General features: G+C 42.2%; 101 protein-coding genes and 1 tRNA gene (1 of these 102 only partly in view). 54 read left to right on the top strand and 48 right to left on the bottom strand.

Annotation, left to right across the window (positions count from 1 at the left end):
• The first annotated feature begins 76 nt into the window (after positions 1-76).
• Positions 77-1480 (top strand): DUF4105 domain-containing protein, encoded by a 1404-nt coding sequence (locus I6E83_RS11455; RefSeq protein WP_197102057.1) that lies wholly within the window; start codon positions 77-79, stop codon positions 1478-1480.
• A gap of 38 nt (positions 1481-1518) precedes the next feature.
• Here the strand turns inward: I6E83_RS11455 and I6E83_RS11450 are convergent, their stop codons facing one another.
• Positions 1519-2121 carry a YcgN family cysteine cluster protein gene (locus I6E83_RS11450; RefSeq protein ID WP_197102055.1) on the bottom strand — a complete coding sequence of 201 codons (603 nt, stop codon included), beginning with the start codon at positions 2119-2121 and terminating at the stop codon, positions 1519-1521.
• 145 nt (positions 2122-2266) lie between these two features.
• Here I6E83_RS11450 and I6E83_RS11445 point away from each other — a divergent pair, with 145 nt between their 5' ends.
• The 6 genes from I6E83_RS11445 to mutY all read left to right on the top strand — a co-directional run bounded on the left by I6E83_RS11445 (position 2267) and on the right by mutY (position 10344).
• Positions 2267-3004 (top strand): dienelactone hydrolase family protein, encoded by a 738-nt coding sequence (locus I6E83_RS11445; RefSeq protein WP_197102053.1) that lies wholly within the window; start codon positions 2267-2269, stop codon positions 3002-3004.
• Between the two features lie 218 nt (positions 3005-3222).
• Entirely contained in the window at positions 3223-6342 is a 3120-nt protein-coding gene (locus tag I6E83_RS11440; protein ID WP_197102051.1) for a DUF2339 domain-containing protein, read from the top strand.
• A gap of 143 nt (positions 6343-6485) precedes the next feature.
• Positions 6486-7442 carry a ribosome biogenesis GTPase YlqF gene (gene ylqF, locus I6E83_RS11435; protein WP_197102049.1) on the top strand — a complete coding sequence of 319 codons (957 nt, stop codon included), beginning with the start codon at positions 6486-6488 and terminating at the stop codon, positions 7440-7442.
• A gap of 126 nt (positions 7443-7568) precedes the next feature.
• On the top strand, positions 7569-8183 hold the full coding sequence (locus I6E83_RS14870; RefSeq protein ID WP_197102048.1) for a P-loop NTPase fold protein: 615 nt from the start codon (positions 7569-7571) through the stop codon (positions 8181-8183).
• 7 nt (positions 8184-8190) lie between these two features.
• Positions 8191-8967 (top strand): P-loop NTPase fold protein, encoded by a 777-nt coding sequence (locus tag I6E83_RS14865; RefSeq protein WP_197102047.1) that lies wholly within the window; start codon positions 8191-8193, stop codon positions 8965-8967.
• A gap of 105 nt (positions 8968-9072) precedes the next feature.
• On the top strand, positions 9073-10344 hold the full coding sequence (mutY, locus tag I6E83_RS11420) for an A/G-specific adenine glycosylase (RefSeq protein ID WP_197102046.1): 1272 nt from the start codon (positions 9073-9075) through the stop codon (positions 10342-10344).
• Positions 10345-10476: 132 nt separating this feature from the next.
• Here mutY and I6E83_RS11415 read toward each other — a convergent pair whose 3' ends face one another.
• On the bottom strand, positions 10477-11379 hold the full coding sequence (locus tag I6E83_RS11415) for an acyl-CoA thioesterase (protein WP_110923563.1): 903 nt from the start codon (positions 11377-11379) through the stop codon (positions 10477-10479).
• 326 nt (positions 11380-11705) lie between these two features.
• Positions 11706-14594, bottom strand: coding sequence for an RNA polymerase-associated protein RapA (gene rapA, locus I6E83_RS11410; RefSeq protein ID WP_197102045.1), 2889 nt, complete (start codon positions 14592-14594; stop codon positions 11706-11708).
• Positions 14595-15238: 644 nt separating this feature from the next.
• Between rapA and I6E83_RS11405 the strand changes: the two genes are divergently transcribed.
• The 3 genes from I6E83_RS11405 to I6E83_RS11395 all read left to right on the top strand — a co-directional run bounded on the left by I6E83_RS11405 (position 15239) and on the right by I6E83_RS11395 (position 19889).
• On the top strand, positions 15239-17548 hold the full coding sequence (locus tag I6E83_RS11405; protein WP_197102044.1) for a sensor histidine kinase: 2310 nt from the start codon (positions 15239-15241) through the stop codon (positions 17546-17548).
• A gap of 111 nt (positions 17549-17659) precedes the next feature.
• Positions 17660-18616, top strand: coding sequence for a response regulator (locus tag I6E83_RS11400; RefSeq protein WP_197102043.1), 957 nt, complete (start codon positions 17660-17662; stop codon positions 18614-18616).
• Positions 18617-18947: 331 nt separating this feature from the next.
• Positions 18948-19889, top strand: a complete 942-nt coding sequence (locus I6E83_RS11395) for a D-2-hydroxyacid dehydrogenase (protein WP_197102042.1) — start codon at positions 18948-18950, stop codon at positions 19887-19889.
• 14 nt (positions 19890-19903) lie between these two features.
• On the opposite strand, the gene I6E83_RS11390 is transcribed toward I6E83_RS11395, so the two are convergent.
• Both I6E83_RS11390 and I6E83_RS11385 read right to left on the bottom strand, forming a co-directional pair.
• Positions 19904-21547, bottom strand: a complete 1644-nt coding sequence (locus tag I6E83_RS11390; protein WP_197102040.1) for a flavin-containing monooxygenase — start codon at positions 21545-21547, stop codon at positions 19904-19906.
• Positions 21548-21589: 42 nt separating this feature from the next.
• On the bottom strand, positions 21590-22303 hold the full coding sequence (locus I6E83_RS11385; RefSeq protein WP_197102038.1) for an RluA family pseudouridine synthase: 714 nt from the start codon (positions 22301-22303) through the stop codon (positions 21590-21592).
• Positions 22304-22686: 383 nt separating this feature from the next.
• On the opposite strand from I6E83_RS11385, the gene trxA reads away from it, so the two are divergent.
• The 3 genes from trxA to I6E83_RS11370 all read left to right on the top strand — a co-directional run bounded on the left by trxA (position 22687) and on the right by I6E83_RS11370 (position 25539).
• Positions 22687-23013 (top strand): thioredoxin, encoded by a 327-nt coding sequence (trxA, locus tag I6E83_RS11380; protein ID WP_194197946.1) that lies wholly within the window; start codon positions 22687-22689, stop codon positions 23011-23013.
• 517 nt (positions 23014-23530) lie between these two features.
• Positions 23531-24799 (top strand): transcription termination factor Rho, encoded by a 1269-nt coding sequence (gene rho / locus I6E83_RS11375; protein WP_025651526.1) that lies wholly within the window; start codon positions 23531-23533, stop codon positions 24797-24799.
• 500 nt (positions 24800-25299) lie between these two features.
• Complete coding sequence (locus I6E83_RS11370; protein WP_110923570.1) at positions 25300-25539, top strand: hypothetical protein; 240 nt, start codon at positions 25300-25302, stop codon at positions 25537-25539.
• 134 nt (positions 25540-25673) lie between these two features.
• Here I6E83_RS11370 and I6E83_RS11365 read toward each other — a convergent pair whose 3' ends face one another.
• Positions 25674-26567 carry a neutral zinc metallopeptidase gene (locus I6E83_RS11365; RefSeq protein WP_197102036.1) on the bottom strand — a complete coding sequence of 298 codons (894 nt, stop codon included), beginning with the start codon at positions 26565-26567 and terminating at the stop codon, positions 25674-25676.
• 520 nt (positions 26568-27087) lie between these two features.
• Here I6E83_RS11365 and I6E83_RS11360 point away from each other — a divergent pair.
• Positions 27088-27444 carry a hypothetical protein gene (locus tag I6E83_RS11360; RefSeq protein ID WP_110923572.1) on the top strand — a complete coding sequence of 119 codons (357 nt, stop codon included), beginning with the start codon at positions 27088-27090 and terminating at the stop codon, positions 27442-27444.
• A gap of 247 nt (positions 27445-27691) precedes the next feature.
• On the opposite strand, the gene I6E83_RS11355 is transcribed toward I6E83_RS11360, so the two are convergent.
• The 5 genes from I6E83_RS11355 to rpmI all read right to left on the bottom strand — a co-directional run bounded on the left by I6E83_RS11355 (position 27692) and on the right by rpmI (position 32879).
• Positions 27692-27991: an integration host factor subunit alpha gene (locus I6E83_RS11355; RefSeq protein WP_197102034.1), complete on the bottom strand. Its 300-nt coding sequence runs from the start codon at positions 27989-27991 to the stop codon at positions 27692-27694.
• A gap of 226 nt (positions 27992-28217) precedes the next feature.
• The gene (pheT, locus tag I6E83_RS11350; protein WP_197102032.1) at positions 28218-30623 is read right to left on the bottom strand and encodes a phenylalanine--tRNA ligase subunit beta; all 2406 of its coding nucleotides are present in this window, start codon (positions 30621-30623) and stop codon (positions 28218-28220) included.
• A 187-nt stretch (positions 30624-30810) separates the two neighbouring features.
• On the bottom strand, positions 30811-31866 hold the full coding sequence (gene pheS, locus I6E83_RS11345) for a phenylalanine--tRNA ligase subunit alpha (RefSeq protein ID WP_110923575.1): 1056 nt from the start codon (positions 31864-31866) through the stop codon (positions 30811-30813).
• Between the two features lie 308 nt (positions 31867-32174).
• Positions 32175-32531 carry a 50S ribosomal protein L20 gene (rplT, locus tag I6E83_RS11340; RefSeq protein WP_011281252.1) on the bottom strand — a complete coding sequence of 119 codons (357 nt, stop codon included), beginning with the start codon at positions 32529-32531 and terminating at the stop codon, positions 32175-32177.
• A gap of 150 nt (positions 32532-32681) precedes the next feature.
• Complete coding sequence (rpmI, locus tag I6E83_RS11335; protein WP_010197866.1) at positions 32682-32879, bottom strand: 50S ribosomal protein L35; 198 nt, start codon at positions 32877-32879, stop codon at positions 32682-32684.
• 437 nt (positions 32880-33316) lie between these two features.
• Between rpmI and I6E83_RS11330 the strand changes: the two genes are divergently transcribed.
• From I6E83_RS11330 to I6E83_RS11300, 7 genes are all read left to right on the top strand, one after another.
• The gene (locus I6E83_RS11330) at positions 33317-33760 is read left to right on the top strand and encodes a thioesterase (protein WP_197102030.1); all 444 of its coding nucleotides are present in this window, start codon (positions 33317-33319) and stop codon (positions 33758-33760) included.
• Between the two features lie 123 nt (positions 33761-33883).
• Positions 33884-34717, top strand: coding sequence for a bifunctional phosphoribosyl-AMP cyclohydrolase/phosphoribosyl-ATP diphosphatase HisIE (gene hisIE / locus I6E83_RS11325; RefSeq protein ID WP_197102028.1), 834 nt, complete (start codon positions 33884-33886; stop codon positions 34715-34717).
• Between the two features lie 243 nt (positions 34718-34960).
• Positions 34961-35233: a Sec-independent protein translocase subunit TatA gene (gene tatA, locus I6E83_RS11320; protein ID WP_197102025.1), complete on the top strand. Its 273-nt coding sequence runs from the start codon at positions 34961-34963 to the stop codon at positions 35231-35233.
• Positions 35234-35286: 53 nt separating this feature from the next.
• On the top strand, positions 35287-35982 hold the full coding sequence (gene tatB, locus I6E83_RS11315; RefSeq protein WP_197102023.1) for a Sec-independent protein translocase protein TatB: 696 nt from the start codon (positions 35287-35289) through the stop codon (positions 35980-35982).
• On the top strand, positions 35982-36848 hold the full coding sequence (tatC, locus tag I6E83_RS11310) for a twin-arginine translocase subunit TatC (protein WP_197102022.1): 867 nt from the start codon (positions 35982-35984) through the stop codon (positions 36846-36848). Before tatB ends, tatC begins: the two co-directional genes overlap by 1 nt.
• A gap of 179 nt (positions 36849-37027) precedes the next feature.
• Positions 37028-38527, top strand: a complete 1500-nt coding sequence (locus I6E83_RS11305) for a UvrD-helicase domain-containing protein (RefSeq protein ID WP_197102020.1) — start codon at positions 37028-37030, stop codon at positions 38525-38527.
• Between the two features lie 76 nt (positions 38528-38603).
• Positions 38604-39629 carry a tRNA dihydrouridine synthase gene (locus tag I6E83_RS11300; protein WP_197102018.1) on the top strand — a complete coding sequence of 342 codons (1026 nt, stop codon included), beginning with the start codon at positions 38604-38606 and terminating at the stop codon, positions 39627-39629.
• A gap of 225 nt (positions 39630-39854) precedes the next feature.
• On the opposite strand, the gene I6E83_RS11295 is transcribed toward I6E83_RS11300, so the two are convergent.
• Both I6E83_RS11295 and I6E83_RS11290 read right to left on the bottom strand, forming a co-directional pair.
• Complete coding sequence (locus tag I6E83_RS11295) at positions 39855-40280, bottom strand: MAPEG family protein (RefSeq protein WP_197102016.1); 426 nt, start codon at positions 40278-40280, stop codon at positions 39855-39857.
• A 14-nt stretch (positions 40281-40294) separates the two neighbouring features.
• Positions 40295-40708, bottom strand: coding sequence for an OsmC family protein (locus I6E83_RS11290; RefSeq protein WP_197102013.1), 414 nt, complete (start codon positions 40706-40708; stop codon positions 40295-40297).
• Between the two features lie 544 nt (positions 40709-41252).
• Here I6E83_RS11290 and I6E83_RS11285 point away from each other — a divergent pair.
• Entirely contained in the window at positions 41253-41771 is a 519-nt protein-coding gene (locus I6E83_RS11285; RefSeq protein ID WP_110923585.1) for an RNA pyrophosphohydrolase, read from the top strand.
• A gap of 118 nt (positions 41772-41889) precedes the next feature.
• On the opposite strand, the gene I6E83_RS11280 is transcribed toward I6E83_RS11285, so the two are convergent.
• Both I6E83_RS11280 and I6E83_RS11275 read right to left on the bottom strand, forming a co-directional pair.
• On the bottom strand, positions 41890-42705 hold the full coding sequence (locus I6E83_RS11280) for an NRDE family protein (protein WP_197102011.1): 816 nt from the start codon (positions 42703-42705) through the stop codon (positions 41890-41892).
• Between the two features lie 76 nt (positions 42706-42781).
• Positions 42782-44440 carry a DUF4139 domain-containing protein gene (locus tag I6E83_RS11275; protein ID WP_197102009.1) on the bottom strand — a complete coding sequence of 553 codons (1659 nt, stop codon included), beginning with the start codon at positions 44438-44440 and terminating at the stop codon, positions 42782-42784.
• Between the two features lie 388 nt (positions 44441-44828).
• Here I6E83_RS11275 and urtA point away from each other — a divergent pair, with 388 nt between their 5' ends.
• The 9 genes from urtA (at position 44829) to I6E83_RS14860 (ending at position 54022) form a co-directional block, all read left to right on the top strand.
• Positions 44829-46181 (top strand): urea ABC transporter substrate-binding protein, encoded by a 1353-nt coding sequence (urtA, locus tag I6E83_RS11270; RefSeq protein WP_197102007.1) that lies wholly within the window; start codon positions 44829-44831, stop codon positions 46179-46181.
• Between the two features lie 168 nt (positions 46182-46349).
• Entirely contained in the window at positions 46350-48176 is a 1827-nt protein-coding gene (urtB, locus tag I6E83_RS11265; protein ID WP_413787065.1) for an urea ABC transporter permease subunit UrtB, read from the top strand.
• Positions 48177-48186: 10 nt separating this feature from the next.
• Positions 48187-49257, top strand: a complete 1071-nt coding sequence (urtC, locus tag I6E83_RS11260) for an urea ABC transporter permease subunit UrtC (protein ID WP_197102005.1) — start codon at positions 48187-48189, stop codon at positions 49255-49257.
• Between the two features lie 32 nt (positions 49258-49289).
• On the top strand, positions 49290-50102 hold the full coding sequence (gene urtD, locus I6E83_RS11255; protein WP_413786490.1) for an urea ABC transporter ATP-binding protein UrtD: 813 nt from the start codon (positions 49290-49292) through the stop codon (positions 50100-50102).
• An 85-nt stretch (positions 50103-50187) separates the two neighbouring features.
• On the top strand, positions 50188-50886 hold the full coding sequence (urtE, locus tag I6E83_RS11250) for an urea ABC transporter ATP-binding subunit UrtE (protein WP_110923591.1): 699 nt from the start codon (positions 50188-50190) through the stop codon (positions 50884-50886).
• Positions 50887-51206: 320 nt separating this feature from the next.
• On the top strand, positions 51207-52091 hold the full coding sequence (gene lgt, locus I6E83_RS11245; protein ID WP_194365000.1) for a prolipoprotein diacylglyceryl transferase: 885 nt from the start codon (positions 51207-51209) through the stop codon (positions 52089-52091).
• 45 nt (positions 52092-52136) lie between these two features.
• The gene (locus I6E83_RS11240) at positions 52137-52997 is read left to right on the top strand and encodes a thymidylate synthase (RefSeq protein ID WP_197102003.1); all 861 of its coding nucleotides are present in this window, start codon (positions 52137-52139) and stop codon (positions 52995-52997) included.
• Between the two features lie 64 nt (positions 52998-53061).
• Positions 53062-53631, top strand: coding sequence for a dihydrofolate reductase (locus tag I6E83_RS11235; protein WP_197102001.1), 570 nt, complete (start codon positions 53062-53064; stop codon positions 53629-53631).
• A gap of 259 nt (positions 53632-53890) precedes the next feature.
• Entirely contained in the window at positions 53891-54022 is a 132-nt protein-coding gene (locus I6E83_RS14860) for a hypothetical protein (protein ID WP_265090868.1), read from the top strand.
• Between the two features lie 87 nt (positions 54023-54109).
• Here I6E83_RS14860 and uvrC read toward each other — a convergent pair whose 3' ends face one another.
• Together uvrC and I6E83_RS11225 are read right to left on the bottom strand one after the other, a co-directional pair.
• On the bottom strand, positions 54110-55954 hold the full coding sequence (gene uvrC / locus I6E83_RS11230; protein ID WP_197101999.1) for an excinuclease ABC subunit UvrC: 1845 nt from the start codon (positions 55952-55954) through the stop codon (positions 54110-54112).
• Between the two features lie 246 nt (positions 55955-56200).
• Positions 56201-57727, bottom strand: a complete 1527-nt coding sequence (locus tag I6E83_RS11225; RefSeq protein ID WP_197101997.1) for a DUF3360 family protein — start codon at positions 57725-57727, stop codon at positions 56201-56203.
• Positions 57728-58243: 516 nt separating this feature from the next.
• Between I6E83_RS11225 and I6E83_RS11220 the strand changes: the two genes are divergently transcribed.
• The gene (locus I6E83_RS11220; protein ID WP_197101995.1) at positions 58244-58807 is read left to right on the top strand and encodes a DUF4442 domain-containing protein; all 564 of its coding nucleotides are present in this window, start codon (positions 58244-58246) and stop codon (positions 58805-58807) included.
• Between the two features lie 218 nt (positions 58808-59025).
• Here the strand turns inward: I6E83_RS11220 and rplS are convergent, their stop codons facing one another.
• From rplS to rpsP, 4 genes are all read right to left on the bottom strand, one after another.
• Positions 59026-59418 (bottom strand): 50S ribosomal protein L19, encoded by a 393-nt coding sequence (gene rplS / locus I6E83_RS11215; protein ID WP_110923619.1) that lies wholly within the window; start codon positions 59416-59418, stop codon positions 59026-59028.
• A 212-nt stretch (positions 59419-59630) separates the two neighbouring features.
• Complete coding sequence (gene trmD, locus I6E83_RS11210; RefSeq protein WP_197101993.1) at positions 59631-60404, bottom strand: tRNA (guanosine(37)-N1)-methyltransferase TrmD; 774 nt, start codon at positions 60402-60404, stop codon at positions 59631-59633.
• Between the two features lie 103 nt (positions 60405-60507).
• Positions 60508-61041 carry a ribosome maturation factor RimM gene (gene rimM, locus I6E83_RS11205; RefSeq protein ID WP_197101991.1) on the bottom strand — a complete coding sequence of 178 codons (534 nt, stop codon included), beginning with the start codon at positions 61039-61041 and terminating at the stop codon, positions 60508-60510.
• A gap of 188 nt (positions 61042-61229) precedes the next feature.
• Entirely contained in the window at positions 61230-61499 is a 270-nt protein-coding gene (gene rpsP, locus I6E83_RS11200; RefSeq protein WP_197101989.1) for a 30S ribosomal protein S16, read from the bottom strand.
• A 510-nt stretch (positions 61500-62009) separates the two neighbouring features.
• On the opposite strand from rpsP, the gene I6E83_RS11195 reads away from it, so the two are divergent.
• A complete protein-coding gene (locus I6E83_RS11195; RefSeq protein WP_197101987.1) occupies positions 62010-63488 on the top strand; it encodes an ATP-binding protein in 1479 nt (492 codons plus the stop codon).
• A 56-nt stretch (positions 63489-63544) separates the two neighbouring features.
• Here the strand turns inward: I6E83_RS11195 and I6E83_RS11190 are convergent, their stop codons facing one another.
• The 13 genes from I6E83_RS11190 to I6E83_RS11130 form a co-directional block, all read right to left on the bottom strand.
• Positions 63545-63724 (bottom strand): hypothetical protein, encoded by a 180-nt coding sequence (locus I6E83_RS11190; protein ID WP_110923624.1) that lies wholly within the window; start codon positions 63722-63724, stop codon positions 63545-63547.
• Between the two features lie 177 nt (positions 63725-63901).
• Positions 63902-65590 (bottom strand): ATP-binding protein, encoded by a 1689-nt coding sequence (locus I6E83_RS11185; RefSeq protein ID WP_110923625.1) that lies wholly within the window; start codon positions 65588-65590, stop codon positions 63902-63904.
• Positions 65591-65899: 309 nt separating this feature from the next.
• Positions 65900-66616 (bottom strand): response regulator, encoded by a 717-nt coding sequence (locus I6E83_RS11180; protein WP_021812806.1) that lies wholly within the window; start codon positions 66614-66616, stop codon positions 65900-65902.
• 538 nt (positions 66617-67154) lie between these two features.
• The gene (locus I6E83_RS11175) at positions 67155-67571 is read right to left on the bottom strand and encodes a F0F1 ATP synthase subunit epsilon (RefSeq protein ID WP_011514632.1); all 417 of its coding nucleotides are present in this window, start codon (positions 67569-67571) and stop codon (positions 67155-67157) included.
• A gap of 115 nt (positions 67572-67686) precedes the next feature.
• On the bottom strand, positions 67687-69120 hold the full coding sequence (gene atpD / locus I6E83_RS11170) for a F0F1 ATP synthase subunit beta (protein WP_110923626.1): 1434 nt from the start codon (positions 69118-69120) through the stop codon (positions 67687-67689).
• A gap of 38 nt (positions 69121-69158) precedes the next feature.
• Positions 69159-70040 (bottom strand): F0F1 ATP synthase subunit gamma, encoded by an 882-nt coding sequence (atpG, locus tag I6E83_RS11165; protein ID WP_110923627.1) that lies wholly within the window; start codon positions 70038-70040, stop codon positions 69159-69161.
• A 227-nt stretch (positions 70041-70267) separates the two neighbouring features.
• Positions 70268-71812 carry a F0F1 ATP synthase subunit alpha gene (gene atpA, locus I6E83_RS11160; RefSeq protein WP_110923628.1) on the bottom strand — a complete coding sequence of 515 codons (1545 nt, stop codon included), beginning with the start codon at positions 71810-71812 and terminating at the stop codon, positions 70268-70270.
• 93 nt (positions 71813-71905) lie between these two features.
• Positions 71906-72529, bottom strand: coding sequence for a F0F1 ATP synthase subunit delta (locus I6E83_RS11155; protein WP_110923629.1), 624 nt, complete (start codon positions 72527-72529; stop codon positions 71906-71908).
• Positions 72530-72542: 13 nt separating this feature from the next.
• Positions 72543-73013 (bottom strand): F0F1 ATP synthase subunit B, encoded by a 471-nt coding sequence (locus I6E83_RS11150; RefSeq protein WP_110923630.1) that lies wholly within the window; start codon positions 73011-73013, stop codon positions 72543-72545.
• A gap of 117 nt (positions 73014-73130) precedes the next feature.
• Entirely contained in the window at positions 73131-73379 is a 249-nt protein-coding gene (gene atpE, locus I6E83_RS11145; protein ID WP_010197960.1) for a F0F1 ATP synthase subunit C, read from the bottom strand.
• A gap of 33 nt (positions 73380-73412) precedes the next feature.
• Positions 73413-74279, bottom strand: coding sequence for a F0F1 ATP synthase subunit A (gene atpB, locus I6E83_RS11140; RefSeq protein WP_110923631.1), 867 nt, complete (start codon positions 74277-74279; stop codon positions 73413-73415).
• A gap of 685 nt (positions 74280-74964) precedes the next feature.
• The gene (locus tag I6E83_RS11135; RefSeq protein ID WP_197101985.1) at positions 74965-75363 is read right to left on the bottom strand and encodes an ATP synthase subunit I; all 399 of its coding nucleotides are present in this window, start codon (positions 75361-75363) and stop codon (positions 74965-74967) included.
• A gap of 265 nt (positions 75364-75628) precedes the next feature.
• Positions 75629-76513 carry a metal ABC transporter solute-binding protein, Zn/Mn family gene (locus I6E83_RS11130; RefSeq protein ID WP_197101983.1) on the bottom strand — a complete coding sequence of 295 codons (885 nt, stop codon included), beginning with the start codon at positions 76511-76513 and terminating at the stop codon, positions 75629-75631.
• Positions 76514-76681: 168 nt separating this feature from the next.
• Here I6E83_RS11130 and I6E83_RS11125 point away from each other — a divergent pair, with 168 nt between their 5' ends.
• From I6E83_RS11125 to gluQRS, 6 genes are all read left to right on the top strand, one after another.
• Entirely contained in the window at positions 76682-77245 is a 564-nt protein-coding gene (locus tag I6E83_RS11125; RefSeq protein ID WP_197101981.1) for a transcriptional repressor, read from the top strand.
• Positions 77246-77407: 162 nt separating this feature from the next.
• Entirely contained in the window at positions 77408-78172 is a 765-nt protein-coding gene (locus tag I6E83_RS11120; RefSeq protein WP_197102097.1) for a metal ABC transporter ATP-binding protein, read from the top strand.
• A gap of 78 nt (positions 78173-78250) precedes the next feature.
• Positions 78251-79069, top strand: a complete 819-nt coding sequence (locus tag I6E83_RS11115) for a metal ABC transporter permease (protein WP_197101979.1) — start codon at positions 78251-78253, stop codon at positions 79067-79069.
• A 285-nt stretch (positions 79070-79354) separates the two neighbouring features.
• Positions 79355-80203 (top strand): metallophosphoesterase, encoded by an 849-nt coding sequence (locus I6E83_RS11110; RefSeq protein ID WP_197101977.1) that lies wholly within the window; start codon positions 79355-79357, stop codon positions 80201-80203.
• Positions 80204-80691: 488 nt separating this feature from the next.
• The gene (dksA, locus tag I6E83_RS11105) at positions 80692-81129 is read left to right on the top strand and encodes an RNA polymerase-binding protein DksA (protein WP_110923638.1); all 438 of its coding nucleotides are present in this window, start codon (positions 80692-80694) and stop codon (positions 81127-81129) included.
• Between the two features lie 407 nt (positions 81130-81536).
• A complete protein-coding gene (gene gluQRS / locus I6E83_RS11100) occupies positions 81537-82463 on the top strand; it encodes a tRNA glutamyl-Q(34) synthetase GluQRS (RefSeq protein ID WP_197101975.1) in 927 nt (308 codons plus the stop codon).
• Positions 82464-82599: 136 nt separating this feature from the next.
• On the opposite strand, the gene ftsW is transcribed toward gluQRS, so the two are convergent.
• The gene (gene ftsW / locus I6E83_RS11095) at positions 82600-83796 is read right to left on the bottom strand and encodes a putative lipid II flippase FtsW (protein ID WP_197101973.1); all 1197 of its coding nucleotides are present in this window, start codon (positions 83794-83796) and stop codon (positions 82600-82602) included.
• Here ftsW and I6E83_RS11090 point away from each other — a divergent pair.
• A complete protein-coding gene (locus I6E83_RS11090) occupies positions 83681-83923 on the top strand; it encodes a hypothetical protein (protein ID WP_197102101.1) in 243 nt (80 codons plus the stop codon). The genes ftsW and I6E83_RS11090 overlap by 116 nt on opposite strands.
• Before the next feature lie 145 nt (positions 83924-84068).
• Here I6E83_RS11090 and murD read toward each other — a convergent pair whose 3' ends face one another.
• Complete coding sequence (gene murD / locus I6E83_RS11085) at positions 84069-85484, bottom strand: UDP-N-acetylmuramoyl-L-alanine--D-glutamate ligase (RefSeq protein WP_197101971.1); 1416 nt, start codon at positions 85482-85484, stop codon at positions 84069-84071.
• A gap of 660 nt (positions 85485-86144) precedes the next feature.
• Here murD and I6E83_RS11080 point away from each other — a divergent pair.
• The 4 genes from I6E83_RS11080 (at position 86145) to I6E83_RS11065 (ending at position 90830) form a co-directional block, all read left to right on the top strand.
• Positions 86145-87644, top strand: coding sequence for a SulP family inorganic anion transporter (locus I6E83_RS11080; protein ID WP_197101969.1), 1500 nt, complete (start codon positions 86145-86147; stop codon positions 87642-87644).
• A gap of 171 nt (positions 87645-87815) precedes the next feature.
• Positions 87816-88670, top strand: coding sequence for a universal stress protein (locus I6E83_RS11075; protein ID WP_197101967.1), 855 nt, complete (start codon positions 87816-87818; stop codon positions 88668-88670).
• A gap of 480 nt (positions 88671-89150) precedes the next feature.
• Positions 89151-89489: a P-II family nitrogen regulator gene (locus tag I6E83_RS11070; protein WP_010197981.1), complete on the top strand. Its 339-nt coding sequence runs from the start codon at positions 89151-89153 to the stop codon at positions 89487-89489.
• Between the two features lie 78 nt (positions 89490-89567).
• A complete protein-coding gene (locus I6E83_RS11065) occupies positions 89568-90830 on the top strand; it encodes an ammonium transporter (protein ID WP_110923645.1) in 1263 nt (420 codons plus the stop codon).
• Positions 90831-91315: 485 nt separating this feature from the next.
• Here I6E83_RS11065 and I6E83_RS11060 read toward each other — a convergent pair whose 3' ends face one another.
• The 3 genes from I6E83_RS11060 to I6E83_RS11050 all read right to left on the bottom strand — a co-directional run bounded on the left by I6E83_RS11060 (position 91316) and on the right by I6E83_RS11050 (position 93131).
• Positions 91316-91699 carry a DUF2147 domain-containing protein gene (locus tag I6E83_RS11060; RefSeq protein ID WP_110923646.1) on the bottom strand — a complete coding sequence of 128 codons (384 nt, stop codon included), beginning with the start codon at positions 91697-91699 and terminating at the stop codon, positions 91316-91318.
• Positions 91700-91959: 260 nt separating this feature from the next.
• Positions 91960-92223, bottom strand: a complete 264-nt coding sequence (locus I6E83_RS11055) for a hypothetical protein (RefSeq protein ID WP_197101965.1) — start codon at positions 92221-92223, stop codon at positions 91960-91962.
• Between the two features lie 86 nt (positions 92224-92309).
• A complete protein-coding gene (locus tag I6E83_RS11050; protein WP_227680926.1) occupies positions 92310-93131 on the bottom strand; it encodes a DNA/RNA non-specific endonuclease in 822 nt (273 codons plus the stop codon).
• Between the two features lie 204 nt (positions 93132-93335).
• On the opposite strand from I6E83_RS11050, the gene I6E83_RS11045 reads away from it, so the two are divergent.
• A tRNA-Ser gene (locus tag I6E83_RS11045) sits at positions 93336-93426 on the top strand.
• A 275-nt stretch (positions 93427-93701) separates the two neighbouring features.
• Positions 93702-95060 (top strand): tyrosine-type recombinase/integrase, encoded by a 1359-nt coding sequence (locus tag I6E83_RS11040; RefSeq protein ID WP_197101961.1) that lies wholly within the window; start codon positions 93702-93704, stop codon positions 95058-95060.
• Here the strand turns inward: I6E83_RS11040 and I6E83_RS11035 are convergent.
• Positions 95057-95995 carry a hypothetical protein gene (locus I6E83_RS11035; protein ID WP_197101959.1) on the bottom strand — a complete coding sequence of 313 codons (939 nt, stop codon included), beginning with the start codon at positions 95993-95995 and terminating at the stop codon, positions 95057-95059. The genes I6E83_RS11040 and I6E83_RS11035 overlap by 4 nt on opposite strands.
• Positions 95996-96419: 424 nt before the next feature.
• On the opposite strand from I6E83_RS11035, the gene I6E83_RS11030 reads away from it, so the two are divergent.
• From I6E83_RS11030 to I6E83_RS10995, 8 genes are all read left to right on the top strand, one after another.
• Positions 96420-97331, top strand: a complete 912-nt coding sequence (locus I6E83_RS11030; RefSeq protein ID WP_197101957.1) for an inovirus-type Gp2 protein — start codon at positions 96420-96422, stop codon at positions 97329-97331.
• A gap of 128 nt (positions 97332-97459) precedes the next feature.
• Positions 97460-97741, top strand: coding sequence for a hypothetical protein (locus I6E83_RS11025; RefSeq protein ID WP_197101955.1), 282 nt, complete (start codon positions 97460-97462; stop codon positions 97739-97741).
• Positions 97742-97784: 43 nt separating this feature from the next.
• Positions 97785-98777, top strand: coding sequence for a DUF932 domain-containing protein (locus I6E83_RS11020; RefSeq protein WP_197101953.1), 993 nt, complete (start codon positions 97785-97787; stop codon positions 98775-98777).
• A gap of 106 nt (positions 98778-98883) precedes the next feature.
• Positions 98884-100011: a YqaJ viral recombinase family protein gene (locus I6E83_RS11015; protein ID WP_197101951.1), complete on the top strand. Its 1128-nt coding sequence runs from the start codon at positions 98884-98886 to the stop codon at positions 100009-100011.
• A 145-nt stretch (positions 100012-100156) separates the two neighbouring features.
• Positions 100157-101068, top strand: a complete 912-nt coding sequence (locus I6E83_RS11010) for a hydrolase or metal-binding protein (RefSeq protein WP_197101949.1) — start codon at positions 100157-100159, stop codon at positions 101066-101068.
• Positions 101069-101242: 174 nt separating this feature from the next.
• A complete protein-coding gene (locus I6E83_RS11005) occupies positions 101243-101539 on the top strand; it encodes a helix-turn-helix transcriptional regulator (RefSeq protein ID WP_197101947.1) in 297 nt (98 codons plus the stop codon).
• A 211-nt stretch (positions 101540-101750) separates the two neighbouring features.
• Entirely contained in the window at positions 101751-102725 is a 975-nt protein-coding gene (locus I6E83_RS11000; protein ID WP_197101945.1) for an AAA family ATPase, read from the top strand.
• 10 nt (positions 102726-102735) lie between these two features.
• Positions 102736-105111: a S8 family peptidase gene (locus I6E83_RS10995; protein ID WP_197101943.1), complete on the top strand. Its 2376-nt coding sequence runs from the start codon at positions 102736-102738 to the stop codon at positions 105109-105111.
• A gap of 312 nt (positions 105112-105423) precedes the next feature.
• Here the strand turns inward: I6E83_RS10995 and I6E83_RS10990 are convergent, their stop codons facing one another.
• The 8 genes from I6E83_RS10990 to I6E83_RS10955 form a co-directional block, all read right to left on the bottom strand.
• Positions 105424-106236, bottom strand: a complete 813-nt coding sequence (locus tag I6E83_RS10990; protein WP_197101941.1) for a M48 family metallopeptidase — start codon at positions 106234-106236, stop codon at positions 105424-105426.
• Between the two features lie 28 nt (positions 106237-106264).
• Positions 106265-109558: a type I restriction endonuclease subunit R gene (locus I6E83_RS10985; protein WP_197101939.1), complete on the bottom strand. Its 3294-nt coding sequence runs from the start codon at positions 109556-109558 to the stop codon at positions 106265-106267.
• Positions 109559-109570: 12 nt separating this feature from the next.
• Positions 109571-110938: a KAP family NTPase gene (locus I6E83_RS10980; RefSeq protein WP_197101938.1), complete on the bottom strand. Its 1368-nt coding sequence runs from the start codon at positions 110936-110938 to the stop codon at positions 109571-109573.
• A 138-nt stretch (positions 110939-111076) separates the two neighbouring features.
• Entirely contained in the window at positions 111077-112069 is a 993-nt protein-coding gene (locus I6E83_RS10975; protein WP_197101937.1) for a restriction endonuclease, read from the bottom strand.
• A gap of 79 nt (positions 112070-112148) precedes the next feature.
• Entirely contained in the window at positions 112149-112829 is a 681-nt protein-coding gene (locus I6E83_RS10970) for a hypothetical protein (RefSeq protein WP_197101936.1), read from the bottom strand.
• Between the two features lie 228 nt (positions 112830-113057).
• On the bottom strand, positions 113058-113711 hold the full coding sequence (locus I6E83_RS10965; RefSeq protein ID WP_197101935.1) for a hypothetical protein: 654 nt from the start codon (positions 113709-113711) through the stop codon (positions 113058-113060).
• Between the two features lie 72 nt (positions 113712-113783).
• Positions 113784-114719: a hypothetical protein gene (locus tag I6E83_RS10960; protein ID WP_197101934.1), complete on the bottom strand. Its 936-nt coding sequence runs from the start codon at positions 114717-114719 to the stop codon at positions 113784-113786.
• Positions 114720-114754: 35 nt separating this feature from the next.
• Positions 114755-115343 carry the 3' portion of a restriction endonuclease subunit S gene (locus tag I6E83_RS10955; protein WP_197101933.1) on the bottom strand. Its footprint extends 623 nt past the window's final position, so the window shows 589 of its 1212 coding nt (coding positions 624-1212); its start codon lies off the right edge, out of view — the gene reads right to left on this strand; its stop codon occupies positions 114755-114757.

The raw sequence follows: 115343 nt of genomic DNA, 5'->3' as shown, positions 1-115343 counted from the left end.
AATTCACTCAAATTGTATTGTCAGTGTGTTATGAATTTTGCTATGGTCAAAGTCTCAATTCACTAAGAAAAACGCTATGTCGCTACGTTCTGTTTTTTCTCGCCTGCTTTCACCGCGCTCCAAGCATCATCGTTCAGATAACGACATGGCTCGTAGTGGCATAAATCATAGCGGCTTAGATGATCCTAACGTAGATAACAGCAACGTAAATATGCATAACGTAGAAAGCAGCTCTGTGAAAAACAACTCTGTGAATGACACTTCATCAAAGCCTACTTGGCGACATTATATTGTACAGTGTCTAATCATCATCACTTTATTACTATCAGCCATTTGGTTGCTGCTTGCTATTTGGTATCAGTTTGGCGAGCGCTCGGTAATCACTTGGCTAGCAGGAATAATAGTTGTTGGTGTGCTGACCGCATTGCTCAAAAGCCGCTATTGGCCGAAAAGTACTAAGCAATCAGATAGCCAGCCCTTAACGACTAAAGAAAAAACTAGCAGCAAAACCATTACTAAACGACTGACTGCTTTATATGCTGCGATTTGGTTGGTTGGCGTTGGCTGGTTTTTTTCTATTGAGCCGCAGCAAGAGCACGACTGGATGAGCGAGGTCAGCCAGCGCGTCTCTTATAAACGCGATGCGACCAATCCTGATTTGATTACCCTGACCAATATTCGTAACTTTGACTGGCATACTGCCGAGGATGCCACCGAGCATTGGGATACTCGCACAATCGATATGTCCAAACTCTCTGGTGTCGATGTCATCAACTCTTATTGGATGGGGCCATTGATTGCTCATACGTTAGTCAGTTTTCGCTTTGAAGATGATCGACCACTGTCCTTTTCATTTGAGATTCGTAAAGAACAAGGTGAATCATTTTCTGCCCTCGCTGGATTTTTTAGACGCTACGAGCTCAGCCTGATTGCCGCTGAAGAGCGCGATATTATCTACACACGTAGCAACGCGCGCGGCGAGCAAGTTTATCTATTTCCTGTTAGCAGCTTGCAGCAACACGAGGTTAAATCACTGTTTGAGTCTTACTTAACTGCTGCCGATGAGCTAAATGCTAAGCCTGCTTGGTACAATACATTGGTCAGCAACTGTACCAATATTATCTTTTATATGGCGCGTATCGTCAGTGACGATCGTCTACCGTGGGATTATCGAATTTGGGTCTCTGGCTGGCTGCCAAACTATCTATACGCTGTCGGCATGCTGGATGCCGCGCCTGAAAAGGTAGACCTGCCTTGGTCGATGGAGACATGGTACGAGCGTACCCATATCAACCCAAAAGCAAAAGGCTTTAACAATCAAATCAATCTACAGTCTGGCATTCATAGAGATGAAAACAGCCGCGAAAATAGCCATGAATTCTCGCAGCAGATTCGTCGAGGCATCCCTATCCCGCCACTGGCTGACTCACAAGATAGTGCGGAAGCCAAAGCTAAGTCTACAGCTCAGGCTTCTGACTAAAAATAATTTGGCATTTATACAGGGTTGATGAAGGTTGGCTAAGGCTTCACCCAATTAACCACACGATCTTCCATTTCTTCATCAGACATGCCTATTTCAGAGACGCAGCGCCCCGCCACACCGACATTAACAGCACGCATTTGTTGTTGCGTGGCCACCGCATCTTGGGTCAGTAATAGATGCCAGCTTGGTAAGTTTTGTCCTTTGTACAACCGCTTATAGGCACAGTGCGATGGTAGCCACATCATCTGCGGCAGGTTGTCCATGGTCAATTGAATACAATCTGGCACGTGCTCTTGACGTGTCGCATAGTGACCACAATATCCTGTCGCACAGTCCATCAGCTGACAAGTGACATCGGTATATTCGACTAGCTCTTCATCGACATCACCATTCTCATCTTCATCGATGTACTTAATTAAACAACAACTACCACAGCCATCACACAACGCTTCCCATTCGCTATGGTTCAATTCATCCAGCTTAAAGCGTTTCCAAAACTGTGGGCGCAATGTTTCAGACGCTTCATTTGATTCGCTGTCAGAAAACAGGCTCACGATTGGTTTCGATTCTGATTGCACCTGCGAAACAGTAATATCAGGTACGTTATCAGTGGATTTGTTCAACAAATTTATAGTCATAGCGTCGCAGTAGCATTTTGATAAAGAGCGTTACACTATTATAGCTGTTTTTGCTGATTATGGGCGTTAAGGTAGTACAAGTTAGAAAAATGAACTATTACAATGACAAATAAATAAAACTCACAACATAAAAAAGGACAATAATATGTCAATTAAAACATTTGAATTAATCAGCACTACCGAAAATGGCATCGAACTTATTAGCTATGTTGCATTGCCAGAAAACGCATCAGACGATAATTCAGTGCCAGGTATCTTAGTAGCACCAGAATGGTGGGGCGTGGTCGAGCATCCAAAATCAGTGGTCGAGCGCTTGGCAGAAGCAGGTTATGCAGCAGTGGCGATGGATGTCTATGGTGAAGGTAAATTGACCACCGATGCGGCGCAAGCCAACATGTGGATGGAGCAAGTATTGGCTGATCAAGACATGCTGATGGCACGCTGCCGTTTGATTCTCAATGACTTCAGTGATCAACTAGCTGTTGATGGTGACAATTTAGCAGCGATTGGCTATTGCTTCGGCGGCAAAATCGTCCTAGATATGGCACGCGAAGGCATGCCATTAAAAGCAGTTGCAACCTTCCATGGTAATCCATCAGCGAAACAGCCAGCAGACAAGAACTTCACTGCAAAAGTGTTAGTCGCCCACGGCCGTGATGACTCAATGGTCTCAATGGATGCCATCGAAGGTCTAAAATCAGAGCTAGACGCCGCTGATGTGGACTACACTATCGATGTCTATGACAACGCCAAGCATGGATTTACCAATCCACATGCGGATGAGCGTGCTGCCAAAAATGAAGTAGATCTTGGCTATAACGAAGCCGCTGCCAAACAAAGCTGGGAAAACATGCTTGAGTTTATGAAAGCTAACTTGGCATAAGTTGCAATAGTAGAGAATCTCAAAGACTTTCTGTACAGACTCAAAGCAAGATAATAAATGAAAGAAAATAAAAGGGCCGCTTACAACTTAAGCGGCCCTTCTTTATTTATAAACAACCGTTCATCAATAACATTTTGATTGATGCGTAAGGAGAGTCTTGTACTTATAGATAAATAACGTCATTATCACTGCATTATAAATTGTATTAAGTGATAAAGATGTTTTATATATTGAACCAGTTGGGCTGGCTGGCTTTTACCGCACTATTAATCGTTGTGGTTGTATTCTATGTCAGAATAAATCGACAGATTGGACAACTACGCCGTGATGTGGGCAAACTACAAATTCAGCTTAGAAATCAAAGAAACAGTAATGCCAGACGCTCATCTGTTCAACCAACTGACAACTTTATCTCTAGTAATAATCATGTAATAGCAGACAGCGCTGTTGACACTGCTAAACTGAATACAACCGATGAAACAAATACCACCGTGCATGCATGGCCACCATCACGCCCAACGACGCCTCAATCTAGCCTACAAGACAATGCAGTATCCAGCACTTCTACTACTGGCATGAACGAAACGTTGAGCGTCATAAAAAGTAAAACGCCAACTGCCGCTATTCAGCCGGACGAAAGCTCCTTGCCGATCGTCACCTCGCTATTCCACTCGGTCAAGAACTGGTTCTTCGGTGGCAATTTAGTGGTGCGGGTCGGTGTATTGGTACTACTGGTGGGCGTCGTACTATTGCTGCGCTTACTGAGTGATTATATTAAGATTCCGATTGCCTTTAAGCTCATGGCGATAGGGGTCGCAGGGTTAGGATTGGCGGGATTGGGGCTGAAATTAACTGCCAAACGCTTTTCTTATGGTATTACTTTACAAGGCGCTGGCCTAGCCATTGCGTATTTGAGCACCTTTTTTGCATACAGCGTTTATGAAATCATTCCGAGTTTACCGAGCTTTATCGGACTTGGGTTATTGTCCGCTATCACCATTGCGCTCGCCGTCCGTCAGAACGCTTTTCCTTTAGCCTTACTGTCATTATCTGGTGGTTTCTTTGCGCCGATTTTGACCAGTGATGATACTGGCAGCTTGGTCGCCTTGTTCAGCTATTATCTATTATTGAACGTCACGATTGCCGTCATCGCTCATTATCGACCATGGAAAATATTGAACTTATTCGGTGTGACGGTAACCTTTGGCTTGGCCTACTACTGGGGCATCAGTGAGAACTTAACCGCCATCATTGGGACACAGCGCTGGTCATTGGTATTACTGGTTGCTTTACATTTAATGTTGTATCTCTTTGTCGTGATTCGCTATGCACAACAAATCATTGCCTATAACACGCTCAATGAAGAAGATCTCAGCCATACCGATAGCGCAGATAATATAGAGCATTTAAATGAAGTCCATGTAGGCAATAGCACGTATTTATTCCCCATTGATACCGGCTTATTGTTTTCAGTACCGCTACTGGCTTTCGGCTTATTTTCTGCTTTATTAGAAGATATTCCTCATGCTTTGACCATGACCAGTGCGGTTTTAGGCACGGTTTACCTTGGTTTAGGCTGGCTATTTATCCAACGTAGTCAGCGATATGCATTAATCACTGAAGGTATGCTGGCGTTAGGGTTTGGATTTTTGGCCTTAGTGATTCCGTTGGCACTCGATGCAGAATGGATTGCCTTTGGCTGGTCGGTACAAGGATTGGCCTTAGCATGGTTTGGACGACGCTCACTGCGTGCGTGGTCGGTATTATTCGGTGTGCTATTGCAGCTCGTCAGTGTCGTCATGTTGATGGCGACCATCGTATTCTCTAGCAATGACTATCCAATTTTAGCCTTAAGTATTTCAGCGATTGCTTATCTAGCCACCGTATTTATCTTGCGCGCTAGCAACTCGCCAGCCATATTAAACGACCACTTGAATGCCGACTTAAACTCGAACTCAGACAGTCATTTAGCACATGCTAAAGAAAAAAATACCACACCAGACTCAATCACGACATACGCCAGTGCATTGGGTATCAGTGACCAAGCCGCGCAGCAGTGGCTGACCTCAGTCAATAGCCAAAGCAAAGTGTTTGGCCTCGTTTGGCGCAGTCCTAGATTAATCTGGTGTCTGACCCTGACGGCTGTGGTATGGATGATACAAGTCCTAGTACTTGATTTGAGTCATTGGTTTGAGATTTGGCAGCTCGATACGATGACGATTGCATTGGCTGCACTGGTGAGTCTTGCTATCTATTGGAGTATCAACCGCTATCAGCCATGGGCAGAAGCCAAACAGCTAAGCCATGGATTGCTACTCCTGTTTTATCTGATGTTAGTACTGCAACTACCACAGAAGTTTGAGCTGAATCTATTATGGTCAACAGCAGAATGGCTGGTATTTGCCAGTTTACTTATTGGCTGGCTCACTATTGGACAACTGTGGTTAAAGTTCTGGCACGACGATGCCAGTCTATCGCGCTATGATGGTGCGAGTTGGCTCGGCGCTGGCATTTTAGTCATCGCGGCGGCGGCACATTATGGTCTGCCCGCCTCTGCTGGCGTGATGGCTATTTTGATCCCAACTATTTTAATACTAGCAGGATTGTGGTGCAGTTATCGTTATGGCAATCCTCGTCAAATAGACACATCAATCAGTGAAACTGCAACGCATGAATTGCTGTACTGGTTTGATTGGCAACAGGCATTATTAAGCTGCGCAGCCATCTTTGCGCCCTTTGCCCTAGGTTGGGTCATCATTACCAACTGGTCTTATGATGGTGTGATTTGGGACATGTCCTATTTCCCACTGTTGAACCTATATGATATGACCTCAGGATTAGCGCTATTGGTTGGCTTTGGTGTTTATTACCTGAATCAGCAGTATCATAATGAGCAGCCAAACCAAGAAAACATAGTCATCCAAAAGAATATTGAGAAAACTTTCACTGCTAATAATTTGCTGATTATTTTAGGTCTTGTTAGCTTTTGGCTGATCTCCAGCATCCTCATCAGAACGCTTCATGCCTTTATTGGCACGCCATTATGGTATGCAGGCGCATGGCAAAGTGAGCAGGTGCAAACAGGGTTGACCATGTTGTGGACGTTCCTTGCCTTGGTCGCCACTATCATCGCTAGCCGCTACTGGCAGCGTGCGCTTTGGTTTATGGGTATCGGGCTGCTGGGTGTGGTTGTACTCAAACTGGTCTTGGTCGATTTGTCACAGACCGAGGCGATTTGGCGAGTGATATCCTTCCTTGGCGCGGGTAGTTTGATTCTGCTCATTGGTTATTTGGCACCACTACCGCCCACACAAGATGAAATAACGGATAAGACGTAACCATAACCTGATCACGACCTCACATGAGGGTTAAGTGAAATTGTCCCGTGAGCAATGTGGTTCTGTAGTAAACTGAGCACCATTAGAAAGTAAACGTTGATAGTTTTACTTTTAGCATTTTTTATAAAAGGTTATGAAAGCAGATGGATAAGAGAGCAAGTATTCAGTGGTTCCCTGGGCATATGAACAAAGCCCGTAACGAAATCAAAGAAATCATGCCACAGATGGATTTGGTCATCGAGGTCATCGATGCGCGTATCCCTTATAGTAGTGAAAACCCAATGGTCGCGGCACTACGCGGTGAAAAACCTGTCATCAAAATCCTGAACAAAGCTGATCTTGCTGATCCAGAATTGACTCAAATATGGATGGATTATCTCGAGCAACAAAGCGGTGTAAGAGCCATTGCTTGCGATACCGAAAAAGCCAACGACGTAAAACGCATCATTGCCATCTGCAAACAACTCGTTCCTAATAAAGTCGGTACGGGCCGTCAAATCAAAGCCATGATTATGGGTATTCCAAACGTTGGCAAATCAACGTTGATTAACACCTTAGCAGGGCGCGCTGTCGCAAGAACTGGTGATGAACCTGCCGTGACCAAATCGCAGCAGCTGATTAAGCTGGACGATGACATCATGCTCTATGACACGCCTGGTATGCTATGGCCAAAAGTTGAAAACGAAAACTCTGGCTATCGTCTCGCAGCGACTGGCGGTATTCGTGATACGGCTTTTGACTTCGCGGATGTAGCCAGTTACACCGCTGAGTACTTAATGCATGCTTATCCTGAGCTGCTAAAAACCCGTTATAAAATTGAAGAACTACCAAAGACCGATTGGCAGTTTTTCGAGGTCGCTGGACGCAATCGCGGCTGTGTACGTTCGGGCAATCAAGTCGATACGTACCGCATGTCTGAGATTCTAGTTAACGAGCTACGTAGTGCGAAGCTTGGACGTATTACGCTTGAGACTCCAGCCATGACTGAGGCTGAAGAAATTGTGGTCGCCAAACAGCGTGTCACAGCTGAAGAAAAGAAAAAGGCTAAAGAAGAAGAGAAACGCTTACGTCGTTTGAAAACACGGAAGAATCGTAAATAAATTTATTTAAAAGCTCATTCAAAAAGCTACTACCTATATAAAAGCCCTTATGGGCTTTTTTTATATCTGTATTATCTGTATAACATCAGTATCGTATGTCAAAAATACAAATATAGAGAATAAGTAATGACAGATTACAATTTAATGAAAGATTTCACATTTCGTGAAAGAGATGAGTTTACACGTGAGCCTATTGCCGAAAAAATCATTAAGTTATTAGATTCAGAAATTGATGTCTCACCACTTATCATCGACGGTAAATGGGGTACAGGTAAAACTGAATTTTGCTTCAAACTCAGGAACCTCGTTGAAGCAGATAATCCCAATAACTATAAAGTTGGTTACGTGAACGCCTTTCAAGCTGATCATGCTAATGAGCCGCTTTTAACACTTATAGCTGAGGTGGCTCGTTTCTACGATGAAAAAGATGACAAGCGCAAGAATTTTATAAAAAATGCAGTTCCTTACCTAAGGCTTATTTCTGGTATAGGTCTTAAAGCAGGATTGGGATTTGCATTCGGTAGATATGCGGCAGATATTCCTGACGCACTAGCAGATGGAATGGAAGAAATAAAGGATGGGTCAAAATCTTTTATCGACCAATCACTTGAGTCTATGATTAAAGACCAAGTAGAAGCGGAAAAGAATTTATCGACATTGCGTAATGCTCTATCCGATATTGCTTCCACAAACCCTATCATTCTCCTCATTGATGAACTTGATCGTTGTCGGCCTGAGTGAGCTTGCGATGATGTTAGAAACCATTAAGCATGTTTTTGACGTTGAGAATGTACAAATTATTTTGATTACAAATGCTGAGCAGCTTAAAGCCACTATCAAACATAGCTATGGTAGCGAAACCGACTCACACAGCTATTTATATAAGTTTTTTAAATATCAGATCAACTTGCCCACTTCTACAAAAAATACTGAAGGAAGATCAGTCGAAAATAATGTCGCTTACTTTGAAGCCACAGTACAAGCTAGCAAAGTAATTCCACAAGACTTTAAAGACAACCAATTTATATACGAGATTCCAACCTTTCTTGATGTTGGTACGCTGTCTCTACGAAATATTGAGCAAATCGTCCGCTGTATAGAGACTCTAGTAGTATTTGAAAATATTGAGCGGAGTAAATCATTGACTATTGAACAGATTTTAGTGGTCTTTCTATCATTTGTTTATATGATGGATAAAGATTTACTAAATCAAATCGTAACAAGACATATAAATCCGACTAAATTTTCAAATTTTATCAGAGGCACTAGGTTAGATATGAGGCAACCGTATTCTAGGTCTGACATCCTTAATGACTTGTCCGTCAAAAATCTTTTCTCGATTGCATTTGATAAGTATTTTGTAAATTCTTTTCTAGACCTACCAAGTAGTACTATTGAACGACAAGAAGTGCAAAGGCATATTAAGATTAGTTTAGGCAAATATAATTATATCAGCGATATACATAATGATGAATATATTAAGCAGGTAATCAATAACCTCCTGCTATTCGACATCGTTAAGTAGTTATTTTTATTATATTATTTCAATACATTACGTCAGAGTTGGGTCGTAGAAAATACGTATATCAGGTATAATTATTTACCTTCAAAAAACCAAATATAAGAGCCTATGACCCAGCTAACTGCTAACTCTACATCTTCTGAAACTAACTTTAGCCACTCTCCCAAATCTCTAAACTCCTTCGCCCCACGCCTACTAGATTGGTTTGCCGAAAATGGTCGCCATGACTTACCTTGGCAACAGCACCAAACTGATACGCCCAACCCTTATATCGTTTGGTTATCAGAAGTCATGCTACAGCAAACGCAAGTGACAACTGTACTACCTTATTTTACGCGTTTTATGACGTCGTTTCCGACCGTACAGGATTTGGCCGCAGCGGAGTGGGATACAGTAGCAGAGCATTGGGCAGGACTTGGCTATTATGCGCGTGCACGTAATTTGCATAAAGGTGCCAAGCAATTGGTCGAAGTAATCGATGAAACGGGCGAGTTTCCACAGACACTCGCAGGATGGGAAGCGATTTCTGGTGTTGGGCCGTCTACCGCTGGTGCAATTATGGCAATGGGCTTGCACCACTATGGCGTCATCTGTGATGGCAATGTCAAACGAGTCATCACGCGTTGGGCAGCGATTGACGGTGATATCACTAAGTCTGCCACAACGAAAGAACTGTGGGCATTGGCAGAGCGCCTGACACCGACAGAGCACTCAGGATTATTTGCGCAAGCGATGATGGATATGGGCGCAACTTTATGCACCCGTAGCAAACCTGCCTGTCTATTATGCCCATTGAAAGAAGATTGCCTAGCACACTCGCAAGGTCGCGAGACTGATTATCCCGTCAAAGCGAAAAAACAACCCAAGCCCAGTAAGTTTAGTAATGCGCTATTAGTTAAAGATACTAGTGGCAACATTTTATGGCTACAGCGCCCTGATAATGGCATTTGGGGTGGACTCTGGAGCTTACCTCTGCAGTTCGTAGAAAAAATTGAGGGTAAAGCGAGTGGCAGCACTGCGAAAAAAGTAGACGCTAACGATGATAAAACATCAGATGTGCCAAATGAAGTACGTAGTAATGAAAAAGTATATGAGGCAGAATTTACCACCGCTGAGCAAATCATCAATGAGTGGCTGATAAAAAATAAATTAGTAGCAACGCCTATCAGCAAAACCTTATTAGATGAAGCGCCTATTAAGCATTCACTGACGCACTTTCACTGGTATTTGACACCGCAATCAGTAACTCTGAATACTAAGCAAACTGCTGAAATAACTAAAGCACTGCAAGCTGCCGATATTAATATTAACTGGTTGAATGCTGACGATGCTCAAGCAACCCTTGGATTGCCACGGGCGATGGTTAAGATTTTAGAGTAATCTTATAAGCTATATCTCCATACCAATCATGCTTGAACCAACTACTCAAAGCTCGTCTTGCATGCCATAAAAAAAGCGACTCACTATCAATAGTGAGTCGCTTTTTCTTTAGTCTTTATAATATGGTTAGCGCTAAGACTTCGGCACACGTAAGCGCATCAGGCCTTCTTGTTGCACCGTGGCAACCAGCTTACCATCTTGCCAAAACTGTCCGTGGTTCAGCCCTTTCGCATTGGATGTCGTGTCACTCCACATGTCGTACAACATCCATTCGTTCAAATCAAAATCACGGTGAAAGTGCATTGAATGATCGATGCTCGCCGCTTGTAGACCACTGGTCATAAAGCTGACGCCATGCGACATCAATCCAGTACCCACTAAGTAAAAATCAGAAGAGAACGCCAATAATGCTTGCTGAATCGCCACCGGCTGATTGCCCAACTCGCGGATACGTAGCCAGTTCGCCTGCTTAGGTTTCATGGGTTCTGGGCTGATCGGGTTACGTGGTTTGACCGGTTTAATCTCCACATGACGGCGACGCATAAATCTTGATTTTAAGGCTTCTGGTACTTTGCCCACATTTTCTTCTTTTAAATCTTGCTCAGTCAGCAGATCTTCTGGTGGCGGATAGACCGGCATGTCTTCTTGATACTCAAGACCCTCCTCCATTGGAGAAAACGACGCAATCATCGAAAATATTACCTGCTCAACAGGTGGCTTCCCACGTACTTCTTTGTACTGAATCGCGGTCACTTCACGGGCAGACAGGCTACGACCATCGCGCAATCGACGCACTTGATAAATCACTGGTTGGTTGATATCGCCGCCGCGCAAAAAATACCCATGCAATGAGTGACAAGGTTTGTCTTGTTCGAGCGTATGCGCTGCCGCCATGATGGCTTGTGCCAATACTTGCCCACCAAAAATACGACTGCCCACATAGTCATGGCTCTTACCCTCGAAGACATCGGGGGTAACTTCGATAAGTGCCACAGTAGCCAGTAACTCATCAATCAGTTGCAAATAATCGGGCATGACAATATGTTTCCTTATTTTCATCAAAAACGCACAGCACCTCACGATATCAATAGGCTATATCGACAGGTCCTTTGTATTTGTACTTGAAGTTAAAATAATATGAAATCACTTGCTGAATGTAAACAAGAGAAAGTTTAGAACGAAAATACGGCCATAGCAGCACTAGTATTTATTATAAATAGAAAGCGATAAACATCTTAACCAATATCAGTGGCTTTGGCTAGCGACTGACAGCCCACTCGCGAGTATCCATTCGTTTATTTAACTCAAACAGTAAGAACGAGGCGCGTTATAACGCCTCGTTCTTTATGTTTATTTTAAACTTATGGCTTCACAGCTACTAGCACACGGATAGAGTCAGGTACTAATGACAAGTTGCTTAGTGCTTGCTCGCCTTGCGCTTTTAGCTGCTCTAAACGCTCAATCTCTGCAGGGCGCACGTTAGGGTTGATGGTTTGTAGATGTTGTAAACGTTTGATTTCACGTGACCACTGCTGGCTAAAGCGCGCGCTTGCTTGCTCACCAATCTCAACCAGCTGCTGACGGGCAATGTCTTCGGCTTCATAATAACGCTGCTCAATCACATCACCACGTACTTTAATTACTTGACGTGCACGGTTTTTATCCAAACGCTCAATGTGCGGCATAATCATCTCAGCGCTGATACGTGCTGACAAATCACTGCCTTGCTCACTGATAAAGACACGGATATTTTGCGTGGTCAATGTCGCTGGTAAATTCAGCAGTTTTGGTGCTATCGCTTCTACACGGAAATTCACTTCTAGCAGTACCATGCCTTGTGGTACGGCAGCACTTTTCAGCATCGCAACTGTCGTATTACCAAAGGTACTGGTACTCGCCAGCTCATAGATAGCACGCATTAATGGATGCTCATGAGTGATGAATTCGATATCTTCACGCTGTAGCGCTTGATCACGCTCGAAAGTCAACGTCATGCCGTCTTCGTCACCAAGTGGCAAGCCATCGATGTAGTCACTAATTTCAGTGCTATCAATCGGTGCGATAACCCATGAGCCATCACGCTGAATATTATGATCAATATTGGCCGAAGCAAAGAAACGCTCAATGAATTGCGGCAATAGATTATGACCATCAAAATCACGCATGGCATCAGCGATACGCCCAGCAACACGTGGACGGCATGAGTTATATTCTAGCAGACGATCGCGACCAGCTTGTAGCTGTGCTTCTAGTCCCAATCGTGTCTGTAGCGCTTCTGCGATAACATCTTGTAGAATAACCTTGTTTTCAGCCGTATCTGCACCTTCAAGCATTGGCTTTAGATCTTGAATATATTGCTCTTGCACGCTTTGCGCTGTCGGTGAAATCTGATTGAACATATTGAGCGCATCGTTATACCACTGATACAAACGCTCTTGCGCCGTGCCCTGTACATAAGGCACATGCAACATGATTTGTTGTGTCTGACCGATACGATCTAGACGACCAATGCGCTGCTCTAACGTATCTGGATTCGCAGGTAAATCCCACAGGATCAACTGACTGGCAAACTGGAAGTTACGGCCTTCTGAACCAATCTCTGAGCATAGTAGTATCTGCGCGCCTTCACTATCTGCGAAGAATGCGGCTGCTTGGTCACGCTCAAGTAGCGTCATCTGCTCGGTAAAGATAGCGGTCTTGATGCCTGCATGCAGACGTAATACCGCTTCTAAACTCTCTACTGTCGCGCCACTACGGGCAATCAGTAGTACTTTTTGATGTTTGAGTTCGCCGCGCAGGATATCAACCAACCAAGACACACGTGGGTCATCTTCTAGCCAGCCACCATCAGGTTGATTCTCTTCGCCCCATAGCTGCTCACGCAATTTACCCGTGGTTTGATAGCTGTTTACCCATGCATCAGGTAATGGCAGTGGATAAGGCTGGCTACTACGACCATAAAACCCTTTGACACTCTCACGGGTATTACGGAACAGGATACGACCAGTACCATGACGATCTAGCAGCTCGTTAAGTGCATAGGTACGTAGTTTTTCGTCGTCATTAATCCCTGCCAACTCATCAGCACCGAGCGTGAGCAAGCTACTCAAAGCAGCGATTTGTCCGTCACTCAATGGCTTATCTTCTATCAGTACACCAGCGACCGATGCCGTCTCGGCAAAAGCGGCTTGACCATCAATAAACTCATCTAAATCATCAAAACGATCCGGATCAAGCAAGCGCAAACGCGCAAAGTGACTCTGTGCACCAAGCTGCTCAGGTGTCGCTGTCAATAGCATGACGCCTGCCGTCTCTTCTGCAAAGTCAGCAATCAAGTCATATTTATCGTTGCCGCCTTGTGCCTCATCCCAATGCAGATGATGCGCCTCATCGACGACCAATAAATCAAACCCTGCATCCATCGCTTGATCATACAAGTCAGGATGGTCAAGCAATAGATCCATACCAGCGATGATACATTGCTCGGTTGCAAAGACATTTTGTTCAGGATCGTGCTCTTTAATCGCTGCCGTACGCACCAAGTCAAACAAGGCAAAGTTTAGATTAAAACGACGGCGCAGCTCAATCATCCACTGGTATTGTAGACTGTCTGGTACAAGTATAAGTACGCGCTCAGCCTTGCCAGTCAATAGCTGCTGATGAATAATTAAGCCCGCTTCAATGGTTTTACCTAGGCCAACTTCATCAGCAAGCAATACACGCGGCGCGATACGCTTACCAACTTCATGAGCGATATAGAGCTGATGCTCAATGATATCGACACGCGCACCCATCAAACCTTTGAGTGGATGACCAGCCAGCGCTGATTGCATACGCAAGATATCTTGACGCAGCTCATACCAATCACCACGTTCGATACGACCAGCGAGCAGGCGCTCAAGCGGCTTGGCAAGCGTGATGTTGGCAGCGAGACGAGTCTCCATGATGCCGCGCTCGTGTTCATCGACACTATATTTGAGCACACCCATCACTTCATCGACAGCATTTACCGTATAGCATTTGCCATCTTGGTCATAAATGCTGTCACCAGCTTTGAACACCACGCGCGATAGTGGCGCAGAGTTTTTGGCATAGACGCGCGTCTCTTCGCTTTGCGGGAATAAGATATGCACACATCGGTCGTCAACATCGATGACCACACCCAAGCCAAGCTCAGACTCCGTATCAGATAAATAACGTTGACCAACGGCGAATTCAGTACTGTGCAATGAAGCGATAGAGATAGTCATAGGGCGATGTCTTTTGTACTCAGGTAGTAAGAAATTAGATAGATAGCTTAGAAAACAGCAATGGCGGCTAACAACCGCTAAATAAGGTTGTTCACACCGTTAAATGTCAAAAAAACATAAACGAAGTGCCACAACATCAATCAAGCCAGCCGTTTAGCCGACCATTATATAACGTTAGCGGATAGATGAGTGCGTTAAGTTGACTTTTCAAGAGCAGATTCATGCAAGATTATGTCAATGCTAAGCATAAGTTGGTCATATAAAACAATAAGATAACGACTCGCAAGTATATAAAAAACATTTACATCATAAAATTGTTTCTATACTGTTACTTTATGAAAATAGATGTCTTTTTTGTTACGTTGATTATTCATATTTATTATTAACAAAAATATCTAGTGGCCTAATATCTAAAACTAGTTTTGTTCAAAACTGTACGAATATCACTGCTTTTATAGACACTTAACTTTTAAAGAAACATAACAGTTAAGCCTTAAAGCTATTCGCTTGACCTTTTCTTTTAGCCCATTCGACATTTGATATTCAGATTGAGGACACGCTTTAATAATCACAGCTCTTTTTCTACCCAAAATACTGCTGTTGGTATTTTTCGTACTTTATATAATTCAAGGATGAATACATTTATGAGTGCCTCCAAAAAAGTTGGCTTGCTCAACCAAGTCAGTACCCAAGTGACCGTTATTTTGTTTCTTGCTTTTGCCGTTGTTCTTGCCGTTGTCGTCTATATTGTCGAAAAAGAAGGTTATGAAAAAATCCGACTTGAGTCCGGAAAACTAGTGGCTCAACGAGGTAATACGGCAGTCAATAGTATCTCCTCAGATGTCAATCGCGTGATGCGTAGTGCGTTGCAGCTACAGCAAAGTGCCCAGACACTACCACTACAAGAAAATATTTTGCAAGCCAGTACTGCCAATGCTTTTGATAAGCGAGACTATAGCTTGCTAGGCAGTGGTGGCATTTGGCCTGACATTGGTGCGCTTGGTGAGGGTGCAGCTACTCATCCATTTTTGATGGTACGCCAAGATGGTGATTACCGAGCCATACTAACCGATCCAAATCCTGCTAATCCTTACTATAAACAAGACTGGTTTAATAAGGTAAGAGCCCTCAATCCTGACGGTTGTATTTGGGCTGATGTGAGCCCAACTCAGACCAAAGGCGAGCTTGCCATGAGCTGCGGCGTGGCCATCGATCGTGACAATCAGTTTTGGGGTGTGAGCACAGTCAACTTTACACTCAATCAATTACAAGAAAACATCGTCAATCTGAGTGAAAGCTCAGGTTCAGGCTATATTCTATTGCTTGATAATAGCAATAAGGTCATCGCCTCATCCAACCCCGAAAGCCTAAACTATATCGATGAAGACACTGGTACACCGCTTGATATTAAGCAAGTGATTGATTCGGACCCTGCTTGGCAACCTATCTTAGATTTTTTAGATACTCAGCATAGCGATATCATCAAACAAGTTGCGGCGAAAATCTCTCCAGAAGCCCAACAAATCATTGCGACACTTAATAAAACAGAGTCAACTGCTGTTAGTAGCTCTGAGCTTATCAATTATGCAGCTTATGTGAATGCCAGTGAAAACCATCAAAGTACGATGGACAGTCGCCTATTGCAGAATTTCGAGTTGACCAATGACAACTATTATAATGGTAGTCAGGCGTATGTTTTCCAGATTCCTGAAACCTACTGGAAACTCATCGTGGTACAGCCCGACTCTGCCGTCAATGCCATTGCAGATAACTTAAGCAAAAATCTGATCAGATCAATTATGTTAGCGCTACTTATCACCGTTGTGCTGATCTATTTCATGCTGACATTCTTGGCATTTAAACCATTGAAAGAGACCACAGACAAAATCTCTCTCGCTGAAAAACTGATTGATGATAAGCAATACAATAAGCTCAGCGAGGTCAAATTTGCGGGTGGACGTAATGAGATTGGTCTAGTTAACCACTCTATTAATGAGCTACTCCATCGTATTCAGTCTAATGAAGGTAAGCTTGCCAATATCAATCAACAGCTAGAGGTAAAAGTCGAAGAACGCACTGCTGAGTTGCAAGACACCTTAAAAGAGCTAAAGAACTCACAATTGCAATTGATACGTTCTGAAAAAATGGCCACGCTCGGTCAGATGGTCGCAGGCGTTGCTCATGAAGTAAACACACCTTTATCCTATGTGCAGAACAACCTCGAAATCATCGGACAATTGACAGCACAATATGAAGATTTGATTAGTTTGGTGCAAGGGTTAAAGACACTTAATACTAATGAAGCAGTGCCTACCACTGAAATCGAGAAATTATTGGCAGATATCGTTCGTGCCTCTGATGAAATCGAAGAAGATGACTTATCAGATGAGCTCAAAGAGCTGATCAAAGACTCCCTATTTGGTGTCGAACAGATTACCGAAATGGTACTCAATTTGCGTAATTTTGCGCGTCTTGATGAGTCAAAAGTCAAAACGATCGATGTTCGTGAATGTATAGAATCTTCGCTAAAAATCGCTGGTAACTCTATTAGACATCAAGACATTGTCACCAACTTTGGCCCAACGCCTGAAATCAAATGCTCACCATCGCAAATCAATCAGGTACTGGTCAACCTATTGAACAATGCCTCGCAAGCAATGGACGGCAATCCTGATGACAAAATAGAAGTGCGTACCTACACTGATGATATCAACGTTTATATTGAGGTCAGCGATAACGGTAAAGGCATGAGCCAGTCCGTATTGGATCAAATCTTTGAGCCGTTCTTTACCACAAAAGCAGCAGGTGAAGGTACTGGCCTTGGTATGGCTATCAGTCAGCAAATTATGGAACAACATAATGGTGCGATTCAAGCCACATCAACCGAAGGCGTTGGCACGGTGTTTACCCTAACCTTACCCATCGATAATAATTTAACAGAACAAAATATGTAAGCATAAGCGAAGCATTAATTATATTGTCAGTGCAGCGCATAACCGAGCTGCACTGATAAAAGGAACAATACCTATAATTTAGCCCCTACTATTCATCGTAAGGATACGAATATGAATGAGATTGAAGACAATATACAGCCGTCTGCTCTAAGTACTGAACCTAAACCAAAAATTGCGTTTATCGATGATGAAAAACGTATTTTACGCTCAATGAAACTGCTCTTTCGCAAAAGTCATGATGTTTTTATCACCACTGACCCCAACGAATATATTGATTACATCAAAAATAACCACGTGCACGTGGCCGTCAGCGACCAACGTATGCCTGAGCGTGTTGGTGTTGACATATTACGAGAAGTCAAAGAAGTGTCACCATCGACCATGCGTATTCTGCTTACTGGGTATGCCGATCTGAACGCTATTATTGGCTCTATTAACGACGGTGAAATTTATCGTTATTTGACCAAACCGTGTAAATCTGAAGAGCTTCAATCAGTTGTTGGCCGCGCCACCGAAATTGCTTTGACGTACAACCCTGATGAAAATGCAGATCAAATCGACAGCTCAGATAATAAGCAAACACTGTTGGTCATAGATGAGAACGACGAGTTGATTGAGCAAATTCGCAAGCAGTTTTCAAACAGCTACAAAGTACTACATGCAACCAGTTTAGAAACTGCCTACGATTATCTTGCGAACTATGATATCGGTGTTTGTATCACAGATATTAATGTTGCCGGTGAGAATATCGCTCCTATTATCTTCACCTTAAAGCAAGATGCACCGCACCTAGTGGTGTTAGTACAAACACAATTTCAAGATGCCAGTTTATTGATTGATCTTATTAACAAAGGTCAGGTATATCGCTGCTTACCAAAACCGATGCGTGCCAGCCTACTAGAGATTAGCGTCAACCGCGCGTTCCGCCATCATAGCAATCTCAAAGCCAGCCCTGAGTTGGTCAAACGTCACGAAGTAGAGCACGACCCTGAAAATGATATTCGTATTGATTTAAGCAATCGCGTGCGTAGTTTTATTGGCAAATTGCGCAAGCGTTTTTCGCTATAGCATATTATTTATAAAAAACAGCCACGGCGAAACCCTTATAAAAAACCCTTACATCAATTATGGCGTAAGGGTTTTTTATCGTTTTATCTCTCATGTTAAAAACGTTAAGCACCAGACAGCTCATTTATAACTGATACCTCGCAGTTTTGACTCATAGTCACTCAGTAGGTCAGCTTCAATTTTCCACGCATTATTTTTGATTACTGCTTCTGATCCTCGCTTTAATAACATGTTTTTAATCAACCGCTTTTGATTGTCCAAGGCAACATGCTACATTATCTCGATAATCATTAAAACTAACTTTAAAATAACCATTCGATAAGGAGTAACCATGCAAGCGGTTTTTTTAGACAAAGGTACTTTTTCTGAGGGTATCGACTTACCTGCCCCAACAGGCATCAGCGACTACGTCACTTATAACGATGCCCCAAAAGATACTTCCGTTATTTTAGAGCGCTGTAAAGACGCCGATATTATCATTACCAATAAAGTTCAGATTAACGCTGAAGTAATAAGCAAGCTGCCCAAGCTCAAGCTCATTCAACTGACTGCCACTGGTATGAATAACGTTGACCAAGAAGCCTGTGAAAAGCACAGTGTTGCACTTTTTAATGTTGCTGGTTATGCGGTCAAAAGCGTACCCGAACACACATTTATGCTCATGCTAAATGCAATGCGCGCAGGCATTCACTATCATCAAAAAGTCTCTGATGGGACGTGGCAAGCGAAAGGTGATTTTTGCCTGCTTGATATTCCGCTGATAGATTTGGAAGATAAAACGCTAGGTATTATTGGGGTTGGCACTATCGGTAAACGCGTCACCGAAATCGCGCGTGCCTTTGGTATGAATGTATTGTGGGCAGAACAGCAAGGACGTGCGCCACGTAATGATGACTACACAGCATTTGAGGACGTACTTGCTCAGTCCGATGTTCTAAGCTTGCATTGCCCATTAAATGCGCAAACTCAGCACCTTATTAATGCAGATACTTTAGCAAAAATGACCAAACAGCCGCTCATCGTCAATGTCGCTCGTGGTGGTATCGTCGATAGCCAAGCACTGACCGATGCGATTAATAACGAGCAAATCATTGGTTATGCCAGTGATGTGTTTGAACAAGAACCTATTGCTAATAATGACCCGCTATTGAGCTTAAAGAACCATCCACGTGTCATCTTTAGCCCGCACAACGCTTGGGGCAGTAAAAGCGCACAAGAAACGCTGTGGCAGATGCTAAGCAAACAAGTCGCGGATTTTATCAGTACGCATTAAAGAACTATTACTCATCAAAGCTCACGACTGAATCGTAGCCAAACGTCCTTTATTTTACGGTGTTTGAGCACTATTCGGTCGCTGAGATAATTATTTGTGACCCGCCAAGGATAGATATCTCCTTGCTTGGGTAGCTCGTGTTGAGCGCGATTGACATATCCTGAGGATAACGCGCCCATCACAGTCTCTGATTGGGTGTGGGCGGTGCCATGCTCACTCTGCGCTGTTGCTAATACTGCTTGATAGCCATGCTTATTCATATATCCAAGCAGTCGCATCACATACTGACAAGCCAAATCAATCTTTAGTGTCCATGAGGCGTTGGTGTAGCCGAACAGCACTGCCATATTGGGCACACTTTCAACCATGACTGCTTTATAAGTCATGCGTGTACCGATATCTACTGCCTCTCCATCGATATATACTTTTGCACCACCCAGCATTTGTATCTTTAGCCCTGTCGCTGTCACGATGACATCTGCATCGAGATGTTTGCCAGAGTTGAGCATAATACCTGTCTTCGTAAAATGGCTTATTTGGTCAGTCACTACTGCTGCGCGTTTACCTTGTAACGCTTTGAATAAATCACTGTCTGGTACGGCACATATCCGTTGGTCCCAAGGATTATAATCGGGTACAAAATGCGTCACATCGACATCGCTGCCTTTTAGTTCTGTTTTGACGCCGCGCTTTAATAGCGCTTTCATAAATTTAGGGGCAACTATAGCCGCTCGGTAAGTACCTTGTTGTATTAAGACATTGCGGGTACGTAATACCGTATAGGCCTGCTCTTTTGATAAAGGTGAAAACTTGCCCGACAGCCAATCCAGTGCATAATCATCGCCTGGCACGCTCGCCACATAAGTGGGTGAACGCTGCAGCATAGTGACGTGTTGTGCGCATTGCTCAGCTTCCTCATCTACTAACGCTGGCAGCAACGTCATCGCCGTCGCACCGCTCCCGATGATGACTACCTTTTTATCTTGATAGTCCACATTATGCCAATGCTGCGGATGGACTATACGGCCTTCAAACGTTTCTTCTTGATCAAAATGAGGCTTATAACCTTGCTCATAATCGTAATAACCAGTGGCACCGACGACGAACTTGGCTGTTAGAGTAAACACTTCACCGCTAACGTGGTTTTTTACCATGGCTGTCCATCGTTGGCTGCTACTTGACCAAGAAAGCTGCTGTACCTCATGCTGATAACGAATATGCTCAGTGATACCAAACTCCTGCGCCGTATCAGCAATATAACGCTTAATGTCCCCACCTTTTGCCAAAATCCTGTGGTTCAACCACGGCCTAAAACTGTAGCCAAACGTCAATGCATCAGAGTCGGAGCGAATGCCGGGGTAAGTAAATAAATCCCATGTACCACCCAAATCTGCACGTTTTTCTAAAATCGCAAACCGCTGCGAGCTTTTCTGCTGCTGTTTTGATGTTTGACGTTTACATTGATTTGGGCTTTTATGACCAAACAGCCCTTTGTGTTTTTGCTGCTGCAATCGACAAGCCATACCTATACCAGCAATTCCTGCGCCGATGATAAGCACTTCATAATCTACTGGCGTGTCTAAGCGCGCCTTTTTAGATTGAAAGCGTCTCTTCACTGCCCGCTTTGCCGCCTGCTTTGCTGCTATGATATCAAGCATAATACCGTCCTTGTTTTTGCATGATTTATCTAAAAAACTTGGTTAAAAAGGGCTTGGGCTTTCCCAGTCCATCCATGCACCCAATACGGGATGCTTTAGACGTAAGTGTTGTGCATGCAGATTGAGCCTTGGAGCAATCTCTAACGCAGTCCCTTCAGCATAAATAGGGTCGCCAATCATCACGTGATCAACATGCACCATATGGACACGTAGTTGATGGCTACGACCGGTAACCGGCTTTAGCATCACTCGTGTCACTGCATGACCATTACACTCTTCATGAGCCAATATTTCATACATAGTTAACGCATGCTTTGACCAATCGTGGTCGACGATGTGGCGTGGTTTGGTCGCAGGCTCGTAGCGTACTGGCACTGATATCTTGCCAGTTGCGCCAACACTTTCCCACTGTCCAAAGACACGGGCTTGATACTTTTTCTGTGGCAAACGTTCAATAAACTGCTTACTGATATGGGTCTGTGCTGCCGCATTTTTTGCAAAAATGAGCAAGCCTGAGGTGTCCATATCCAGACGATGAATCAACTTAACTGCTGGATTAACGCGCTCAAGCCTTGCCAGCAAGCTCACATTCAGCGTTTTACCATTAACACTTAATAGCCCTACGGGTTTATCCACTATCCAAATATCATCGTCTTCATAGACAGTAATATCTCGTGCAAATGCTTGAAAAAACTCAAGCGGACGGGCATTTTCTTGAGCATTAAGAGCGTTGACTTCTTCATCAGTAAAAAGCATAAAAATGGGCTACTTATATTAGGGCGTAAAGGTAAAAAACAGACTTATTTATGGACTGAAATGTGAGACTGATAGCGATTTCAAGTATAAAGGAGATACGTCAGACATGTTAAACAGTGGCAATCATTCAATCAAAAATACAAATGGCAGAATTAACTGGCAAGCAAAATATAATCTATATGATTGTGTGTCGATTTATTGTGCTAATCGCAATTGTTAAACAATTTAACCAGCCTGCATCTGTCAAGTTTGAGCAAACATGTTAATATAATGGCACATTTTCACCACTTCTAAACGATTCTTTGGTCACTCATCACGCTACTATCTAACCAAGATATTCTGTAATGTATGACGATAGAAATAATAAAACAAGAGAGAAAACTATGTCAGATCTTATTTTCCACACCACCGATGCCGACTTTGATAAAGACGTACTAGAGTCAGACGTACCAGTATTGGTAGACTTTTGGGCCGCTTGGTGTGGTCCTTGTAAAGCCATCGCTCCTATTTTAGAAGATTTAGCTGCTGACTACCAAGGCAAAATCAAAATTGTTAAGGTAGATGTTGATAGCAACCCACAAGCGGCTAGCCGTTTCGGTATTCGCAACATCCCAACCCTATTTGTATTCAAAGGTGGCGAAAAAGTTGATTCAGTCATGGGTCTACAGCCAAAAGCTGAATTGGCAAAAGTACTAGACAAGCATCTATAAGCTTGTGCTAGCCAAGCATATGTCAAAAACTGCAATGTAATAGAAGAAGCCATTATCTGACTAAGATAGTGGCTTTTTTGCTTATTTTTTATGCAAAAGACTCGATTATATGACTTTTTTGGCAAAATTTATTGACAATGCCATTGTGAAGACCGTATAGTCTGCTGACAACAGAAAACTAATTGTTTTCATAAGTGTCTTATCGCTATTCTCCTCGTGTTTATCAACAAAAACACAATCGTCGTTATAAACACCATTGCTGAACGAAATGACTAAACACAATTACTGATATTGAGTTTTTGACGCAGACTCTTATGTAGCCTTCTTTATATTTATTTCTTATTACCTTGCACCAAACGACTGCAATTCGTACATAAGCTGACACGTAATACCCAACTACATAAATCCTAGCTCTGTGCACGCACCCTCTATCGCCATATTATCGTTGTTTTAATCAATGTCGTGACTTGTGCTGCTAATGGCATCTCTCATCTGATCACTTGCTAATGACCTATCTATGAATCTTACTGAATTAAAGAAAAAATCAATCGCTGAGCTATTGGCTATCGCAAAAGAAATGGGTCTTGATAATATGGCACGTAGCCGTAAACAAGACATCATCTTTGCTATCCTCAAAACCCATGCCCGTAACGGTGAAGCCATTTATGGTGACGGCGTTCTTGAGGTTCTTCCTGATGGTTTTGGCTTTTTACGCTCATCAGAAGGCTCTTATTTAGCGGGTCCTGATGATATCTACGTCAGCCCTAGCCAAATTCGCCGCTTTAGCCTAAAGACGGGTGACAGTATCGCTGGTACGATTCGTCCACCAAAAGATTCTGAGCGTTATTTTGCGCTACTAAAGGTCGGCGAAATCAACTTTGATACGCCAGATCGCTCACGTCATAAGCTTATCTTTGAGAACTTAACCCCACTATTCCCAACTGAACAATTAAAGCTCGAGCTGGGTAATGGTACCACCGAAGATTTGACGGGTCGTATCATCGACCTAATCGCACCGATCGGTAAAGGTCAGCGCTCTATTATCGTTGCACCGCCAAAAGCTGGTAAAACGATGCTGCTACAAACTATCGCGCAGTCAATTACCCGTAATAATCCTGAGTGTTATCTCATCGTACTATTGATCGATGAGCGCCCAGAAGAAGTCACTGAGATGGTACGTACGGTACGCGGCGAAGTGGTTGCCTCTACTTTTGATGAGCCACCACAGCGCCATGTTCAAGTGGCTGAAATGGTCATCGAAAAAGCCAAGCGTTTGGTCGAACACAAGCAAGATGTGGTTATCTTATTGGATTCTATTACCCGTCTAGCGCGTGCGTATAACACGGTCATACCATCGTCAGGCAAAGTGTTGACAGGTGGTCTGGATGCCAATGCGCTAGAACGTCCAAAACGCTTCTTTGGTGCTGCCCGTAATGTTGAAGAAGGTGGTAGTTTGACCATTATTGCCAGTGCTCTTATCGATACTGGTAGTAAAATGGACAGCGTTATCTTTGAAGAATTCAAAGGTACAGGTAACCAAGAGATTACGCTTGAACGCGACTTGGCTGAAAAACGTGTCTTCCCTGCGATTAATATCAAAAAATCTGGCACTCGTCGCGAAGAGCGTCTGCTTGATGAAGATAAATTGCGCAAAGTTTGGATTTTACGTAAATTGCTACAACCGATGGATGGTGTACAAGCGACTGAATTCTTATTGGATCGCCTAAAAGAAGCGAAGACCAATGATGAATTCTTTGAGCAAATGAAGCGTAAATCACAGAACTAATGCTAGTTCCGAGTTGCTTTAACATAGTAAGCAAACATTTAGCTTAAATAAAAAAGACTGCTTTCGAGCGGTCTTTTTTGTTTTTAAGACTAATAAGACTAAAGACTGCAATCAGCAGTCTCAACCGACCTACTACCTACCGACCTACTGTCTATGCAAGTGCCATAACTTCCTGAAAAATATCCATCAAGGACACAGTGGAGAAACATCCTTTACAGGATATTTGCAAAGAATAGCGCTTTTACTACGCGCAAAAATTATTAGTTGGGTTAGTATAGGCATACTCTGCTACACAAATCGACAGCAGTATCAATTTTTGATACATTTAATGCAGTCTTTATTAATACAGACCATGATATGTCTTGCGATAACATAATAGGTTATTTTAAGACTATTGCCCAAGTATCTTGATACTTTATATCAGTACCAAAATACTTGGACAATGCAAATATCGTGTTTTGATTATGATCAACCAACTTGATAACTTAACAGGTGATATTATGAAATTTGCTAAAACTATTGCGATGACTGCCCTTACTAGCTCTGCTCTTATCATGGGCGGCTGTGCAACTAACGGATATAGCAGTGGCTTGAGCAACACTGCTAAAGGTGCTGCTGTTGGCGCTGCTGCAGGTGCTGTTCTTAAAAGTAACGGCGACAGCAAAGATATCGCTCGTGGCGCACTTGGTGGTGCTGCTGTAGGTGGTGCTGGTGCTTATATTCTTGACCAAACTCGCTAATTGATCTTATCAAGGCTGAATATTACCTTGATAGAATCTTAGCTGACACAAAAAAGCCTGCAATCAATTGCAGGCTTTTTTGTGTCTAACTCATGAGTTGAAAATAAATTCGCTTATCGTGATCTACGATATGCTTATAACGCTCCGCTAAACGTATCACAAGACTGTACGCTACCACTATCTAAACCACGAGTAAACCATTGCACACGCTGCTGACTGGTACCATGAGTAAAGTTATCAGGTACAACTGCTCCGCCACTGGCCTTCGCTAAACGATCATCACCGATTTGACTGGCTGCATTGATGGCTTCATCGATATCGCCCGCTTCCAAAAACTGTACGCGCTCTTGGTTACGCTGCGCCCAAACACCTGCGAAACAATCTGCCTGCAACTCTTGTAGCACTGACAGCTTATTGGCTTCTGCGCGCGTGACTTGCTGACGGGCCTCGTTGACTTGCTGACTGATACCTAGCAACGTCTGCACATGGTGACCAACCTCATGCGCAATGACATAAGCTTGAGCAAAATCACCCGCTTTGCCTTCGTTACCTTCCTCACTAGAGCCTTGCTTATCACCTGTAATACCAAGATTTTGACTCATTTCTACAAAAAATGATTTATCTAAATAAACAGTCTGATCTGCTGGGCAATAAAACGGACCTGTCGCAGAGCTAGCGCTACCACATGCCGAGCTCACTTGACCATTGAACAAAATCAATGAAGGCTCTTTATAGGTACTACCTGCTTCATTGAATATTTGATGCCACACTTCTTCTGTGTCAGCCAGTACTACTTTTACAAACTGTGTATCCCGATCCGTACTGGTTGCAATTTCAGTAGAGGTTTCACTACTTCCACCGCCAGTAACAGCTTGACCTGTCTGCAAAGCTGTCATTGGATTTACCCCAAATACTAGCCATAAGATACCAGCAATGATAATACCACCGATACCACCACCGACCATCTTTCCACCGCCACCACTACTGGTGCGTACGTTTGAACTACCACGTCGACCTTGCCATTTCATAATTTTATTCCTCAAACATACGATAGGTACTGCTGCTCGTATTGATAGTTATTCATATAATATTACGGCCAATACTGCTTTTTATCTTGGTGCTTTAGCCTATTATATTAAAAATAATAGCCTGAATAGGCCTTTCGATAGATAACACCTCTCTAATTTACTCACATTACATCAAACGTTACATTTATTTACTGATTAATCATCGTGAAAGCAGTAAATTATTGCAAGTAAATTTAGAAGTTAATATTTAAAAAACTTCTTTAAAAACAATCTGATGCCATTGATTATATTTCTTTTAATATCCAACAGGGTGTTAAGAATTATAATCAATATACGAAGTAAAATTAAACTTACAATTTTATTGTTACTTAATTGTACGGACTATTTCCATTTAGATAGAAAACATATAGAATGCGTGCAAGCTGAGTAGCTGTAACTGGAAGTCGTTGAATACTGAGAAATCTCGGATTTCAACCCATGTTGCTGCTATTGATCATTTCATTTTTCCGGAGAAAACACTATGAAACTTAAATTACTTGCTCTAGCTGGTATCATGACTGCAACTATGGGCCTAACTGCCTGTGACAGCAGCAAAGAAAACGCTGCTGAAGATTTATCTGACGCATCAGAAGAAGTGCAAGACGCTTCTGCAGAACTAGACGAAGCGGCTGCTGAAGGCGAAGTAACTGCTGATGCTGACGCTGCTGTTGCTGGCGCTGAAGCTGACATCGCTGATGCTCAAGCTGCAACTGCTACTGACGAAATGGACGCTGAAGTTCCTGTAGACGGCGAAGCAACTACTAGCATGGATGTAGCTAGCGAAACTCCAGCTGTTGACGCTGCTGACGAAGTTGTTGTTGAAGAACCAGCTCAGTAATTTTATCGTTTATACGATGAATATACTGTAGTAAAAAAAGAGAGCATTAGCTCTCTTTTTTTGTGCCTGTTATTTATGATGTATAACAAGCTAATACTGTAATGTTCACTGATATTGCTACTCATATATAGTTTAAGCACATCAACATGCTTAACTTATAGCTTACATACCTAGACTATATAACGAGTATCAATCGACGACCTAAATATCAAAACTTAAGCCGTCATCATCAATACAAACATCTAGATTAGGCATCAAATAGACGCTCATCAACCTGTTGGCGAAATTTCTGTCCTGTTTTAAAGGTAACCACACGGCGTGCTGATACCGCAACGGGCTCCCCTGTTTTTGGATTACGGCCTGGTCGGCTGTTTTTATCTTTAAGCTCGAAATTGCCAAAGCCTGAAAGCTTGACCTCTTTGCCATCAATCAAACTCTCTGACAACTCATCAAAAAAGTGCTCAACCAAACAGCGACCTTCTTGGCGTGTTAGGTTAAGGTGACTCATCAAATGCTCGATCATGTCAGATTTGGTTAAGGTGCTCACAGTACAACTCCTATGCTATGTCGTGATGTCGAATATCATGGTTTAGCGGTATGAGGGTTAATGTTAGCTATTATAAAGGTTTTTGGACGTTTTTTTAATAAAAAGCGCATGAAAGTCCTTTATTAATAACTACTTAACATATTTTAGGGCTTTCTATTAATAGCAATGCCCCGTAGCCTTATAAGTAGAAAAGCTACAGAGCATTGCTTACTGTCTATATTAAATACTAGCTATCGCGTAACTGCGCAGAATGCTGTTCTGTTAGCGCTTGCACAACCTTATCAGTAGACGTTTTTATCACGTCATCAGACAAAGTCTGGCTGCTGTCTTGCCATACTAGTGCAAATGCCAGTGAGCGCTGACCTTCTGGTACTTTATCACCTTGATAAACATCAAATAACCACAGATCCCTCAATAGCTCACCTGCAGCAGCACGAATTGTGGTTTCTAGTGTCTGCAAACTAGTGTCGCTATCGACTAGGATGGCAATATCGCGGCGTACTTGTGGGAACTTGCTAGGTGTGCTGATGGCATGCTGCTCACGAGCGACAGTCAGTAATGGTGCAAGCGACAACTGCGCAACCCAAGTAGCTGGTAGGTCTAACTGTTTTGCGGTATTAGGATGCAACTGGCCAAGCCAACCAACGTACTGATCATCGATATATAATTTAGCGCTTTGACCAGGATGCAAAAAGTTTAGTCCACTGCGCTCATAACGGATACGAGCACCCTCTATTTGCGCAGGTAATAACTGCTCGATATCATGTTTGAGGTCATAAAAATCTAAAGCACGATTTTGATAGGCTTGCTCATCCCACACATTACCGACTGCGACCAAAGCAATACTTGGGGTCTGTACTAATTCGCTGATACTCTGGCCGACAAAGCTAAGGCCTGTTTCAAAAAAACGTACACGTGGTTGCTGACGATTCAAGTTATATTGCACACATGGCAATAGACTTGACAGTAAGGTACGGCGCATAACGGCTAAATCACTAGAGATAGGATTGGCCAGTGCCAACACTTCTCCCAGTGCTTCGTCATCGAGCAACGATTCTATTTTTGCATCACTAAAGCTAAAGCTGATCGCTTCCATATAACCGGTATCGACCAACGCCAGCTTCATCTCATGAGTCAAGTCTGCGGTATCATCATAATCCATGCTGACTTGCAAGTGCGGCAGGACGCTTGGGATATTGTCATAGCCATAAATACGGGCTATCTCTTCGATGAGATCTTCCTTGATACTCATATCAAAGCGATAAGACGGTGGCTTACAGACTAAAGCATCTGCTTGTTGCTCAACCTCAAACCCTAACTGAGTTAAGATACGTACCATTTCTAGCGGCTCAATATCGATCCCAATAACATCACGTACTTTCGCGATTGGCAAAGTAATTGGCGCACGTGCTGGTAAATGCTCACTACTCTCAGCTTTTACGATAGGGCCCGCTTGGCCGCCAGTGACGCTAATAATCAAATCACAAGCGCGTGCCAATGCGAGCTCTGGTAACTCAAAATCTACTCCACGCTCAAAACGTTGCGACGCATCAGTATGTAGACCAAAGCGGCGTGCGCGAGCAGCGATAGCAAGCTGACCAAAGAAAGCACTTTCTACAACGATATTGGTCGTGCTATCAGTAACGCTACTACGCTGACCACCCATGATACCAGCAAGTGCCAATGCGCCTTTATCATCGGCAATCACGAGCTCATCACCCGTTAAAGTAATGGTTTGCTCATTGAGTAAAGTAATGGTTTCTGCAGGCTGTGCCAAACGAACAACGATATTGCCCTCAATCTTATCTGCATCAAAAGCATGTAGCGGCTGACCCAACTCCATCAATACATAGTTGGTCACATCAACCAAGAAGTTGTGTGAGCGTAGTCCTGATTGAACGAGGGCATCTTGCATCCACTTTGGTGTCTCAATACTACGATCAATATTGCTAATCGATTGTAATAAGTAGCGTGGACACGCTTCAACTGCATTTACTGTAACGCTTGGCGTTGCACCATTTTCAGTAATGGTGATGTATTCAGCGATGGTTGGCATTTGCATTGGTAAGTCGTTGATGACTGATATTTCGCGTGCAATACCACGTACACTAAAGCAATCACCACGGTTTGGCGTGATAGAGATATCCAATATCTGATTGTCTAAGCCTAGATATTCACGGATATCTGTGCCAATCGGCGCATCTGCAGGTAATTCAAGCAAACCGTCTATACTATCTGTTAAATCAATTTCGGAAGCACCACAAAGCATACCGTTAGAGGCCACGCCGCGTAGGTTACCGTTTTTAATTTTAAAGCCTTTCTTATCATCGCTTGGGAGTACTGCCCCGACGATGGCAACCGGTGCTTTCATACCGACGGTGACATTAGGTGCGCCGCATACAATTTGTAGCAGCTCAGCTTCACCGATATTTACCTGCGTGACTCGCAGTTTATCAGCGTCTGGATGTTGCTCAACACTGATGACTTCACCGATGACCACACCACTAAAAGCACGAGCAACCGCATAGCGATCATCAATCTCTAGCCCTGCCATGGTTAACTGTTCGGCCAACTGTTCGCTGGTATTCGTGGGGTTTACCCATTGACGTAGCCACTGTTCGCTAATTTTCATAAATATCTCGGATCAGAATTTTATAATAAAGTGTTGGAGTAAAGCTTGGCGAATTAACTTGCTATAGTAAATCCTATATAAACTAGATACAGCGTCAGGCTCGCTCAGTCTACAATTTGTAGCACTTTCACTCACCTTCCTTGAATCTAAATTATCTTGAACTGACTATATAAGCATAAGGAAAACTCTAGCCAAATTGCTTTAAGAAGCGCACGTCATTTTGGAAAAACAGACGTAAATCGTCAATACCGTAATACAGCATCGCAAAGCGCTCGATACCCATGCCAAATGCAAAGCCAGTATACTTTTCAGCATCAATGCCGCAGTTGGTTAGTACTTGTGGATGTACCATACCGCAGCCCATGACCTCGAGCCATTTGCCATTGTCATCTAAGATATCTACTTCAGCAGAGGGCTCAGTAAATGGGAAAAATGATGGGCGGAAACGAACGGTCAGTTCTTTGGCAAAAAATGCTTCTAAAAACTCACTAATCAAGCCCTTTAGCTCAGCAAAAGTGCTCGACTCAGTAACCATAAGCCCCTCTAACTGATGAAACATCGGCGAGTGGGTTTGATCTGAATCATTGCGATAGACGCGACCTGGGCAAATAATGCGAATGGGTGGTTCGTTCTTTTCCATCGTGCGAATTTGCACAGGACTGGTATGTGTACGCAGCAAGTAATGCGCATCAAAATAGAATGTATCATGCATCGCACGTGCTGGATGGTGCGACGGAATATTCAATGCTTCAAAATTATAGTAATCACTCTCAACTTCAGGGCCAGTCGCGACATTGAAGCCTGCTTGAATAAAATACTGCTGCATGCGCTGAGTAATCATCGTTACTGGATGCAAATGACCTTTTTGACCACCACGAGCAGGTAACGTAATATCGATACTTTCTGCTTCAAGCTTGGCATTTAATGCGGCCACTTCCAACTGTTGTTGCTGATCAGTCAATGCTTGCTGAATACGGCTACGGACTTGATGTAACCAGCCACCGTAGGTTTTTTTGTCATCAGCACTGAGTTTACCCATTTGCTTTGACCAGCCAGTTAACGGGCTCTTTTTACCTGTCAACTGCACACGCAAATCTTGCAACTCACGCGCATCAGTAATCTGTAAAACCAATGCTTCAGCAGCACTCGCAAACTCAGTCAGTTGAGCTTCATTCAGCTCACTGAGCTCTGAGGATAAGGTCGGTAGCGCCGACAAATCGTTGATAGCAGCAGGGGTAGTCATAAGACGCATTATTCCTGATTTAAACGGACTATTAATAATAGTGATTGGTAATTGTAGGGGTTTGACCAAATATTGCAAACCATTTACCCATTCATTTTAAAATAAAGGCTAATAATATGAATGGCTTGAATATTTAGACAACGAAAAATTTAATTGCACATCAAACGAAATTTTTCTGAATTCGGATAGTGCAAATAGAGTCAGCTCTAAAATATTTTAATATAAAAAAAGCCACCGACCAGCGGTAGCTTTTATTAATATCGTACTATTAATCAATATTAGTTCTATTCATTTAGATAGGCTAATATTTATGCTAGTTCCGCTTTTGCTTTTTCAACCAATGCAGTGAAAGTCGCTGCATCATGCATAGCGATGTCAGCAAGTACGCGACGATCGATTGCGATGTTAGCTTTTTTCATGCCATTGATAAAGCGGCTATAGCTCAAACCGTTTAAGCGTGCACCAGCATTGATACGTGCAATCCAAAGACGACGGAAGGTACGTTTTTTGTTGCGACGGTCACGATAAGCATATTGACCAGCTTTGGTCACTGCTTGTACCGCTACACGATAAACACGTGAACGGGCACCGTAGTAGCCTTTTGCGCGTTTTAGGATTTTTTTGTGACGACGATTCGCCTGTACACCACGTTTTACACGGGCCATAAATTACTCCAAGATATTTTTAATCATTATTAAACGAATCACGATGTCATCGAATAGTAGACATCGTTATCAGATTGCAAGGTCAAATATTTTTAATTAAGTGGCTATTAATTGAATAGCGCTTGATTAAATGTATATGACGATAGGCTATTAGATGTATGGGCACATACGACGAACTGCTGCTTCGTCAGACTTGTCCACCATCTTAAGACCGCGCAACTGGCGAATACGCTTAGCTGATTTCTTGGTCAAGATATGGCTTTTGTTTGCTTGCTTACGCTTGAAGCCGTTTGCTGTTTTTTTGAAGCGTTTAGCTGCACCGCTTCTGGTTTTCATCTTAACTTTCATGATGATTTGCCTCTTTGTCTTTGATAGAACCTGGTCGTCAAATAGTACATAACGAATAGTGGCTTTAAAAACAACCACTAAACCTCTATTTGCCTTGAGGTGGGAGGCCGTATTTTAGCAGATAGCACGCTGTTTTGCCAAGGAAAGTTTTAATCATGCCCCAGTAAACCATCATAGTAGATAACGAGTATGAACCGACTGCTAGCCTTTCTCATAAAAACACCAATAAAACAGGGAAATCCTCTGCAAATAGATTGAATGTCAGCTTAAGCTGTGCTTAAGTAGAGAGTGAGTATTGGTATAGTTTAGGCGCTAATAATACAAGACTACTTATCACACTTATTAGCCGTATATCATACGGTCGGCATCGTTACGATGTTACCAATCTATATCAAGCTCAGCAGAACTCATCACCTGCCGTCAAACTAGGAAATAATGTGCCAAGAAAAGAGTTGGACTTTGATAACGATTTATTTGTCTTTGAAACAGTCATGCGTGTACGTCATACTGAGGTAGATATAGGCCAGCATCTGACACTTGAATCATTGACAGCATTGGTGACTGAAGCGCGCGCGCGATTCTTGCACTCCAAAGGTATTAAAGAGATCAATGCCGACTATCAAGGCTTAATTATTGATGAGTTACAGTTAAACATTGATAGTCGTGTACGATTGCGTGACCAACTCCTGTTTGAGATAGGCGTCGAGCCGTTGTATGATAACGGCGGCAATATGGTTATAAAAGCCACTCGGATGCATACGGGTGAAACAGTGGCTAAAGCACGACTGCATTTTCTCAGTTACGACTTCCGGCTAAATAAAGTGACTGCGCTCAATAACACTTTAAAAGAAGCGCTATACCCACACTTAGTTAATCTTTAATATTGTTTTTCTTAAAATACTGTCTTTGCTTAAGCAGCTTCTTCGCTCACCATATCAAGAGAGTGAGCACGCTTGATGCATTGACCATTCCTTACTTCATACTTACAAGATGACAGATATACTATGACTTTACCTGCTTGGCTGGCTGCCATAAAATTTAATGATGATGGTTTGATTCCTGCGATTGCTCAAGACCATAAGTCTGGGCGTATTTTGATGATGGCATGGATGAATGCGGAAGCGCTACAACTGACTGCACAAACGCAGACGGCCGTTTATTTTTCGCGCTCACGTGCCAAATTATGGCACAAAGGCGAGTCGTCAGGTCATACGCAAACCGTCCACGATATTCGCTTGGACTGTGATGCAGATGTGATTGTACTGAGCGTCACCCAAGCTGGCGGTATCGCTTGCCACACTGGTAGAGAGTCTTGTTTTTATCAGCGTTTAGATTTATCTGGACAAACGCCTGAGTGGGAAACCGTTGATAAAGTACTAAAAGATCCTGCTGATATCTACCATACAGATGCAACGAGTGCTCCTCATCAAGATAATGAAGCTGATGCAGTTGGCACAGTCGCGAATAATAAGAGCCAAACAGAAAGCGCATCTATTTTGCAGCAGCTTGATAATGTATTGGCTGAACGCAAGCAAGCAGATGCTGATAGCTCTTATGTGGCAAGCCTATACGCTAAAGGGTTGAATAAAATACTAGAAAAAGTCGGTGAAGAAAGTACCGAAAGCATCATCGCTGCCAAAGACTTTGCCAGTTGCGACGAAAGCCTAGACAAAGCGCAATATGATGAGGCACGTCATGAGCTCATTTATGAAGTGGCTGATGTCTGGTTTCATACGTTGGTTGGACTGGCATGGTTCGATATTGAATCGGACGCTGTGTTAAACGAGTTAGGTCGTCGCTTTGGACTCTCGGGCATTGAGGAAAAGGCTTCAAGATAATTTGTGATATTGTAAAATCAATCTAGTGAAGACAGCTTGTGAAATCGTAAAATAATCAGCTCCTCTGTTTGATTATTTTGCGATTTCACCCTTTTGTCACAACTGCAGGTTATAATATAGCTCTTTTAACGTCGCATTATATGTCGATACTTTTTGTTTGCTATATTGCTATGTGATAAACGCAAAGCTATAAATATAAATTATTCATATACAGACTGAAAACCAAGACATGAGGATAGCTTTATGGGCAGTTTTTCTATTACGCATTGGCTGATACTATTGGTTGTGGTGGTCGTCGTATTTGGCACCTCTAAACTGAGAAATGCTGGCAAAGATTTAGGCGGCGCAGTTAAAGGCTTCAAAGAAGCGGTCAAAGACGAAAATACAGAGCATGCTAAAAAGCACGCCGTCCTTGATCATGATAACAATACCCGTACCACAGAGCGCTCAGCTACTGACAACGTCAATAATAGCGATATCAACGCAGCCCCAACTGACGATAAGCACAACGTATAATGCCTATAGCACTTCGCCAGCCTGTAGTTCCTAGATAGTGACATTCAACCATTATGTTTGATATTGGGTTTTCCGAATTACTCCTCTTTGGCATAATCGCCTTGATTGTTCTGGGTCCAGAAAAACTGCCTCAGGCAGCACGGACGGCTGGGCAATGGTATGCCAAAATTCGCCGCACGGTTTCTACTTTACAGTCTGAAATAGAGGCTGAATTAGACTTGGCTGAAACACGGCAGCAAATGCAAAAAGAGCTGGCCAAAATTCGCCAGACTGAGTCGGATATGAAACGCGAGCTAGCAGAAATGCGTGGCAATATGAAAGAGTTTGAAAACGCTCAAAACCAACAATTCAATGCAGCGCATGATACTGTCGGTAAGGCTGCACATGGCAGAGCTGATGAAAATAATAGTGAGCAAAATAGTAGTGAACAAAAAAGGCAGTCCGTCACGCCTAAAGAATTCGATTACGCCTATGGGCAAAATACGACACTAGCAGATACTAAGCAGCCATTAGAAGCAGACGATAGTTTGCACGGCTCTTCCACAGGCAGGACACCCCAAGATGGTATTCCTCAAGTCATTCAAAACATCACAACCAAACCTTGGGAAAATATGTGGTTCCGTCTTGGTGCTTATGACAAAGCTCGACGTCTGCCTATGCCCCCCTACTTACCGAATTATAAAGCCGATGTTTTATTAAATAGTCCTGTAAGCACGCAAACTTCTGACAATAAACAGGAGTCTGATTGATGGGATTATTCAAACGCAAAAAAAGCCGCCAAGAAAAAGCCGCTAGTTCAGACAAAGAAGCAATGACCGATGCAGTGGATAAAAATGAGTCTACAGATGCGCTAAGCGCTGTGGCTGATATGCCTATCACAGAGCATTTGATTGAGTTACGTAGACACTTAATCAAGATATCTGTTGCTGTACTGGTCATATTCTTGGCGCTAGTCGGATTTTCACGCGAGCTATACAACCTATTGTCAGACCCACTAGTTGCACAACTGCCAGCCAATTCAACCATGATTGCGACAGACATCACCTCCAATTTTATGGCGCCGATACGCCTGACTGTCTTTGTCGCTGCATTCTTTGCCATGCCTTATATTTTGTATCAGATCTGGTCGTTTGTAGCGCCAGGTTTATATAAAAAAGAAAAGAAAATCGCGATTCCAGTACTATTATCTTCGATATTCTTATTTTATTCTGGCGTAGCGTTTGCCTACTTCATCGTACTCAAAGGGGTGCTAAAGTTCTTTATCATGTTTGCCCCGCAAAACGTCCTACCGATGACAGACATCGACAGTTATCTAAGCTTTGCACTCAAACTGTTTATGGTATTTGGCTTAACTTTTGAGATTCCAGTCGTCACCTTGCTATTGATATTGACTGGCATTGTCTCCATTCAAAGTCTAGAAGATAAGCGCCGCTATATCATTGTCGGTTGTTTTGCCGTGGCAGCAGTTGTCACACCGCCTGATGGCGTATCGATGCTGATGCTAGCGATTCCGATGTGGTTATTGTTTGAGCTTGGTTTGTTTTTAGCCAAAATCTTAATCAAAGAAGAGCCTAGCGCTGCTCTAGCTGCTAAGACGGCCTCGCACAAAGAATGAACTTACCAGTTAATTCAAAACAGGCCAACGTGCTAATCTGTTAATATGGCTACTTAAGCCTCAAGTAATCGTCGATACATCTTTTGACTATATTATCACTAATCAGCCATTGTCTATGCAGTGGCTTTTTTTACCCCCATCATTTTTGACCATGTTTTACTCTTTTAGGTAACTTTGTTATGTCCGCATCTATGCCAGCTTATATGAGCGATCCCACTGACGAGCAATTAAATGCGCTCAATATGGCGATGGATCACAAGTCATTCAAAGTGGTGGCTTATGCGGGTGCTGGTAAAACCACGACGTTAAAGCTCATCGGTGAGCGCCTGCGTGGACGCGGCTTATATTTAGCCTTTAACAAAACGATTGCCAATGATGCTCGTTCAAAGTTTCCACCGCATGTGGAATGTCGCACCTTTCACTCGCTTGCCTATCGTCATGTCGCACGTGATATCACAGCCAAACTGTCCTTGCCAAGATTCTCCCCCAAGCGGCTTGGCGATGATTTGGGCTTGCAACCCGTCCAAGTACGTCGGCAAATGGATGGTATAAACAAATATATTACGCTCACGCCAGCTCGATTATCGCGCTTCGTCAGTGATGCCGTGAGCAATTTTTGTAGTACGCATGCCAGCTACCCTGCACCCAGACATATATTGTTTCCAAGTTGGCTCGATGACTCAGATGCAGAGCAATTGCGTGAGATGCTCTACCCTGCCGTAGAGCATCGTTGGCTACAATCGATTGATGCACGTCATCCTGCTGGCATCGGGCATGATATTTATCTGAAGCTGTGGGCATTATCAAAACCAAGCATTCCAGCAGATTTTATTTTGTTTGATGAAGCGCAAGATGCAGATCCATTGATGATGGGGATTTTGACTCAGCAACCGAGACAGGTAATCTATGTGGGCGATGCGCATCAGCAGATTTACGAGTGGCGCGGTGCGGTCAATGCCATGAAAAAACTGCCACTGCCGCAAACCTTATTGACGCAGTCTTTTCGCTTTGGTGAGCCAATTGCAGAAGTTGCCAATACACTGCTCAAGGCATTGCAAGAAGATGTGCCGCTTAAGGGTAATCCTAATAAACAGTCCTCTACTGACAAAGGCATGGTGCACAGTAAAAAAGACGCTATTCTATGTCGCACCAATGCCGCTGCGATGGCGCAATTATTGACTGGACTCAAACTCGGTCATAGAGTGGCGCTGCAAGCCGATACCGATCGCATGCTAAAATTCTGTCAGGCCGCCGAAAACTTAAAAAATGGCAAGTCTGCTTATGGCGTGCCTGAACTGGCATACTTTTATAATTGGGGCGATGTGCAAGAATACGCCGAAACCAATGAAGGCAGCGATCTCAAAACTCTGGTGAAATTGGTCGACGATCATGGTACCAACGTATTGAGTCAAGCGGTCAATAGCTTGACCAGTATCGAAAATGCGGACTATGTCATCTCAACTGCTCACAAAGCCAAAGGGCTCGAATGGGGAAAAGTACAGTTGGACGATGACTTTTATTATGATGTCACCACTAATGCCGTCAAAATAAGCCCTGAAGAGTTGCGCTTACTATACGTTGCTTGCACGCGTGCCCAGACCAACTTAGACATTCATAATATTAAAGACTTGATATCAGGATTGCAGACAGGTAAAAAAGTGATTTTTGGTAAGACTTAATTTTCCTCCATCTCTGCCAATCTCGAGCTTCATTCTATCTTTCGTTATAGCAACCTTTTAGTAGTGAACAACAAGCATGAATAATAGTCAGCAACTTCAAGCACGTCAAAACACCATCCGTCAGTTATTTGCCAACCCCGTCCGCTTACTTGCGCCAATGGAAGGCTTGACCGATCCATTAATGCGACAAATTCTCACGCAAATTGCGGCAGATTTAGGTCGTCCCTATGACTGGTCGGTGAGCGAGTTTATTCGGGTGACTCAGCACGTTTTGCCAGCACATGTGTTTTACAAATACGTGCCAGAATTGCGTCATGATGCCAAAACTACCTGTGGCACACCGATTCATTTGCAACTTTTAGGCAGCGAAGCGCAACTTATGGCAGACAATGCTGCTTATGCTGCTGAGCTTGGTGCACCTGCCATTGATATCAATTTTGGTTGCCCTGCTAAAACGGTAAACAGCCATCGTGGTGGTTCAGTATTACTGGATGAACCCGAAACCATGTATCAGATTATCAGCGCGGTGCGTCAAGCAGTACCTGCCGATATTCCAGTATCGGCCAAGATACGTTTAGGCTACACCGATACCAGTAGAATGGATGATATTCGTGGCGCGATTAACGATAGTGGTACTGATTGGCTGACCATTCATGCACGAACCAAAACCCAAGGCTATAAGCCACCAGCCTATTGGGACAAGATTCAAAGTTTTAACGCGCTTGATATTCCAGTGATTGCCAATGGTGAGATATGGAACGCAGAACATGCAAAGAACTGTATGACGCAAGCAGGTACAAAACATTTGATGTTAGGTCGCGGCGCGGTTACCCGTCCAGATTTGGTTGCTCGTGTGGATTGCGGTTCAGATGATGCCATGCTAAGTGCGGCAACGTTGTCGTGGGAAGCGATGGTCACCCATCAGATAAAATTTTTGGAAGGTCGGGCTAAAACTGAAGTGATATTGGTCGGTCGCTATAAGCAATGGCTCGCGATGCTCATCAAAGGCTATAGCGAAGCAAGAGTCTTATGGGATGCTATCAAACGAGAGAAAAATAAAGCGGTGATTATCAGTGCGCTACAATTTAGCATACAACAATAATCACCTGCTCATATTTGGTTGATCTAGGGCGTGTCATCAATTAGATTGTGAGGCTTAAAATGAGAAAAATTATAGATAAACAAGGAAGAAATTGCCGTTAATATGAACATATTGGCAAAATTACTGACGATGTTTAGCAAAATTTAGCCATTTTAAGACCACTAAATGTATTAATGTGCTGATTGATGATACACCCTAGACCCTATAAGAATCAGTTCTCAAGTATTATACACTTACTCGAATCGCTAAATAAAATAGCATCAAAGAACAAGCCATCGATAACGCCCAAAGTATCGAGCGAAAAGCTGACAAATTGGTGATATAAGCCACACAAAAGCCAATACGAATCAGCACATATAGCCAAGCCAATACATTGATAATCGCCTGCGGAACGAAGAACAGCATCGCCGTTAGGACAGCCGCCAAAAATATAGGCAACGTCTCATAGCTGTTTTGCTGTGCCGCATTAGCACGTGCTGCAACCCCTGTCGCATGCTGAAAAAAATCTCGAGGATGTGCGTTATTTCTGAGCTTAAAACCGCCAGATGCTTTTGCAACGATTGATACTAACCATGGTAGTAAGCTTGCCACCACCATTGCCGAAATGGCAGATGCTGCGGTATTAGAGACCAACTCCAAAAGTGCATTCATTAATATATTCGCCTCTATCCTGCTACAACTTCAAAATCATGAGTGACGTTCACGCCGCCCTGTACCAACATTCTGCTGGCTGAGCAGTATTTTTCTGCTGATAAATGGATGGCTTTTTCGACTTGTTTTTCTTTGACATCTTGACCCGTCACCACGAAATGCATATGAATATCGGTATATACCGCTGGTACGGTTTCAGCACGTTGTGCGGTTAGCTCACAACGTACATCTGTCACTGCTTGGCGTGATTTTTGTAAAATCTCTACCACATCATAGCTAGCACAACCACCAAGCCCTAATAGAATAAGCTCCATTGGACTGGCGCCTTTTTCTTTATCGGCATCGATCTGTACATTATGTCCTGACGGTGACACGCCCATAAATGCTTTGTTTTCTTGCCACGTAACACTTGCTTTTGACTCTGACATTTTGCCTTTTCCTTATTTCAATTATTAGATTTCAATTAGCAGGTTCTCTGCTTTTTATTTTTAATAATACCCGTTGCCTTAATACTGTATGGGTAGTTATATCACGTTGCTAGTGTAGCATAAGCCAAAGCAAGATTTTATATCCCCATTGTCGTTAACTGTCGTTGGCTATTGCCATGACCTTAGTCATTTGTAGCTAGTCTAGCTGCTTTACTGCATGGTCTATTGATAACGATATTTTTTGAGTCGTAAATTAATACCAATACACTTATATTACCGTCATTACTGAAACTTACCCCTGCCGTAATATCCTTTAAATAAACTTACAAAAGTCTATTTATAACTACTTGATTTTAAACAGCTAAACTCGTGAAACATTTTATAGCAAAATACTGTTACACATTTTGCTTGTTTCTTGGTTTAATAACGGTAATGAATCTTATTTTGACCTAATATCGACAACAATCACCTTATAATAATTATGATTTTCGTCATGGTTTTAGATTGAGATAAGCTATTTTAAATAAATTAAAAAGGTTTAGTCATGATAGATGCAGACGGCTTTCGCGCCAATGTCGGCATCATCTTGGCAAATACACAAGGGCAGGTTCTGTGGGCAAAACGTATTGGTCACAACGCTTGGCAGTTTCCGCAAGGCGGTATCGACCGCGGAGAGACGCCGATGGATGCGATGTATCGCGAGCTCTGGGAAGAGGTCGGCCTACATCCGCGTCATGTAGACTTATTGGCAGTGACGCAAGATTGGTTGCGTTATCGTTTGCCAAAACGCTATGTGCGACATGGACAACACCCTTTGTGTATTGGGCAAAAACAAAAATGGTTTTTGCTGCGCTTAGATGAGGCAAACACTCAACATATTCGCTTTGATGAAGGAAAACCAGAATTTGACCATTGGCAATGGGTCAGTTACTGGTATCCACTCGGACAAGTGATTCATTTTAAACGAGGCGTTTATCGCCGTGCCTTGCAAGAACTGGTGCGCGAGCTTCCCTTAAAGCAAGAACTGATTATTCCCGAACAAGAAAATCATTTAATAGTGTAATAAATCGCTCAATTTATAATGTAATAAAAAACACCCTCGGTAATGGCTAGAATTTTAGCGATTACCGAGGGTGTTTTTTATTGGTTTACAACTATTGTTTTCCAGCTATTATTTTCAGTTATTTTGAGTGATGATCAAACTCTCGACTGGTAATATTCGCGGTGAATTTTTCGCCCGTATCGCCCTCTTTGCGCAACGTCAAAATACTTTGGGTACGAGTCCCATAAGTGGGTATATTTTTTTCTGTATTGCCAAAAGCCACTGGTTCAATATAAACAGAAGACAGCATCTGCTCCACCTCAAACGCCACGCCAGTATCAGGCAGCTTATCTGCTGGCGCTGGCGTATTGTCAGATAACACATCGAGAGCTGCCTCATTCCAGTACTCTGGTGCACTATTTTCAGCAATGAGCGGCAATACCTCTTGGCGCAATCGTCCTCGCAGTTTTTCCGTCTTAAACCAGCTGTCTTCTGGCTGACCGTTAGAAAGCACATGCAAACCTGCATATAATGGCGTGGGCGCATGACCGCGATTATTAACGATGACGGCTTGTGCTGTATCACCAATAATAAGATTAAACCCAGCGTAATCCTGCAGAGCAATCTTTCGGGCAAAATCCATCGGGCTAATAGTACTTGTCAAAAAGTCAGTCACGAGCGCACCGCGCGAACGTTCGTCTGTTCCTGCCTGCACGCCATCACGAAAGTTTAATACTGCAGCCCAGCGTCCGTTTTGCTCAAAAAAACCTGTCTTCTTTTCTTGATGAATACCTAGCCACGTGCCTCCGCTTTGCTTATCACGTCCAGCATAAATAGGCTGATCAGACCATTGATGTAGCGACTCCGTTGGACGCTCCAGAAACTCATCACGATTGGACAATAATACCAATGGCAGCTCATCAAATAACTGCCAAGCAATGGCGACGATACACATAGCATTCCTTTTATAATAATCTTCTGTTATACCAATACTTTTTAGCAAAAATAAAGAGCATCGTTTGAGGTTTTACTTATTGATTGCCAGCCAACAGTTTATTGGCGGGATAGCTAACCTGAGACGTTGAGCGTATCACTTGTGACTGCTTACTTGGTAAATCGAACGCCCATGCTACTATGCCTTGGTTGTCATTCCAATCTCGTTCGGTTACAGGTGGCGTATGAGTGACCGTAACCTTCAGACTGTCGTCGCGACTGATAGGCTCACTGCCCAACACCTGCAAGCGTACACTGCGATTATGCTGATTGGTAAATTGATAGGCGTTGGTGGTCGTTATTGTTTGCGTACGGTTTAGCACACCTTTCTCACCTTGCTTGTCTTCATTGGTCAGCTCTTTGACCATCATATTTGGATCACTACCAAACCCAATCCCCTGCTCTTTTAGCATTTGGTAGCTATAACGTGATTGACCTACATAGTTGTCATCACGGTACAGCTGTAGCGAACCATCGACCCAGTCTGGTGTTAGAAATGGCGCTGATGCATACCAGTAGGCGGCAGTCTCGACGCTTGGTGTGCTGCGAATCCATAGCTTACTGCTACCATCCTGCTCTCCAATCACTGTACGCACACGTCTGCCATCACTTGGAATACTAACCAGCTGCGGTAAGCGATACTCGATGATGCCATTTTTATTTTGACTACTGACGGTGAAATTCGGTAGCGGTGCCATAGGCGCTGCTGCTCCTCCTTTGGTATAAGCCGCTTCTACCATCATAATAGGAGCAGCATCCATCATAGGTGACTCACGCCTAACCTTAGCATCTTGATTCTCTTCATATAATGACAGACGCTGCACATATGGCAGTTGCCCTGTCGTACTCTGGTTGGGGTTCACGGTACTGAGCGTCACAGGTACGTTTGTCCAATTCTCACCCGTTTGCTGAGCAATAATCGCAGAGGCCGTGATACTTAACTGCTCACTATTTGTGTTTAGGCGGGCTTGATACGCAGGCTCCCAACCTGCGCCGCGCACTTGGTAGTGCAACTTAATATTACTTGGCGAGCGACTGGCCGTGCGCACACTCACCTGTGTCACATTATTAAAGGTTGATGTCGCACTGCCTGACATAAGCTGATTAAGTGCGTCTTGAGCGCGTGCCTGACGTTGCTGAATCTCTAAAATTCTTTGGTTAATACTGGTCGCTTGAGACTCTATATCACGCGCATTATTAGCAATCGTACTATCCGTATTGACCTGCGTGACTTTGGTCAAATTCTGTAAATATGCTTTTGCTAAGCGTGCTGCTTCCAATTCTGCATTGATATTGGCTAAAGTACTTTGCTGCGTCTGTACCTTAGCATCACCTTGATATTGGCATTGCGCTGCTTGCTCTCCAGTCAATTCTTCAATACTGATTTCACCGACATTGACGTTACCCACCGCTTGTACGCTTAGACTCTCTTTGTCCATTTGAGGTGACAAACATGAAAACACAACGGTTTGTTCACCATTACCTGTGATGGGCAGCGCCCGTGTCACGCTTGCCAGCCCTTGATAGATAGTCACTTGCTCGACGCTGCTCGTTGCCGCTTGCGCCGAAGACAACCCCAATATGGCACTACTACCAAACATAAGCGGCAAAGCAAGACATCTGGCCATGTTATTAAGCGGCGATAATACGCTGCCATGGTCCGTTAAAACTGACGACTGTATTACATGTGCGTTCATACATCATTCCTTAGAAGTAAAATCCATCATGGCAGCAGCGCACTCTTTCTATAAGGTTGGCTATCAGATCAGCGCGCAAGATAATTCCTATCAAAAAATACTATCTCTCAAAGATATAACCGTAGCGTTTTTGACACTTTTTAGCAACAAATGTCTCTATCAAAGCTAACGTCATATTTTTATATTCTGCACGGTTTATCTATTTATTCCCTTTTATGGTGCAACCTACCAAGATCTATGCACTAGATTAATGATAAAACGCCACAATTCTTAATTATTGTACTGTTATTTCCCAAATAACGGCCTTTTTAACTTGGCATAGAACTTGAACTATTAATTACTGTTAAGTAACAGTATTTTATCTTTTGTATTTACTTAGGAGATGTCCATGTTTTCGTTACCAATTTTAGCCAACCCTCAGTTTGTTGAGTCGAATACTCCTAGCAAACTCAAATCACGCGTTTCACTATTGGCGATAGCCGTCATCAGTAGTTTGAGTCTCGCTGCCTGTCAAAAACCTGCAGAAACTGCGACATCGACAGAGACAACAGCCGAAACCACCACAGAAACAACGACTGAGCCTGCTGCTGATGGCGAGACCATCAAAGTGGGTATATTGCATTCATTGTCTGGCACCATGGCCATCTCCGAAACCTCTCTAAAAGATACCGCATTAATGACCATTGATGAAATCAATGCCAATGGCGGTGTACTGGGTAAGCAGCTAGAACCTGTAGTCGTTGACCCTGCCTCTGATTGGCCATTATTTGCTGAAAAAGCACGTCAGTTATTAACTCAAGATAAAGTGGATGTTATTTTTGGTGGTTGGACATCGGTATCACGCAAATCAGTACTGCCAGTAGTTGAAGAGTTAAATGGCCTGATGTTCTATCCAGTGCAGTACGAAGGACAAGAGCAGTCAGAAAATATCTTTTACACGGGTGCGGCGCCAAATCAGCAAGCTATTCCAGCAGTAGAATACTTGATGAGTGAAGAAGGCGGCGGTGCAGAGCGATTCGTATTGCTAGGCACTGATTACGTCTATCCACGTACCACCAATCAGATTTTAAAGGCATTTTTGAAATCAAAAGGCGTGGCTGATGCAGACATTATGGAGGAGTACACACCATTTGGTTTCAGCAATTATCAAACCATCGTATCTAATGTCAAAAAATTCTCGACGGGCAAGAAAACAGCGGTAATTTCTACCATCAACGGCGATTCAAACGTTCCGTTCTATCGTGAGCTTGCCAACCAAGGTATCAAAGCGTCAGATATTCCAGTCATGGCATTCTCAGTCGGTGAAGAAGAGCTGCGTGGCATCGACACCAGCCTATTGCAAGGTCATTTGGCGGCATGGAACTACTTTATGTCAATCAAAAACCCAACCAACAGTGAATTTACCAAACGCTATAAGCAATATGCATTAGACCAAAAACTACCGAATGCTGAAAAAGTCGTGACCAATGATCCAATGGAAGCCACCTATGTCGGTATCAATATGTGGAAGCAAGCCGTTGAAAAAGCAGGCACTACTGATGTCGATAAAGTACGTATCAGCATGGCTGGTCAGACGTTTGATGCACCTTCTGGTTACACATTAAAAATGGATGACACAAATCATCATTTATGGAAGCCTGTGATGATTGGACAAATTCGTGCGGATGGACAGTTTGACACTATTTTTAAAACGCCAGAGGTCATTCAAGCTCAGCCTTGGAGCGAGTACATTCCTAAATAGGCTGTCCACTGAATAAATTTGTGCTGACAGGTGCATTAATCGACGCCTACTCTCCACATTTATTTTCAACACGCTATATACCTAAATGTCTTATACATATCTCTATTGCTTAGTCCTCTAAGCAATAGAGCCAAGAATTTGTTGACCGTGGAAAACAGGGAGCCGCACATGCAGCGTCACATTTTATGCCCCTTTGCAGGGCAAATATCATCTAAGAATGGTAATGATCAGCAAGCATCAACGAGCGGGTTAATGAGGCACGCTGCGATTTTTTCAATATTTATACCTTTGCGGCTACTTGCTCTGACTGCATTATTTATAACGATTTTCACCACTTCTGCGTATGCTGACCATGATGGCCCAGCACATGATCATGATACGAATACTACTCATAGTGAGCCATCACTGGTCACAACTGCGAATGTATCTACTTCTACTCAAGCCAGTACCTCAGATACCTCGACAGCAGCTATAAACTCAGGCGATGCCATTCAACAATTTGTAGCTGGCGATTTTAGTAAGCGCCAAACCATGTTAAGCGACTGGCCTGGATCGGTTGAGAGTTTAGATAGCTTGGTTGAATTCATTGCCAATGATGAGCTATATCAAGGCAACGGTGGGCAAACGTATCTACTCAATGCAGATGATCAGCTATTTACTTATCCTGATAAAAAAGAGACTGACGATTGGCCAAGTGATTTATCACAAATCACCTTAACCAATGCGCTACGCTCAGCACTCATCTTTGGACAGGCTAAGGTCAAGCTAGCTTCTGACAAGCCCGCTCAGCGACTACAAGCCGTCGATATTTTAGCGAATAATATTGACCAAGTAGATCCAGCCATTATTACGGCAGCAGCGGTAAATGAAGACAATACTAAAGTCAAAAAGGCACTAACTGCGTTACAAGCTCGTATTGATTTCAAAAACGGCGACCTACCCACTCAGATTGCAGCTGTGCACCTACTCGCTGATAGCGATAGCCCACAAGTACTGGTCGATATCAAGTCTGCACTCGCGGCTGATAACTTAGACTCTACTCTTAAAGCTGCCCTTATCGATGCGGAGTCCAGCGTATCACGGCGTATCGAAATCAGCACATGGACGGGACATATTTTCACTGGCATGAGTACCGCTAGTATTTTACTACTCGCCGCGCTTGGCCTCGCTATTACTTTTGGTCTGCTTGGCGTGATTAATATGGCGCACGGTGAGCTAATCATGATTGGGGCTTATACCACTTATATGGTTCAAAACTTCTTTCAAGCTTATATGCCAGATATGGCAGGCTGGTATTTGCTTGCCGCTATTCCAGCCGCTTTTTTAGTCAGCGCTGTTATCGGTATGATTATTGAACGTATCGTGATTCGCCCATTATATGGTCGGGAGCTAGAAACCTTACTGGCGACCTTTGGCGTCAGTCTGATTTTGATGCAATTAGTACGGATGATTTTCGGTGCTCAGAACGTTGAAGTCAGTAACGTGGCATGGCTCAGCGGTGCATATCAAGTGTCATCCAGCCTTGTACTACCTTATAACCGTATCGCCATTATTGGTTTTACCGTTATTGTCGTGGCGCTACTGGTGTACTTACTCAACAAAACGCGCTTTGGATTGTTTATACGAGCTGTCACCCAAAATCGCCAAATGGCACGTGCTGTCGGTATCCCCTCTGCACGTATCGATATGATGGCATTTGGGTTGGGCTCTGGACTTGCTGGCATGGCAGGCTGTGCCCTTGCCCAAGTAGGCAACGTGGGTCCTGATCTGGGTCAAACCTATATCATTGATACCTTTTTAGTCGTCGTTGTCGGCGGTGTCGGACAAGTATGGGGCGCTGTACTAGCTGCCTTAGGACTTGGTGTGAGCGGTACGGTACTTGAGATTGGTATCGGTGCAGTACTGGCTAAGATTGTATTGTTGGTTCTTGTGATTCTGTTTATTCAGAAACGGCCACAAGGTTTATTTGCACTCAAAGGCCGCTTTGTCGAATAAGGAGATTTCTATGATACTGACCAAATTACTGTCTGATACCCCGCGTAGTGCTGTTTTAATTGGATTATGTTTTGCCGTACTACTAATACTGCCTTGGTTACATCTTATGCCGGAGACATCAGCCTTTCACCTTTCAGCCTACTGGATTACCTTGATTGGCAAAATCATGGCGCTAGCGATGGTGGCGTTGGCGCTAGATCTCGTCTGGGGCTATGCCGGTATTTTAAGCTTGGGACATGGCCTGTACTTTGCTTTAGGTGGTTATGCGTTTGGCATGTACCTAACACGCGAGACAGCAGGCGACGCGCTTCCTGATTTTATGCGATTTTTGAGTTGGACCGAGATGCCATGGTACTGGGCTGGCACACAGCACTTTTGGTGGGCAGTCGCACTGGTTGTATTGGTACCTGGCTTAGTTGCTTTTATCTTTGGTTTCTTTGCCTTCCGCTCAAAAATCAAAGGGGTGTATTTTTCTATCATCACTCAAGCCATGGTCTATGCAGCAGCCTTGCTATTCTTCCGTAATGAGACAGGCTTCGGTGGCAACAATGGCTTTACTGGTTTTACCACCTTACTCGGCTATGACATCACCGCTGCCTCTACCCGCTCTATGCTGTGCTTTGTCACAGCCTTAGCATTGTTAGTCTCTTATATGGGTTTACGTCATTTGATGAACCAACCTTATGGACGAGTGCTAGGTGCCATTCGTGACAGCGAAAATCGCTTGCAGTATCTAGGCTACCGTACGTTATGGTACAAGCTATCCGCTTGGGTATTGTCAGCTGTCATCGCTGGTATCGCAGGTGCGCTATACGTGCCGCAAGTAGGCATTATCAATCCGAGTGAGATGAACCCAGTGAACTCAATTGAGATAGCTGTCTGGGTAGCGACTGGTGGTAGAGGAAGCTTAATTGGCGTGATCTTAGGTACTGGTGTGGTGAATGCTGTAAAAACCTACTTTACGGTCGCCTACCCTGAGTTTTGGCTATTGATATTAGGTGGACTGTTCGTCGTCGTGACGTTGTTTTTACCCAATGGCATTATGGGCTTGTTCGATCGATTCAAAAAGGAGAAGCAATAATGCTAAATGATAAACCGTCAACGACTGAGCAAATTATTAACGAGTATGGACGTAATCATGGCGGTACTGGCCGCAGTCACCCAAAGCCATCAGGCGTCGATTTTAGCCATGGCATTGCATTATATTTAGAAGATTTAAGTGTTTGGTTTGATTCATTTCGAGCACTCAACAATCTGTCACTCTATATTGAAGAAGGTGAGCTACGCTGCATTATTGGCCCCAACGGTGCGGGTAAAACCACATTAATGGATGTCATCACAGGTAAAACCCGCCCTACCGAAGGCAGCGTTTTTTTTGGTCAAACCCACAACCTTGCTAACTTATCCACCGAAGAAATCGCCGAAGCTGGCATTGGACGTAAGTTTCAAAAACCTACTGTCTTTGAAAATTTTACAGTGATGGACAATCTGTTACTTGCTGCGCCGAAAGACAAGCGTGTGGTCAAAAGCTTATTTAATAAACTCAATGCCGATACTCGCGATACCCTCGACGCTACCCTACAACAAATTCGCCTGACCGATAAAATCAACAAGCCCGCTGGTTTGCTCTCACACGGGCAAAAACAGTGGTTAGAGATTGGCATGCTGCTAATGCAAAGCCCCAAGCTAATTTTGCTTGATGAGCCCGTGGCCGGTATGACTGATGCCGAAACTGAACATACCGCCGAGCTGTGTCTACGCCTCAAAAAGAACCATACCTTGGTTGTGGTCGAACATGACATGACTTTTATCGATGCCATCAGTGAAAAAGTCACGGTATTGGCACAAGGAGCGATTTTGGCTGAAGGTACGTTAGCGGAAGTGCAAGCTAATGAAGCCGTGATTGAGTCCTATTTAGGTCGATAGCTGAATTGATAGCTGAAATAATAATATTGACAAACTGCTATGCCATTTAGAGATTAGGAAACGATTCGAATGTTAGGAGACAGCCATGTTACAAGTTAACGATATCAATCAATATTACGGCGGCAGCCATATTTTACGAGACGTCTCGCTTACCGCGCCCATCGGCGAATGCAGTGTGGTACTTGGTCGTAACGGCGTGGGGAAGACTACCCTACTCAAATGTTTGATGGGGATATTACCGATTAAATCAGGAGAGATTTTGCTCAATGATAAAGACATTAGCAAAATGTCATCCGAGCAGCGAGTACGAGCAGGATTGGCTTATGTGCCTCAAGGTCGTGATATCTTTTCGACACTGACCGTAGAAGAAAATATCTTGATTGGTATGGCTAAGTTTTCACGCAGCAAGGCAAAACACGTACCCAAACATTTATACGATATTTTTCCCGTACTCGATGAGATGAAACATCGTCGTGGTGGTGACTTGTCTGGTGGTCAGCAGCAGCAACTTGCCATTGCCCGCGCCTTAGCCTCTGAGCCGACTGTGTTGATTTTAGACGAGCCAACTGAAGGTATCCAACCGTCTATTATTAAAGATATTGGTCGAGTTCTACGTGACTTGGCTGACAAAGGTGACATGGCAATTGTACTGGTTGAGCAGTTTTATGAGTTCGCAGAAGAGCTGGCTGACAATTACACCGTGCTATCACGCGGCAAAGTAGTGTCACAAGGCGCTGGCGATACGATGGTTGAAAACAAAGTACAAGATCTGGTCGCTATCTAGCTGCTTTTACTTAACTGCATTTATTTATGAGCACTTGGTAGTGAACACTCAATAACGCTAAAAATTGCGTTTTTATCCTGAGCTGCTAGCTACCAAGATTGGCGCTTGTTCGACAAGTCATCACGAAACCTTTTCACGATTACAGTCATTTGTCCTATTTCCTCCATCATCTTACCTGCTTCCTACCCTATGTGTTCTGCACTGTATCGACCGTTCAACTTCTCGATGCTAACTGATTGGCATCATAGCAATTGTGTATGCTCGACGAATGAAATTTGCTATTATAGTCAGCACTTTATTACCAATATTATGATGCCCTTATGATGATTCATCCTCAGTACGATCCTGTAGCGTTAGCCATTGGGCCTGTTGAAGTCCATTGGTATGGGCTGATGTATTTACTGGCATTTGCTGCCGCTTACGGTCTAGCTTGGTATCGCAGCACCAAACGCGATAACTGGACCACCGACATGGTGTCCGACTTGGTATTCTTTGGTGCGCTTGGCGTCATTTTAGGCGGCCGTGTTGGCTACGTCTTGTTTTATCAGTTCGGTGAATTGCTACAAAACCCTGCCTATCTTTTCAAAGTCTGGGAAGGCGGCATGTCATTCCATGGTGGCTTGATCGGCGTCATGCTTGGTATGCTATATTTCGCTCGCAAGTATAAAAAGACACCATTCCAAGTACTGGATTTCGTCGTGCCATGTGTACCAACGGGCTTATTGTTTGGCCGCATTGGTAACTACATCAATGGTGAGCTGTGGGGCCGTGTGTCTGACGGCGGCTATAATTGGTTGACGTACTTCCCGCAAGCTGCTGCTGCTGATATGCAACAATTGCAAACCAATCCTGAACTCCAAGAGCTGATGACTGAAGTCAATGGTCAGTATCTGCTGCCTCGTCATCCTTCACAATTATATGAAGCGCTTGCTGAAGGTCTATTGCTGTTCTTATTCTTATGGTGGTATTCATCAAAACCCCGCCCTCGTATGGCAGCGACCGGTATTTTCATGTTGGGTTATGGCATTAGCCGTTTCATCATCGAGTTCTTCCGTCAGCCAGACGTCGACCAAGGATTCATCCTGTTAGGTTGGATGACCAAAGGGCAAATGCTAAGCGCCCCGATGATAATCATTGGCTTTATCCTATTAATCTACGCCTACAAACGCGGCATCTATGACTGGGGTAAGCAAGCTGCTTATTAAGCTATATACCAATCAGTGTACTAAACAATACCGACGAGCATTTTTATGATTAACAGCAATAACGAGCAGGGCTATTTAGACTTGCTCAAACACGTTTTAACCACAGGTACGGAGAAAGGCGATCGTACTGGCACTGGTACGCTCAGCCACTTTGGCGCACAGCTGCGTTTTGACTTAGCGTCAGGGTTTCCGCTATTGACTACCAAAAAAGTCCATTTTAAATCCATCGCCTATGAGCTATTTTGGTTTTTAAGTGGTAGTACTCACGTTGATTATTTGCAAGCTAATGGCGTACGAATTTGGAATGAATGGGCTACTGCAGAGCAGACGGCGCGCTTTAATCGACCTGCTGGTGATTTGGGCCCTGTCTATGGTCATCAATGGCGCAATTATGGCGCAACCAAAGATGAAGACGGTAATTACCATGCTGATGGTGTCGATCAAATCACCCAAGTTATCGAGCAAATAAAGACCAACCCCAATTCACGTCGCTTAATCGTGTCTGGTTGGAACCCTGGAGAAGCAGATCAAGTCGCCTTGCCGCCTTGTCATACCATGTTTCAATTCTTTGTCGCGGACAATAAACTGTCATGCCAGCTCTATCAGCGTTCAGCAGATTTATTTCTAGGTGTGCCGTTCAATATTGCCAGCTACGCGCTACTTACCCATATGGTCGCGCAGATTTGTGGTCTAGAAGTGGGCGAATTCATCTGGACAGGTGGTGATTGCCATATTTACCAAAATCACCGCGAGCAAGTTGAATTACAGTTGACGCGTTCACTATATACACTGCCAACGTTGACACTTAACCCTGATGTTAATGATATTTTTGCCTTCAATTACGAAGACATTAGCGTCGAGGGTTATGAGTCGCATCCTGCTATCAAAGCGAAAGTTGCGGTATAGCATTGGTCTGATTGACTACTTTAAGTAAGCTTAAAATTGTAAAAGATAATAAAAAGGATAGATTATGAGTTATGCCCACACCGAAGTTGCCCAAATCGCTGCTATCAGCAGCAACCGTTGTATCGGTAAGGATAATGAGCTACCGTGGCATATCTCAGCAGACTTGCAGCACTTTAAGAAGATGACGACCAAACAAAATGATGGTGGCATACAAGGCATCGTCATTATGGGCCGTAAGACGTTTGAATCAATGGGCAGTAAGCCTTTGCCAAAACGTGTTAGCTTCATCATCAGCAGCCAATTGGATTATGCTGAGCAAAAAGGCCTCGTTGGAAAGGACAATGCTTACGTGGTACACAACCTAGACGATGCTTTGACACAAGCAGCCAGTCTGGCACATGGCGCGCATCTAGATACTATTTGGATCATTGGCGGCGAGCGCGTCTTTAGCGATGCATTGATGTATACCGACCGTATTGAACTGACCCATGTAGACACCGACATTACCGATGGTGATGCGTTTTATCCTGAATTGCCAAGTGAATTTGAAGTGGCAGAAGCGTCTGAGCAGATGCATGATGAAAAGAGTGCGTTAGATTTTAAATTTGTGACTTATAAAAGTAAGCAAGGCTAATGCCATTTAATACGGTATTTATAATCTATGACTAGAGAGGAGAAACCAAATATGCAAAATTAAAAAAGCCCAGCAAAATTAATTGCTGAGCTTAAAAAACTTTTAGATAAGACAACTGTGGAGCTAGACTCCGCTATTAGCATACTAATAAAGTTTATTTACCTTGGTAGGGTTCATATATTTTATAGTAAATGCTAATAAGTGTCTATGTCTAGTCTCCATGGTTATGAATTCCTAATCATAATTATGGAGGTCGTTAATGGCCATTCAATGCGGTTACCCTAAAGCTGTGCATGTTCGTTGGTATTTACGCTATCGATTTAATCGTTGGGAGCGCGTCTGCGAGCACTGCCGTAGCTATCCAAACCAGCAGTTAAGTTTTGATTTTTAGCGATTGAAGATTTTAATCTTCTAAATACTACTAACGTTAAAACGACAACAGATTTGCTTCTGTTGTCGTTTTTTTTAATATATCCAGCTACTCATGTAATACTTTATACACCGTTTTTGCAAGTACCGGACCAATACCTTGCACTCCAGACAGCTCTTGTTGGGAGGCGCCAAGCAATTGCTGCATACCGCCAAAGTGATTGAGCAGGTCACGACGACGCTTTTCACCCAGTCCCGGTATCACTTCTAGCACTGACGATGAACGACGCTTATCACGCTTTTTACGGTGCGCCGTAATCGCAAAACGATGTGCCTCATCACGAATATGCATCAATAAATGCAGCGCTTTACTATCCATTGGTAGATCTAGTGGCTCATGATCGATAAAGTACAATACTTCAAGCCCAGCCTTGCGCCCTTCCCCTTTTGCCACACTAATGAGCAAAGTATCACCAAGAATACCCAACTCAGTTAATACTTCTTTGGCGATGCCAAGCTGACCTTTACCACCATCAATAAGCAATAGATCTGGCAACGGCTGCTTTTTATAACGCCGTGTCAGCACTTGTTTCATCGCTGCATAGTCATCACCGCCTACGATGTCATGGATTGCATACTGACGATAATCACGCCGACGCGAGCCACCTTGGTCAAATACCACGCAACTACCAATGGTCGCTTCACCCATCGTATGTGAGATATCAAAACACTCAATCCGATCAATGGTTCGATCGGTGACATCCGCCAATACATCTTTTAATGCACCAAAGCGCGCATGCAATTCTAAATAATCGCCCAGCTTGGTTTTTAGCGCGTTATTGGTGTTCAGTTTTGCCAAATCTAACCACTCTGCACGATGTTCACGTACATTGGTTTTGATAACGACTTTGCTACCAAAGTGCGTCGCCAATGCCTCGCTCACTGCCACTTGATCAGGAAGCTCATGAGTTAGCATAATTTCTGCGGGCAAATCATCCGTCACCTGAAAATAGAAAGAAGTAATAAAAGCAGATAAATTATCCGCGAGCGATTCGCTGCTGTCGACATCAGGGAAATAGTTCTTACCACCCAGCATACGACCGCCACGGACAGTCAGTACGTTGACACACGTCATGCCTGCCTGACTGGCAATGGCAATCACATCAGCCTCACCTTGTACGGTATAGACAGCTTGCTTGGCCTGCACTTCACGCAGCATAGAAAGCTGATCGCGATAAAATACCGCTTTTTCAAAGTCTAACTCTTCAGCTGATGCTTCCATTTTTTCAATCAGCGTGGTGTGAATATCACTAGAGTCACCCTTTAAAAAACGAATGGTATTGTTGACGTCCTCGGCATACTCTTCTGCTGATACCAGACCCACGCAAGGCGCGCGGCAGCGTTTGATTTGATATTCAAGACATGGGCGCTTACGTTGATTGAAGAAAGTATTGGTACATTGGCGCATTTGAAACATTTTTTGCATCAGCACCAATGTCTCTTTTGCCGCATGCGCAGATGGAAACGGTCCAAAGAATCGACCTTTTTGATGATTGCCTTTACCGCGACCGTACGCCAATCTCGGATAAGGCTTGTCGGCTGAGATAAACACATAGAGGTAAGATTTATCATCACGCAATAGCACATTATATGGTGGACGGTATTCTTTAATCAGGTTTTGCTCAAGCAGCAGCGCTTCAGTCTCACTACGCGTGATAATGGTTTCGATATCATGGATACGCGCCACTAACGCTCGAGTCTTTGGATGATCGATCGTCTTTGCAAAGTAGCTGTTTACGCGGCTTTTAAGTGATTTAGCTTTGCCAACGTATAAGATATCACCGTTTTTTCCCAGCATTTTATACACACCTGGTAAATTTGGTAGGCGCTGAATTAAATGTTTAAGACGGGCTTTTTTATCATCGATAGGGCTCGATTCTGAGACATTAACCATAGAATTTACTGCTCTCAAGATACTGATATATAGCTAGTTATGGGGCGATAATGAGCATTTTGCAAGAATACTTATAATACCAATCCTCAAAAATATAAATAGTTTTGTCAAACTCACTTAATCTACTAGATGCAATACTTCCTACTCACCTTACTTGAAACTCAAACCAGAGAAAATATTAGCTTAACAGCAGCCACAAAAAAGCCAGCTCTAAGGCTGACTTTCTCATAGGTAAGCAAGATGCTACTAATGACGGAAGTTTGCCATCAATGCTGGAATGCCTGGCAGCATACCAACGATAGCCATCACGCCTGTCAGTACCACAAACATAATACCTGGTATGATCCAGCGGCTCATTTTAGTCAAATTGGCACTACGTTCTTTAGAGCCAATCAAGCCCAAGTTATCGAGCAACAATGTGAGTGACCAACCAAATGCCGGATTCACCAGTGCAGACGCGAATACCACGATAGCGGCAGACTGGGTCGTTTTTCCTTCGCGCGTCATTTCCATGCCAGCTTCAAGCAGTGGAATAAACACACCAACAATCAATGCCACACACATCACTGGCTGCCAGATGGCCAGATCCATTGGATAGCCCCAAACACCTGCGATAATACAGAATAATGCTGTCAATAAGGCACCGGCAGGAATCGGACGTTTGGCAATCGCTGCTGGGACAATATACGTGCCCCACGATGATGCAAAGTTAGCACCGCCCAATACAGAGCCGACGACCTGACGAAACGATGCACTAGTCATGGTGTCATCGATATCCATGAGCACTTTTTCAGTACGTTTAGGATAGCTGATTTTTTGGAACACCTGATGACCTAAAAAATCTGGTGACCACATCGCAACGGCCAAAATAGCAAATGGCAGTACGACAATAAAGCTTTCAACCGTCGGTAATCCTAGCATCCAACCGGTATTTTCACCCCACCAATACATCGGGTTCATATTCGGCAAGCCTGGTGCAGTTTTGAACTCAAAGGGCGCACCCAATGCAAATGCAAGTCCGCCACCTAGTACACAGCTTAGCGGAACCGCAAGCCAGCGTTTTTGCCAGTGCTCAAGTAATGCATATAGCAGAATAGTGGCCAAAATAATGAAGAAGGCAATATGCGACATGCCGATACCTTCTGCCCATGCAAAGAGGTTTTTGACCTGTGAGGTAGTACCGATAAACCCTAAGTAAATCAACAGGCCACCGCACACACCTTTACTAGTCAGATTTGCCAGCAGACTGCCCCCTTTACTGATTGCCAATAGCAAGCCAAAGGCACCGATGAGCAGACCAAATGCCATTGGATGGCCACCAGCGGCTACAACAATAGGAATTAGTGGAATAAGGGGGCCGTGAGTACCTGCAAGGTTGGCTGTCGGGAGTAGAAATCCTGAAAATAAGATGATAAAAAATGAAACGATTAATAGCTCATAACGAACGTTTTCTAAAACAAACGCATCGCCCAAACCAAGTGGACCTGCAAATGTTGCAGCAATCGCACCCACCATAACCACTTTACCAATCGTCGCTGCCATTGCAGGAATAGTATCTTCATACTCAAAGCGATAATCACGAAAGGGCAAATTGGGACGCCAGCGTTTGGGCTGCATGATTTGCAATTCATGATTGAGATAATCATCACGACTCTCAAAACTCGAACTTGGTTTGTGCAAATCGACATAGCTACCTGATAACTCTGTGTCGTAATCGGATGGGTTTGACGGCTGTTGATTAGACCCTGAAGAAGGGATCTGAGTGTTACTCATCACATTTCCTTGTGTCGTCTGAGGCTTAATTTAACTGATAATTTGATAGTGACATTTAATGTGACTAAAGCGTCCATTAAAAATTGCAAGCCATTGTATGACATGAGAACTCGAAATGCGAACTTAGAACCACTCAAAAAGCCAATACACTATTATAATCTATAAATTAAAGTTTCTATTTAATGTAAAATTGAACTCAATAGAAAACCATGAGGAAAAAACATACCTAATATAGGCTTTAAATTAGAATAAATGAACTTTTTCTTGATAATTATCCGTATCTAGACATTTGTCATCACATAACTAAATATTAAAGATAGGTATAATAAATAGTTTATTATAACTTTTAAGTAATTCTAGAAAATCCATGTCAGTTACGCTTTAAGGCTAGCGGTCTTGATGTTTTTTACTTATGATAAATACCCCCTAATGATTATGCTCAATACAGATACCTTTCAGATAATCAGCTATATCAAAATAAATAGAAAAACTTAGAAGCAATAACAGGATAAGTTCATGCGTTTACTACCATCCAATTTTGAGACCTTAAAACGTCGGGCTAAACAAAGCATCATGCCATTACTGACACCACATTTGCTTAAGCTGCGCATCAACACCTACGCACCTTATGTCGGTGCAGGCATCAAAATCGATCATATAAGTCTGGATCAAGGTCTGTGCGTCGTCAGTATGGGACTCAATGCTTTGAACAAAAATATCGTCGGTACTCAGTTTGGGGGCAGTTTATATTCAATGGTTGATCCATTTTATATGATTATGCTCATGCACCAACTTGGTAGTAGCTATGTTGTGTGGGACAAAAGCTCAAATATTGATTTTATAGCGCCGGGTTATAGCAAAGTTACCGCACGCATGAAGATTGCCAGCTCCGAAATTATTACCATTCAAGAAATGGCGAAAGATGGTGATGCGGTCTTTCGTGAATATAAAGTCGATATAGTCGACGAGCAGCAAAAAGTTATTGCGATCGTCACAAAGACGATATATATCCGACTGCGTAAGTACAGCAAATCTAAAGACCAAAGCAGCCGTATAGATAATTTTGATGACGAAGATTAGAGCCTACTAAACATGTCATGCTCAACTCTCATTTAAAACCCCACATACAAAAACCCCAACCTAGCTTTCGCATAGATTGGGGTTCTGTCTTTTTTGGTATGGCCCGCTTATTTATATGATAAACCTATGAATAAGGGCTTGTATCTACTTTTGCGTAGTTGCCTTGCCACTTCATTAGCAGCTCAGCAACCGTAGCAAGTTTAAGCAGTTGCTTAAACTTATGCCTTAGCGGCAGCTTTCTTTGGAGCAGCTGCACGCGGAGCAAGTTTTTCGCGGATACGTGCTGATTTACCAGAACGCTCACGTAAGTAGTACAATTTCGCACGGCGAACAGCACCACGGCGTTTAACTTCAATGCTTTCAATGATTGGTGAATGCAATTGGAATGCACGCTCAACACCAACACCGCTTGAGATTTTACGTACGGTAAACGCTGAGTTTAGACCGCGGTTACGCTTAGCAATTACAATGCCTTCAAAAGCCTGTAAACGCTCACGCTCACCTTCACGTACTTTTACTTGAACCACAACGGTATCGCCGGGTGCAAAGCTTGGGCGCTCAATCAATTGAGCATTTTCGATGACCTGAACTAATGGATGCTTGTTGCTCATGAGAGTTATCTCCTCACATTAGATAATAGAGGCTTAACGCATATCACCTGTTTGTAATAATTAATCGCATCTCTTTATGGTGAGACACAACGTAAATGGTTTATAACCAACGGCCACTATGCTATGACCTGTTTTATTGTTGCTCAAAATTGTGTTTCTTAACTGTTTATCGAATCCGTGCTTTATAAGACAGTTTTTTATCAATCCTAACCTTATAAAGTCTTATTTTTTTCTGCTTTTGCCAATGCTTTTAACCACTTTGCTTGCTCTACCGTTGGTGTGAACGCTTGCCACAAGTCTGGACGACGCGCTTGCGTGCGACTGACTTGCTGACTAAAGCGCCACTTAGCGATATTGGCATGGTGACCTGACAGTAAAACATCAGGAACCGCCATACCAGCAAAATCATGTGGCTTAGTATAATGTGGACAATCAAGCAATCCATCAACGAAGGAGTCTTGCTCAGCTGACTTATCATCACCCATAATGTCAGGCAGACGACGTATCACACTATCCATTAGCACCATTGCTGGTAGCTCACCACCAGTCAAGACATAATCACCGAGTGATACTTCCATATCGACATACTGTGACAGTAAGCGCTCATCAATACCTTCATAACGACCGCATAATAAAATCATGCCATCGTAATCAGTCATACTGACCACACTACTCTCACTGAGCGTCTGCCCTTGTGGCGACATATAAATCACCGGACAGTGCTCACTATCGACACGGCAGCCATGTTGACTGGCTCGTAAGCGCGCATCCTCAATAGCTTTTGACAATGGCTCAGCCATCATCAGCATTCCAGGACCGCCACCATACGGGCGTTCATCAATACGCCGATAGTTATCAGTGGTATAATCACGTGGATTAATGCATTCTATCGTCACTTGCTCCTGAGTGACCGCCCGACCCGTGATACCAAAATCACGAATCGTGGCAAACATCTCAGGAAAAATACTAATAACGGCAAAATACATCTGATGTCTACTTGGCGTAGTGGTTAATAAGTGTTAAATGAATCGGTATAATTATCGATGACACTTAACAATAAAGCCGAAACTTATATCGTTAAAGCGGATATCAATAATCACTTGGCCAAGACACAAGCACTGTTTTTTCAGTCATATTGACCTTCATTACCGTTTGCTTATGCCATGGAATCAGGCGCTCTTCATTATCCAAACTGTCTGAGTTTGCCGCTACACGCATGATGTCATGGGCACCGGTCTCAAACATTTCAGTGATATTGCCTAGATATTCATCTTGCTCGTTCATCACGCGCAAGCTGACCAAATCCGACCAATAATATTCGTCTTCAGCTGTTTCAGGCAAAACGTTTTGTTCGACCCAAACGGTAACACCGTTCATGGTCTCAGCAACATTACGATCAGGAACTTGCTCAAATTGAGCCACGATTCCTGTTCCTTGCTCACGCCAAGCTTTAACAGTCAAAGGTTTCATGCCTGTGGCAGTTTTCATCCACCACGGATGCATGTCAAATATTGCCGTACGATCATCTGTATCACTAAAGACCCAAAGCCAGCCTTTAATACCATAAGGCTTTTTCAGCTGACCAATTTTCATAAGGGCACTAGCGTTTGGAACTGATGACATAACGGCTAACCTAACAATGATTAAAACAGAAATTATAATTACATTTCAATCAAAAGCGATAAACGCAATCAAAATCAATAAACAGTTAATGGCGTACCCTGGTTAGACCAGTTACGCTATATTTACTAAAGTCTACTGAGGGATGCTCATGATTTTGCTATCAGCATCTCAGTAATAGTAACGAAAACTTAAGCAGTTGCTTCAGTTGGTGCTACAGACTTGTTGTAAGCTTTTACTAATGAAGCAACGCGATCTGAAGGTTGTGCACCTTTTGCGATCCACGCGTTGTACGCTTCCATGTTTAGGCGCACTGCTTCTTCTGAATCTTTAGCGAGTGGGTTAAAAAAGCCGATGTTTTCAATATAGCGACCGTCACGCGCGCGGCGTTGATCAGCAACAACTACTTGATAAAATGGGCGTTTCTTGGCACCGCCCCGTGCTAAACGAATAACAACCATGTGAATTCTCTCTTTCGCAGGTATACCAAAAAGGGCATAATTATATCACAGTCTTTATTTATTGAAAACATAAACTGTGCTTATTTAATTATTTATTAACAATAGCTTAAATGCACATCGATGTAAAACATAATTGCTCATAACCTTTTATTTTCAATCAGTAATTTGACTGTCTTCAGCATATGGAATAGGTAAAATACAAAGTCACCTTATCCCTATTCTCACACGCATTTTAGATAATCCTATGGCTGATTTATCAAGTCAAAGCGACGTCAGTACCTTTCATGGATTATGCTATAGTTGAATTCAAATAATTTCGATACAAGGAAACCAAGTGCAAGTTATACATTAGTATGCTTAGCAAGATAAATATACTGACCAAGTTCGATACCGTCATCTAGTTGATAATAACCAAGTCTAAAAAGCAGAGTTCATCCTACAAGCAGTATAATAACGGTTTGGCTCAATAATCGATTTAATAAAATACCTCTCTCAACATGTTGGATTAATATGACCACCTCACACCCAAAACCACGTCGTAAAGGTTGGCTGCCACGCTCCTATTCCAACACTTGGCTGACAACCTTGATGGTCTCCTTTATTGTCCTTATCAGTGTTGGCTTGTCGATTTTGTTTTTTTGGCGAAGCTTGTATTTGCCAGAGCTAAAAAACCATGCGCGCTATTTAACGAGCGAGCTACAGCTGATGAACAGTGTCAATCAAGACTGGAAAGACCGTCCTGAGGTACGCCGATGGATTTATCAGCATTCTCATGTGGTGGTGGTGAATAATCCGAATGACTTTCCAGAAGTGTCTGATAAGGCGTTTGTTGGTGTCTTTACTGATGTGTTGCAACGCGAAATCGGTGCGCAGTTAGGTAGGCCTGTTGAGGTGTATTTTAAATTTAAACCGACACCGCAGCTTTGGGTACAAGACAGCCGAGACGATAGCTTTTGGATTCGTGAACCAGTGGTCTATTATTCTCAGTACAGTCCAGGATTGTTGGTGCTATTCCTCATTGGGTTACCTATTCTGTCGCTGCTAACCATTATCTTACTGGCACGACAATTGAACCGCCCATTGCGATATTTACAGCGTGCTGCAACCAATTATATTCGCCTTGGTCACGCAACTACCTTACCAACGCAAAAAGGGCCTACAGAGATACGCCAAGTCAATATGGCGTTCAATCGTCTATTTACGACGTTAAACCAAGCGCAAAAAGAGCGCACAATTATGCTTGCTGGTATCTCACATGATCTGCGAACACCATTGACTCGTATGCGCTTGACCGCTGAGATGCTACCAGATGACTTTTTTCGAGAAGGGTTGATTTACGACATCGAAGATATGGATGCTATCTTAGAGCAGTTTATCTCATTTATGAAAGACGGTTCCGATGAGCCAGTGAGCCTGACTAATTTGAATACCATTTTTAATGAAATCATGGTGCAGTTTGCACCGATGGAATTCATTTACCAGTCAGAGTGTCACAAAGTTGTTCCTATACGCCCCATGTCTATCAAACGCCTCATTATAAATCTGGTAAACAATTCGAAGCGTTATGGCAAGGGACCTATTTATCTATCGGCGACTGTGATGCCGACATTTATAGAGACTATTGAAGATGAAGATAGTGACGTGGTCAGTGAAAGTGCTGTCAATCAGGAAGCACAAGAGCAACTAATGATATGCGTAAGGGACTGTGGTGACGGCGTTGCAGAGGATCAATTAGAGCGTATTATGCAACCTTTTGAACGGGGAGAGACTGCACGTACCACCCAAGGTAGCGGTTTAGGTTTGGCTATCGTAGACCGTATCGCAAGATTGCATCATGGCACAGTAGAAGCTATCAACCATCCCGAAGGTGGACTACAGGTTTGTGTACGTATACCTTTGCTTTCTAAAGTTGCTGGAGATAAGACCGTCGCTGCCGATACTGAAGAGCACTCTGGCTCTGATAACAACCTATTGAACAAAGACGACTAGACTGAAAATGACTAGAGCTAGAAAATACTTCATTGCAGTTTTTGCATGAATAAAAACTAGTCTCTAGTTCCGATGACAGGAGGGATATACTTGGCGCTATTGGTAAACTCTAATGGTTGAGTAATACTTTCTTGCGCAGCTTTTAACGTTTGAGTCGTCGAAGGCTGCTGTAAGAATAAGTAATACCCTAGCGTTATTGCGTTCAAAACTACCAAACCACCAAATAAATACGGCATCCTTTGCCCTCCTCTACTTTCAAAAAATCTACTTTTAAAACCATTATTGGTACTGCCATACTGATGATGATTACAGCTAAAAAATAATTAGACTGGTGGTAATTTATAACCTATTAATTTATGTCTCAACTACTCTTTAAGAGTAGCTATGACATTATATACTGCCTTTATTTATCATCACTTGTCATCAAAACCACGTTCACTTTTCTCCTGCGTCAACTCGTCAGCAGCCAGAATTTGTGTCAGTGGTTTAATCGGCCATGTCATAACAAATCGGGCACCACCAAGTGGCTCGCTCTCATCGACTTTCATACTACCATTAAACCAAAAAGCAATACGCGATACAATAGATAATCCTAGGCCATAGCCACCTGATGCTCGCGTACGACTATCATCTAGGCGTGAGAATGGAATAAATACTTTTTCGCGATCTGCTTCTGGAATACCATGACCATCATCTTCAACACTCACAAACGCATTGCCTTTTTTGACGCCTGCGCTAATGACAATCGTTGTCTCTGCATAGCGTAATGCATTGCCTGCAAGGTTTTGAATAACACGATGTAGATAGCGTCGGTCGGCAATGGCGGTTACTTTAGCATTCGGCAGTTTGGTCACTATCTTGATTGGCTTACCTAGTGCATTGGTCTCACGCTCAATCTGCTCAAGTAATTCTCTAAGATTGACCGGCTCCAAATCTAGTTTTGGCGAGCCTTCTTCAAGCTTGGCATAGGTCAAAATCTCATCAATCAAACCATTGAGCGACTCAATATCTTCATCAATATAGTCGCGCTGCATAAAGCGTGAGTCTTCATCATCAGTATCAGCAAGCATATCGACAGCAAAGCGAATACGAGCCACAGGCGTACGTAACTCATGTGACACTGCTCGCGTCAGCTCTCGCTGCGACTCAATCAAACGTTTGATATGTGAGGTCATCGCATTAAAGGTCGCTGCTAAACGAGCAATTTCATCTTGCCCAATCACTTGCACCTGACTTTCAAGGTTACCTTTGCTGACTTCATTGACACCGACCTGAATCAACTGCAATTTGCGTTCAAGCGGGAAAATCAATGCATATACACCCAAGCTGATCAAAAACATGCTGATCAAAATCATACTTATAATCAAATTGAGGGGAAACCAGTTAAATAAAGGTACTGGCCCAATCAAAATTGCCATATCATTGATTTCAGAAGGCACTACTATCTGGATAGCTGAGTTGCTTTTACTGCTATTGGTATCCTGCAGTGAGATAACAACCTCATCACGGCGCAATCGCCCCATCTGATCGGTATCCAAATCTAGCGTATTAACTGCTTTGAATTCCAATGGGAAGGAGAACTTCTCTTCTAACTGAGCCAAGCGTGCACGTTTATCAGGCAGCGTCACGTGATAAGATAAATCATCTAATAAGAATACAGCTATTGCACGCACTTGCTGTTCAGTGACTTGCGTAACCCTAGCCGTTAGGACATTTTTATTGTCAGGTAAACGATAATAGACATCGGCATGCACAGGCTGAGTAACATAGCGTACGACTGTGTTGTCATTTTCAAAACGTCGCAATTCACTGGCATTAAAGTCCACGTCAGTAATAGGCACAATACTGAATTTCGAGCCAAATAAACTACTCGCATCAGACAGCCAGTACTCACGCTGCTCCGCACTCTCCTGATGAGAAACACCTTCGCTCACCAGATGAAAAGCGCCCTTGGCCATATTTTCACGATAGGACTGTACACGCTCTTTATTGATTGTATCCATCAATAACTGGGCAAATAACGCCACACATAAACAGACTATGAGTAGTCCAGCATAGATACGAACAAAAATACTGTGTTTTAAAGAAGAGACTAATGACATACGTGCCGTGACCAACTTAATGAATAAAAACTGCTGATATCATGCAGCACATAAGCGCTGTATAACAAATAATATCAAACAGTATGGAGTAAAAACTATCCTAGCTATTATGTTTTTTGTGTTGAGCTGATACTTAGCACACTTTGTATCATGTGCAGGGTCTCAGTCACTACAATAATTGTTTAATTAAACCACATAACACTATAATTAAGTTCAAAAATTCAAATTTAGCCATAAAAAAACCAGCATAGTTGCTGGTTTTTTATATGACGATTATCAATAATAAGTAATTGCTCAAAGGAACGAAAATTAGTTGCCTTCTTTCACAAATAAATAACCTTTGCTACGTACGGTTTTAATACGTTTAGGGTTTTCTGGATCATCACCAATCTTTGGACGAATACGTGAGATACGTACGTCAATTGAACGATCTTGACCATCATATTCAATACCGCGTAGACGCTCAAAAATATCTTCACGAGATAGAATACGACCAGCATTAGAAGCTAGCAACCATAAAAGGTCATATTCAGCACTGGTGAAATCAACCAGCTCATCGCCTAGATTCACTGAACGACCACCATTGTCGATGACTAACTCACCAAACTCTAGACGCTGTGGCACGTCTTCTGATGGTGCATTTTCTGAACGGCGTAATAATGCACGAATACGGGCAAGCAAGACACGTGGCTGAGCAGGTTTTGCGACATAATCATCGGCGCCCATCTCAAGACCTAGTACCTGATCCATATCTTCAGTACGAGCCGTCAGCATCAAAATAGGATTTTGGTAATGCGGGCGAACTTCACGACAAACCGTTAATCCATCGCTACCAGGAAGCATCACATCAAGTACAACCAAATCTGGTTGCTCATTGACGATACGGCGAATAGCACGATTACCATCTGTTTCAATCGCTACTTCTAAACCGTTTTTGACCAAGTAATCTTGGGTCAGCATGGCCAGACGCTCATCATCCTCAACAATCAAGATTCGGGGGGTGTTGTCTTCTTCATTCGTTGTCATTGTTATATCCTCTAATACATCTAATTTAAAAGTAGTAAAAGTAAGAGCGGTAAATTAATAGCACCATCACGTGGCACAATTGATGTTCGTATAGCTGTTACAAACTTGGTAGCACAGTATACTATTAAATATACGGCTTCCTATACTATAGCTTATAGTCGTTAACAAAACCTATAAACTACACCTATTAAAACGTTAGTTTACGTCCAAAAAATACGTGATTTACGCAAATAACAGCAGACAAGTTGGTTTTATCACTCTTTGAATGTCTAAATATTGGTAAGTAAACTAACCAAATTAGCTTTTCAAGGAACTTCTAATCGCTTTACTCTCACTCAAAACTTACTCTCTATGACATATAATATAGCGACATATTGTTGTTGTCGCCAGTGACTTTTTAGAAATTGTCTAATATTCTTTGATTCACATATATTTAGTATGGTCACTCTAAAAACAGGCATAAAAAAACAGCCCATAATGGACTGTTTTTTTATCATTGAAAGACTAAGAACAAAGCCTAGCCTTTCAAACAAAAATTTTAAGCACGGTTTTTGTACTTACGGATAGTCTGTAGCTGTGCCACAGACTCTGCTAATGATGCTAAAGCTGCATTAGTCTGTACAGTGTCCGATTGATTGACAAGCATTTGCTCAGCCTTTTTACGTGCTTCAACAATTTTGCTTTCATCAAGGTTATGTGCACGCATGGCTGTATCAGCCAATACGGTAACCATCTTCGGCTGTACTTCTAATACACCGCCTGATACATAGATCACTTCTTCTTCACCGTCTGGTGTTTGCACTCGCATCGCACCCGGTTTTAACAAAGTAATAAGCGGTGTGTGACCTGGCAATACACCAATCTCGCCTTCGGTACCCGTAGCTATTAACATGCTAATTTCGCCTGAATACAACTCTTCACGAGCACTTACGACGCGACATTGTAACGTTGCCATACTTAACTCCTTACTATCAAAACGCGATCAAAAAACAGTAAAAACTGCGATGCGTTACTGATGAGTAGATAAACGTATTATAGCCTATCTACTCGTTAGCCAATGCTTAAGCAACTTACGCTGCAGAAGATTTCATTTTTTCTGCTTTGGCAACAACTTCATCGATGCCACCAGCCATATAGAATGCCTGCTCTGGCAAGTCATCGTATTCACCAGCGATGATTGCTTTAAAGCTAGCAATGGTATCGCGTAGTGGTACATATTTACCAGGTGCACCAGTAAAGATTTCAGCAACGTGGAATGGCTGTGATAAGAAGCGCTGAATCTTACGAGCGCGATAAACAACCAGTTTATCTTCTTCTGATAACTCATCCATACCCAAAATTGCGATGATATCTTTAAGCTCTTTATAGCGCTGTAGGATTTCCTGTACGCCACGAGCAACATTGTAATGCTCTTCGCCGATCACTTGTGGATCTAGCTGACGTGACGTTGAATCCAATGGATCAACCGCAGGATAGATACCTTGTGAAGCGATATCACGGCTTAGTACAACTGTTGCATCCAAGTGAGCAAACGTCGTAGCAGGTGATGGATCGGTCAAATCATCCGCAGGTACGTAAACAGCTTGAACTGAAGTAATAGAGCCTGACTGAGTTGAGGTGATACGCTCTTGAAGCATACCCATCTCTTCAGCTAGTGTTGGCTGATAACCAACTGCTGATGGCATACGGCCTAGTAGTGCTGATACTTCAGTACCAGCTAGTGTATAGCGGTAGATGTTATCAACAAACAGCAATACGTCACGACCTTTGCCAGTAGCAGGATCTTTGGTATCACGGAAGTACTCAGCCATGGTCAAACCAGACAGCGCAACACGTAAACGGTTACCCGGTGGCTCATTCATCTGGCCATATACCATTGCTACTTTAGATTTGCTAAAGTCTTCAGTGTTTACAACGCCAGCTTCTTGCATTTCGTGATAGAAATCATTACCTTCACGAGTACGTTCACCAACACCAGCAAATACTGACAAGCCTTCGTGCTTAAGTGCGATGTTGTTGATCAATTCCATCATGTTGACGGTTTTACCAACACCAGCACCGCCAAACAGACCAACTTTACCACCTTTTGCAAACGGGCAAAGTAAATCAATAACCTTGATGCCTGTTTCTAACAGTTCAGTGCTGTTTGACTGCTCTGCATAGCTTGGGGCTTCACGATGGATAGACCATTTTTCATCAGCAGCAACAGGACCTTCTTCATCGATAGGACGACCAAGAACATCCATGATGCGACCTAGTGTACCAATACCCACAGGTACAGAAATAGGTGCGCCAGTGTTAGTAACTGGTAGGTTACGCTTTAGGCCTTCAGTTGAACCCATTGCGATAGTACGTACGATGCCATCACCTAGCTGTTGCTGTACTTCTAGGGTGGTTTCGGTACCGTCTACTTGCAAGGCATCAAAAATTTTAGGAACTTCGTTACGGTTGAACTCAACGTCAAGAACCGCGCCAATAATCTGTACAATACGACCGCTACTCATTGCGTTCTCCTTGAACTTCTATATATAGGTGTAGTCAATTATGAAACAGCAGCAGCACCGCCAACGATTTCCGAGATTTCTCGAGTAATCGCCGCTTGACGCAGCTTGTTATAAACCAACTGTAAATCGTTAATAAGGTCACCAGCATTATCTGTAGCCGCTTTCATCGCAACCATACGTGACGACTGCTCAGAGGCAATGTTTTCCATTACCGCTTGATACACAATCGACTCAATATAACGGCCAAGCAATTCATCAATCAAAGTCTTGATGTCAGGCTCGTAGATATAATCCCAGCTAAGCTCAGTCTGCATGCCGCTGTCTTCATCAATAAGCGATCCCTCTGGAAGAGGTACTAACTGACTGACTGTCGGCTTTTGAGTCATGGCATTGATAAACTGGTTATATACCACATAGATACGGTCTAAATTACCGTTACTATAGTCCTCAAGCATCGCCTGAACAGGTGCATTCAATTGCTCAAACGTTGGCTTATCACCATAATCGGTCACGGCCGAGGTAACTTTACCACCAAAGTTTTTGAAAAAACTCACACCTTTAGCGCCAATAGCTGCAAACTCAGTCTGTACAGACTGGTCTTGGTATTGCTGGATACTTTTAGTTAAAGCTTTAAATAGGTTGACGTTCAAACCACCCGCTAGACCACGGTCAGAGGTAATGACAATATAGCCAACCTTATTGACTGGGCGCGATACCATATACGGATGTTTGTAGTCTGATGAAGCGTGCACCAAATGTGAGATAACCCGGCGCATACTATCAGCATACGGGCGACCCACTTCCATGCGCTCTTGTGCACGGCGCATTTTACTTGCTGCAACCATTTGCATTGCGCGAGTAATTTTTTGGGTGCTTTTAATACTGGTGACTTTGGCACGTATCTCTTTTAAGCTTGCCATAATGATTCCAATATAAGAGGGTTAAAAAGCATTGGCGCAAGCGACAATCATTTAATATACAACATTAATCTGACAGAGTAATATTTTATATCTTGTGCATTACGCGTTCTAATACCGTCAATGGTTAAAACAGTGGCGCTCTATCTTGGCAAAAATATGATCAGACAACGCGCCACTTTATCAGCTATCAAAGATAGCCATAACCAAATTCGGCTTAACCCGTTAAATTAATAACTGTGATTTTGTTTAAATGTCTCTAGAGCTGACTTTAAACGACCTGCGATATCATCGTTGTAGTTCGCAGTGTCATCAATCTCACGCATCAATTCACTCTGCTCATCATGCATATAGCGTAAGTAAGCTTCTTCGAAAGAACCAATTTTTTCAACAGGCACGTCAGATAAAAATCCTTCATTCGAAGCATAAATAACTGCTGCTTGCTCAGAGATAGACATTGGCTGATACTGCTTCTGCTTCATAAGTTCAGTCACACGCTCACCATGATCAAGCTGTTCGCGAGTTGCGTCATCAAGATCTGAGGCAAACTGAGCAAATGCGGCCAGTTCACGATACTGAGCTAGTGCGGTACGGATACCACCAGACAGTTTCTTAATGATCTTAGTCTGTGCAGCACCACCAACACGAGATACCGAAATACCAGCGTTGACTGCTGGACGGAGACCTGATGCGAATAAACTAGACTCTAGGAAGATCTGACCATCAGTAATTGAGATTACGTTAGTCGGTACGAATGCAGAAACGTCACCAGCTTGGGTCTCAATGATTGGCAATGCAGTTAAAGAACCTGTTTTACCAACAACTTCACCATTAGTGAACTTTTCTACATAAGCAGCATTTACACGTGATGCACGCTCAAGTAAACGTGAGTGTAAATAGAATACGTCACCAGGATATGCTTCACGGCCTGGCGGACGACGTAGCAATAGTGAAATCTGACGATAAGCAACAGCTTGCTTTGATAAGTCATCAAAGACAATCAGAGCATCTTCGCCGCGGTCACGGAAATATTCGCCCATCGTACAACCTGAGTACGGTGCGATATACTGTAGTGCTGCTGGCTCTGATGCTGATGCAACCACAACCGTGGTATATTCTAATGCACCAGTTTGCTCAAGCTTACGTACCACGTTGGCGATGGTCGAACGTTTCTGACCGATAGCTACGTACACACACTTAATGCCAGATGATTTCTGTGCAATAATCGCATCGATAGCCATTGCGGTTTTACCCGTCTGACGGTCACCAATGATAAGCTCACGCTGACCACGACCAATTGGGATCATAGTATCAACGGCTTTATAACCAGTCATTACTGGCTGATCTACTGATTGACGGTCGATAACGCCTGGGGCGATCTTTTCGACTTTGTCAGTCATCTTGGCATCGATAGGACCTTTGCCATCGATAGGATTACCCAAAGCATCAACAACACGGCCTAGCAGCTCAGGACCTACGGGTACTTCAAGAATGCGACCAGTACAATAGGCTTTTTGACCTTCTTGTAACTTTAGGAAGTCACCTAGTACTACCGCACCAACAGAATCACGCTCTAAGTTAAGCGCCATTCCATAGACTTCACCTTCAAACTCAATCATTTCGCCGTACATGGCATCTTCAAGACCATGAATCTGCACGATACCGTCAGATACTTTGACAATCGTGCCTTCATTCTTTGCAGTTGCACCCGCATCAAGGTCTTGAATACGCTGCTTAATCAGGTTACTGATTTCCGCTGGATTCAATTGTTGCATTGCCTTGTTTCCTTTAATTTATGATAACCCGCCCACTGACTTAAATGCTCTTACTATCACGCAGATATTAAATGACTGCGTTGATGAATGGCATTAGGCAGTTAGCTGTGTTTTTAACTGTTGTAACTTGCCGCGCATCGAATCATCAATGATTTTGTCACCGACTTTGATCGTAGCACCTGCCAATAGACTTGGATCAACTGATTCGTGAATCACCACACTAGCGTTTAGCGAGGCAGCGAGACGTGTTTGAATCATTTGACGTTGGTCATCCGTTAATGGATAAGCAGAAGTCACATATGCGTCAAGCTGCTTTAAGCTTACTGCCTTGTGATGACGATAATGCTCATAAACTTCAGGAAGCAGCGCCAGACGCTCTTGTTCTGCCAGCTGCTTAATAAAATTATTGAGCGCTGGTGATACTTTAGGATAGCTAATACTATTACCGTAGCGAGAACCTTTGTTCTCACCTAATAGCTGTTTAAAAGCAGAGTCGTTATCACCAGCCACTTGTGAGTCATAAAGATCAACCAAAGCAGCTGACTTATGCTCAGCCGTAACGGCTGGATTTTCTAGCCAAGTACGGAACGCTTTGTCATTGACAATTGCACCAGCGATAAACAAGAAATTTTCCCACTCGTCTACGGCCCCGTTTTCATTGGCATAGTCAAACGCGGCTCTAGCGTAGGGTCGTGCTAAGGTTGATAAGTCAGCCATTATATCCTCACAGTTACAGCTTCGCCGCCAGTTGGTCTAGCATACTGGCATGTTTTTGCACATCGACTTTGTCTTGCAAAATCTTTTCTGCACCAAGTACAGCCAGTTCAGCAACTTGGGCACGTAATGAGTCACGCGCCTGATTGATTTCTTGGTCGATAGACGCTTGCGCTTGTTGACGAATGCGCTCGCCTTCCACTTGGGCCTGCGTTTTTGCATCTTCGACAAGCTGGTTGGCACTCTTGTTCGCTTGCTCGATTAGAGCAGCAGCTTTAGTCTTTGCAAGAGTAAGCTCCTGCTGGACATCTTGCTCCGCGGTCGCCAGATCTGCTTTTGCTTTTTCTGCGGCATTCAGGCCTTCAGCAATTTTACGCTGACGCTCATTGATGGCACCAATAAGTGGTGGCCACACGAATTTCATGCAGAACATCACAAAGATTGCAAAAGCAATGGCTTGACCGATGAGGGTAGAATTGATATTCACGTGATCACCTCTTTGTTAATGAAAAATCAGTTTCATTGATCATATTTGATAGCCAAACTTTGGCTATGGTTAAGATACAAACTTTGACTACCAAACATTTACAACTGAGCTTTCTGATTAACCTGCTAGAGGGTTAGCGAATAACAATAGCATAGCAATACCAACACCGATCATCGGAATAGCATCAAGAAGACCTGCTACGATGAACATACGAGTTTGTAGCTGTGAGCCTAGTTCTGGCTGACGTGCTACGCCTTCTAGGAATTTACCACCTAGAATAGCAAAACCAATACCTGTGCCAAGTGCGCCAAGACCGATAAGTAGCGCTACTGCGATAACTGTGTAACCACCTAATACTGGATCCATTGATGTATCCTCATTTACCTATTGAATGTCTAATTAATGTTCAGTTGATGATGCGAGCGACATATAAACTATCGTCAGCATCATAAATACGAACGCTTGAAGTGTAATAACTAAGATGTGGAAGATAGCCCACGGTACCGATAACGCCCATTGAATCCAAAACGGCATTAGAGCAATCAGTATGAAAATCAATTCCCCAGCATACATGTTGCCGAATAGACGCAAACCAAGTGATACAGGTTTGGCTATTAGAGTAACTGCTTCTAGGATGAAGTTGATGGGAATCAAAATCGCTTGTACGATTGGGTTTTTGGCGCCAAACGGATGTAGTGTTAATTCACCGATAAAGCCGCCCAAACCTTTTTCTTTAATGCTATAAAAGATAATCAGTGCAAAGACAGAGAACGACATGCCAAGCGTGATGTTAGGATCAGTCGTTGGAACAATCTTAAAGAAAACATGATGTGGATCATGGCCCATTGCGGCACCAATTTGTCCCGCAATACCTGGAACGAAGTCAACAGGTATTAGATCCATCAAGTTCATCAAAAAGATCCAAACAAAGATGGTCAACGCCAATGGTGCAATCAGTTTTGATGTACCACTGTATGAATCACGAACGTTGTTATCAACAAACTCAACGATCAATTCAACTGCTGCCTGCATTTTACCTGGCACGCCTGAAGTGACTTTTTTGGCAACCATCCAAAAGATGGTACAAAATAGAATGCCCAGACCAATTGACCATAGCATAGAGTCAAGATGGATAGCTTTAAAGCCCATTAGCCCTGCTTCTTCAGCAGTATAGGCAACTTTCCAACCTTCGCCCGGCAGATAGCCGTACGTCCAATTCGTTAAGTGGTGAGAGATATATTCTGATGATGTTTGCTCGGATGCCATAATGTAAGCTTCTTATTAATCAACGATTTAATCAACTACCAAAAATATGGTTGTCATCTGATGAGGTTTAGTGTTTTATTTGATGTGCTTATAAGCAAGCAAATAATTCATGCTAACGCGCTCATGTAATCAATAACATCCAACCCATAGTTCTATTACTAGTGCGCAACTCAATAGCTACAAATGAAATTTAGCTATCAAAAAAGGGCTTATGATGAATCAGTAATAGCCCTTGCATGTGTACGAAAAATTATTATATATGTGCTCGCCTACTGTCGTGTTCCACGACTGGCGCCTTATACAAGGTTTGTAAGCAAAATATTTAGCTGCCTATATTAATGCAGCGTTGTATTCGTGTAAAGTCAATTGTTACTTTTTTATCCGTTGTATGAATAAGTTAGCAACGCTTAACGTTTACCAATATAGCTTTACGGCTGTAATTTAATTGTAATAATTTAATTACAAATGATAACGATAGCGAAACTTGCCCTACCCTATCACCGCATTCTTAAATGCTACATTCATTTAGAACACTTATACCACAGTTTTTATAGTCACTAGCGCTGTCATAAGACAGGTTTTTATGTTTTGACTTTTTAAAACTAGTCATAGAGAAGCTGGACGGCAGGGTGGCTTGCATAGCGTTATTAATCACAAAACCATATAAATAGTTATATGATCAACCCTAGCGTATATGCCACAACATCCAACTGTGACTAATTTGCATTACCATAAAACCGATAAACAGCGCAGGCGCAGATAGGGGTTGTACGGTAATAAAAATTAGTGCGAAACCTAACACGGCTAATAGCCATTTGGCCATCTGCCCTCGATATAGCTGGCTAACAATATGTTGGCGTGCGCGATATCCAGTATGCCAAAAGATAAAAAAAGCAAATACGGCTTGAGTAGTAAAACTTAGCAACGCACCAATTGCGGCGCTTTTCGTTACAATAAGCTCACTATCTAACCAAGTAGCATCTAGAATCCAAACAACAATAATCAGGATAAACAATATCCATGCTTGGCGTTTGATATAGATACCAATCTTATCTTTCTGCGTGCGTTTGGCAGGCTTGGTCATCGGTATTCCTATAGCCTTACAATATTGGGATAATCTAGTATCCTTTTGACACTTTTATCCGTGAATCGTTCACTCTACAGGTAATGCCTTTCAACCAAAATTAAACGCCACTTATTATAAGGAGCATGTGAGTTTTAAGCAAGCATAATATGAAATTTGTCAACTATTTAGCGTGAAAACACGCTTCAAACTAGGCCAAACTTCATTTCAAAGCACTTAGTTTGAGGCATAGTAACATTTATTTGAAGAATACTTCGATTTATTCCTACTTACCATCCACACAATTGTTAATTTGCTGTGCCATATTCGTCCACCCTTTTACAAAGTCTTGACTGTCGCTCATGTCTTCGATTTGTACAGAAGTACTAATTGGCTGTAATTTAGCAAGCAGTCCTTTAGAAACGACGCCTTGGTTAACCATGCACATTTGCTTAACAGGACGGTTCTCATTTAACCAACGCAATTGACTGGCTTTTGGAGAAATATGGTGGTCTGGACTTAAGCTACCTGCTAGCTCGATATGCGCAGCTTTTTCAATATATTGATAGGCATCATGATAAGCCCAATAAGGACGGTTTTTCTGTGAAGCTTGTTGTATAGTGGCAACTGCTGTATCCATACGAGCCGCGAATTTTTTAACATTGGCTTGATAAGTGCTTGCGTACTCTGGGTTAGCACGGCTATGTATCACGGCCAATGCACGAGTAATGGCTTTGGCATTTTCAGGATCTAGCCAGATATGAGGATCAAGCGTACCTGCAATCGGCATGCCTTTCACATCACGAAGTGGATAGCGGTTGAAGGCCTTAAAGTCAAACATAGCAATGGCATTAGGGGCTGTCTCTAAACTGCCAGTCAGGCTGTTTTCTAATGAAGGTCCAAACCAAACGACGAACTTACTGTCCTTAATCGCTTTAATATCGCTTGGACTGACACTTCCATGATGCCCTACATCACCTGGTTGTAGAATTCTATTGGCGGATGGTGTTCCTTCAGTCACCGCTTCACTGAGTAAAAACATCGGATAGTTGCTCACACTAACGGTTGCTGCTTGAGCGTTTAGCGTTAAAAATCCTAGTAGTGCTCCGGAAACTAGCAGACGTTTTATCTTGATGATTGGACGTAGTAACTGATTGAAAGCTGAGTTCATAGTAGGTGTCTTTGGTATATGAGTGATGGTATTGAGATATCATGTTTAATGAAGAGTGACGATACAGTAGATAACATAAGACAGCTTATCTTCTTTTCGTTTTATTATGTTATACTATAACAATAAAAAAAATAATAAAACAGCCATTTATTTTTAGGAGTCTGCACCATGTCTATCCACTCATCAGATTGTGAACATCTACATGATGCGCAAGACTTTACGCCGCATGATGTTGTCGAGCGCTTAACCGAAGCAAAAGAGCGATGCCGTTTAAATGGATCGCGCTTTACATCTTTACGTCAGCAAATATATCAGTTGGTATTAGAAGCCAATAAGCCCATCGGTGCCTATGACCTAATCACTCTATTACAGAATATGCGCCTGTCAGATTCTCAGAGCAGTGATGATAATAAAGAGGCTGACTCAAAAAAGTCCTCGTCAAAAAAACAAACCAACAAAAACGTCGCCCCACCAACGGTCTATCGCAGCTTGGAGTTTTTATTGAGCGAAGGTTTAATTCATCAATTAACGTCTATCAATGCTTATGTTCCTTGCTGTCACCCAAGAGCGCAGCATACGGCGGCTTTTTTAATCTGTGGTCAGTGCCAGCGGGTACAAGAATGCAGCAGCTTGCCAGTACGAGAGATGATGAGCTTTGCTGAGCAAGATGTTGGGTTTGTTGTGGAGAATAGTGTTATTGAACTTAGTGGTCGATGCCAAGCTTGCCAATAATCTATCAGTCTTGTTTTCACTATTTTTAGTACTTTTTTATTGGTTTTTAATAGCAATATTCTGATTATTCCTATCTTTTACTTATCCATTCGTTGTCATATTATGAGCCCATCTACTTCAATATCTAATCAGCCGCTCTCCTCTACTGCTGATAACCGTCCTATGAAAGATACCAACCAGCTGCTGAGCTTAAGCAATATCAGCTACCATGTTGGACAGCAACGTATCCTTTCAAATATCGATATTGACATTGCGGTCAATGAGACGGTAAGTCTGGTGGGACCTAACGGTGCTGGCAAATCAACGTTGGTTAAACTTATTTTAGGTTTGATCGATCCAACTAAGGGCAATATCACAGCGCATCAGCCACTAGAACTTGGCTATGTGCCGCAGCGATTTACCGTACCGCCTATATTGCCCTTGCGAGTCAGTGACCTACTGGGTCAAGCAAATAAAAAGCGTTTAACCGACGAGCAGCGCCAGTTCATATTTGATAATTTAGCATTGACGCATTTGCTGTCACGGCAGATGCTGCATTTGTCAGGTGGCGAAACACAGCGCGTTTTATTAGCCCGAGCCTTACTGGATAAACCCAATTTATTGATTTTGGATGAACCCATGCAAGGGCTTGACCCTGATACTGAGGTTTGGCTCTATCAGTTCATTGACAAGCTACCAGATTTCTTACATTGTGCCATGTTAGTGATATCGCATGATTTGCATTGGGTAATGAGAGGTAGTCGACGTGTTATTTGCCTCAATAAACATATCTGCTGCGAGGGACAACCAAGCGAGCTGGCCATTAGCACCGAATTTAAAAAGCTATTTGGTCATTATTATGAGCAACCTTATGTGCATCAGCCACATGCTTGCCAGCATCACGCACCAAACGAGCTCGAACCACAATCATCAAAACCAAATATATGATGGCTGTATCTAGCCAGATATTTTTGATATTTACTGATACTGTCTCATGCCTTTATAAAAATTTTACGGATATTCATTATGACCACTTGGTTAGCCATTATTGCTCCTGCTTGGATTGCTGGCAGTATTTTAGCACTACTATCAGCACCATTAGGGTGTTTGGTATTGTGGCGCCGTATGGCCTTTTTTGCTGATGCTCTGGCACATGGCACTTTACTTGGTGTGGCCTTAGCTGCTTGGTGGCAACTGCCGATGGGCATTGGTGTTTTGTTAGTCAGCATTGCGGTAGTGTTAGGACTGGTATTAATTGATGATGAACGCCTACCAACGGATGCCGTATTGGCAGTGGTGGCTGTCTCATTATTATGTTTAGGATTATTGACCTTAACCCAGCTGACAGATCAGCAAGCCAATGTATTAGGCTTTTTATTTGGTAATTTATTGGAGCTAGATTGGGCTGATTTACCTCTACTTGCAGGTAGCGTTCTAGTGGGTTTGGGCTTACTACGCTATATATGGCCAGCGCAAATTAAGCTTGCGACTCACGAAGCATTGGCACGTATTCAAGGTATCAACCCGACACGCCAACGATTATTTTTTATGGGGATATTGGCAGGCTTCTGTGCTGTTGCGCTACAGGCAGTCGGTAGCTTACTAATTAGTGGATTGTTGGTATTGCCAGCACTAACCGCACGCTTATGGGTTACATCACCAAAACAAATGGTCATTATATCTTTAGTTATCGCTCAGTTAGGTGTTACTTTAGGCGTCTGGGGCAGCATTTGGCTAGATATTCAGACTGGACTATCTATTGTATTGATATTGGCCATTTTGTTTTTTTTGGCACTGATTTTATCAAAGGTGATAACCTCAAAATTTTGGGTGGCGCGCCATTAGCAGACTATAAAACACCGCATAAAAGAGATCTCGCTTAATTATTCAACTTTATTTGATTAATATTGCTAGAGCTTTGTTTTACTTTATGTTATAAACTTGCCTCGACACTATTGGTATCATTAATAATAGAAAGCTGCCTATAATAGCTATTGAAAATATAGTGTGGTAACTGCGATTAAATATCATATATGATGAAAAAAGTAGTGAAAACAGATAATAGAGACTCGTTTACTTATGGTCATGTTGACAGCGTCAATTGCTCTGTTTTAATAAGGGACTGACCCAATGCCAAGCAATACTATCAGTAGCATCAGTACGCTAGATGAGCAAGTTAATATCTTACAAGTCACCGATTTACACTTATTGACACCTAGCGCTTTTATTACAGATAACGATAATATTGACAGCGATGAAGCTGCCATTTATCAGCATAGCTTTGAGAAGGTGCTTCAACAAGCATTGAATGAAGATATTCGCTGTGATCTCATTCTCGTGACAGGTGACTTGGTCAATAAAATCATACCTACGATTTATGACCATATCTTTAAGGTATTACAAGCGACCAACATTCCTTTTGCTTGTATTGCTGGTAATCATGACGTCACTGATGAAGTTGGCTGCCATTTGCCGTTTTTGCAGCGCACATTGGTTGCTCAGCCTGCTGACCCTCGTTTATTGAGCCAACATATTATTGAAACTCAGCATTGGCAGTTACTGCTGCTAGATTCCTCCATTAGTGGTGAGGTAGCAGGCAAAATAACGTCTGCCGACATGAACTGGCTATGTGAAAGACTCAGTGCTTGTAACAAGCCTACGCTAATCGCCCTACACCATCATGTTATACCGGTAGACTCTGCCTGGATTGATGCTCACATGGTAGGAAATAGCGAAGATTTTTGGCAGCATATGCTAGCTTTTGAGCATCTAAAAGTAATCATTAGTGGACATATTCACCAAGACCAAGTTCGCTATCGTCAAGGCGTTTCTGTCTATACAACACCCTCAACCTGCTATCAGTTCATGCCTAACGAAGATGACTTTGCTTACGATGAAGACGCTCGACCTGGTTACCGTTGGTTGCAATTAGCCAACAATGGAACGGTTGCAAGCTGGGTTGAAAGACTGGATACTTGATGGCCATAATTACTGGCATAAAAATAGTTTTAACCCTTATATATTAAGCAGTTAGCTAACATTAACCACCTTAATATGAAGTGAATATCGAAGTAAAATAGCCACCAGTATAAAAAATCACTTCATTATTATTAGAAACAATGATACAACTTATAAAATGAAGACTGCCTAACACCTACCATTAGGTACAATCATAATGGCTAGGATGGCTAAGTCGACCATAATTGAGGTTTTAACCGTCAGTGGTTTGCAGTATTTTTTAAACAAGACTATTTAAATAAAGATAAGCGTAACCATATATTTGACCATCGCTATGTTGATGTCAGCATAGCGAGATAGCCATATCATTAGATCAGCTGTGTTACTTGTGTTACCAAGTGGTAAAACGTTTTATAAATGGAAAGCATTATAGCGTTCGTAAAATTAATAACGTCTTATCTATTGATACGTCGTTTTATTGAATTAATTTGAAAAAGTAGGATACCCATATGAGCACCGTGACCACGAATCCGAGTGAAGTGAAGTTTACTCCTTATGTGCCAGCCAAAGACGAAGAATATATGTCTGATGCTCAGTTAGAGCATTTTAAAGCGATTTTATTGGACTGGAAAAACCAACTGATTGGCGAAGCAGATCGTACCAAGACTTATATCCAGGATGAGTCAAGCGCCATGCCAGATATCAATGATCGCGCGACTCAAGAAGAAGAGTTTGCACTAGCTTTGCGTACGCGTGACCGTGAACGCAAACTCATTCGCAAAATCGATAAATCTATGTCAGAAATCGAGAATGATGACTATGGTTTTTGTGAGACTTGTGGTGTAGAGATTGGTTTGCGTCGCCTTGAAGCACGCCCAACAGCGACTCAGTGTATCGACTGTAAAACGCTATCTGAAATCAAAGAACGTCAGAACCAAGGCGCTTAGATAAGATAGCTTCAATCAAGCATAAGAAGAGTATATTTCAGTACGAGCGACCATATTATTGGTCGCTCGTTGCGTTTTAGGCTATCGTTTCTATGTTGAATAACCTTTAATCAATCTATCACTATAGCCCCTACCGATAACAGCCCTTAACGATAAGCATTAAAAAACCAATTTTATTTTTTAGAAGTCATGTAGTCGGTTCAATATAATTTGGATACAAGGAAGCCGAGTGAAAGTACTACAAATTGTAGGCTGAGCGAGGCTGACACCGTATCCAATTTATAGAGGATTGACTATACTCCTAACAAATTATCTCATTTAATAAATATCTTTTTGGACCCAACTTTATTATTCTATCTGAATAACGCTATCATCGATAACCACCTATTTAAAAAATCAAGACTCCTATGCCTACTCCTTCTCAGCCTATCGGCCGTTTCGCACCTTCACCCACTGGTGAATTACACCTTGGCTCTTTAACGACAGCACTTGCCAGCTTCTGTCATATCAAATCACTGGGCGGTCAATGGTTACTGCGCATTGAAGATACCGATACTGAACGCTGCGATCAGCAGTTCACTGAGCAAATTTTGATTGATTTAGAAGCGCTTGGTCTACACTGGGATGGCGATGTCATTTACCAATCTGAGCGTATTGACATCTATAATGATTACTTAAACTCTGCCTTGCATTCACTCACTTACGGCTGCCAATGCTCACGTAAAGGCTTAGAGCAGTATTGGGCCAAAGAAGAACAGAGCCAAATTCATAATGAAAACCAACCAAATAGAAAGCGTTACCCACGCTGCTGTGTCGCCGCTGACCTTGATAGACAGCAGCATAAACTACGCATCCAGCTACCAGACTATAGGATTGGCTTCAATGATGGTATTCAAGGAATGCAATGGGATAACCCGCAACAAACCTTAGGTGATATGGTGGCTCGTCGCCAAGATGGCATGATCAATTATATTTTGGCTGCGAGTCTCGATGATGGCTTACAACAAGTTACCCACATCATGCGTGGCTTGGATATATTACCCATGACCACAGCCCAAATTAGCATCATGAATGCTGCTCACTTACCCGCTATCGACCACTGGTATCACTTGCCGTTGATATGCAATCCTGATGGACAAAAACTTTCTAAACAAAACCTTGCACAACCCATTGATACACGCAATCCAAGTCAATTAATCGCTCATGCACTAAAATTATTACAACAACCCGTCGTTGATAGAGATACTCCTGAAAACATGCTCAAGCAAGCCATTGCGCAATGGGATAACACGCCTTTGCAGAACCAACAACAATTAAACCTGCCTAACTTATAAGAAGTGATACTCAAACAAGAGGCAACAAAAAGCGCCACTCATTAGCGACGCTTTTTTAAAGGAAACCAGACACTATTTACTAAGTACCATGTTATTGAGCAGCATGTTATTAAACATTATGCATAATCATAAAATGCTAATAATAACGACACTGGCTTTTTTCGATCTCAGGGCTTTCTTTATAAATTTTCAGCAATAGCGCAACCATCACTAGGCTAATCAACATAGATGAGCCACCATAACTGAAGAATGGCATGGTCAAACCTTTGGTCGGAATTGCGCCCATATTCATCGCTGCATTAATAATCGTCTGTGCGATAAACACCACGCCAATACCAAAGGCCGTATAACTCATACGCATCTGTCGACGTTTTAACGCATTATAACTGATACGCATCGCACTACCGATAATCAGTGCTTCGAGCACCAACACCATGGTAACCCCAACAAAACCCAACTCTTCACCCGTAATTGCTAGTAAAAAATCCGTGTGTGCCTCTGGCAAATGCGATAATTTTTGTACGCTCTCACCATAGCCAACACCCGTAAACTGCCCACGACCAAAGGCGATCAAACTGCGTGCTAACTGGTAATCGGTGTCTTGCACATCATCGAACGGATCCATGAACGACATCACACGTACCAATCGATATTGCGCTGTCGTAACCATCAATACTGCGCCGCCAACGGCAGCCGCAGCCAATGCTAAGAAGTGCTTATAAGGCGCACCAGCGATATAAAAAATCGCAAAGATGGTCCCTAAAATCACGACAAAAGATCCAAAATCTGGCTGCGATAATAACAGCATGGTTATCAATGCCACTACCAACATAATTCGCAAAAAGCCATCCAAGCCATTACGAACTTCGAAAGACCGGCGCACTACAAAGTCAGACACAAAAACAATCATGACCAGCTTGGCAAGCTCTGCTACCTGAAAGTTAAAAACCCCCAAGTTCAACCAGCGCTTAGAGCCATTAATAGGCGTACTAAACAAGGTTGCTACTAATAGCACACCCGTAATACCGAGTAGCATAAATTGGGTTTCGGTCTTATATAGTGTTCGTAAGGACACGCTATAATAAGGAATAGACGCGATAACCAGACCAATCGTCATATACAGCAGTTGGTTGTTAAAAAAGTACAGCTCTGTCATACCGCGACTGAGCGCAAAAGGAATAGAAGCAGAAGCAACCATTAGTAAACTGAGCACCAGCATGCAGCCGACGCTCGATATCAAAACAGCACGTGCTGACGGCATAGAAAGAATGCCATCAGAGCCAGCGGCTTGTTTTGATTGGGACGAGGAACGAAAAAAAGAAGGGAGCGCCATAATTTTATATACACTAACGAACGAAAAACACGGCGTCTATGAAACGCCACCGTTTAAAAAATATGAAGAAGATAACACCAAACAGATCACTTGTCTGATTATGATTGACAGTAGCAGCAATCTATAAGCAAAACAATCATTTATACAGAAAATGCTTTCTGAGAATAAACACCAACTAAATAACGTTTTATTATTCTATGTTACTGCTTATTCTCAGAACAATTAGTTACCAAGCCAGTTAGGTATCAAGCCAATTAGCCTTTATGCTAATTTCATTGCACGCATTCTAGCTGACTAACCAACTGACTAAAGTGCTCACCACGAGCAGCGTAGCCACTATACTGATCAAAGCTGGCACAGGCAGGAGACAGTAGCACTGCTTGTACTTGCGATAGGCTGCTTGATGTCACCTGTTGGATCGTAGCAAAAGCTTTCTCTAGCGTTTGGCACTGATGTAGTGCCACATCAGCACTAATCTTCGCCGCACGCAGATGTTGCTCAATCAGCTGAGCGTCTTCACCGACAAACAGCACTTGGCTGACGTATTGATTAATGAACGGCGTCAGCTCGCCAAATGCTTGGCCTTTACCCTGTCCACCCAAAATCAATAATAGCTTGCCGTCTTTTGGCGCATAGACCGCACCTAGCCCTTCGATTGCGGCCATGGTTGAGCCAATATTAGTACCTTTGGAATCATTAAAATAATCAATATCTGCAGCATGGGCGACATATTCACAGCGATGCTCAAGTCCAGTGAAGTGCTGTAACGTATCTAGCATACTATCAAGTGGTAAACCGGCAAGCTCGCCTAAGGCTAAGGCTGCCTGTGCATTGAGCAAATTATGACGACCTTTAATCAACAGTTTGTCTGCCGACAGTAGCAATTCTGTACCACGAGCAAGATAAATCTGACCTTCAGGATCAATGATAAGACCATACTGGCCTTTATCAGGGGCATGAATACCTGTGCTCACTCTGGTTAAATTATCAGCGACTAACGGGCGCGTCAGTGCGTCTTCACGATTAATAACGATGGACTTAGCACCCTGAAAAATACGGTGCTTGGCTTGATGATAACCCAACATATCGCCATGACGGTCTAAATGGTCAGGTGACATATTGAGAACTGTCCCTACCTGCGCACCCAAATTGGTGACGGTCTCTAGCTGAAAACTGGATAATTCCAGTACAGCCAATGCCATTTCAGGATTATCAAGTAGCGTGAGCGCTGGCACACCAATATTGCCACCAACACCCACATTGATACCAGCATCTGCAGCCATTTGACCGACCAACGTGGTCACGGTACTTTTAGCATTAGAGCCTGTAATAGCCACGATCGGCACCGTACAAGCTTCACAGAATAGCTGAATATCACTGACCACTGGAATGTGAGCTTGGCGTGCAGCAGCAACGGCTTCGGTAGCCAAAGATATACCAGGGCTGATAATGATACGGGCTGCTTGCTGCAAGAGCTCGGCATCGATTGCACCGAACTGACGGATATCAACTTCAGCTGGTAATTGATCCGCTAATGTAGGTGCTTCTTGTGCATCAGTGACTGCTACCTGATAGCCTTGCTTGGCCAGATAGCGCACAACGGATAGACCAGATTGCCCCAAGCCAACCACGACTTGTAGACCACTGCCTTTATGAAGTAAGGCATCTGTTGCAGTGTTGGTGGTCATATATATTCCTTCTATTTTACGAGCAAAATGGCATCAAGCAGACCTAATCTATAAAGAGTCCAAATAATGCCTTTAAGATGAGAAGCATCATAACGGTATCGTTCAGATTTCGGTACTGGTTTTTTATGACTTTATGCTATTATGCGCCTGTTTTTATATTAAGTGGCTAGTGCTATAATAGTCGCCCTGAGCTATGAATGGTTGGGTATTCCCCCAAGCATTTTAGTTTAGCATGTTGCCACAGTTAACGCGCTATTCGCGTGTGATTGTCACTTATCTTTAACAGAGATTGGTGTTGCGGTCATGCTCTATCAAGCGACAATGTTTGTTTGACAGATTATTTACCACCCTCTACCGCACAAAGTCATTACTGACTCTATTCATTATTTTAGGTGCTATTTTACGCAACCTATTTTAAACAATATTTTTTAGGTAATCTCACTGAATTTATCATCGTATTAGTGATTGGTGAGCGTATTAGTGATACCAATCATAAATCAGTAGACATACTTATTATCGACCTTTAATAATTCAATGCCACCACATGATGCAATGCGTGTCGTGGTAAAAGAAAGATGGATAGCTACTTTTGTAGCGACGCGATCATTTTATTAATGAGTAATGATTACTTTTTTGCCTCTAACCCTACGCAGTTTACTTATGACATCTTTTATTGATAACTTACGTGACGAGTGGTTTTCCAACGTTCGCGGTGACGTCTTATCAGGTTTGGTCGTCGCACTGGCACTGATTCCTGAAGCTATTGCTTTTTCTATTATCGCGGGTGTTGACCCAAAAGTCGGCTTATATGCCTCATTTTGTATCGCTGTCGTGATTAGTTTCGTCGGTGGCCGTCCAGGTATGATTTCGGCGGCGACAGGTGCTATGGCACTAGTGATGGTCGACCTAGTCGCCGATCATGGTTTGCAATATTTACTGGCTGCTACCTTATTATGTGGTGGTATTCAGGTTGTGATGGGCTTACTAAAGCTTGGCAATTTGATGCGCTTTGTCTCTCGCTCAGTGGTCATTGGCTTCGTCAATGCACTGGCTATATTGATATTTGCGGCTCAGATTCCTGAGCTTAATCCCATGACTGAACGTGTTGGCATGACGGTTTATATCATGACGGCAGCGGGCTTGGGGATTATTTACCTGTTTCCACTTATCCCTAAAATCGGTCGCATCATCCCTTCACCATTGATTTGTATCGTTGGCTTGACGGCTGTCGCGATGTATATGAATCTCGATATTCGTAACGTCGGTAGCATGGGTGATTTGCCAGATTCATTGCCAATGTTTTTATTGCCTGACATTCCATTGAATCTACAAACCCTACTGATTATTGCTCCTTACTCTATCGCGTTGGCCGTTGTTGGTTTATTAGAATCTATGATGACAGCGACTATCGTTGATGAATTGACTGATACGCCAAGTGATAAAAATAAAGAATGCCGTGGTCAAGGTATTGCCAACGTCGTGTCAGGGTTCTTTGGTGGCATGGCAGGCTGTGCGATGATTGGTCAGTCAATGATTAACGTCAAATCTGGCGGACGCACACGTCTGTCTACCTTGATGGCAGGTGTTGTCCTACTCATCATGGTTGTATTCTTAAGTGAATGGGTCAGCCAAATTCCAATGGCAGCGTTGGTCGCTGTGATGATTATGGTCTCTATTGGGACGTTTAATTGGCAGTCGATTCGCGAGTTTAAAACGCATCCAATGTCATTTAACATTGTCATGCTAGCGACTGTTTTGACGACGGTATTTACGCATAACTTAGCGTATGGTGTGGGCGTGGGCGTTCTACTATCTGCCCTAGCATTTGCCAATAAGATTGGTCAATTTTTAACCATCTTTAGTGAGTATGATGATAGCAGCAACACCCGCTATTATTATGTGCAAGGACAAGTATTCTTTGCATCTACCACGCAATTCTTAGGTAGCTTTGATACCAAAGAAGCACTAGATAGCATTGAAATCGATGTTAGCCAAGCACACTTCTGGGATGTCAGTGCCGTAGATACCTTGGACAAGCTGGTCATGCGCTTGCAACGTGAAGGTATTGATGTCAAAGTGGTTGGACTCAACAATGCAAGTCGAACACTGATTGATCGCTTCTCTGTCCATGATCGCCGAGATATTGGCCTATTGGATTAAGCATAGTACGTCTGCATACTAAATGCTGGCGTTGCTTGATAGCGTCTAAATAGACAATTGAATAAATAGTTTAATACACAGCTGCAGTGGTTGAGAGAATTGGGTATCAGCATTATCATCCAATTCTTGAACCAAGCAGCTGTATTTTCATTAGAATGATGTGGTGGTCTTATGAGTAATTTAAAACCAGATAGCGTAATCGCCTGCTTAGACTGCCCTGATCATGTGCAAGCCGTATTAGAGGCAAGCATGTGGGCCTCAACTCGCCTACAAGCGCCTATCGGACTGTTGCACTCTGTACCGAGCTTACAACAAAAAGCGGCGGTGAATTATTCTGGCTGTTTAAACATCGATGATGAAAACATGCTGCTCGAGCAATTCACAACCAAAGAGCATTTGAGTAACTGTGAGCTAAAGTCACAAGGCAAGTTACTGCTACATCAAGCCACAACCTATTGTGAGCAACAGCGCAAAAAGCTGAAGACATATACCTTGCATCGGCACGAAAACCTTAATGAGAGTATCGATTATGTCGACGATAAAGCGCAACTCATTATTATAGGCCATAATGTTACCTGCAAAGCAACCTTGAGCCAGCTGGTTAGAGTTAGCCACTGCCCCATTTTGGTGACTCATGCACCATTTTTGCCCCCTACTACTGCGTTATTTGCATTCGATAATAGTCCAACGTCGCACAAATTGCTCAATTGGCTCTGCAAAACATCGCTTGTACGTGCATTAACTGTGCATATTGTCATGATCGGCAAAGAAAACTCAGAAAACTGTGATGCCCTACGTGAAGCTTATGCGCGTCTCAAACAAGCAGGTATTAAATCTAAAAAAGCGTTACTAGACTGCCGTGATGTCACAGCTGCTCTACATTATTATCAGAATGAAAATGATATCGGACTGCTAATGACAGGTGCCTTTGGTCAATCTCGCATCCGCACGTTGTTACAAGGTAGCGATACCAAAAAGCTCTTAGGCAGTACGAAAACACCTTATCTGCTATTCCCTAAAGCGTAGGCTCAAAATAGCCTGTAGCCCACTACATGACTATTATTATCTTGTTAGATGCAGAGCATGAGTACTAATACCAGGCTCTGCCACCTAGCTCTGCTATATATCAATACACTCTCTAATACTTTTCCCCATCTAACTCTCAATGCATTTCCACACATCAAATCAATTTAGCAAATCATCACATGAAATACATGGATAGCCTCCCCAAGCACCTAAAAAGTTGGTTATAATAAAGTTTTCGTTGATTCAACGCTAAAGGTTTATACAGGCCATTTATACCCATAATGACAGTGCTTACCGTGGTAGCATAGTCATTACTCTTTGCCCTGAACGTGAGTTTTTTGAGCACAAAGTTCCAATCTTACCTATCCCCCTTGAGTAAATTGGCACAGTTCTTGAATAACTTATGATAAGCAAGGCAGAGATACGATGTACCACAATGCCTCTATCAATCTGCAGCATCACACAAATAAGGAATATTTTATGAAGCTAATCACTGCGATCTTAAAACCGTTTAAGCTCGATGATGTACGTGAAGCGCTTTCTGACATCGGTGTTAAAGGTGTCACCGTTACTGAAGTTAAAGGTTTCGGTCGCCAAAAAGGTCATACCGAACTTTATCGTGGCGCAGAATACGTGGTGGACTTTTTACCTAAAGTAAAAGTTGAAGTGGCTGTTATCGATGAGATGGTCGAACCTGCTATCGAAGCAATCACTCGCATTGCGAGCACTGGCAAGATTGGAGACGGCAAAATCTTCGTCACCGCTCTTGAACAAGTCATTCGTATCCGTACAGGCGAGACGGGTCCTGACGCTATCTAAAGCATATGACCAACCTATAAACAAAAATTATAGACCACACCGATAAGCTGTATTGCATCAATTCAAGGGGGAATTAATATGCAAAATCAAATCTTCGAGCTCCAGTACGCACTTGATACGTTTTATTTTTTGATATGTGGGGCGCTAGTCATGTGGATGGCAGCGGGCTTCACTATGTTAGAAGCTGGCCTAGTTCGTTCAAAAAACACCGTTGAGATTTTAACCAAAAACATCGCACTTTTTGCGACCGCTTGTACGATGTACATGATTTGCGGTTACGCCATTATGTATGGCGGTGATTTGTTTTTGAGTGGTATCGCAGGTGGTGACACACTAGTAGAAGAGGCTTTGACAGCATCAGCTGAAAACGGCTTTGACGGTGACTCTGTCTACTCTGCCGCGTCTGACTTTTTCTTCCAAGTAGTATTTGTTGCAACCTGTATGTCTATCGTCTCAGGGGCTGTGGCTGAGCGCATGAAGCTTTGGTCATTCTTACTGTTTGCCGTGGTGATGACTGGTGTCATTTATCCACTAGAAGGCAGCTGGACATGGGGCGGCAATGATGTATTTGGCATGTTCAACTTAGGTGATATGGGCTTCTCTGATTTTGCAGGTTCTGGTATCGTTCATATGGCGGGTGCTGCGGCTGCATTGGCAGGTGTACTACTGTTAGGTGCGCGTAAAGGTAAGTATGGCCCTAATGGCGAAATACGTGCCATTCCAGGTGCTAATCTACCACTAGCAGCACTGGGTACACTCATATTATGGATGGGTTGGTTCGGTTTCAACGGTGGTTCAGTACTAAAGCTTGGCGATATCGCCAGTGCCAACTCAGTTGCCATGGTCTTTTTAAATACTAATGCTGCGGCAGCAGGCGGTGCAATTGGTGCTTTAATAATAGCACGCATCATCTTTGGCAAAGCTGACTTAACAATGCTCTTAAATGGTGCACTTGCAGGGCTAGTCGCTATCACGGCAGAACCCTCTACTCCATCTGCATTACAAGCCACACTATTTGGTTTAATCGCTGGCGTTATCGTTGTGCTATCTATCTTAGCATTAGATAAAATAAAAATAGATGATCCAGTCGGCGCTATTTCAGTTCATGGCGTAGTCGGTCTATTCGGTCTACTTATTGTACCAATTACCAATCCAGCGGCATCATTCGTCGGTCAGATTGCTGGTGCAGCTACCATCTTTGTTTGGGTATTTGTTGCTAGCTTAATCGCTTGGGCAATTATCAAGGCAGTTATTGGCCTACGTCTCTCTGAAGAAGATGAGTATGAAGGTGCAGATATAGCAGAATGTGGTATGGAAGCTTATCCAGAGTTCGTGAGATAAATACTTTGAAACCATACTAAAATATAAGCACTAAAAATCCCGCGATACCTTTTGGTAAAGCGGGATTTTTTTGATCAAAATTAGGGTGTGTCCTCATTTCAAAAATGATGGTAAAAATGAGATAAGTTGCAGTCAAACAAGGAAAATAGTGCAGGTAATATCGAGATATTAGTTAACTATTTGACGCTGTTTGGCAAGATTTAGCCATTTTTAACCCATTTAGATTACCATCGATTGAATTGAGGACATGCCCTAGTATTGTTTTGGCAATTATCAAAGTAGTTATTAGCCTACGTCTCTCTGAAGAAGATGAGTATGAAGGTGCAGATATAGCAGAATGTGGTATGGAAGCTTATCCAGATTTTGTAAGATAAATACTTTGAAACCATACTAAACTATAGGCATTAAAAATCCCGCGATGCCTTTCGGTAATGCGGGATTTTTTTGATCAAAATTAATATTGATAAAAGAACAACTATATTAGGTTATTTCTTTTTCCATGTTTGACTGCGTGAGAATGGGCCAATATAGCCTTTTAGGTTCAGGGTACTGCCATTTAAGCTAGCTGTCATACGATAATCTTTACCTTTCTCAGGATCCGTAATCGTACCACCACTATATTTACCACCACCATCAGCTTTTAGACCTTTAATGACTTTCATACCAACGTGCTTTTTACCTGTTGCTGAGTTGGTAGCGATAAGTGTCCCTGTTAGCACACCATTTGACTCAGTAATTTTCACTGTGCCTTTTGGTTTACCTTCATCAAAGGTCTGCCAAGTTGTATTGGCGAGTGGATCAGCGGCAAACGCCATAGTGGCTAGACTGATACCTGCAACTGCTAAAGCGGTTTTTGTAAATAATTTCATAAATTGACTCCCTTCATACAATGATTACTCGAAACATTATGTTTCTGATATTCCATGCTTATCCGTTGCTAGAATATTTTATTACAAGCTTGACGATCTCATACTAATTGGAAAGCCGATTACTACCATTGCTTATCAGCCTCTTCAAAGCTTTGAGTGATATAAGCAATGTCTTAATTCATTATAAGCAATTTTTGGACTTTGCCTAGTAGTTTTTTTACACTTTATTATTTCTGTAAAAACAAAACTATATCAAAGAGTTATAGAAAAGGATTATCTATAACTTTGCCCAATTGGTCATCATTTTCTTTTGACTTACTGTCATTCTTGCTATAAGTATCATTAACTTCGAAAGCTTGTATGATTTTAGCGGTCAGTGCATGTAGCTGCTGGGCTTGCTCATATCCAGATGCATCTAAAGTCAGGTCAAGATCACCATAAATGATAATTTTGTCTTCTTGATTTTCAATTACAAGCTCACCTATCTGCATACTTTGATGATTATTAGCAAAGGGTTCAATCATTTGGTCATCCATCCTATTAATAGCATCTTACATTATTTCTTAGTATCACTCGCTTTCGGTCATTGTCTACATTCACATATAGACCTCTATGCTTGTAGCTGACCCAACAGCCACTCAATAATCGCCCAAACAAATAGCATCCAAGTAGGCTCTTCTGTTGGCTCATCAGCAGGTAAATCAGAGCTTTCACCCGCTTTCAGTGGCAAATCGAATGCTTGTTTTTTGGTCTGAGAGTCCAGCATGGGTAAGACATCGATACCGATTTCGCTAGCCAACTCATCAATACTGATAATTTCTATACGCTCCGACTCATCATTTGGTGCGTAGTAAACCCCTGCTTGATTGGTCGCTGGGATATAGACAGCTTTGAAGAAATGACTGGGTACAAGCACACGATCAGCGAGCTGCTTGGTTTTTTTATTCGTAAATGAAACCCCTGTAATCGTATAGACTTCACCATACTGCTGCGTCAGATATCGAGTCGCTGATTCAATATTACGCCAAATATAACGATTATTACGAGGTGACTGTGGGGCAATATTGGCCAAACTGAAGCTGTCATATTGTTGGCTGCGATTGGCCATATCAGCATTGGGTGCTAAATGTCCACGATCATAGCCAGACTTTGAGTAGTCAGATAATGAAGCGCGTGCGGATTCTGGCAATTTGCTTTCTTCATGAAAACTGTCTTCACGATCAATCTCTTTGGCTTGCTGTAAGCGCTTGCGATCTAGATGCTCTGCCGACCACAGTGGTGTGCGTGATACACCTGAATACATAACGGCAAAGCCGTCCATGCATAACTCTTGTGTCTTATTGCTTAGTTTATCATTAGTAAATTCAGGGTAGACCCCACCATAAAAAGACTCACTACACTGAGTAAAATCATCAGCATTTGCTGAAGTCATGCTTATGGCAACCGTCGCAACGGTCATTATTATGCTATTTTTGAGAGTATATTTGAGCCTACCAAAACTTATCATTCAACTTTCAACCATCTATGCTTGTTATTACGGATACGCTATCCTAGCAGGCGTCTGCAAATAAAGAAAGATAAGGTGTAAGTGGTGACATTTTAAATGGTATCCGCTATACTGAGCCAGTCAAAAAACGGTGAAGTGGGTGAGTGGCTGAAACCGCACGCCTGGAAAGTGTGTATGCGTTAATAGCGTATCGAGGGTTCGAATCCCTCCTTCACCGCCAATCTTATATATCTACTCCATCTTAAACCCCTCCCAAAACCCTGTTAATCCTCTACATATAAAGCCTCCGCCTTACTATAGCTTACTTCCAAATTCCCAAGTATTCCGATGTATTTCTAGGTCATCCAATGATTGTGTTGGTATAAACGTTGGTATAGAATTAAAAACTGCCTTTTGTACCAACAGTTTGAAAGTTATATATTTAATTATACCAACAGATAACTCGAACAGCTCGTCGGTAAAGGCTTACTTTAATTTCTATAGAGAGTTTAAGCAATGCTTACTGATGTCAAAATTCGAAGTCTTAAACCTAGTGAAAAATGTACGAGCTCCCGTCCTGATAAACATAGTGATCAAGAAGGGTTGCAAATATGGGTGCGGTCTTCTGGAAGAAAAACCTGGATTAGTGCATATCGTTTTGATGGTAAGCAGAAAAACACCACTTTAGGTACATACCCACAGATGAGTTTAGCAGAAGCTAGAGTTGCTAACGCTGACATCAAAGCTCTAATATCAAAAGGGATCAACCCAAAAAACAAAAAGCGTCAAGAAAAACTGGCTAATGAGCAAGCTAAAATGTTCAATGATTATGCACTTCAATGGTTAGAAGAACGTGAGCGCAACGTAAAGCCTCGTACCTATCAGCAAGACTATAATCGCATGCACAAAGACGTTATACCTAGCTTTGAGGGCATCGCTTTAAAAGATGTAACATTCGAAGATTGTAAATTTGTTGCCGATCAAATTGAAAGTAGGACTAACGTTGAAGGTTCACCACCACGAGAAGTAACAAGACGTACTATCGATCTCGTAAGCAATATTCTTAGAAGAGCTAAGGGAGAGCGACTAATCGAGGTCAATCATACAGAAGGACTAAAAGAGCTATACCCAAAAGCGAAGACCAAGCATATGAAACACGTTGAGCTTAGTGAACTACCTAAGCTTTTACAAAAGATTGAAAGCTATCATGGTCACGATCAAACTCGGTTGGGTATGAAGTTTTTAGCATATTCTTTCTGTCGTACTATCGAGCTCAGAATGATGAAATGGGAACATATCGACTTCCCTAACCGTCTATGGCGTGTCGATATTGATAACCTTAAAATTGCACGTAAGCATGTTGTTCCTTTATCAGATCAAATGCTAGCGGTTTTGGAAGAGATGAAACCCATCACAGGACAATATGAATACGTGTTCTACCATACTGGTATGCACAAGCCTTATAGCGAAGAATTTATCAATAATGCTTTAGATATTCTGGGTTACGGTGGCAAACAAACAGGACACGGATTCCGCCATATCGCATCTACCAACTTAAACGAGCTTGGCTACATGGGTGATGCGATTGAAAAGCAAATGGCTCATGACAAAAAAAGCAGCATCAGAGCCGTATATAACCACGCCCAGCACTTAGATGAGCGTCGCAAGATAATGCAGGTATGGGCAGACTTCTTAGACTTACTTAGAGATAAAGGTGAAGTTGTGGACTTCCAGACCGCTCGTAAGCAAATTGAACAATCATTAACAGAGAATAATAAGAAATCCCTATTAGACATAGATAGCGATACTTTGATAAAGGCTTTGAAAAGTAAAGGGTTAAGCGCTGAAGATATCCAATCAATGCTAAAAGGCTAAGTGTAATATTTTCTCTTACCATCATCATCGAAAAAAACCTTCTTGTGCTCTGAGTTAATAAGTACCTCTAATTGCTTAGCAGGAGTAAGGTTGTTGACTCCAGCCAGTTCTTTAAGATTAGCATTAGTAGAGACAGTAAGGGGTAAGTGGTAAGGTTTTTTTGTTTTACCTTCGTCGCGTTGCTTTTGCTGAACCCATGCATTCTTCATTTTTTTTAGAAAAAGTACTTTAGTATCACTTTGTTTATAATTTTTGCTAAGAGTCATACGAATAGGATTGTCTATCAGATCTATTGAGGCTAGTACCCTAGATCTTATCTCACTATAATTTGAATTATCTATATTAGCATCTACATAGCGATTATCTTTTTTAAGGTACTCGCGCGCCTTTCGAACTTGTTTTATATTGTCATCTTTGAGCCATTCTGAATAATTATCTTCTTCACATACTGCATCCCATATGATTTTAGCTTTAGCTAGTAAGTCCACTTTACGATTTGAATTTAACAGCTTACCATCAAGGCTTAAAAAATCGAAGTAGCTGTATATACTGTCCATAATACTGCTACCGTACTTATTTAGAACACTTTCACTTTTAGCTGCTTCAATCTTCTGTAAGGTGTTAATAGTAAATATCTGAGCTCTTAAATCATTAATGAGCCACTGAAAGTTTTCTTCAGAAATCAAAGATGATCCTGAAAAAAGCAAACCTTTGTTTATTATATCTCTGTAATTATCATATTCAAATAACAATGATGCCAGCTGTTTCTGTAAATTTTCAAATGATAATTCTTGAAATTCGTTATCTAAAGTTTCAGCTAAATAATCCCGTAGACACATAGCTTCCCTAGCAGATAGTGGAATAACTTTTTTGTCTAGGTATCTATGTCTATCACGTGATTCTTGGTCAAGATCATTGTGCTTATGAAGTGCCAAAACCTAATACTCCCTAAAAATATATTTAACACGCGTGTTATTATCATGTTTAGTATATGTCATTATGATATAAATACATAGTATTTCGAAATATATTAAATAATATTTTAGTGGTTTTTAAATAGTTATTTTAGGTTAATGCTAATAAATACGGGGTTTTGTAAACCTATTAACAGGCATTTCCTCCCTATCTAGAATTTACGTAACTCCCCCTTTTGCTACACCTCTCAAATTGAGGATCCTTCCAAAAATTGGTGCCACCATAGGTGGGCGTTTTTACAGTATTGATTTGGTCTGCTTAGTAGGTTATTTATATTATATAACACATCAGTACCACATCTACTTGAGTGTACCCTTAGTGGCTATGTGTAAAATTTAACTCACCATCCTGAAGATATGAAACCAAATTCACAGGAGGAATATAATGAGTTATCAAGTCCAAACGATCAACAAATTACTAACAATAGTCGATAATGTTGTAGATGATATTTTCAACGACAACATAACTGTGTATGAGTTATCTTTAGCTTTGAATGATCTATATCCAAAAATGATGTATCACCATCGCTCTACGCTGGTTTATACGAAAACTATAAAATGGTTTATAGCTACTGGGCAAAAACTGAAAGGTGAGTACTATCCTTCAGAGGTAAAGTGGGACGAAGAGGCTGCGCAAGAGTTTATGTATGAAATACAAAATTACTTCTCTGAGTATCATTTAAACAAGGCTAATTTTGCACTACAGGAAGACAGGAACACTAAATCGCTAAGTAAATATTTAAATGAGCTAACAGGACATTACGGACGACTTTTATTTGTAAGAGTTGACTTACACTATCGTATGGATGGTATCGGTGAAAAAAGTATTGATAATTTCAATGAGTATAGGAAGGTATTGCTAAAACGGATAGAGAAAAGGAATGGTTGCTTTAAAGATCTGCTTGGCTATGCATGGTCGCTTGAGCAAGGTTACGAGAATGACTGTGGTTTACATTGTCACCTCGTACTGATATATGACGCTTCGAAACATCACAAAGAATCTTACCTTGGTCAAATAGTTGGTGCAAAATGGGTTTCTATAATTAAAGGACAAGGGCATTACTTTAATGCTAGTAATCCAAACTATGTTAAGAGATTTGAAAAACAAGGAAAAAGAGGTGTGGGTAGGATTCATCGCAATAATGAGAATGAAGTCCAAAATGCCATTAGAACATCGAGTTACTTAACCACCAAAAAAGATAAGTACGAACAACGGCTGAAGGCACGGTTGCCAAGCATGCGTACCTTCGGGCATGGTGAGTTCGACGTATCTTGGCGTAGAGGCATAAAGCGATAGCAAAGTAATCTTAGATATATATTACAGTAATGAGATAGCGCAACTGGTATCACAACCATGCCAAATCCAACATATTCAGGTCTGCCTCGTGCAGGCCTTTTTTATGCCCAAAATAAATAGGAGCCCTTATGAAACCCATCTGTCCATGCTGTCGCTCATCTGCCGTCTATGAGCTGAGTGATGGTACTAATAACACACTTGTCGAAAGCCTGTTGTCACCTGCCATGCTAGTCAGTCTTGGCGTCAGTTTATGTAAGACTCTTAAGTTTCATCCAGCCATAGGTGCTGTAGCAGGCATTGCTTTAGCTGCGGTGATCGAGATGGCTCAACCAAATAATGCTTTACCGATACTTGCGAGCAAACAGTATCGCTGTAGCGACTGCTCTCACGTTTTCAGTAGCTTCAATTAATTCATCAACTTACTTAATCAATCAATCTAAAAGGAATATTCTTATGGCACATTTAATCGAATCAATGGCATACGTTGGCGAAACCCCTTGGCATGGTCTAGGTAATGAGCTGGCACCCAAGCAGCCTATCGATGTCTGGGCTAAGCAAGCCGGTATGGACTGGCGTATTGAATCATCGGATGTCAGCTACATGGCAAACAATGATAAAGGCCACAATCTGATTCTGCCCTTTGCTGAGCAGAAGGTTTTATACCGTAGCGATAACTTTGAGCCGTTATCGGTGGTTAGTCAGCGCTATCAAGAAGTCCAACCTCGTGAGATTTTAGAGTTCTATCGTGATCTTACTGAGCAATCTGACTTTGAGCTGGAAACTGCTGGGGTATTAAAGGGTGGTCGTAAGCTATGGGCATTGGCTCGTACAGGCCAGTCAGCAACGCTCAAGGGTAAAGATGTCAGTAATGGCTACTTGCTGCTTGCAACCGCTTGTGACGGCACGCTAGCGACTACTGCTCAGTTCACCTCCATCCGTGTGGTGTGTAATAACACCTTAGCGATTAGCCTAGCGAACGGTAATGGCGGTGTGGTGAAAGTACCGCATTCAACCTCGTTTGATGCCGATAAGGTCAAGCAGCAATTAGGCGTGTCCGTGAAGCAGTGGGAAGAACACAGCTACGAGATGAAGCAGCTATCTGAGCGCCGTGTCACCCAAGCAGAAGCAGCCAATTATTTGAGCCGTGTGTTCAATGATCAGGACAATGACATCATTCTGTTTAACAGTGCTAAGAAAGAGAAGGATGCGGTGCCCAATGCCAAAGCGATGAATCAAGTCATGAAGATGTTTAATGGTCAAGGTCGCGGTGCCACACTTGATGCTGCCAGTGATACGGCTTATGGCTTGCTATGCAGCATTACTGAGTACGTAGATCATGAACGACGTGCGATGAATACGGATAACCGTCTCAATTCAGCATGGTTCGGTGCTGGCGCTAAGCTGAAACAGAAAGGGTTAGAGCAATCGCTAATGATGCTTGCTTAAGCAACGCTGTTCTAATCTGACAAACAATCAACCACGCCTTTGAGCGTGGTTTTTTTATGCCTTTCATTTGATATCAATCAATAACCACTCTACTAAGGAATTCCCTATGAACCTGATCGCATTAAACACGACAACTCAGAAAAGACAGTCTAAGCGTGCCACTGTTAAAGTTAAGACGCTAATAAAGACTAAGCATGGTATTGAAGATATACCAAAGACCAAGCTAGAGAACAAACCTGCTAAGCCATCGGCTAGTTCTGTGACTACGGCCAAACGCCTGGTCAATACCAAATCTTTGAGCCGTGAAGACTGGCTACAGTTTCGCAAGCAAGGCATTGGCAGCTCTGATGCCGCTGCCGCTTGTGGTATTCATCCGTATTTATCAATGCTTGAGCTATGGATGATCAAGACGGGACGCATGACCTCAGACATCGATGAGAGCATTGAAGGTTATTCGCCACTCTATTGGGGCAATACCTTAGAGCCGATGGTCGCTAAATTCTATCAAGAACATACTGGTAACAAAGTACGCCGCGTCAATGCCATCTTGCAGCATCCTGATCCTGACAAGGCCTTTATGCTGGCTAACCTAGACTATGCCATTACAGGTAGTGATGAGGTACAGATTCTAGAGTGTAAAACTGCTGGCGAACATGGAGCCAAGCTCTGGAAGCATGGTGTGCCACTATATGTGACTTGCCAAGTACAGCATCAATTAGCGGTCACTGGCAAACAAGCGGCGCATATCTGCGTACTGCTGTGTGGACATGAAGCCAAGATATATAAGGTTGAGCGTGACGAGCGCTTGATTGACTCTATCATGGAGCATGAGCGTCTATTCTGGCAGTACGTAGAAACTGACACGCCACCAACCCCTGATCATTCAGAATCTGCTGCTCGGGCATTAAAGCAGCTGTATCCAGCGGCTAAACCCTCAAGCAAGGTTGATCTAACGGATAATGACGGTGCTAACAAGCTGTTTGAGCAATTGCTGAGCTACCGCGACTACATGCAAGAGCTAGAAGAACGCCATGATCAAGTGAAGCATCAGCTGCAAACGCTAATTGCCGATAATGAAGTCGCTGTGTTCGATAAAGGTGCGATCTCTTGGAAGCGCTCGAAAGACAGTATCGGTCTAGATAGCAAAGCCGTTACTAAAGCTCATCCTGAGCTATTAGCCAAATTCAGTAAAACCAAGCAAGGTAGCAGACGATTCGTTGTGCTTAATGACTGAGCTAAAAATTACTCAATCAATCATCAAGACATCAACCAGCCAGTCAAAACTAATGAATCAAAACAAGCGCATAACCGCCCACCTAGCACAGGTGGGCTTTTTTTATGGCTAAACATAATCTATCAAACACATAAGGAATACCATCATGATTAAAGGTCTAACGATAACCCCGCCAGTTTTAGGTCGTATCAGCATTGGCCGTGTCATTGTAAAAGATGGCAAGCGTCTACCTGCCAAAGACGATCAATTCACCATCACCAGTCAAGTTCAGAACAAAGACGGCTGGATCAATCATCCCCTTGATGCAAAGCTACGCGCAAAGAATGACGGTAAGCTGAGACAAATACCCGTACGTATGCTGTTTAATGATCCTGAGCTTAACCTGCGAGCAGAATACACGCTATTTGATAGACAAACAGGTCGTCCACTATGCGTGGGTGATGGTGAGCAATGTCAGCGCAGAACGAGTAATGGCGTAGAGCAACTGCCTTGCCCATCCCCTGATCGCTGTCCACTGGCACAAGGCGGTGCTTGTAAGCCGTATGGCAGACTGTACGCAAATCTGAGTGAAGACGATGAGCTGGGTACGTTTATCTTTCGTACCACAGGCTTCAATAGTATTAGAACCCTTGCAGCAAGGCTTAGCTACTTTGCCGCAGTATCAGGCAATAAGCTGTCGTGTCTACCACTGCAACTCACGCTTAGAGGTAAGAGCACCACGCAAAGCTATCGTACTCCAATTTACTTTGTGGATTTAACACTGCGTGATGATGTAACACTCAAACAGGCCGTACAAGATGCTGGGGCTATTGATAAGGAGCTGAACGAACATGGCTTTGATCAAGCAGCACTAGAGGCAGCGGCAAAGCTTGGCTATGTGAACTCATGCTTTGGTGTCGATAGCGAAGATGCAATGGAGGTAGTGGATGAGTTTTATCCGGTAGATACAGGTGATGTTAGCAGCAGTCAACAGGGTGACTATCAGAATGGCTTAGCGACTCGTGACGTAACCAGCATTGAGCAAGGGCTACGACAGAGCGTAACGGCAGTTAGTTAGTACAGCCGACACGCGTATATACGGCATAAAAAAGAGCTGAATGAATCAGCTCTTTTTTTATGGCTTCAATCAAGGCTAACCATGGAACTGTATGGTATGGGATGCGGTAAAAAAATATAGGACTCGATAAGTATATGAGGGGAAATACTCTCATTCACTTACAAGGAGTAAATCATGGAAAACTTCAATACTAACAGTCAAAATAGCTTACATAATCCAAGTGCGACAATCATACCTCGCATGCTACCAATAAAAGAAGTTACTTACTTTACCGGACTAAGTTGTACGACAATTTACGATATGTTGGATAAGAAGTCTGAACGCTACGACCCCACCTTCCCTATTCAAGTTAAATTGACAAAGGAATTTAAAGAGCGTGATGGATTTAAGGCACGTAATGGACGTGTAGCATGGGTGGCAAGTGAAATTGCACAATGGTTAGAGTCGAAAATGGCTGAACGAGTACACTAGGTTAATATATAAAACAAGCCACTCTCAATGGCTTGTTTTACATTCGAATGAGTAGCTATAAATATATAATTTTTTCTTCAAAATTTTATATTCTACGATACTACATAAAATGGCTAAATGATTAACTATTTTAAATTGTGATACAGTTTAGTATTAGCTTATAATATAGTTTCGGTTATAGTCGATTTTTACGATCCTTGAGGTAAACGTAATGGCAAGCGGTAAAGTTCTCAGACAGTTAATAACAGCAGGAGCTAACGGAGATATTGAGAGTTTCCGTAAGGTCACTGAAGCTGTTATTCAGGATGAACGACAAAAACAGCACCATTTATTGGCAAATGATCTTGAGAAAATTTTGTATGGGGAACATTTAAAGTCAGAAAAACCTCTAGATCGCAACGTACTCCCTTTACCTCCTACAGATAAAGAACAAGGCTTACCCCTTTTGGATATGCGACATCCTCAACGTTCTTTAGAACAAATTATTGTAAATAAAAACACTCATTCAGCTATTGATGAGCTAGTAGAAGAGAATAGACGTGCTGATCTTTTACAGAGCTATGGCATGAAACCTTCTAAAAAAGTGCTCTTTTTTGGACCTCCTGGGTGCGGTAAAACTTTAGCTGCTGAGGTAATAGCGTTTGAACTTGATTTACCTTTAGCTATTGTACGTTTAGATGTAATAGTATCTTCACTGTTGGGTGAAACAGCTACAAACCTTAGAAGAGTCTTCGATTTTATTTCTAAAAACTCGCTAGTCGTCCTATTCGATGAATTTGATGCAATTGGTAAAGAACGTTCAGATTCTGGTGAACACGGAGAGCTACGTCGCCTAGTTAATTCAGTATTACAAATGATGGATGCTTATCAAGGTAAAAGTATAATCTTAGCTGCAACCAATCATCAGCAGATTCTTGATACTGCTATTTGGCGTAGATTTGATGAAACTCTTGAATTCCCTATCCCTGAAAATAATCTAGTGCCAGAAATCCTCTCTTTAAAACTAAGGGGTGTACGTAGACAATTCGAGGTAGAAGAAAAGGAAATTTTAGATCTTTTCGTAAATAAGAGTGGCGCTGACATTGAAAGAGTAATACGCCGTGCTATTAAAAGAATGATACTCAAGGGACAAGAGTTTCTAACTACTAAAGACTTGAAAAATGCTTTAGCAAGAGAAAGTCGATAGGGCTTACTAAATGAACGAATATAAACACTTAAGAATTAAAAGAATTCCACTTGAGAACCCCCGTAGGACAAGAGACTATAATATTCAACCTATTCGTAGGCCAGACAAGAAGGCCCATTCGCAAAAACTAGCTGAAAGCTTGCATAATGCTATTACTGTATTAAATCAAAGTCCTACCTCTGAAGCTGATAAGCGCATCTTAAAAGTCAGTTATAGTGGTTTCGTTGATTTACAGAAACTAGTAAAGCATGGTCTTAACTTTATAAGTCAAGAAGATAACACTCTATGTATTATTTCCACCGACCAAGAAGGCTTAGAAACATTTTCTGATAACATTCAAAAACTAGGTAATGAGGACGATAGCCTCACATATAAAAATATATTAGAAGCAATAGAAAGTATTGATACTTGGACAAATGAAGATCGTAAGAGCTGGGCAATTAGAAATAAAGGCTTTCCAGAGGGAGATAGGTTAACTTTAGATGTTGAACTTTGGCCTATCGAAGATACTGATCATCCACACCGTTCAAGAGTATGTAATAGTTTTGAAAACTGGATGTCTTCAAATTCAATTAGACGTATTGATAAGATAAATCTAGATAGTCTATTAATGTATCGTTTAAATTTAAACTCTGATCTTATTGATGATTTACTGAATCACTCTGATATTAGAATGGTTGACTTACTACCTGAAAGTGGCATCAGTTATAATCAATTGAACTTAAGTACAGAATCTCTTCCTCGAAATATTCCTCATCCTTCAGAAGATGCAGCTAGAATTTGTATTCTGGATAGTGGCATTGCTACTAATCACCCTTTATTAGCACCAGCAATAGCAGAAAGCCAAAGTTTCATTAAAGGTGGAGAGGACGTATTTGATCATAATGGCCATGGAACTTCGGTCGCAAGCGTAGCCTTATATGGAGATTTAGAAGCTTGTTCAGCAAGTAACTATTGGCAACCTGAAATCTTGCTTTTCAATGGCAAAGTTCTAGATGAAAATGCTGAGTATGATATAAGTTGTATTGAGGGTTCTATTATTGAAGCTGTGGAATACTTCGTACAAGAACATCAGTGCCGTATCTTCAACTTATCCGTTGGTAACCAAAACTCACCTTACGATGGCACACATATACGTGGTTTAGCATACATATTAGATAAGCTTGCACGTGACTTCGATGTTCTATTTATAGTCTCAGCAGGAAACTTTACTGGTTCAACTAATCCTGACGTACCTGAGAATAGTTGGAGAGACGAGTATCCAAATTATCTTTTACATGAGACGTGTACTATTATCGATCCAGCACCTGCTTTGAATGTACTTACTGTTGGAAGTTTAGCTAGACATAACGCTACTATGGATCAGCAGAGATATCCTGAAATTGCGCAGCTATCCCCTGCTAACGAAAATCAACCTTCTCCCTTTACGCGTCGTGGTCCGTCAGTAAGAGGAGCGATCAAACCTGAATTAGTAGCTACTGGGGGAAACCTAGCTTCAAAAATGCGATTTGGTAATCAGTTTGATATCACTAGTCGTGGTTTAGGTGTATTAACTTGCAACAATCAATTTGTAGGTGGTTCATTATTAAGCGAAGTGAGTGGAACAAGTTTCGCGGCACCGTATATAACTCATCTTGCAGGTCGACTTCTTAATAACTACCCTGAAGCCTCCTCTAATCTACTTAGGGCACTTTTAGTTAACCATGCTAACCTCCTACCTGAAATTGAAAGCACATTTGAGAATGAGTTGAAGAAAAGTTACAAATCTGATACAAAGAGAGATGTCTGTAGAGATATAGCCGGTTATGGACGTATTAATGAAAACGAGCTTTTTAGATCTACTGAAAACGTTGTAGTGCTATTATTAGAAGATACCATAGAAAACAACAACCACCATTTTATTGAAATACCTTTATCTCCTGAATTTTTAAGATCAAAACGTGCTTCTAGAGAAATTAGAGTGACGCTAGCTTATTGCCCCGCTGTTAAAACAACTAGACAAGACTATATAGCAACAAAGATGAGTTTTTGTCTAATCAAAGACGACTCCATTGAATCCGCTCGAAATCATTTCAATAACGACACTAGACGTGATTTCGATACTAGAAACGATGATGCTAAATCTAATCGGGATGTAAGTTCAGAGTTGAGATCTAAAGGCACTGTTCAATCATCCACTTGGAGAATGAAACAAAGAAATCCTAATGATAAATGGTTCATTGTAGTCACTCGTCAGGACAAGATATGGGCTGAATTTTTAAGCTCCGAAAAAGAGAACTATGCTTTAGTAATAACTCTAACTGATCGTGAAAATGAAGATGCTCAACTATATACGCAAATATCACAAAAAATTCAACAACAGAACCAGCAGCGTGTATATATTTAAAAGTTACTATCAGATGTTCTAGATACTCAATTAGATATCTTATCTACAATAATAATTTAATAAATATAGCGTTTAAATTACTAATAAAGGTAACCAAGTTTAATAAGTGATAGTTGTTTAGATATTATCAGTTTCTAAATTTTATACGAAAGTACCCAAATAAATATGTAATTTATATGGAAGAGAATAGTTTTAAACTCAAAATAGGATACTGATCCTATCCTAGGTAAGCATTTTAGTTCAATTAATACATAGTGTTAATAGCGAATCCTGTGCTTGCTATATCTTTTACTATACTCTTTCGTCTCACCCTCACTCATTCAAATATAGCTCAGCCATCCCATCAAGTCTGGCTTTAACTTCTTTCCAGTTCGGCATTACTTGCGTTAGTAACCGCCAAAAGTGTTCGCTATGATTATGCTCAGCAATGTGGCAGAGCTCATGTAGTATAACGTAATCAATGCATTCCTTTGGTGCTTTTACCAAATGCGGATTGAGTATTAAGTTGCCTTTTGTAGAGCAACTCCCCCATTGTTTTTGCATTATCAAAACTTTGTATAATGGATCGCATTTTACCCATGAAGCCTTTGGTAGCAAGGCTTTCAATCTGGCACTGAAGACAGTTTTAGCTCTGTTTTGATACCATTTATCGACCATACTTTTCACTTTTTCAGCTTGTATTTTTTGGTCTATTTGCACATTGTTTTGCTGCAAGAATACATTCAATTGACCACGACTAAGCTTTACGCTAGGTTCAGTCTCAGAATTAATAAGCACTTTTAAGACATAACGACGACCCAGATAAAACTGGGTTTCACCGCTGACATAACGCTTGGGCAATACATGATCTTGTTGCTTAGCAAAATCCTGTAGGCTTTGCCATATCCAGCGCGCACGTTTCAACATAGCATCATAAATCATCTCATCAGTCGCATCGACAGGTGCGGTGGCAACCACACGCTGATCAGGATGTACTTTGATGACCACTTTTCTAGGCTTGGTCTTTTTAACAATCAGCTCATCGCTTTCAGGCTGGTTTATCTGTTCTTTATAAGTTGCTTCTTTACGCACGACTTCATAATCAATTTTATCTTGACCATAATAAAACACACCACTCTCAGTCATTGCTTACTACCCTCTTGCTGCTCTTAGGCTACTTGTCTCTTGAAAGTCCAAGACGGGTAATCTTTAGCACTTCTTCGATGAGCTGTTGCGCTTTATCGATACCCAAATCCATAAATAACATTGGCAGCAATTTGACACTAATAGCATTCTCAATTTCTGCTGGATTGATAGAATACTCAGCCACTGCTGTCTTGACGATCTTATCAATCTCAAAGGCATAAGCGACTAGCTTGTCGTTATCTAACTCTTTATCCGCTAAGAAGTCGGCATCAAATAAGTGCTTAAACAAACCAAAGTACGCCTGAGCATGTTTGTTTAACTTACCACTATCATCGATAAATGCATTCGGCACATCAGCGACATCACGGTCTTTGACGGCTTGCTCAAAGTCAGCAAACATCATGTACTGCTTCACTGGTGCATCAAACATCGCTTTGGCTTCTTCAATGGCTTTTTTTAGGAGTTTAGAGAAATACTCTTGCGCATAGGGATCGTCAGCCAAATCTTGCTCAATCATCTTGGTCACCCGACCAGTGATTTTATCCGTTTGGTTGCGTGCTTCATCATCACTCATCGCTTCAGGCTTAACATCCTTACCTAAATTATCAACTAGGTAAACGCCCTTTGCCTCGCGAACCTCAAGCCCTGCGATGTGCTTATCGAGTAAGCTACGAATATCTGCTTCGTACTCATCGTAATCGACAGTCTCATCAGCATCTTCGCGCACTTGCTTGCGTAGATTAACAAAGGCCTTTAGATCTTGTTTATAACGATCACGTTTACTATCGAAAGATTTGTCTTCAAAGAAAGACGCTGATTGCAACGCAATTTTCATAGCGTTAGAAAACTCGGTCAAAGCCGCATAAAAGTCATCACGTTCTTTGAGTCTAGTATCAATTACCCTTCCCTCTATTTCCTGCATTTTTGGCGCAAGCACTTGTCTTAACGCTTGCCCATCCTGTTTATTCTTCACTGATGAGAATATCGCCCACAGCTCGCTATGTAGTCTGGGTAGCTGCTTATACTCAGTATCCATCGCATTATATAGACCTTTGAGGTCTTCGATATCAAAGCCACCTTGTGTACGATCGGCTAAGTCTTGGTATTTTTCAATGGTGATATCCAGCTCTTTTAAGATGCCACGATAGTCAATCAGATAACCAAAGCGTTTCTTCTCATGCAAGCGGTTTACCCGTGCAATCGCCTGAATGAGGTTGTGCTGCTTTAAGGGCTTATCGATATACAGCACGGTATTCTTAGGTTCATCAAAGCCCGTTAATAGCTTATCAACGACAATCATAATGTCAGGACCATCATCTTGACTAAAGGCTTCTATAATAGCTTTGGTATAAGCCTTTTCATCACCGCCATACTCTTTGGCAACATTGGCTTGCCACCAGTTCTGGACGATGTCTTTTGATTTGCCATCAACGGTATCATGCCCCTCACGAGTGTCAGGTGGTGACATAGCAACCACTGAGGTCACTTTGCCAATCTTATCCAATGCCATCTTATAGCGGATGGCTGAAGCTTTAGAGTCACAAGCCAGTTGACCTTTCAGGTGCTGCTGTTTAAAGTTTTGGAAGTGATCAGAGATGTCATGAGCGATCAGCTCAATACGACCTTCAACCTGATAGATTTGACCTTTTTGTGAGAACTTACGTTTGAGGTCGGTCTTTTGATCATCCGTAAGCTTTTGGGTGATACGGTCAAACCATGCATCAATGGCTTGGTCATTGGTATTAAGCTCAGGGATACGCTCTTCGTATAACAGTGGGGTAACGGTTTTGTCTTTGACTGCTTGCTGCATCGTGTAGGAGTGAATGATGCTACCGAATTTATTTTCGGTCTTATCATCCTTTAGCAATGGCGTACCTGTAAAGGCAATAAAAGCAGCGTTTGGCAGGGCTTGCGCCATGCGGATATTATTCTCACCGTTTTGGCTACGGTGACCTTCATCGACCATGACGATGATGTTTGGGCTGTCGTTATAGCATTCATCATACTTAACGGCTGAGCCAAACTTATTAATAATAGAGAAAATAACGCGTTCGTTACCATGCCCGATTTGCTGCGCCAGACGGCGACCAGAGGTTGCCATCGCATCGGATTTATCGCGATCGCTAAGTACACCACCAGAGGCAAAGGTTTGACTAAGCTGAGTTTCTAGATCAACACGATCGGTGACGACAATGACTCGGCACTTCGCGAGCTCTTCTAACCAAATAAGCGCTTTGGAGAAGAACACCATCGTAAAGGATTTACCACTGCCTGTAGTATGCCAGATGACACCACCCTCACGACTGCCATTCTTGTCAAAGGTACTGATACGCTCAATCAGGGCTTTGATACCAAAGACTTGCTGATAACGGGCAACAATTTTGCCCACTTTTTTATCAAACAAGGTAAACATACGCGTCATCTCAAGCAAACGCTCAGGCTGTAAAAGGCTGATGATTAAGCGGTCTTGGTCGGTGACGACTAGATCACCGCCATCAACTAATGACTGATATTGCTCTTTGATAGAGGTAGGACGATCACCAAATAAACTCTCAATTTGCTTAGGATTAAGTGCTTGGTTCTTTAAACGATGAAAGTCAGGCTCAGAGATTTCTTCCTCGACCCATTTTGCCCAAAACTTCTCAGGCGTACCGCAAGTGGCATACAGACCATCATTACCATTGATGGCCAGTAATAACTGGCTATAGGCAAATAGATGCGGGATTTCTTTTTGATGTTGATTGCGAATATGCTGGGACACCGCTTGAGCGTTGGTCGATTGCCACTCTCTACTGGAGTCAGGGCGTTTGGCTTCAATGACTACCAGAGGCAGACCATTCACAAAGCAGACGATATCAGGTCTACGACTACTCGTGCCCTCGCTATTGAGTACCACCAACTCTTCGGTAACGTGAAAGCTATTATTGTCGATATTATTCCAATCTATCAGAGCGATGGTCTGCGAGGTCTTTTTACCATCGATAAACTCAGTCACGGTCACGCCGTATAGCATGGCGTTATATAGCGCCTCATTTGCTGCCTGTAAGCCTAAGTTCATGGCTGGGTTTAGCTCATGCATGATCTTATCAATGGCGCTATCTGATAAATGATGCGCCTTACCTTCAAACATAAAAGTCTGCTTGGCTAAAAACGCACGCATGATGGGCAATAATACGACTTGATTGGTGGCCTTGTTTACAGCCACTTTTGAGCGCATGGCACTGCACTCATTTGGTGAGATAAACTGATAGCCTAGCGTGGTGAGCAAGGTTAAAGCAGGAAGCTTTGAGCTGAATTCTTCTTGGAAATTCAATGTAGCCATAATTTAAACCTATTACTCAAAAGCCATTATATTTGCTGTTTCTAATATTAGTTTTATTGCTCTACCTTTATATGGCATACCATCCATAAAACTACCCATATAGACATCCCATTCTTCTAGCTTGTCTTCACTCGGTGTATAATTTCTTGTATTTTGAGTACAATCTCTGGCAAGAACCACCATCATTACTTCAAAAGCTTCTGGTCTAACAAGATCTTGATACACAGGACGTCCATTATTAATAATCGGAATTTCTTTTACCCCTAAGAAATCGCCCAATAGGCTAGCATCAATGGCTTCACTTTTAATTACATTCAAGAGTGACGGTCGAAAGCACACTAACATCACAGCAATCAGTCGTAGCAAAACATAACCAAGAAACATTCTTTTAGAAAATGTCTTTGAATCAGAAAGGCTTTGTACAATTTGTATATGTAAAATTAGCGTTTCTACTTCTCTAAGAGAAAGGTTTTGATGTTTAATCAAATGTTCAATAGCTTTTCTAAAATAATTTGAGCCTACAAGATCATTAGGTAAACACCCTGTATTTCTTGCCAGTTTAAAAAAATGATCAGTAGCTGCTAAAACAGGAGAGTTTAAGTCTCTAATAGAATGCGGAGACAGCTCAAACCTAAACTTTATGAATTTATCTAAGTAGCGTTGTGCATTAACTGCCTGACCATAGCAGTGGTTTATAGAAGCTTTCAACTGCTGAGTATTTGTAATGAGTACGAAGCTGACGCCTGTAACGTCAAATGTATGCTTGATTATCTCAAGCATATCGACCGCGAAGTTTGGTCTACAGCGATCAAGTTCGTCGATAAATATGATAATAGGATTTTGGGATGCGATAGCAGTTAAAGCAGTTTGCAACGTCTGTAAACTCTTTTCCGCCTCCACATGATCTTTGAGTATTAATTCTGCTGTTTTATCTATTGAATCATCAGCGGCTTTTTGAATTACTTCATCAAAATCGTTTGTAAGATCAGCGAAGTCTTGTCTTAAAAGGTGGGAAACCCCAGCTTTAGCAACTGTTTTTAGGGTATACCGTACAGCTGGTAACACTCTATTTATAAAAGCCTTTCTACGTGGACCGTCAGGTAAGATTTTAATAATTTCTGCGAGTACTGTCATCAAAGGCTCATCAACATGATCAGCTTTGAAAGCGTCAATATAAATGATATTGTGTGTATTATCTTGCTTCATTAGATTTATAAGTTTATGGCAGAACTCAGTTTTACCTGTGCCCCAACTGCCATCGATGACCATTGGTGAAATATCTATATCAGATTTTAGGAGCTTAATAGCTTTTTCAGCAATGCTTTTACGCTGAAACTCATCACGATCAGCGAATGTTTTTGCCGTAATGTCCATATCCATTTCACTGTTCCTTTGATTGAACTTAATAAATTATTATTAGAAGTTAACATTAGCGACTGACATCCGTACGATCACTCGATATCTATGAATACTTATGACGGTTTATACAACCCATGTCGCACATACCTTTTATCTTTGTTATAGCAACGTAGGTAAGTTCGATATACCAAGTGCCAGAAGGCTTTGTTCTGATAAATGTTCAAGGTTATCAAATATCCAGTTGATAAAATCTGCGCCTGCCAACACCGTCACATCATGCAGTTCTGCAAAATCAGTATTTCTAAATTCTGCCGTTGTGATAAGTACTCTATCAATGTGCGTGTAGTCATCTTCATTGATCTCGTACTCTGCCACCTGTCTAACACCATGATTCCCTGTTGTACCCTCATGATGTTTAACTTGGATAAAAATGCCTTCTGTTTTATCTGAAAACTCCGATAGACGTGTGGCAATGATATCCACGTCTTGTATGCCCGATTTTTCATTTTTTGCAGGTATACGAGCTTTGTAGCCTTTGGCTTCTAAAATTTCTTTAATCAGCTGCTCAAGTCCGATACCGCCAGATTGTAGATTGATGCCTTTATTATTGCGTAATCTCGTCAGCAGCTGCGCTTTAAACTTCTCTGTGTTTTCTTGTAGTTTCAGCTCCTGTTCGTTATTCCACGTATATAGCTTGTCATTTTTAATAGACTCAATGTGCTTATACAGCTCTTCTGAGAATTCATTTAGATCACAAATAGTCGTGCGAATCTTCAACCGATTTTGAAGTGCTGTTGATAAACTACCTCTAGGAATAAAGTAGCCGTCCTTATGCTTTAGGTAGCTAACTGTGATTCTATTTTCCCCATATTGAAGGCCTTCTGTAATTGGATGGTAGCTTTTGTACCCAACCACTTCAGCAATAGCGATCGTGCCAGAGAACGGTACAATTACATAGTCACCTTGCTTGAGATTAAAATAGCGCTTTATTTGGTTGGTTTGTCGTCCTCTATCTATACCTTGAAACCCTTGCTCAATTAAATCTGTGACAGTCTCGAATTGAGAAAAATTAACACTTACCCAACCATAGCCAATCTGACTATACTTAATGAGCTTAGGACTTCTGACCATCACAAAGTTGACTTGAGTCATTTACTAATTTCCTTTTAGGTGAGATATAGGAACTAACCATGTTCTATATGTATATTAGTATTGCCTAAAAAGTGTGGAGCTAGTCACTACATCTTTTATAAAGTGATGAGTTGTCATTCCAATCAGCTTTAACACGTACACTTTTATCCGGTAAATATTTATAATTTATCGTGTGTATGACTGGGTCAGCTTCATAATAAAAAGCACCTGTGACATTTAACTCATTTGAAGATATAGGATCTACTTTGATAACATCGAAGCGTTGAGTGCCATTTGAAGAACCCTTGCTATCACTTAAAAATGCTTGCTCGCGATTTGATTTGGGATACTGACATTCACCCCAAGCACCTTGATACTTTTTAGGAACAACACTGGACTGTTTTGAATAGACATAAGAGCCGTTAAATGCCATTTCAGTAGACGTACAGTTGCTTAAATTTTTTAACTGAATTTCGTTGGGTAAAAATCTCGCTTCAACTTGGCAACCTAAGTTAGACTGATAGTCTAGATAACCACTCTCTGGTACTGTAAAAACAACTGTTTGATGATCTTGAATGGGCTTAGCTTTGCTAGCGATAACAAAGCTAGAGTCGCCAATCATATTGGCAAGAAACAGCTCGTAGTGTTTAGCACCCTCATATTCAAAACTGCTTAGATGTACTCGTTTATTAGTGCCGCTAACATAGACACCTTCCACTACAGGGGCAGCCATAGCCGTTAACGGTAGTATTGAGAATAGCACTAAAGCTTGTTTTAACATTAAATGATACCCTTTTAAGATTCACTTTTCTTGATAATAGTTTAATAGTTCGTATAACGCACCTTTACTCTTCTCTCCAATCAAGACATAGCGTTTGTTTGGTCTTATCGATTGTAACTGATACTGGCATAAAAAAGGCAACAAAAAACCGCCAAGGTTGCGCGTTACCCAAGGGGTACTAAGCGTGGCGGGAGTATTGAATGTGACACAATTTATAGCAATGTAACTTTATTCTCTTACAGAGTATAACCATGCCGTTATTAATACACTCCACCCTAAATAAATTGCTGCAAGTTTATTAAATGAAGTAACTGCCAAGCCTCCTAAACTACTTATTCCTTGAGTGTAATTTGTCTCAGGTAACTTCGATTGTGCAAGCTTATATAGAGCATCCTCTATTAAGTTAGTAAAATTCAGGGTATCATCGTTTCTTAGTTCTAAATATAATCCTTGGTCAAATGCTATATAAGAACCAGCAATTGTTACTATCGGTGATAGACAAAAGCATACCTTGTAACTCAAGCTAATTTCTTCAAATGGGTGTTTCCATCTACGCCATAGCTCGGTTGCAGACATTTGAAGTACTATGAAACAGATAGTAATAACAATATATAATACTAACGCAATGTCAGCCAACACTTGATAAAACCATGCTGAGCCTAGCATTATGATAACAATTGGTGCGGCTATAAAACCAGAATTATCGTGAGGATTTTCAAAGACTCTATATGCTATAAGTCCAGCAATGACAAAAGCACTAGTAGTGAGGAAAACAACAATACCTTGATAAAATGATGGAATAATAACTATCATTAATATCAAGGATCCGATGATAATCTTCTTAAGTGTTTTTAATTCAAAATAGTTATATTTATAGTGCAAAAGTTAATACCTTTTTTTAAGCTATTATTTTATTCATATTTACATGCTGGATCTTTTAATCCTCATCTACAATCACACACTCTCAGGAAGCCTAAAAACAGTTATATCATTCTCGCTCTTAGACTTCAGTAGAAGGAATTCAAGGTACTCTTTTGACATCCCTAAAACAAAGGCTAAAGCTTCATCATAATTCAAAACTCGTCTTCCACCTGCACGGTTTGAATATCCATGTCTTGAATTAATTCCAGTTATAGAGAAATTATTAGCAGAATTTCTGAAACTATTTAATAAAACGTCATCAACCACCATTTCAATATTCGTGAATCCTGTAAGATTATTTACGGTTTCCCATATCTTGTATAGTTGACTCCAATCATCAGAATCAGTATCAATTCTATCTATTAGTTTTAGTATCAGATAAACATCTTCTCTTATAAATGATGTTAATAAGAAGTGAAAAACATCAAGTTTCTTCGATCCCAATATTTCCGATTTTATATCTTCAATCAATTCATTTTCGTTATGGCAAAAATTATTGATTGAGAATCGTGTATTCTTTTTATCTAATTCAACTTGTGTATTTCCATGATAAAACTTTTTTATCACAAGTGGAAATCTACGAAAGTCGTTAAGACTCAAACCTTCATCAAATGGCTCAATTATTTCAAATTCATCACCTGAACCTACTGCCATGACGGTGTCATCAGATGTAGATTGGAAACTCAAGTCACTAAATTTTGATTTTGGGATATACTCTGGAATAAATAATTTATGTAGAGAATTGGAAATACTTACTAAGTCATAACCTAATTGGCAAACTAGATTACTTTCAAGATCTGTAAAAAGAATGGAGCACAGTCTAAAATCATCGTTGGGACAGTCTCGGTAATCATCTACGCCCCCTCCAATATCAAAATACTTTGTACCTGTGCTAAATTCAGCTAAACTACGTAAATAAGCTGGATTACCGCCCACTAGAAAATTATATGAAACAGGTGAACTGATCAAAAAAATCTACTCCTTAACTTAACTATTATTTGAAATTAAACGTTAACATCAACCACCACCCGCTTCTTACCCGTCAACAACACCTGCATCAGCGCCTTTTTCTCTTGCTGTAAATCTGCCAATTGCTGCTCAAGCAATTCAATTTCTTTATCGGCATTGGTTAAAACAGCGGCGATTTTTTGTTGTTCTTCTAAATTAGGTATACCTAATGAAATAGCCTCTAAGCTACTGAAATTCACAGAGTCTCTAACTGAGCCTTGAGTACTATTATTAATACGTTGTTTAGCCTCATGAGAGTGCATCCATTGGTGAAAATAATCGCTGTTCAGTTTGTTAGGTAAAACAGAAAAAATAACATACATAGGACTCAACACACCCTCTTCATATTCATCAAGTCTTGCAAAAGAACCTACATTGATACGAGAAGGGTTATAACCAAACTGACCTTTTCTAACTATTTTATAATTGGAAGTATCTTTACTGGCAACACGTTTAGAAAATTGCTCTTCAGGAAGGACAAAACCACTATGATTAGTAACGCTCAATACTCTTTGGATTTTATCGCCTTTATTTCGAGCACCCTCTTCCTTTAATAGCTTTCTTAACTCAGTTTTAACCCACTCA

The organism is Psychrobacter sp. SZ93C1 (assembly GCF_015864635.1).
In the GTDB taxonomy this organism is placed as follows: Bacteria; Pseudomonadota; Gammaproteobacteria; order Pseudomonadales; family Moraxellaceae; genus Psychrobacter; species Psychrobacter fozii.
The sequence above is the reverse complement of the archived record's forward strand: the minus strand, read 5'-3'. Positions and strand labels throughout refer to the sequence as shown.

Coding starts and splice junctions, on each gene's coding strand:
- I6E83_RS11455 (WP_197102057.1), top strand. CDS start 77: ATGTCGCTACGTTCTGTTTTTTCTCGCCTGCTTTCACCGCGCTCCAAG.
- I6E83_RS11450 (WP_197102055.1), bottom strand. CDS start 2,121: ATGACTATAAATTTGTTGAACAAATCCACTGATAACGTACCTGATATT.
- I6E83_RS11445 (WP_197102053.1), top strand. CDS start 2,267: ATGTCAATTAAAACATTTGAATTAATCAGCACTACCGAAAATGGCATC.
- I6E83_RS11440 (WP_197102051.1), top strand. CDS start 3,223: ATGTTTTATATATTGAACCAGTTGGGCTGGCTGGCTTTTACCGCACTA.
- ylqF (WP_197102049.1), top strand. CDS start 6,486: ATGGATAAGAGAGCAAGTATTCAGTGGTTCCCTGGGCATATGAACAAA.
- I6E83_RS14870 (WP_197102048.1), top strand. CDS start 7,569: ATGACAGATTACAATTTAATGAAAGATTTCACATTTCGTGAAAGAGAT.
- I6E83_RS14865 (WP_197102047.1), top strand. CDS start 8,191: ATGATGTTAGAAACCATTAAGCATGTTTTTGACGTTGAGAATGTACAA.
- mutY (WP_197102046.1), top strand. CDS start 9,073: ATGACCCAGCTAACTGCTAACTCTACATCTTCTGAAACTAACTTTAGC.
- I6E83_RS11415 (WP_110923563.1), bottom strand. CDS start 11,379: ATGCCCGATTATTTGCAACTGATTGATGAGTTACTGGCTACTGTGGCA.
- rapA (WP_197102045.1), bottom strand. CDS start 14,594: ATGACTATCTCTATCGCTTCATTGCACAGTACTGAATTCGCCGTTGGT.
- I6E83_RS11405 (WP_197102044.1), top strand. CDS start 15,239: ATGAGTGCCTCCAAAAAAGTTGGCTTGCTCAACCAAGTCAGTACCCAA.
- I6E83_RS11400 (WP_197102043.1), top strand. CDS start 17,660: ATGAATGAGATTGAAGACAATATACAGCCGTCTGCTCTAAGTACTGAA.
- I6E83_RS11395 (WP_197102042.1), top strand. CDS start 18,948: ATGCAAGCGGTTTTTTTAGACAAAGGTACTTTTTCTGAGGGTATCGAC.
- I6E83_RS11390 (WP_197102040.1), bottom strand. CDS start 21,547: ATGCTTGATATCATAGCAGCAAAGCAGGCGGCAAAGCGGGCAGTGAAG.
- I6E83_RS11385 (WP_197102038.1), bottom strand. CDS start 22,303: ATGCTTTTTACTGATGAAGAAGTCAACGCTCTTAATGCTCAAGAAAAT.
- trxA (WP_194197946.1), top strand. CDS start 22,687: ATGTCAGATCTTATTTTCCACACCACCGATGCCGACTTTGATAAAGAC.
- rho (WP_025651526.1), top strand. CDS start 23,531: ATGAATCTTACTGAATTAAAGAAAAAATCAATCGCTGAGCTATTGGCT.
- I6E83_RS11370 (WP_110923570.1), top strand. CDS start 25,300: ATGAAATTTGCTAAAACTATTGCGATGACTGCCCTTACTAGCTCTGCT.
- I6E83_RS11365 (WP_197102036.1), bottom strand. CDS start 26,567: ATGAAATGGCAAGGTCGACGTGGTAGTTCAAACGTACGCACCAGTAGT.
- I6E83_RS11360 (WP_110923572.1), top strand. CDS start 27,088: ATGAAACTTAAATTACTTGCTCTAGCTGGTATCATGACTGCAACTATG.
- pheT (WP_197102032.1), bottom strand. CDS start 30,623: ATGAAAATTAGCGAACAGTGGCTACGTCAATGGGTAAACCCCACGAAT.
- pheS (WP_110923575.1), bottom strand. CDS start 31,866: ATGACTACCCCTGCTGCTATCAACGATTTGTCGGCGCTACCGACCTTA.
- rplT (WP_011281252.1), bottom strand. CDS start 32,531: ATGGCCCGTGTAAAACGTGGTGTACAGGCGAATCGTCGTCACAAAAAA.
- rpmI (WP_010197866.1), bottom strand. CDS start 32,879: ATGAAAGTTAAGATGAAAACCAGAAGCGGTGCAGCTAAACGCTTCAAA.
- hisIE (WP_197102028.1), top strand. CDS start 33,884: ATGACTTTACCTGCTTGGCTGGCTGCCATAAAATTTAATGATGATGGT.
- tatA (WP_197102025.1), top strand. CDS start 34,961: ATGGGCAGTTTTTCTATTACGCATTGGCTGATACTATTGGTTGTGGTG.
- tatB (WP_197102023.1), top strand. CDS start 35,287: ATGTTTGATATTGGGTTTTCCGAATTACTCCTCTTTGGCATAATCGCC.
- tatC (WP_197102022.1), top strand. CDS start 35,982: ATGGGATTATTCAAACGCAAAAAAAGCCGCCAAGAAAAAGCCGCTAGT.
- I6E83_RS11305 (WP_197102020.1), top strand. CDS start 37,028: ATGTCCGCATCTATGCCAGCTTATATGAGCGATCCCACTGACGAGCAA.
- I6E83_RS11300 (WP_197102018.1), top strand. CDS start 38,604: ATGAATAATAGTCAGCAACTTCAAGCACGTCAAAACACCATCCGTCAG.
- I6E83_RS11295 (WP_197102016.1), bottom strand. CDS start 40,280: ATGAATGCACTTTTGGAGTTGGTCTCTAATACCGCAGCATCTGCCATT.
- I6E83_RS11290 (WP_197102013.1), bottom strand. CDS start 40,708: ATGTCAGAGTCAAAAGCAAGTGTTACGTGGCAAGAAAACAAAGCATTT.
- I6E83_RS11285 (WP_110923585.1), top strand. CDS start 41,253: ATGATAGATGCAGACGGCTTTCGCGCCAATGTCGGCATCATCTTGGCA.
- I6E83_RS11280 (WP_197102011.1), bottom strand. CDS start 42,705: ATGTGTATCGTCGCCATTGCTTGGCAGTTATTTGATGAGCTGCCATTG.
- I6E83_RS11275 (WP_197102009.1), bottom strand. CDS start 44,440: ATGAACGCACATGTAATACAGTCGTCAGTTTTAACGGACCATGGCAGC.
- urtA (WP_197102007.1), top strand. CDS start 44,829: ATGTTTTCGTTACCAATTTTAGCCAACCCTCAGTTTGTTGAGTCGAAT.
- urtB (WP_413787065.1), top strand. CDS start 46,350: ATGCAGCGTCACATTTTATGCCCCTTTGCAGGGCAAATATCATCTAAG.
- urtC (WP_197102005.1), top strand. CDS start 48,187: ATGATACTGACCAAATTACTGTCTGATACCCCGCGTAGTGCTGTTTTA.
- urtE (WP_110923591.1), top strand. CDS start 50,188: ATGTTACAAGTTAACGATATCAATCAATATTACGGCGGCAGCCATATT.
- lgt (WP_194365000.1), top strand. CDS start 51,207: ATGATGATTCATCCTCAGTACGATCCTGTAGCGTTAGCCATTGGGCCT.
- I6E83_RS11240 (WP_197102003.1), top strand. CDS start 52,137: ATGATTAACAGCAATAACGAGCAGGGCTATTTAGACTTGCTCAAACAC.
- I6E83_RS11235 (WP_197102001.1), top strand. CDS start 53,062: ATGAGTTATGCCCACACCGAAGTTGCCCAAATCGCTGCTATCAGCAGC.
- I6E83_RS14860 (WP_265090868.1), top strand. CDS start 53,891: ATGGCCATTCAATGCGGTTACCCTAAAGCTGTGCATGTTCGTTGGTAT.
- uvrC (WP_197101999.1), bottom strand. CDS start 55,954: ATGGTTAATGTCTCAGAATCGAGCCCTATCGATGATAAAAAAGCCCGT.
- I6E83_RS11225 (WP_197101997.1), bottom strand. CDS start 57,727: ATGAGTAACACTCAGATCCCTTCTTCAGGGTCTAATCAACAGCCGTCA.
- I6E83_RS11220 (WP_197101995.1), top strand. CDS start 58,244: ATGCGTTTACTACCATCCAATTTTGAGACCTTAAAACGTCGGGCTAAA.
- rplS (WP_110923619.1), bottom strand. CDS start 59,418: ATGAGCAACAAGCATCCATTAGTTCAGGTCATCGAAAATGCTCAATTG.
- trmD (WP_197101993.1), bottom strand. CDS start 60,404: ATGTATTTTGCCGTTATTAGTATTTTTCCTGAGATGTTTGCCACGATT.
- rimM (WP_197101991.1), bottom strand. CDS start 61,041: ATGTCATCAGTTCCAAACGCTAGTGCCCTTATGAAAATTGGTCAGCTG.
- rpsP (WP_197101989.1), bottom strand. CDS start 61,499: ATGGTTGTTATTCGTTTAGCACGGGGCGGTGCCAAGAAACGCCCATTT.
- I6E83_RS11195 (WP_197101987.1), top strand. CDS start 62,010: ATGACCACCTCACACCCAAAACCACGTCGTAAAGGTTGGCTGCCACGC.
- I6E83_RS11190 (WP_110923624.1), bottom strand. CDS start 63,724: ATGCCGTATTTATTTGGTGGTTTGGTAGTTTTGAACGCAATAACGCTA.
- I6E83_RS11185 (WP_110923625.1), bottom strand. CDS start 65,590: ATGTCATTAGTCTCTTCTTTAAAACACAGTATTTTTGTTCGTATCTAT.
- I6E83_RS11180 (WP_021812806.1), bottom strand. CDS start 66,616: ATGACAACGAATGAAGAAGACAACACCCCCCGAATCTTGATTGTTGAG.
- I6E83_RS11175 (WP_011514632.1), bottom strand. CDS start 67,571: ATGGCAACGTTACAATGTCGCGTCGTAAGTGCTCGTGAAGAGTTGTAT.
- atpD (WP_110923626.1), bottom strand. CDS start 69,120: ATGAGTAGCGGTCGTATTGTACAGATTATTGGCGCGGTTCTTGACGTT.
- atpG (WP_110923627.1), bottom strand. CDS start 70,040: ATGGCAAGCTTAAAAGAGATACGTGCCAAAGTCACCAGTATTAAAAGC.
- atpA (WP_110923628.1), bottom strand. CDS start 71,812: ATGCAACAATTGAATCCAGCGGAAATCAGTAACCTGATTAAGCAGCGT.
- I6E83_RS11155 (WP_110923629.1), bottom strand. CDS start 72,529: ATGGCTGACTTATCAACCTTAGCACGACCCTACGCTAGAGCCGCGTTT.
- atpE (WP_010197960.1), bottom strand. CDS start 73,379: ATGGATCCAGTATTAGGTGGTTACACAGTTATCGCAGTAGCGCTACTT.
- atpB (WP_110923631.1), bottom strand. CDS start 74,279: ATGGCATCCGAGCAAACATCATCAGAATATATCTCTCACCACTTAACG.
- I6E83_RS11135 (WP_197101985.1), bottom strand. CDS start 75,363: ATGACCAAGCCTGCCAAACGCACGCAGAAAGATAAGATTGGTATCTAT.
- I6E83_RS11130 (WP_197101983.1), bottom strand. CDS start 76,513: ATGAACTCAGCTTTCAATCAGTTACTACGTCCAATCATCAAGATAAAA.
- I6E83_RS11125 (WP_197101981.1), top strand. CDS start 76,682: ATGTCTATCCACTCATCAGATTGTGAACATCTACATGATGCGCAAGAC.
- I6E83_RS11120 (WP_197102097.1), top strand. CDS start 77,408: ATGAAAGATACCAACCAGCTGCTGAGCTTAAGCAATATCAGCTACCAT.
- I6E83_RS11115 (WP_197101979.1), top strand. CDS start 78,251: ATGACCACTTGGTTAGCCATTATTGCTCCTGCTTGGATTGCTGGCAGT.
- I6E83_RS11110 (WP_197101977.1), top strand. CDS start 79,355: ATGCCAAGCAATACTATCAGTAGCATCAGTACGCTAGATGAGCAAGTT.
- dksA (WP_110923638.1), top strand. CDS start 80,692: ATGAGCACCGTGACCACGAATCCGAGTGAAGTGAAGTTTACTCCTTAT.
- gluQRS (WP_197101975.1), top strand. CDS start 81,537: ATGCCTACTCCTTCTCAGCCTATCGGCCGTTTCGCACCTTCACCCACT.
- I6E83_RS11090 (WP_197102101.1), top strand. CDS start 83,681: ATGCAGCCGACGCTCGATATCAAAACAGCACGTGCTGACGGCATAGAA.
- ftsW (WP_197101973.1), bottom strand. CDS start 83,796: ATGGCGCTCCCTTCTTTTTTTCGTTCCTCGTCCCAATCAAAACAAGCC.
- murD (WP_197101971.1), bottom strand. CDS start 85,484: ATGACCACCAACACTGCAACAGATGCCTTACTTCATAAAGGCAGTGGT.
- I6E83_RS11080 (WP_197101969.1), top strand. CDS start 86,145: ATGACATCTTTTATTGATAACTTACGTGACGAGTGGTTTTCCAACGTT.
- I6E83_RS11075 (WP_197101967.1), top strand. CDS start 87,816: ATGAGTAATTTAAAACCAGATAGCGTAATCGCCTGCTTAGACTGCCCT.
- I6E83_RS11070 (WP_010197981.1), top strand. CDS start 89,151: ATGAAGCTAATCACTGCGATCTTAAAACCGTTTAAGCTCGATGATGTA.
- I6E83_RS11065 (WP_110923645.1), top strand. CDS start 89,568: ATGCAAAATCAAATCTTCGAGCTCCAGTACGCACTTGATACGTTTTAT.
- I6E83_RS11060 (WP_110923646.1), bottom strand. CDS start 91,699: ATGAAATTATTTACAAAAACCGCTTTAGCAGTTGCAGGTATCAGTCTA.
- I6E83_RS11055 (WP_197101965.1), bottom strand. CDS start 92,223: ATGATTGAACCCTTTGCTAATAATCATCAAAGTATGCAGATAGGTGAG.
- I6E83_RS11050 (WP_227680926.1), bottom strand. CDS start 93,131: ATGACTTCAGCAAATGCTGATGATTTTACTCAGTGTAGTGAGTCTTTT.
- I6E83_RS11040 (WP_197101961.1), top strand. CDS start 93,702: ATGCTTACTGATGTCAAAATTCGAAGTCTTAAACCTAGTGAAAAATGT.
- I6E83_RS11030 (WP_197101957.1), top strand. CDS start 96,420: ATGAGTTATCAAGTCCAAACGATCAACAAATTACTAACAATAGTCGAT.
- I6E83_RS11025 (WP_197101955.1), top strand. CDS start 97,460: ATGAAACCCATCTGTCCATGCTGTCGCTCATCTGCCGTCTATGAGCTG.
- I6E83_RS11020 (WP_197101953.1), top strand. CDS start 97,785: ATGGCACATTTAATCGAATCAATGGCATACGTTGGCGAAACCCCTTGG.
- I6E83_RS11015 (WP_197101951.1), top strand. CDS start 98,884: ATGAACCTGATCGCATTAAACACGACAACTCAGAAAAGACAGTCTAAG.
- I6E83_RS11010 (WP_197101949.1), top strand. CDS start 100,157: ATGATTAAAGGTCTAACGATAACCCCGCCAGTTTTAGGTCGTATCAGC.
- I6E83_RS11005 (WP_197101947.1), top strand. CDS start 101,243: ATGGAAAACTTCAATACTAACAGTCAAAATAGCTTACATAATCCAAGT.
- I6E83_RS11000 (WP_197101945.1), top strand. CDS start 101,751: ATGGCAAGCGGTAAAGTTCTCAGACAGTTAATAACAGCAGGAGCTAAC.
- I6E83_RS10995 (WP_197101943.1), top strand. CDS start 102,736: ATGAACGAATATAAACACTTAAGAATTAAAAGAATTCCACTTGAGAAC.
- I6E83_RS10990 (WP_197101941.1), bottom strand. CDS start 106,236: ATGACTGAGAGTGGTGTGTTTTATTATGGTCAAGATAAAATTGATTAT.
- I6E83_RS10985 (WP_197101939.1), bottom strand. CDS start 109,558: ATGGCTACATTGAATTTCCAAGAAGAATTCAGCTCAAAGCTTCCTGCT.
- I6E83_RS10980 (WP_197101938.1), bottom strand. CDS start 110,938: ATGGATATGGACATTACGGCAAAAACATTCGCTGATCGTGATGAGTTT.
- I6E83_RS10975 (WP_197101937.1), bottom strand. CDS start 112,069: ATGACTCAAGTCAACTTTGTGATGGTCAGAAGTCCTAAGCTCATTAAG.
- I6E83_RS10970 (WP_197101936.1), bottom strand. CDS start 112,829: ATGTTAAAACAAGCTTTAGTGCTATTCTCAATACTACCGTTAACGGCT.